This window comes from Pseudovibrio japonicus (genome assembly GCF_014651595.1).
Classification (GTDB): Bacteria; Pseudomonadota; Alphaproteobacteria; order Rhizobiales; family Stappiaceae; genus Pseudovibrio; species Pseudovibrio japonicus.
In genome coordinates this window covers 402402-517744 of the sequence record NZ_BMXE01000002.1, presented here as the reverse complement: position 1 = coordinate 517744, position 115343 = coordinate 402402, and the positions used below count along the sequence as shown (strand labels likewise).

Sequence of the window (115343 nt, the reverse complement as noted above, 5' to 3'; positions counted from 1 at the left end):
GTTGTCTCGCGAAGGCGTGAACATGGTCCTGTGGTGCGCAGGTGCAGTTGCCGGAGCTTGCTCGGTCATGCTCGTTTTGATGGGTCTGTGGCCAGCGCCGATCCTCCTCGCCCTCCCAATCCTGTTCCTCTGGCTCGCTTTCAGACATAATTTTGCAACTGCTGAAACCTACGAGGAAATCAGCGTGTCCCCTCTTGAGGTGCGGTTGAAGCATGTCACCTACAAAGGTGAAGTGCAGGAGTACATTCTCAATCCGTTTCACATGAAGCTCCATATCGAACGGGATGAAGATATCGGAGTGACCCGCATTCTGGTGCGGTCTGACCAACAGTTCCTGATCGTTGGCTCTTTCCTGAACCCTGATGACAGAACCAGCTTCGCAGCTGAATTTTCAAAAGCGATACATTCGGCCCGCAACCGCGGTTTTGATCATGCCTAGGCATTGCGCCTCGTATTTCTGAGTGCTCGCGTTTCGGGTGGTGTTGACGCTGCGGATCAACTAGATTCCCCAAATCAGAAATAAAATCTAAGAGCCGTGACCGAAGATGTTTAATGCAGAAAAGCTCGCAAATGGTACGTTTATCGAAGACAGTGCCGCTCTTGAGGATTACCGCGTCGTCCAGAAAACCCTGCAAGGGATCTCGGAGAACTGGAGAGAGCAGCCTTCTCTGGAAGAGCTAGCCGCCAGCGTTGGTCTCCAGCCGATCCAGCTTCAGCGTGTGTTCTCAAGATGGGCAGGCATCACGCCCAAGCAGTTCCTGCAAGCGATCACCATCGACCACGCCCGTGCTCTTTTGCAAGATTCCGCAAGCATTCTTGAAGCCTCGCTTGAGGTTGGCTTGTCCGGCCCTGCCCGTCTGCATGATCTTTTTGTGAGCCACGAGGCCATGACCCCCGGCGACTATAAGCGCCGTGGAGCGGGCGTTAAGATCAGTTGGGGCTTCCACCCCTGCCCGTTCGGCATCGCGCTTCTGATGGTCACTGAGCGCGGTCTAGCGGGCCTTGCCTTTGCCGACGCCGGAGAGGAAGCCAAAGCACTCGCCGATATGTGCGAGCGTTGGCCTGCTGCTCAGTTTGAAGAAAGCCAGCAGCTGACAGCGCCTTACGTTTCCCGCATCTTTGAGCCAAACAAATGGAGCGAAGAACAGCCGCTTCGCGTCGTATTTATCGGAACCGATTTCGAGATCCGCGTCTGGCAGACCCTCTTGAAGATCCCGATGGGCAAAGCCACCACCTATTCCGAAATTGCGAACAACCTCGGCAACTCCAAGGCGTCCCGCGCTGTTGGAACAGCAGTCGGAAAGAATCCGCTGTCCTTCGTTGTCCCATGCCACCGTGTTCTTGGCGCAAAAGGCAACATGTGCGGCTACCACTGGGGCATCACCCGCAAACGCGCCATTCTCGGCTGGGAAGCCGGTGTGTCGGGCGTACTGGATGGCATGGCAGCAGCCAGCTGATCGTTTCACATCCGATTCAATGTGCGGAAACAAAAAAGGCGAGCCAGGTGCTCGCCTTTCTCGTAATATTCATAGGATCTTACAGGTCAAACCCAAGGATCTTACCAACGGTGAAAACGTCCTTATCACCACGACCACAGAGGTTCATGACGATGATCTGGTCTTTATCCATCTTCGGCGCCATCTTGATCACCTGAGCCAGTGCATGGCTTGGCTCCAGCGCCGGAATGATACCCTCAACGCGGGTCAGCATCTGGAAGGCATCCAGAGCTTCTTCATCGGTCGCAGGCACGTAGTTCACGCGGCCTGTATCCTTCAGCCAGGAATGCTCAGGGCCGATACCAGGGTAATCCAGTCCGGCAGAAACGGAATGTCCTTCAAGGATCTGCCCGTCATCATCCTGCAGCAGGTAGGTGCGGTTGCCATGCAACACACCCGGCTTACCTGCATTCAGGGATGCACAGTGCTCTTCACCTTCAAGGCCTTTACCACCAGCTTCAACACCGTAAATCTCGACAGATGGATCATCTAGGAACGGGTGGAACAGACCAATCGCGTTAGAGCCACCGCCAACAGCTGCAACAAGAGCGTCCGGCAATCTGCCTTCCACTTCCATCAACTGCTTCTTGGTTTCCTCACCAATCACGGATTGGAAATCACGAACCATCTCCGGATACGGATGCGGGCCAGCAGCTGTGCCGATCAGGTAATACGTGTCATCCACGTTGGTCACCCAGTCACGCAGCGCTTCGTTCATCGCATCTTTAAGAGTACCAGCACCGGCAGTAACGGGAACAATTTCAGCACCCAGAAGCTTCATGCGGAACACGTTCGGCTTCTGACGCTCAACGTCGGTCGCACCCATGTAAACAACGCATGGCAAACCAAAGCGTGCGCACACCGTCGCCGTTGCAACCCCGTGCTGACCTGCTCCGGTCTCTGCGATAATACGGGTTTTGCCCATGCGCTTGGCAAGCAGGATCTGACCAATACAGTTGTTGATCTTGTGGGAACCGGTATGGTTCAGCTCATCGCGCTTAAAGTAGACCTTCGCGCCGCCCAGCTCTTCAGTCAGGCGTTCAGCAAAATACAGCGCAGATGGGCGACCGGTATAGTGGGTGTTCAGGTTCTTCAGCTCTGCCGCATAAGCCGGATCAGCTTTTGCGTCATTGTAAGCCTTCTCCAGATCCAGGATCAAAGGCATGAGCGTTTCAGCAACGAAACGACCGCCAAAATCTCCAAAGTGTCCGCGATCATCCGGACCTGAACGCAATGTGTTGACTTGCTGGTTCATTAACTCTTCCCAAATTCACTCGGCAACGCTGCGCGCTTCACGCACAAAAGCCTCAATCAACTCGATGTCCTTGACGCCCTTCTCGCGTTCTACGCCGGATGAAACATCGACATCACTCACGCCGGAGATAGCCAGGGCTTCCCGGACGTTTGCAGGGCTTAGGCCGCCAGAAAGCATGATAGGCTTTCCAAGTTTTAGGCCTTGTAACAGTTTCCAGTCAAAGCTGACACCATTTCCTCCCGGAATATCGGAATTTTTTGGTGGCTTTGCATCAAGCAGAAATCTGTCTACATGCGGAATATAAGGTTGAAGTGCCTCAATATCTTCACTTGAGGAAATCCCAAAGGCCTTCATCACGGGAACGCCGAAGGTCTCGCGAATGTATGCACAGCGCTCAGGGCTTTCACTGCCATGCAGCTGTAAGATGTCCGGCGCGATATTGTCGACGATTTCCTTCAGTCCCGCATCATCCATATTCACGGTCAGCGCAACAATCTTGATCTTGCCACGCACATGGTCAACCAGCTCCTTCGCTTGCGCGACGGAAACGTGCCGTGGACTCTTTGGAAAAAAGACAAATCCGATCATATCGGCTTGTTCTTTCGTAACCGCGTCCGCAGTTTCTTTCGTTGAGATGCCGCAGATCTTAATCATAGCGGAAAAGTCCATATTTGCACCGTGTTCAAGCAATACCAGATTGACCGTTAGACCAAAATAATCAGGGTTTGTCACCCTGTTCTGGAATTTGCAGAACCTGAATTGGACAGGATCAATGAGAAAATCTGGAGTTAACCGCGGTCATCTGATGACACTTGGTATATGTGGAGCGCTCGTTGCTTTTTCAACCAGCGCCCTCGCACAGGCACCTAATCCATACTATCCTATCCGGCCAGATGTGCCTATGCAGTTCAATGGAAGATGTGCTGGCGAGTATGCAGCATTGGGCCTGAGTTCCGGTGTTCTTAACATTCGTTTGGGGCCTGGAACCAACTACAGCGTAATCGGCAACCTTGTTCCAAACCAGGTAATTCATGTAATGGATTGCCAAGGCGAATGGTTGGGAGTCCAAAACCGGCGCAACGGTGAGCAAATTGGCTGGGTTCACGCAAGATACATGCGTCGCGTTTAATCAACGTGCCGCAATCCCCGGCGAGCTTCTCAACCCTACTTCCTCTGTTGAGAAGCACCGTTCCCGTTGCCAGCATTCACATCCCCTTTAAAATGTAAAACAGCAAGCGCTTCGGTCTTAATCTCGGAGCGCTTTCTCACGAATGTACTGCTCAAGATCAATGCGTCTCACTGAAAGCGTAACCCCGCCAGAGGCTTGGGGAATAAAAAAGCGCCGCTGATACGGCGCTTTTTCAATCTCATAGGTCGGATAGACCTAGGTGATGTTGTAGGCGGCAATTGCAGCCATGTTGAAAATCTCGCTGTCTTTCGCACCCATCGGAACAATCTGAACCGGTTTATCCAAACCAACCAGCAACGGCCCGATCAGAGTGGATCCACCAAGCTCTTCCAGCAGTTTTGTCGCAATGGAAGCAGAGTGGAACGCTGGCATAACCAGCACGTTTGCAGGTCCATTCAGACGTGAGAATGGATAGGCGGCCATCTTTTCCATATTGAGCGCGATATCCGCATTCATCTCGCCCTCATACTCAAAGTCCACACGACGACGATCGAGGATTTTCACTGCTTCCTGGAGGCGCTCCGTACGTTCCCCGCGCGGATGACCGAATGTGGAATACGCCAGCATGGCGATACGCGGTTCAGACCCAAGGCGGCGCGCAACATGTGCTGCTTCCTCTGCAATATCCGCCAGTTCCTCAGAAGTAGGCATCTCGTGAACAGCAGTATCTGCCACCAGAACGGTTTTGCCCGGTGTAACCACGATAGAAACGCCAATAACGCGGTGTCCCGGCTTGATATCGATGCAGCGGCGGATGGTGTCCAGTACCACCGAATAGTTTCGCGTCGTTCCCGTCACAACGCCATCCGCATCCCCCCGTGCAACCATGATAGCTGCCCAGTAGTTACGGTCGTTGTTGACAAGACGCTGACAGTCTCGCTGCAGATAACCACTGCGCTGCAAGCGGGAATACAGGTACTCGGCGTAATCCGTATTGCGGTTGGAAGACCGTGCACTTTCCAGACGAATGCCCGGACGGTTCACATCAACACCTGCAGACGTCGCATTGGCGCGGATTTCGTCTTCACGGCCAACAAGGATCGCTTCACCCAGTCCCTGTGCAACAAAGGTAGAGGCCGCACGAATAACAGCAGGCTCCTCGCCTTCTGCAAACACGATACGCTTCGGGTTTTGGCGCACTTTGGAGATGATCCGCTGCAGCGTTCCTGCAATCGGATCACGGCGTCCCTGAAGCTGTGCGCCATACGCATCCATGTCCACAATCGGACGACGCGCCACACCACTGTCCATCGCCGCCTGTGCAACAGCCTGAGGAATACGCGAAATCAGGCGAGGATCGAACGGCACAGGAATAATGTATTCGGGACCGAAACGAGGGCGGCTACCGCGATAAGCTGCTGCAACTTCATCGGGAACGTCTTCACGAGCCAGTTCCGCAAGCGCCTGAGCACAAGCAACTTTCATCTCGTCGTTGATGGTAGTTGCATGAACATCCAGCGCACCGCGGAAGATGTAAGGGAAGCCAAGAACGTTGTTCACTTGGTTCGGATAGTCCGAACGCCCGGTCGCAACAATCGCATCAGAACGAACTGCGTGTGCTTCTTCCGGTGTGATTTCAGGATCCGGGTTCGCCATCGCAAAGATGATCGGGTTCGGCGCCATGCTCTTCACCATCTTAGGCGTCAAAGCACCCTTCACGGATACACCAAAGAACACATCCGCCCCGTCCAGCGCGTCCTCAAGCGTACGCTTGTCCGTTTTCACAGCATGGGCGCTCTTCCACTGGTTCATACCAGCTTCACGACCCTGATAAATTACGCCTTTCGTGTCGCAGAGAATAACGTTCTCATGCGGAACACCCATCGCTTTGACAAGCTCGATACACGCGATACCAGCTGCACCGGCGCCATTACAGACCACCTTCACGTCTTTCATATCGCGTTCCGTCATATGGACCGCGTTGATCAGACCGGCAGCTGCAATGATTGCGGTGCCGTGCTGATCGTCGTGGAACACCGGAATGTCCATGATCTCACGAAGACGCTGCTCGATGATAAAGCAATCAGGGGCCTTGATGTCCTCAAGGTTGATGCCGCCAAACGACGGGCCAAGGTGTTTCACACTATTGATGAATTCTTCTACGTCTGAGGTATCCACCTCAAGATCAATCGAATCTACATCTGCAAAGCGTTTGAAAAGAACGGACTTGCCTTCCATCACCGGTTTGGAAGCCAGCGCACCCAGGTTCCCAAGCCCCAGAATGGCAGTACCGTTGGAGATAACCGCCACCATGTTGCCTTTGGTGGTGTAATCGTAGGCTTTGCTTTCATCCTCTGCGATTGCCAGCACAGGTACAGCAACGCCCGGAGAATAGGCCAAACTCAGGTCACGCTGGGTGGCCATTGGTTTGGTTGGCGAAATCTCAAGCTTGCCCGGCTTTCCTTCTTGGTGGAAGGCCAGCGCATCCTGATCAGTGAACCTGACCTGAGAGCTTGCTGTTTTATCTGTGGTCGGCATGTGAAAAAATCCTCACCCTTATGCGCAGTATTCTTTTCGTGTATCTTTGTTGGACCTTATCCCCGTAAATCCACGTTCTCAAGCGGTGAACTCGGCGGTCATTGGTGAAACACATAGAACCATTTGCTAGTGTCTGCGCCATGACTACAGCAGATATTCAAAAGCCTTCCCCAGCAAAAGGCCGCGTCACGCCCATGATGGCGCAATATATTGAGATTAAGACGGCTAATCCGGACAGCCTCCTGTTCTACAGAATGGGCGATTTCTACGAGCTGTTCTTCGAAGATGCGGAGATCGCATCCCAGTCTCTCGGAATTACGCTGACCAAGCGCGGCAAGCATAATGGCGATGATATTCCCATGTGCGGGGTTCCTGTGCATGCTGCTGATGATTATCTGCAAAAGCTGATTGGTCTTGGCCACCGTGTGTCTGTGTGTGAGCAGACAGAAAGTCCCGCAGAAGCCAAGAAGCGTGGCGCGAAATCCGTTGTCCGTCGCGACGTCGTGCGCCTCGTAACACCAGGAACGATCACCGAAGATCGCCTTCTGGATGCAAAACGAAACAACTTCCTCGCCTCCTTGGCACGAGTGAAAAGCGGCAGTGCGGTAGACGGCAATCTTTACGGCCTTGCGTGGATCGACATGTCCACTGGCATGTTCCGCGTTGCCGAAAGCGATGACGTCCGTCTCGCTGCTGATCTGGCGCGTATCGATCCCTCCGAGCTGGTCCTCGCAGATGCTCTGCTACAGGGAACCGAGTTGCGCGCGACAGTCGAAGGACTTGGCGCCGCCCTTTCTCCTGTACCACGCACATTCTTTGATGGCGCGACTGCTCAGGATCGCCTCTCCACCTACTTCTCCGTGGGCACGCTGGATGGTTTTGCCAACTACACCCGCGCTGAACTGATCGCAGCCAGTGGCATTCTGGCCTACATCGACAAAACCCAGCTGGGCGAGCGCCCTCCTTTGGACCCGCCGGTCAAAGAGGCTGCAGCAGGCCAGTTGCTGATTGATCCGGCAACCCGCGCCAACCTTGAGCTGACGCGTACCCTTTCCGGCGAACGCCGTGGCAGCCTGCTGTCTGCTATCGACAAAACCGTGACCGGCGCTGGCTCCCGCCTGCTGGCAAGCCGTCTGGCCGGACCTCTGACAGACCCGGAGCAAATCCGCCACCGTCAGGATACCATTGCGTTTTTCGCCTCTGACACCATGCAGCGCGAGGATATCCGCGGACTGCTCAAGTCCGCTCCGGATATGTCCCGTGCGCTGTCCCGTCTGGCAGTTGACCGCGGCGGCCCGCGTGACCTGCAGTCCATCGCCACTGCAATGAAGTCTGCGCAGGAAATCGCGGGTCTTCTCGCTTCTGGTGGCGCTTTCCCGCAGGAAGTTGCCGCGGCCGTTCAAAAGCTGGAGCAAGCCCCGCACGCACTCGGTCAAAAGCTCGCGCAGGCAATTGCTGAAGAACCGCCACTCCTCAAGCGCGACGGCGGCTTCGTCGCGCCGGGGTATCACGCTGACCTTGATGAGCTCAAAGCCCTGCGCGACCAGAGCCGCAAAGTCATCGCACAGATGCAGGCTGATCTGGCCGAAGAGCTTGGCATCCGCTCCCTGAAGATCAAGCACAACAACGTGCTCGGCTGGTTCATGGAAGCGCCGACCGCGCAGTGTGATCCCATGAAGGATGACCCTGCCCGCTTCATCCACCGCCAGACCATGGCTGGCGCCATGCGCTTCACCACCACCGAACTTGCGGATCTGGAAAGCAAGATTGCCAGCGCCGGCGAACGCGCACTGGCGATCGAGCTGGAAATCTTCAACGAGCTCACCAAAGCCGTTGTTGAAGCCGGCGGCCTGATCAAGTCCGCCGCCGAAGCGCTCGCCATACTGGACGTTTCCACCTCACTCGCTGTTTTGGCAGAAGCGGAAAACTACACCCGTCCAACCGTCGACGGCTCACTCGCCTTCACCATTGAAGGCGGCCGCCATCCGGTTGTTGAGCAGGCCCTGCGCAAAACCGGTGAACCATTTGTGGCAAACAACGCCGATCTTGGACCGCAGGATTCCTACAAAAACGGCCAGATCTGGCTGATCACCGGTCCAAACATGGCCGGTAAATCCACCTTCCTGCGCCAGAACGCTCTCATCGCGGTACTGGCGCAAATGGGTAGTTTCGTTCCCGCAACAAACGCGCACATTGGTGTCGTGGATCGCCTGTTCTCACGTGTGGGTGCTGCCGATGATCTCGCAAGAGGCCGCTCAACCTTCATGGTCGAGATGGTGGAAACCGCTGCTATCCTCAATCAGGCCACTGACCGCTCGCTGGTTATTCTTGATGAAATTGGACGCGGTACGGCAACGTTTGACGGCCTTTCTATCGCTTGGGCAGCCATCGAGCATCTGCATGAAACCAACCGTTCCCGTTCGCTCTTCGCGACCCACTACCATGAAATCACAGCGCTTTCCCAGCGCTTGGAGCGTCTCAACAACGCAACCGTTCGTGTAAAGGAATGGAAAGGCGATGTGGTCTTCCTACACGAGATCGTCGAAGGCGCAGCAGATCGTTCCTACGGTATTCAGGTGGCAAAGCTTGCTGGCCTGCCCAAGTCGGTTGTCAACCGCGCGCAAAAGATCCTGATACAGCTTGAAGAGCAGGACACCAACAAACCTTCTGAAACACTGCTGGATGACCTGCCCCTCTTCGCCTCGTTCTCCCAGCCTCTGGAAACCATTCCGGAGCCGGAAGAAAACGAAGAAGCCTCTGTCTCCAATGAGCTGGTTGAGTTGCTGGACACCTTTGATCCTGACGACATGACACCCCGTCAGGCACAGGAAGCGCTTTACGCCCTCAAGCAAAAGCACAAAGAACTCAGCTCAAACTGAGCAAAGTTCTAAATCCGCAAACAGCTATAGCACCGCTGGATATCTCCGGCGGTGTTTCCATATGAAACCCGAGATGCGGGATGAGCAAGGCAAGCAGGCAGTGCCTGCGCTACTTATTGAATTAGTTTCTTCGGCAGTGGCTACTCGCCTCGCCCGGGCTTTCTTTTGATGAACTACGTCGCCTCTTTTGCCTATAAGGTACGATAGCCGGTTTCCCGGAAAGACAGTGGCTTATCCAATCAGGTTTTCCTGAGCGAACAGTTCCTCCGACTTTGGCAAAGTTGGCTGATACAAAAGGTTTCCCCATTGCGACACCCACATTTGCAACCGCGTGATACCCTATATTCCTGGGCCCTTCCCCTCAAACCATGCGGCCACGTTTGAAGTTCGGTTCACCGGACCACCAGAAGGTGCGTTACGTCTTCCAACAGCCCCGCCCAACCCACGCCACACTGACGGTCGCTCCGCCAGCAGCCCGTCACGTGGGCATGTCTTTTACTGTACGAGAGGAAAACCTAAGGGGAATAAGTTTTTTGCGGTACGGACGCTTCGCTCCGCACACCCACCTTTCCACAAAGGTTATACATTCAGCACCCAAGACGCTGCATGGGTCCCGGCGCGGGGGCCGGGATGACAGTTGGGGCACAACGCACAGGCCCCTTGTCGTCATCCCGCACTTTATGCGGGATCCAGAGCGATAGGCTCTAACTTCAGAGCCAAACACCCCACACCAGTCGAGCGAAGCCCTTCAAACCTCACTACTTGCTGTGGAAGCGAAAGGCACTCATGCTGATTGAGCGGTAGGTAAAGCTCTCATGTAGCTTCTCACTGAAAGCGTTTTCGCCGGCGGCGCCATAGGCCACAAGGAAGGGAAGAAAGTGCTCATCCGTCGGCAAGGCTTTCTGGTAGTACCGATGATTGCCAGAAGAAAGCAGCGCGCAAGTCTCACCCTGTTGAGCCAAGCCGCTGATCCAATGATCAAATTCCAGCGCCCAGTCAGGAACCTCACCGGTTTTGCTCACCTCGTCAAAGTTATGGGTCAATGCACCACTGCCGATCACAAGGATGCCCTGCTCCGCCAGTGGAGCGAGTGCACGGCCCAGATTGTAGCTTTCCTCACTGCCGTAAGAACGCGGCAAGGAGACCTGAACAACAGGGATATCGGCCTCGGGAAAGGCAAGGGCCAAGGGCACCCAGGCGCCATGGTCTAGCCCCCAGCTGTCATCCTCGGACACCGTGAGCCCATAGCGGGTAATAGCTTCATGCACCCGCGATACCAGCCAGCCCGGAGCTTCAGCAGCATATTGAATCTCGCGGAGCTCCTGCGAAAAGCCGCCGTAATCATGAATTGTCTTCAGTGGTCCAGCAGCAGTGATGCTCAGCCGGTCGGTTTGCCAGTGAGGCGAAACGATCACGATTGCGTCCGGCTTACTCACTGAAATGGCAAGAGCTTTGAGAAACTGATGAGCCTCTAGCTCAGGCCGTATTATGAGGTCCGGTGCTCCGTGCGGTAAAAAGAGAGGCGATTGTTTCATGTGAAACGCTTTTTGTTTCGGTTTGTTGATGAAAGTGTTGTCTCGAACAGTTTATTGTATCGCTAACTCCTAACCAATCTCCGTAAGGATGATAGGACTGTTCACTAAAACTGACCCTATCTGCCATTGCCGACACCGCCGATTTCGTGAGGCACTGGAAGAAATTGGAAACTGCTGCTAGATATGGGGCCTCTTATCAATAGGCGCCTTCATGATACCAAAACTAAAGATTACTCGTCTTCCCCATAGTGAGGGATTGGAGCTTCCTGCCTACCAGAGTGCTGAGGCCGCTGGTTTGGATTTACGGGCGGCAAATCATGACCAAATTGAATTGAAGCCCGGCCAGAGGGCCATGGTGCCAACGGGCCTTTCCATTGCGCTGCCATCCGGCCATGAGGGACAGGTACGTCCCCGCTCCGGTCTGGCTGCAAAACATGGCCTGACGGTGCTTAACACACCGGGAACCGTGGATGCTGACTATCGCGGTGAAGTGATGGTCATCCTCATTAACTTGGGTGATGAGCCTTTTGTGATAGAGCGCGGAATGCGCATCGCTCAGATGGTCGTTGCACCCGTAACGCAGGTGCAGATCGAAGAAGTCAAAGAGCTTGAAACCACAGAGCGTGGCACAGGCGGGCATGGCTCCACAGGCCTATAGGAATAAAAAGGAAGAGTGATGAAGCCGGAATTGGTGATTTTCGATTGTGACGGTGTTCTTGTCGACACCGAAACCATAGCGAATGAAGTCTTGTCTGAGTTCCTGCAGGACATCGGTCTGGATCTCTCACCTTTGGACTGTCACCACCGCTTCAACGGCACCGTCATGGACGACATCAAGGAAGAAGCTGAACGCATGAGTGGCAAAAAGCTGCCCGATGATTGGGTCGCACAGATCCAGCAGGCGGACTTGGTCGCTTTTGAAGCAGGCATTGAGCCAATTTCGGGTGTTCTCGATGTCGTTGCACACCTGAAAGCCGAAGGCATTCCATTCTGTGTCGGCTCCTCTGGCCGCTACGAGAAAATGCAGATGACGCTCGGCACGTCCGGCCTCTGGGATACGTTTAAAGATGTCCTTTATTCCTCGCAGGATTGCGAAAAGGGCAAGCCTGCGCCGGATGTCTTCCTCTATGCAGCCGAAGGCATGGGTTTTAAACCCGAGCAATGCGTTGTAATTGAAGACAGTATCGCTGGCATCAAAGCCGCAAGGGCTGCAGGAATGCGCGTGTTCAATTACGCCGGTGATTCCAATGCCGATGTCGCGCAAGCCCAGGCTCTGGGCGCCACTACGTTTGGCCACATGTCAGAGTTGCCAGCATTACTAGGTCTGGTGGCGTTGGATAAGGCATCCGCCTAGCTGCCTCTATTTTCAGCAGATGATATGCGGTGCAAAAGAGCATACTAAATACACGATCAGATAGAATTCAATTCCACATCGTGAATGGATTTTGGCATCTTGTTTCTAAGTGCTGCAATTTTCGGGGTTTTTGAAACCTCGAAAACGCCAGCGACACTTCCTACATTTCATTTAGGATTTTGATAGGCTCCTCCTCGGGATTCTTACGTCGAGGCAGGCCTTAGGCTCACTAAAGAATTGTATAAAGGGGATTTCAATGAGCACTTCCAAGCCGGGTCGTGGAAAAATTTACTCTTCAATCACGGAGACAATCGGAAACACACCAATCGTACGCCTGGACCGTTTGGCAAAGGCTCACGGTGTCAAGGCGAACCTGCTTGCCAAGCTTGAGTTCTTTAACCCGATCTCCAGCGTGAAAGACCGCATCGGCGTCGCAATGGTGGAAGCGATGGAAGCGGCTGGCAAAATTACACCGGGCAAAACCACCCTGATCGAGCCAACTTCAGGGAACACCGGCATCGCGCTCGCATTTGTAGCAGCAGCCAAGGGCTACCGCCTCATTCTCGTAATGCCAGAGACCATGTCCATTGAGCGCCGCAAGATGCTGAAGCTTCTGGGCGCAGAAATTGAGCTGACAGAAGGTCCAAAGGGCATGAAAGGCGCGATTGCACGGGCGGAAGAGCTTGCTCAGGACATCCCCGATGCCATCATCCCACAGCAGTTCGAAAACCCTGCCAACCCAGAGATTCACCGCAAAACCACCGCAGAAGAAATCTGGAATGATACCGATGGCAAGGTTGATGTGTTCGTCTCCGGTATTGGTACAGGCGGCACTATCACCGGCACCTCTCAGGTCCTGAAACAGCGTAACCCAGCGGTTCACGTGGTTGCTGTTGAGCCTACTGACAGCCCGATCCTGTCCGGCGGCCAGCCTGGCCCCCACAAAATTCAGGGCATCGGCGCAGGCTTCGTACCGGGCATTCTCGACACCTCCGTTTTTGATGAAGTGGCCACCGTTTCCAACGAAGATTCCTTCGCACTGTCTCGCGAAGTTGCAAAAACCGAAGGCGTGGCAGTCGGCATTTCTTCCGGAGCTGCTCTGAAGGCGGCAATCGAAGTTGGTAAGCGCGATGAGATGGAAGGCAAAAACATCGTCATCATCATCCCAAGCTTCGCAGAACGCTACCTCTCAACAGCCCTCTTCGAAGGCCTGGACGCGTAAGGTCAGCCAAAACTAAAACGAAGAAAGGGAGGTATGAGCCTCCCTTTTTTATTGCATTAGATCATTTCGAGTCTGAATCGAATGAGGTTTACTGCGGCGGTGTACCGTTTCTCTCTAAAATTTCGCCAGCTAAATAAAGTGATCCACCGAAGAGAACGCGTGGAGGCTCTTTCTCGTTCAGCGAGCGTCGGCCAACTTCTGCAATAGCTCTGTCCAGATTTCCATGCGCGGAAGAAGATAGACCTGCGCGATGTGCGATTTTCGCAAGTTCGTCAGGCGAGCGGCCAGCGTTCGTCGTGGTCAAAGGCACGCACATTACATGCTTTGCCAGACCTTCGAATTGTTGGAAGAAGCCCTCAGGATCTTTTGTGTTCATCATGCCCATCACAAGGAAGGTCGGACGTGAGGCTTTGTCGGTCAGATCCGCAAGGAACGATGCGATCACCTTAGCCGCGCCAGGGTTATGGCCCCCATCCACCCAGATCTCGCTGTTCGAGGGTAACTCATCACAAAGTTTCCCCTCATAAAGAGGCTGCATGCGTGCAGGCCAGTTGATAGATCGCAGCGCCTTATCACAGGCAGCGCGTGCTGCTTCACTCTCCAGCAGCCCCGCAACCCGCAACGCAGCCAGTGCCAGACCGGAGTTGGAAAGCTGATGGAACCCGGCAAGTTTTGGCGGTGCAAGATCCAGCAGGCCATGCTCATCCTGATAAACCAGCCGCCCGCCCTCTTCCCAGGCAGAAAACTCCTGCCCTTGGAACCAGATGGGAGCACGCTGGCGAGCAGCCTTCCTCTCAATCACAGCATGCACAGCATCAGCCTGCGGCCCAACCACAACAGGGCAGCCGAGTTTGATGATCCCTGCCTTCTCAAGTGCGATGCCTTCAAGGCTATTGCCAAGGAAGTTTTCGTGATCTTTGGAGATTGGTGAGATGACGCTCACCAACGGCTTTTCAATCACGTTGGTGGCATCAAGAACCCCGCCAAGCCCGACTTCCAGAACAAGGTAATCCGCAGGGTTGTCAGCAAACAAACACAGCGCCACAGCCGTCGTCGCTTCAAAGAAGGTCAGCTCGTGGCCATCATTGGCAGTCTCAACCCGCTTGATCGCCTCAAGCAGCGGCTCTTGCTCAACAAACCGTCCCGTTCCACCCAGCCGGATTCGCTCGTTAAAGTGCACCAGATGCGGAGACGAATACACATGAACTGTCTTCCCCTGCGCCTGCAGAAGAGCCCTGATCGTTGCTCCAGTGGACCCTTTTCCATTGGTGCCTGCGATATGGAAAGTCGGCGGAAGGCGCTTCTCCGGGTTCCCCAGCGCCTTCAAAACCCGATGCATACGCTCCAGCGAGAGATCTATCTCACTCGGATGAAGTTCCATCAGACGTTCAAGGGCAGCATTGATTTTGCTCATGGGTGTCCGCTTTCAAATCAGGTCAGCGCGTATACGCACTAAGTGCTCTCGGGTTTCCGCTAGGATGCCGTCACAAACAGCTATCAGAGCAAAAGGCGCGATGACTATTGAGATTGCCCTGCTCCGGTATCTGCATAAAGAAAAAGCCCGGCACTCGATGCCGGACTTTATGTTAGATGTCGCAAGTCCATCAGCCGTCAAGGCTTAGGACGTGGCCGCAATTTCGGTGCCACCTTCTGGTTCTGCTGGCTTTTCTTCAAGCACTGGCAGCTGAGCTTCACGCTTCATCAGCAGGTTACACAGGTTGGAAATGGTTTCTTTCAGGTCGTGACGGTGCACAACCATGTCCACCATGCCGTGATCACGCAGATATTCAGAACGCTGGAAGCCTTCAGGAAGCTTCTCGCGGATTGTCTGCTCGATCACACGCTGACCAGCAAAGCCGATCAGAGCGTTTGGCTCGGCAATATGAACATCACCCAGCATCGCGTAGGAAGCTGTCACACCACCGGTGGTTGGGTTGGTCAGCACCACAATGTAAGGCAGGCCCGCTTCGCGAAGCATCTGCACGGTCACAGTTGTGCGCGGCAGCTGCATCAGCGAGAGGATGCCTTCCTGCATGCGTGCGCCACCGGAAGCGGCGAACATGACGAATGGTGTTTTATGCTCAACAGCATATTCCATGCCGCGAATGATCGCTTCACCCGCTGCCATGCCAAGAGACCCACCCATAAAGGCAAAGTCCTGCACAGCAGTGGTCATGTCGTAGCCATTCACCTTACCGTTGGCGACCAGAACAGAGTCAGTCATCTCGGTTTTGGCTTTAGCGTCCTTCAAACGATCAACATACCTGCGCTGATCGCGGAACTTAAGCGGGTCGGCAACAACTTCCGGAGTTTCGATCTTGGTGTATTCACCCTTATCGAAGAAGTACTCCAGGCGCTTCTTGCTGGAGAGGCGCATATGAAAGTTGGAGTTCGGCACCACCCACTGGTTCGCTTCCAGATCGCGATGGAAGACCATCTCGCCTGTTTCAGGGCACTTGATCCAAAGGTTTTCCGGTACTTCGCGCTTTTCAAGAAAGCTGCGGATTTTCGGCCGTACGACGTTGTTAATCCAGTTCACGGGCAGCCGCCTGTCTTTAATTTCGTTTTCGATTTTTAAAGGCCATTAAACTGGCCATACGTAAAGCAATGCTTATTTCCGAGCTTTTTCTACACCCATACGTAGTGAGCGCACAACTTCGGTAACAGCAGCTTGTGTTTGATTTGTGGCTTTACCAGTCTCATCAAGGCTTTTGCGTATAGCCTCAACAAGCACGGAGCCAACCACAACACCGTCAGCATTCTTGCCAATTTCTTCTGCCTGCTCAGCAGTTTTAATGCCAAAGCCAACAGCAACAGGAAGTTCAGTGTGTGATTTAATTCGGGAAACAGCCTGAGCAACATTAGCCGCATCCGCTGCAGCCGCTCCGGTCACACCAGTCACGGAAACATAATAAACGAAGCCGGAGGTATTTTCCAGAACGGTCGGCAGACGCTTATTGTCGGTTGTTGGCGTTGTCAGGCGGATAAAGTTTACACCGCCCTCGATTGCCGGAATGCAGAGCTCGTTATCTTCCTCTGCAGGCACATCGACAACGATAAGTCCGTCAACGCCAGCCTCACGCGCTTCTTTCACAAACGCTTCACTGCCGCGCACATAGATCGGGTTGTAGTACCCCATCAGAACGATCGGAGTGTCATTGTCCTTTTTGCGGAAGTCACGCACCATCTGGAGCGTTTTGTCCATGGTGTGGCCATGCGCCAGCGAACGCTGCGTTGACAGCTGGATTGGAACGCCCTCAGCCATCGGATCGGAAAACGGCATGCCAAGCTCGATAACATCACTACCAGCTTCTGGAAGTGCATCCAAAATAGCTTGTGAGGTGGCAAGGTCCGGGTCACCTGCAGTAATAAAGGTTACCAGTGCAGGACGACCTTCAGCCTTGAGCTTTGCAAAGCGTCGATCAATACGAGTTTCAATCATTCATCCGACCATCTGATGTATTGGGGCGAGCCCCACCAATCAATCAGCAAGGATGTAGGGGTGCAACTAGCCCTCTGTCAATAAACACAGCGCAAATTGAATGCGTTTCGGGCGATTTTTATGAGAAATAGACACCAGCCCCAGAGAATATCCAGCGATATTGTCTCACAAGGTCTCTGATTGACCATTACGGCAACCAAGCCCTTGCCTTTTCAGATCTTTCGCATGGGCTGGTAAGCCCCGCAAAGCGAGCCCTAACAAAAAAAGCCGCAGGTGAACTGCGGCTTTCTTAATCTTGCAAAAACTAGTATCCGCGACGGCATTCAAGGAAGCCCAGAATGCGGCGAACATCATGCAGAATTGGCTCCGCAATCGCTGAAGCGCGCTCAGCACCATCACGCAGAACAGCGTCAACACTTGTCGGATCGTCCATGATCCGGCGCATTTCGTTGTTCATCGGTGCCAGCTTCTCAACTGCCAGTTCAGAAAGAGCAGGCTTGAATGCTGAGAACTGCTGACCGCCAAACTCACCCAGAACGTCCGCTTTGGAACGACCGGAAAGCGCAGCATAGATGCCAACTAGGTTTTCAGCTTCCGCACGACCTTCCAGACCATCAACTTCACTTGGCAGAGCTTCAGGGTCGGTCTTCGCTTTCTTGATCTTCTTCGCAATGGTGTCCTGATCGTCAGTCAGGTTGATGCGAGAAAGATCAGAAGGGTCAGACTTGGACATCTTCTTGTTGCCGTCACGCAGGCTCATGATACGGGTCGCTGGACCTGTGATCATCGGCTCGGTGACAGGGAAGTAGATCTCATCCGGTGCGTCATGAGTTGGCTCAGGGTTAGGAACACCCAGACCCAGCTCTTTAATGCGCTCGGCGTAGTCGTTGTTGAACTTCTGCGCAATGTCGCGTGTCAACTCAAGGTGCTGCTTCTGGTCATCGCCAACCGGAACGTGGGTTGCGCGATAAGCCAGAATATCCGCTGCCATCAGATTGGGATAAGCAAACAGACCGACAGATGCGTTTTCCGCGTGCTTACCAGCCTTGTCCTTGAACTGAGTCATCCGCTTCAGCCAGCCCATACGAGCGATACAGTTGAAAATCCATGCCAGCTCAGCATGTTCTCTCACCTGACTCTGGTTGAAGATGATCGACTTCTTCGGATCAATACCGGCTGCAAGATACGCTGCTGTTACTTCGCGCGTCTGCTGCATCAGTTCGGAAGGTTCCTGCCAGACCGTAATCGCGTGCATGTCAACGATGGAGAAGAGCGCTGGCATCTGATCCTGAAGCGGAACAAAGCGGGCAATTGCACCAAGGTAGTTACCAAGGTGGAGGTTTCCGGTCGGTTGAACACCGGAGAAAACGCGAGGCTGAAACGCCGTCATAATAGAATATCCCTAGGCTTGGGCCTGTTGGAAGGGCCAGTGGGTTGCGTGGGCATAGTTCGGATGGGTGACAAACAAACTAGGACAGCCCGCGCAGATTAAGCTCGGTGGTTATGGCGGCGCTTTTCCCTGTGTGCAAGTGCTTTGCAAGGACAGACTGCGTTTATCGCCGTAATTTCTGCAATTGTGAGCGAAAATCTACAGTACCAGTCAGTTGCACCAGAATTCCAAAGGAAACCAGCCCGACGGCGACCAGAATAACAAGCTCACTGGCGCGCACGACGAACAGATTGGACGCGGAAAGCGGTGCCAGAACCACAGTTCCTCCATACACCACAACGCCCATCAGAACGCTCGCCAGACCCAATAGCGGAATCCTCTTCAACAATGCTGCATCGACAACAAAATGCCCGCGGCGCCAGAGCACGAAAGCGAGCAAACTGGTGTTGACCCACCCCGCGGCGGTCGTCCCAATCGCAATGCCCACGTGTTTGAGGCTCGGGAACAACAGGATTGAAAGAGCAACGTTCACCACCATAGCAACAGCGGCAAAGTACATTGGGGTTTTTGTATCTTCCCGCGCAAAAAAGCCCGGTGACAGAACCTTATTCAGCACAAACGCTGGCAACCCAACAGCAAACGCCATCAAAGCCGTGGCAGTCTGCGCAACAGCAGCATCAGAAAACTGACCGCGCTGGAACAGCACGGAGATCACCGTGTCCGGGATAATCACGAGAGCAACTGCCGCTGGAAGCGTCAGCGCAAGTGCGAACTCCATCGACCGGTTCTGCGTATGATGAACCAGCTCTTCTTGGCCGGAACGCAGCTGCCGCGTCAGGCTCGGCAACAACACCACACCAATCGCAATACCCACCACACCAAGTGGCAGCTGGTAGATCCGATCTGCATAGTAAAGGTATGAATTTGCACTGCTTTCCAGAGAAGCAATGATAGTGCCGACGGTGATGTTGATCTGTGTGATACCCCCGGCAATCACGCCCGGCACGCCTAAAACGAGCAGTCGTTTAACGCCCGGCGTCCAGCGTGGCCGTTTAATCGGAATGCGAAAACCAAGCCGCTTCATGGCAACGGCAACAACCGCGAGCTGAACAATGCCTGCAACAGCAACACCAGTCACCAGCAGTACGCCGGTGGTCTGGTTCGGCTCCATGCCATAAAACCCGATGCCCGCAAGGACCCCAATCATCACCACATTAAGCATCACGGGTGCCATCGCGGCAGCCAGAAACTTTTGAAATGTATTAAGAATTCCGCTCACAAAGGCAAGCAGCGACATGAATAGCAGATACGGAAACGCTATCCGGGACATCAGAACTGTGAGGTCAAACTTGGCTGGATCAGAGTAGTATCCCGGCGCGAGCACATGCACGAGATACGGCATGAACACTTCGGCTAGTGCGAGGATAACAACCAGCGTCCAGAACAAGGCTGCCGCAATCTCACCAGCAAACTTCCGCGCTCCCTGCTGTCCCTCTTCCTCAACTGAACGGGCAAAAAGCGGCACAAAAGCTGAGTTGAACGCACCTTCTGCAAACAGTCTGCGGAACAGGTTGGGCAAGCGGAAAGCCACAACAAAAGCATCAGCAACTGGGCCGGTGCCAACAAAGGCAGCCAGCATTACATCTCGCCCGAACCCACAAAGGCGGCTCAGCATCGTTGCACCACCAACTGTGGCGAAGCTCTTGAAAAGGCTCATTTAAAATTACTTACCCGTATGTTTTTGCAGCTTACGGCGGGAGCTCGTAGATGCTTTTTGTGGCTTTTTACCGTCAAATGCATTTCTAAGTCTATCGCGAATGGATTCCTGACGCCCCACATTGTGCACTTTCTGGCCCGTCAGATCCGTCACGTAAAACACGTCAACCGCCTTCTCTCCAAAGGTGCCAACATGCGCACTGGCGATGTTCAGATTCAATGCGGAGATTTCGGTGGTCAAATCTGAAAGCAAGCCGGGTCGGTCCAGTCCAGTTACCTCAAGCACCGTATAGCTCTCGGACCATGAATTACTAACCAAAACAGTGGTTTGCAGAGAGAACGCCTTGTTACGTGCATTCGGCTTCTTCGCCCGACCCTTTACCTCCGGAATTGGTGCAGTCCCTCGGAGTGCTTCTTTAATGATGCAGCAAATCCGTTCCCCGCGACGGTATTCATCTCTGTCTTCCGGCAGCTCCCGACTGATATAGATCCTATCCAGCGCAAGCCCGTCTTTTGTGGTGTCGATATGCGCATCCACAATGTTGGCACCAGCCGCAAAACAAGCCCGCGTGATTGTTGAGAGCAATCGTGGATGGTCCGGCGCTAGGACTGTGATTTCCGTAATGCCTTCAAAAGCATAGGTTTCAACATAGGTGGCCAGATGCTCTTCTTCTGCATCTGTCATGCGAATGAGGTTGGCGTGTCTGATCTTGTCTTTCAGATCAACCCGCAGCCAGTAAGCCGGATAATGCCGATCCAGATAGGCTTTCACCTCTTCAGCGTTCCACCCTTCCAACTGCTCCGCCAGCTCATGCTTGGCATGATCAACCCGCTGCTGCTGGCTCATGCGGCCATGACCACCACTCAAAATGGTCTCGCTCTCATAGTAGAGCGTGCGCAGTAACTGCCCCTTCCAGCCGTTGAAAACACCGGGGCCAACCGCGCGAATATCCGCAACTGTCAAAATCAACAGGAGCTGCAAACGTTCCAGACTTTGCACCTTTCGGCAGAAATCCTTGATGGTTTTAGGGTCACTCAAGTCGCGGGACTGCGCGACCGTGCTCATCTCCAAGTGCTGTTCAATCAGCCAGGCAACTGTATCAGTCTCAGCCTGAGATAGGCCAAGACGTGGACAAACCTTACGCGCAATCTTTGCACCCGCAATCGAATGATCCTCCGGCCGCCCCTTCGCTATGTCATGTAAAAGCGTTGCAACGTAAAGGACCCTGCGACTGTGAACCGATTTGATGAGGTCTGTCGCCAGCGGGTGACTATCCCCGCCCATTCCGCGCTCAATCTCGGAAAGCACGCCAACGGAACGGATGAGATGTTCGTCAACGGTGTAGTGATGATACATGTTGAACTGCATCATCGCGACAACCTTCTGAAACTCTGGAAGAAACTGACCAAGGATCGTCGACTCGTTCATCGCCCGCAGTACAGTTTCCGGATCATTCCGGCTGGTCAGGATTTTCAGGAACAGCCGGTTCGCTTGCTCGTTCTTGCGGAACTCAGCGTTGATCAGACGGCGGGATCGACGAATTAATTTCAGCAATTCCGGATGCATATCCAGATCGGTCTTGTCGATCAGATAGAAAACGCGGATGAGATTAACCGGATCTCTCTCGAAGATATCAGGCTTGGCCGCAATAATACGCCCGTTCTCGACAAGGAAGTCCTTGGTTCCCTTGATAGATCGGCGCTTGTGCTTGCTGCCGGGAACAAAACTGCCCAGAAACCGAGAGATCCGTGGAGCCGACTTTACGTGTTGTTCTTCAAGGGCCGCAGAGAAAATGCGCGTCAGATCACCTGCATCCTTAGCAACAAGGAAGTAGTGCTTCATGAACCGCTCAACAGCACGCAAGCCGGGGTGGTCCAGATATCCAAGCCGATCGGCAATTTCCCGTTGAACATCAAAGCTCAACCGCTCTTCTGGCCGGTTCGTCAGAAAATGCAAATGGCACCGCACAGCCCAGAGAAAATCCTGGGATTTTCGGAATTGATTCAAGACTTTTCGGGAGAACACCCCTTTCGCGACCAGCCCTAAATCATTGGGAACACGATAAAAATACTTAGCGATCCAGAACAGCGTGTTCAGATCGCGCATCCCGCCTTTGCCTTCTTTGATGTTCGGCTCAACAAGATAGCGCGAAGCCCCATGCCGTTCATGCCTCTCATCCCGCTCTGCCAACTTGGCAGCAATAAACTCAGGTCCGGTTCCTACAACCACTTCCTTATCGTAACGGGCTGTAAGCTCCTGAAACAACTCAAGATCACCACAAACATAACGTGCTTCGAGCACCGCTGTGCGCACCGTCATATCCTCGCGGCACTGCTTGATGGTTTCATCAAGATTGCGCGTTGAGTGCCCGACCTTGAGTCCCATGTCCCAGAGCATGTAGAGGATGAATTCTACGACCTGATCGCCCCAGGGCGTTTGCCTGTAGGGCCAAAGAAACAGGAGGTCCACGTCTGAGTGCGGCGCCATGGTGCCACGACCATAACCACCAACGGCAATGACGCTGATTCTCTCGGATTTCGTAGGATTTTCAGCAGGATAGACATAGGTGGTCGCAAAATCGTAGATCACCTGAATGAGGATATCCTGCAAGTAAGAAAGCCGCTTTGCACAACGCAGGCCCTTGCCATCATCCAGCAGTAGCTTTTCTATCTTTTCCTGAGCGGTCTTGTGAGTCGCCTTCAGCTTTGACAGGACGTCATTGCGCAGCTTGAAGCTGCTGCCGTCCCCATCATACTTCGCAACCAGCTCCTTGAGTTCGTTGCGCAGCAATTGAGGATCAAGAAGTTGATCCACTTTAAGTTCTTTAGGCGTCATATCAGAAGTCCACTTCGAGAGTCAGCAGACTGACTTTACAGAGCTTTGTCTGCTTAGACTAGATATTGTCGCGAGAGCTAACCACTCTTAATTGGTGAATCAGGTGCTCAAGGGATTCTTCTGAAAGCCCATTGATTTTGGTGGCAAGCATATTGGTCAGCTCTGTCGCCCGAGGCGTCAAACCGCCTGTATCGATGGTGATCTTCGGGTTGGAGAGTTCCGCAAGCCGTTGAAGTTCTTCAGCTTCATCCCAAATGACGTTGAAATAGGTGATGATGCGCTGAACCATGTACCATGTCGGAGTACCACGCTTGCCGTGCTCAAGCGCGCTTAGGTAAGCGGAGGAAACTGAAAGGGCTTCCGCCATTTCCTTCAGGGTGATCTTCTGCTTTTCCCGCAGCTCTCTAACCTTGGCTCCAAAAGGCGTCATCTTGCTGAAATTCCTGCCCTATTTCTTACGTTTGCGAATACGAACGTAAAGTGCACCGCTGCCCCCATGCGAAACATGAGCTTGATCGAAGCCTACCACACAGCTGCGCATATCCGGAAGAGAAAGCCATTGCGGTACCATTCTACGCAGAACGCCGCGATCGTCACCGTAAGGACTATGGGAGCTATCCATACCCTTGCCGGTGATCACAAGCACCAGAGAATAGCCCATGGCTTGCGACTGATAGATGAAGGAGGTTAAGCGTTGATGGGCTTCATACTGGGTGAGACCATGAAGGTCGATCCGCGCATCAAAATAGCCCTTGCCGCCACGTACAACCTTCTTGCGTTCCTTCTTGTTCAGCGGCGAAAGCGGCGGAATACTTGGGATCACAGGCTTGGGCGGAATGTAGTCCGGCGCTGTCTTCCCATTGAGACCACGAGACTTTTTCGCCTGTGGCTTCGCTGGAGTTACCAGTTGCGGCTTAAGCTCAGGTTGGGGCTTCCCAGCTCCTTGAGTGGGCTGGAGCAGCTGATTTGGCTCGGAAAGCTGCGTTGTGTCTTCCAGCATGTCGGAAAGACGCTCTTGATGCAGGGGCGTTAAAGTGGCTTTCACTCTGTCCCACAAGCGCTTGTCTGCGTCCGTCAGCTGTTTTGTTTTGGCTCGCTTAGCGCGATCACCATTCGTCATCTATCCGATCCGTCCACGATCAATTATTATTTTGGAACAAGGAGATAGAATTCCGCACGGTGACGGATATTCCCGGCAACGGCACCTGCCTCTGCACCACTTCCAACATAGATATCACCCCGCGCAGGGCCTTTGATTGCAGATCCGGTATCTTGCGCAACCATCAGCTTGGCGAAGCGGTCTCCTGATTTGTCGTAGGTCCTTAACTCACTGGAGACAAAAATTAAACTGCCATATGTGTGCAGATCATCATCTATCGCCAGTGATCGCAGGTCTGTCAGTGCTGTTCCTGCACCTCCAATTGCGGCAACCTCGGTTTCTTCCGCAGATTGTAACTCAAAGAAGATGTAGGATTTATTGTGTCGAAACACGGCTTTCTGCTGGGATGGATTCTTAGCTAACCAGGTACGAAGTGCATCCATACCCATGTTATCTTTAGATATTTCGCCCCGCTCAATAAGCACCCGGCCAATTGCGGTGTACGGGTGGCCAGACTTGCCGGCAAAGGCAAGGCGTCTCAGCTCGCCATTGGGCAGGCGAATGCGGGCGGACCCCTGAACAGCTGTAAAAAATGCATCTATCGGGTCTTTTAGCCAAAGCACCTCAAGGCCCATGCCATCCAGCGCGCCGTCCATCACTTCGCCGCGAGTCGGTAGCACCTTCAGGTCCGTGGGATACCCATGGAGGGGAACAGTATAGTCTCCAGTGCGAACCAACGAGCCTTCCAGCTCCGGCATGTAATAGCCGGTCACAAACCCGTCGTCCTCCACGCGATGAAACGTAAAGTTCTGTTCTAAAAAGGCTTTCGCTTCATTTGCGTTGTTTACGTTGATTTTGAGCGCTTTTGAGCAAATCGTGCGTAAATCTGCGTCGCTAATGCCAAACGCCTTTGTCGGCTGGCTCCGCTCCCCACTGCCCTCGCAGTGAGCCACAAATGCGGAAAGGGCCGCAGAATGATCATCTGCAGCCCATCCATCGATTCCGTCGGGATCAAGTGGTCCGGAGAGCGTCGCGCTTCGCATGGTCCTGTGGTCGTTTGTTATGGTGCTTCCAGTTGCAGCGGCAGAACTTATCCCCGCCGCGACGCTGAGTGCCATAATGAAACTCATGGCGCCGCGAGAGAGTGAAAACATCATGCAGATTCAGTTGCAATCAGCTTCCAGTTTGGATCGTTCACACCGGTTTCCCGGGCGAAGGTCCAGATGTCCGTCAGATCGCTGACTGCGGTTGGGTCACCATCCACGATACGGTTTTCGGAATCCCGCGTCGCGGTGATCATCTGGCCTTTGAAGCGAACAGTTACTTCAGCCAGATTGTCTTTTTGGTTGAAGACCGCTTCCACAATGTCGGCTTTGTCGATGCCAACAAAAGTGGACTCAACGCGCTCGTTACGGCTTTCACGGTCATCAATCGCAGCGGAGAAACCGCTGAAGACTTCCGGAGAAAGAAGGTCTTTGAGTGTGCGGCGATCACCTTGTGCAAACGACATCAAAATGATCTCGTAGGCACCGCGAGCACCTCCGACAAACTCTTTAGGGTTGAAAGACGGCTCAGCTTTCCAGATTTCACGCAGACCGTGGTTCAGCTCAGTGCCTTTCTTGGCAACCTTGTCGATCTCGGCCTCAATCTGTTCGCGAGCTTCACGCTCAGCGACCTCAGGATCATGATGAACATGCTCGTTGCCCGGCAGAGGAATGATGTTGTCCTCGGTATCAACAGGCTGAGTTTTTTGAGAGTCTTGTTTTTGCTTGGCAGAATACGGGTCAAAAGGTTGACGTTCGTTACCGGTGCGATTGCCCAAAACGGAGCGTAACCGCAGGAAAATAACCACTGCCGCAATAAGGAAGATTATGTTGTAGACGTCGAATATTTCGTTCATTCCGAGTACCGACCGGTCCTTTACTCGTTGGCTGCAAAGAGCCGATGATCAAATGCATTAGATATCTAGATAATGTGCTCTAGCGCATTTTTACAGGCTCTGTCACTAATTTAAGGTTTCTAGCGCCAACATCCAGTTATTTCGTGTTCATCCCAACGCCTTTTTAAGGTCTTATCATCCAAGTATAAGCTTGCATCAGTCATTGCATTTCTGCGAAGACCACCCACTATATGTGTGATCGTCTCAAAATGTGATCATTAATAATCAAAATATACCTTAACCAACGCGGACGCTATGCCACTCGGATTTATCATTCTTGCCTGTTTCATTCTCCTGCCAACAATTGAGATCTACCTCTTTATTGAGGTTGGTAGTGTAATCGGGGCAATTCCTACCATCCTGTTGACTGTGGCGACCGCAGTTGCCGGTTCCTACATGCTGCGCCAGCAGGGCCTATCTTTGCTCATGCGCATGCGGGCCGAAATGGATGCAGGCCGAGTGCCAAGCCATGAGATGATGCATGGTGCCATGATCGTCTTTGCGGGTCTTATGCTGCTCATTCCGGGCTTCTTTACCGACGCCATCGGCCTTCTGCTCTTCATCCCTCCGCTGCGTGAGGTAATCGGCAACTACTTGGCACGCCATGTAAAAGTGCAGAACCTTAACGTCAATCCTGGTTACCGACGCCGTGATGGTACGGTGGACCTGAATGAGGACGAGTGGAGTTCCTCCCGTCATCATGATGACGATCAGGATCACCCAAACCGGTCGCGCTCCGGCGACCCGGATCAGATCAGCCCTTGGTCTTCTACTGACGATAACGAGCGTCGTTAACCCGCTTCACTTACTGGAGAGCCGCCTCAAGAGTTTGCGGGCTCTCCAACAAAGTGGCGACCAGCGCAATCAGGTAGGTGTTGTCCAGCTTCTCCTTGGCATTCCATGTGGTTGAGAAACACCACTCGTTTCCCTCTTGATCCTCCAGCGCGTAGGTCATGTTGAGCACACCGGTCTCGCTTCCCCCTTTGTAAGCAAGCGCAGTCCAGTTATCCGGATCCGCCACACCCGGATTTACGAAAATTCCCTTGATATCCTTCAGCTCTGTCATAACGTCGCACAGCTCTCGTGTGGAAACGTACCACTCAATTCCATCGGTCACAGGCCCGGAAACCAAGTCAATAGCCGGCAGGCGGGCGGGCAAATCCATAAGAATATGCGCACGTTCTTCAGGTCCGGCTTTGAGATAAGCCTCCGCAGCGTGTTTGTCAGCTTTCAGGTGGAACAACTGCCTCGTGGTCAGTGCCGGTGAGCTTGCACCCGGCAACATCACGTTCTCCTGCCCGATCACATCCATTAGCAGATCCGTCGCGGTGTTGTCTGAAACTGAGATCATATTGCGCGCAACATCCAGCAGGGCAAACATCTTGCCGACAGGTTCTTCCTGCATAGTGCCGCTGGGAAATGAGATATGGCGTTGTTCCAGAGTAACTTTTTCGTCCCAGTCAAAGTTACCGGCATCAATCTGCTGCGCCAGCTCATCAAGTACAAAAAGCTTGAATGCTGAACCGACCGCCATCCGCACATTGCTATCATGCTCTGCGTGGACTTCGCCGTTTTCCATCAGCACATAACTTTGCTTTTTGGTCTGCTCCCGGATGCGCTCCAGCAGGTCTCCATGGTCCACATCTTTGATATGACCGTAGCGGAACAACAGTCCGGTCAGTTGCCCTGCCTCGTTCAGCTTAACAAGTGCTGGGATGGAGTAGGTTTCTGTCTCGATAAGAAACCTGTGATTGTCGGCAGTCGGCTGTACACTAAGCGCAGGGCCGTATACTTCACGTTGTTCGGAGAGGATTTCTTCCAGATAGTCCTGTGAGACCTTTTTAAAAACTTCAGGCGCAAAGTCATCGGCGTTAAGGCCCGGCCCATTCCAGAGTTCCTGGAGTAACTCCGGGGTGTTGTGCGTCTCTTGCGCCGACACCGAAGTAGGCATGATGATCAAACCTGCTATGGCGCATAACACCTGACAATACCTAAGCACTTGCAACTCCAGAATATCTGGTTCTACTAAATATATTCTAGGCGGATATAACTAATATACTCTTAGATTATATGGTTGCACTCAACAGTTCAGAATCTGGTAAAACCTGCGCTAAATCAGGACCCGTTGCAAACGCTGATTGAGACGATAATACACCCTACACCGAGCAGACTTCAGGTGTAACCTCCGAAAAACCTGTCAAAGATTAAGCGCCCCACGCCGCCAGCCTTTATCCAGAAATCTTAGTGGCCTAATGTCTTGGGAAAAAATCGTTGTGCTAACGAATTCTTCGCCGCGTCACTGCAAAGAAGCAGCAGGTGCGCGAGTGGCGTGCGGCATTGATGAGAGATCTGAAACGTTTCAGCGAAGCCCCCAATAATTGGCGGTGTTGCCCCCTCCTAAAAGTCGCGGTTCACTGGAGACCCTCAGGTTTGAGATGGCTCTGAAGAGGTTCGGATCGCGGCGATCATAAAGAGTCTCTTAGTGAGCAGGTGGTTGGTACTTCATTTTATAAAGGGGTTTGTAAAATGGCTAAGTTTCGTGCAGCGCGCTTGATGAGCAGACAACCCAGGATCTTTTCTATTTTGGCACTGTCCGGACTTTTTGTGTCGGCTTTGGCTGAAGCCGCGCCGATTGAAATCCTGGCATGGAATGTGACGGGCCGGGATATCAACAACAACCCAACCAACGAGAATCTGGCGGAAACCATCTTCAACAACGAAGATGCAGACGTGCTACTGCTCTCAGAAACCTCAAGGGGCAGCGACGAGATCGCAGACATGCTAGAGGATGATTACGATCTGATTGTCGCCAGCGACGGTCAGGAAATCTGGCTGAGGGATGATCCCCGCTTCAGTGTTGGCAATGCCTATGGGGAATGGACCGTTCCCTTTGACAACCGTACTCAAAATGGCGTCTGGGCAATCGTGAACGATAGCCAATCCAGTGAGCCCCTGCACCTGTACAATGTCCACCTGCCGATCCCGGATACCTTCGGAGGCCGGGTCGATAATGATCCTACTGTGAGCAATGAAGATCAGCAGGAAGGCATCTGCAACATCATCCAGCAAATGGAAAGCGACACCAGTGCTGGTCCGGTTGTCATTGGTGGAGATTTCAATGACATCAACATTCCAGCAGGCGAGCGCATCATTGAGTTTCTTGACGGGACGGGCACTTTAAATGCCGGTTTTTGCTCCCAAACCAACATCGATATGACCGAGCATGCCGAGGTAGATGTAACCCACATATTAGGCACAGGTAATCCACAGGATTACTCTAACGTCGTTGAGGTGAGTGCATCCTCTGTGGGCTTCGGACAACATGGCTATGTGTCTGTCACCGTGGATTTGGATGACGCTCAGTAACCAATAATCGAACTCTGCCAGTTTCCCGCTGGTATTCGTGCTCCGTAAAACTTACAATTGTAAATATTAGTTTGTACATTTGTGGGGTGGGATGACATGGCGGCGCAGCAAACAGCCAATCGCGTGGATTGGGTCGATTACGCGAAAGGGTTCTGCATCTTTCTCGTAGTGATGATGCATTCAACCCTCGGGGTTGGCAAAGCTACCGGCGAAATGGGGTTCATGGGCGAGATCGTGGCCTTTGCTAAGCCCTTCCGTATGCCGGACTTTTTCATGATCTCCGGCTTGTTCCTTGCTCTGACAATCGACCGGGACTGGCGTTTGTATCTGGACCGCAAGGTCGTCCACTTCTTCTATTTCTACATCCTCTGGCTCACCATCCAGTTCGGCATGAAGGCCCCTTCGTTCGCGGCGGAAGTCGCCTGGGAGAGCGTAATGATGAACTACGCCTTCGCCTTCGTGCAACCTTTCGGGACACTCTGGTTCATCTACGCCCTGCCAGTCTTCTTCGTCATCACCAAGCTGCTGCACTCCATGAAGGTGCCATGGCAGCTGACCTTGCTGGTCGCGGCAGGTCTTCAGATCAGCCAAATACACACCGGCTCCGTTCTGATTGACGAAACCGCCTCCCGCTTCGTGTTCTTTTTCGCTGGCTATATCTTCGCCCAGAAGATCTTCGCGATCGCCGATTGGGTCCGTGAGAATGTCCTGACAGGACTAGCCTTTATCGTCCTCTGGGCGCTCGTCAACGGCTTTGCCGTGAGCTACGGCTATTCGGAGCTGCCATTTGCCTCTCTGGCATTGGGTGGCCTGGGCGCTCTGGCGGTCATCACAGTCTCTGCCCTGCTCTCCAAGGTTAAGCTGTTGGACTTGCTGCGCTACATGGGCAAGAACTCCATCGTGATCTACCTGTCCTTCTTCTTCCCCATGGCAGTCTCCCGCACGCTTCTGTTGAAGCTGGGCCTCATTGAGGATGCTGGTGCTATTTCGTTAATCGTCACCTGCACCGCCACCATAGCACCAATGATCTTGTTCTGGCTGATCAACAAACTGGGCTACCTCGAGTTTCTGTTCAAGCGACCCGCTTGGGCCTACATCGCCCAGATGCCCGGCACAAAACGTCCTGTCCCGTCACCAACCTGATGTAAGTACGATCAGCCTGACCTGACTTAGCCCCGAAACCGCAGTTTTCGGGGCTTCTTTGCGACATATACACCTACAACGGTCAATTTTAGCGGTTGGGTTCAGACGGTCTTTCAGGTCTTTGCTTAGGGTTTCAATAGGATTGACTGCCGTGTGACAAAATCAGGGTTTGTGTATCAATGAAACTCGGGGCTCTCAGAGTTCTGTCATTTCTTCTCATTGTCAGCTTTATCAGCTGGCTGGAGTTGCGCCCCTTGCCTGCCTCTGCCCAAAACGAGGAGGAGGCACGGCGTGTCCTGCGTGAAACCATAGAAAAGTTCAGCGAAATCGATCAGATGACCTTTACTGTTTATGCCAGTGAAGAGCGCATCTTCAAGGACGGGGTGCCGCTGAATTTTGTCTTTGAATACACCGTCAACATTCTGGGTGCAGGAGACATCAGGATCGATCTCCCACGCCCGGATGGGATCAGTGAAATCTTCTTCGATGACGGCATCATCACCTATTTCGACAAGACGCGAAATATCTACACGCAAGGAGACTTCACCGGCACTTCTACTGAGCTTATCGAGGTGCTGCGCGATGAGTTTCAACTCACCCTGCCCGGGATTGATCTGGTAAATCCGGAGCTGGACAAGATGTTGGATGAGCTGACAACGCAGGCCTTGTATGTGGGGCGTGAGGTGCTGCCAGAAGGCGTTGCCCATCACCTCGCTTTCTTTAACGATCTGGTCGATTGGCAGCTCTGGGTCTACGAAGACAGCGGCCTGCCCGGCTACCTCATAATCACATACAAAAACATAGAAGGTGCCCCCCAAACACACTTGTCTTACAGGGGATGGAACCTTGATCCTCAGCTCAAGCAGGAAGACTTCAACTTCAGTCCTCCAGCCGGTGCCGAGCATTTCAGCCTGCCTGCCCTGACGACAGCAGAAAGCGGAGGGAGCTCACAATGAGTTACTCCAGCACAACTACACGAACTAAAGGCAACATAGCCAGGTGCATGGCGCTTCTGACCTTTCTCACTGGCGTTAGCATCGCCTCCTCCTTTGCGCAGGAAACACCTCCTCCTCCAGAAAAGGCGACACCAGCTGAGGTCGCGGAGTGTGAAGAGGAATGGATGAAGCGCAGTGGCACTGTGGATCTGGGCGGCTCCCAATACCGTGATAGAATCCGCGACCTGTGCAACACCTCGGTCTACGATGCACCAGAGACGGTCTCTGGAGAAGAGCCTGCCACCAATGACTACTTCGTCAGCGGCAGGAACAATAGTGGCTTCGTGTACGAGCTGAGCGATGAGTGCCAGCAGGTACGCCTTGAAAACGAGCTGATCTACATTTGCCCGGAAGGAAGTTTCAAACCGACCATCCGCAACAATCAATCTGGCTTCATGCCCTACAAGGCACCAGAAACACCGTAAAACTGGCCTGGGAGACAGCAAGCTGAACAAGCGTGCTTGTGTGTTTCCTGAAGCGTTTCAGGTGATTTCCCGATGAGAATAGGCATGCAGAAAAGTGTAGCGCAGAGCGCACCGAACTATCTGAACGTGCAATGCAATAAAACATCATTGAAAAAGGGCTAATCCCTCTTTCTTTGTGGGCCCAAGGCGGGCATGATCCAGCCCATGTCGACACAATCCATTGCCCCAGCTCTCACAGAGAACGATCACCTCATCCTGATCGATGGCTCTACCTTCATTTTCCGCGCGTATCACGCGCTGCCGCCGCTCACTCGCAAGCCCGACGGACTGCCCGTTGGCGCGGTTTCCGGCTTCTGCAACATGCTCTGGAAGATGATGCAGGAAGGCCCCACCAAAGAAAAAGGTGACGAGCCGACCCACTTCGCCGTGATCTTCGATAAGTCCGGCAAAACATTCCGCAACGACTTCTACCCGGAATATAAGGCCCACCGCCCGCCGCCACCGGAAGACCTGCGCCCTCAGTTCGGCCTGATCCGTCAGGCAACCCGCGCATTCGGGGTGCCTGCCATTGAGCAACAAGGCTATGAGGCCGATGATCTGATCGCCACCTACGCCCGTCAGGCGGAAGAAGCCGGCGCCCGCGTCACAATCGTCTCCGGCGATAAAGACCTGATGCAGTTGGTCACCGATAAGATCGGCATGGTCGATACCATGAAGAACAAGATCATCGGCAAGCCAGAGGTCTTTGAGAAGTTTGGTGTCGGCCCGGAAAAGGTGGTCGAAGTGCAGTCGTTGGCCGGCGATAGCGTTGATAACGTGCCGGGCGTCCCAGGTATTGGCCTGAAAACTGCCGCCCTGCTCATCAACGAATTCGGTGATCTGGACACCTTGCTGGAGCAGGCCGAAACCATCAAGCAGAAGAAGCGCCGCGAGAACCTCATCGAGTTCGCCGAGCAGGCCCGCATTTCCAAGCGCCTCGTGCAGCTGGAAGAGGCTGTGCCGGTTGAAACCCCGGTCGAAGACTTCTCCGTTTGTGATGTGGACGGCGCACAGGCTGTTGGCTTCCTCAAGGCAATGGGCTTCACCAGCCTCACCAAAAAGGTGGCTGATGTCACCGGTTCCGTGCTGGAAAACATCGAGCCAGCGGATGTTGTGATCGAAGGTTGGGAAAGCACGGTAAAACCAGCAGAACAAGCTGAGGATGGCGCGGGAGAACTTGAGGGTAAAGCATGGACTGCTGGCCCTCTGGCAGAGAAAGTTGCAGCTGAAATATCAGCTCTTCCTGTAGATAATTCCGCCTACGAAACAGTTTCCACCACCGAGCGCCTCAAAGAGTGGATAGCTGAAGCCTACGAAGTGGGCTATGTAGCTGTGGATACCGAGACAGATGACCTCAACGCCATGGAAGCTGGCCTTGTGGGCGTCTCCCTCTCCTGTACACCGGGCAAGGCCTGCTATATCCCGCTGGCGCATGTGGACGGCGAAGGTGATCTGCTCGGCGGCGGTGCGCTTCTGGAAGGCCAGATCCCGCTAAAAGAAGCCATCGCCCTGCTCAAGCCAATGCTGGAAGACCCGGCTGTCCTCAAAATCGCGCAGAACATGAAGTACGACTGGCTCGTGCTCAAGCGCTACGGCGTGGAAATGGCGCCGTTTGACGACACCATGCTGCTTTCCTACGCGCTTGATGCTGGCAAAGGCGGCAACGGCATGGACGAACTGTCCCAGCGCTGGCTCAATCACACGCCAATCCCGTTTAAGGAAGTGTGCGGCTCCGGCAAATCCCAGATTTCCTTCGACAAGGTGCCGCTGGACAAAGCCACCGCCTATGCAGCGGAAGATGCAGACGTCACCCTGCGCCTCTGGAAAATCCTCAAACCACGCCTCGCGGCTGAGGAAATGACCGTGGTTTACGAGCGTCTGGAGCGCCCGATGGTGGCAACACTGGCCAAAATGGAGCGCCGTGGCATCTCCATCGACCGTCAGATGCTTTCCCTGCTCTCCGGCGAGTTCGCCCAGGGCGCTGCCGCGCTGGAAGCTGAAATCCACGATAAAGCAGGCGAAATCTTCAACGTTGGCTCACCAAAGCAACTGGGTGAAATCCTGTTTGGCAAAATGGGCCTGCCCGGCGGTAAAAAAACCAAAACCGGCGCTTGGTCTACCTCAGCCTCTGTTCTGGATGACCTCGCCGCGCAGGGCCATGAGCTGCCAAGCAAGATCGTAGAGTGGCGCCAGCTCAGCAAGCTGAAATCCACCTACACTGACGCCCTGCCAAGCTTCATCAATCAGGAAACTGGCCGCGTCCACACCTCGTTCTCGCTGGCCTCCACCTCTACGGGCCGTTTGTCCTCGTCCGAGCCAAACATCCAGAACATTCCGATCAGAACCTCTGAGGGCCGCAAGATCCGTCAGGCTTTCGTGGCTGAAAAGGGCAAAATGCTCATTTCTGCCGACTACAGCCAGATCGAACTGCGCGTGCTTGCTCACATGGCCGATATCCCGCAGCTCAAGCAGGCCTTTGCCGATGGGCTCGACATTCACGCTATGACGGCAAGCGAGATGTTTGGTGTACCGATTGAAGGCATGGATCCAATGGTCCGCCGCCGTGCAAAAGCAATCAACTTCGGCATCATCTACGGGATCTCCGCCTTCGGCCTTGCCAACCAGCTGGGTATCGCTCGCGGTGAAGCAGGTGACTACATCAAAACCTATTTTGAGCGCTTCCCCGGCATCAAAGAGTACATGGAAGAGACCAAAAAGTTCGTCCATGCAAATGGTTACGTCGAAACCATCTTTGGCCGCCGCGCCCACTACCCGGATGTAAACACCAAGAACCCGAACATGCGCCAGTTCTACGAACGCGCAGCCATCAACGCCCCAATTCAGGGCTCAGCGGCCGATATCATCCGCCGCGCCATGGTGCGTATGGACGAGGTTCTGGAAAAAGCAAATCTGGACGCCCAAATGCTCCTGCAGGTGCACGACGAGCTGATCTTCGAACTGCCTGAGGATCAGGTAGACGAGACCAAAAAACTCGTCATCACCACCATGGAAAAAGCCACCGAGCCGGCCCTCCAGCTCTCCATCCCCCTCAAGGTGGAAGCCGAAGCCGCCCCCAACTGGGAAGAGGCGCACTAGCGCCTCTTTTTCCTCCGAGGGGATCGCTGTATGTCCGAGCCCCCACCCACGGGCCAAGGCACTGTAGGTACAGCCCCAAACACGAGCAAAGCGCTCAAGGCACAGCAGCCTCACCCAAAGGTGTCATCCCGGCCCGCGAGCCGGGATCTATGGGGCAGTTGCCACACCCTCTGCCGCGCTCCTACTGCCACAGACATTCGCCGCCTATCAGCATCACCAGCAAAGCCCTCACTCATAGCACTGGATCCCGGATCTCCGCTCCGCTCGTCCGGGATGACGTCAGGTGGTCCGGGTGCGCGCGGCCAACCCTAGCCCGTCATCCCGCACTTGATGCGGGATCCAGACTGCATCAAGCCGCCGATCGACCTTTCCTGGGTGCCATTTCGAGAAGTGAGCTTCTTAGCGAGCGAGAGCCTCACCCTCCGATGTCATCCCGGCCGCCGAGCCGGGACCCATGGGGCATCAACCCCATATACAGGCAACCTTGCTGGATTCAATTCTTCGTTTCAAAATTGAGAAAAAGCTATGCATTAAGCCACTTAAAGTAGGCTAGGCGACAGCATTTAGGAAGATCGAAGTTACTTATCGACATGCCATCATTGATTAAGTGGCTGTATTTTTCAACCTTCTGCCCTCGTGCCCATATTAATAGTTTGCTTACGTGGGTACTAAGTTCAGCAAGTGAACGAAGAGCGCTGAAACCGCAGATTCGGTAATCGCTTGGAACCTTTAAAGAACGAATGTGAGATAGTTCTCTCTGCAACCTTTCAAGTAGAAATGAGATATCATTTTGAATTTCTTCTGGGGCACCTTGGATTGTTAACCTCAACATCTCAATAGCATTTTGAGGCGGTGTATACTCTACATGATGGATAAGCTGGGCCAAGGTCGCTGAAATCTCTATTTCGCCTGATAATATGATGTCAGAGAGGTCGTGTTCTTCTGCAAACTTTAAATTTTGATGGTGGCACCAAGCTTCTCCGTACTTTTGCGATAAGGCCTTAATCAAACTTGCTATCTCGGATAGCGCGAAAACAGAAACAGCACGATTTGCTCTCGCTTTGATCGCTTCCTGTTCTTTCCGCTCGTTTCGATTTCTACCATCAATGACTAATGCAATTATTGCCGCCGCTGCAGCGGCAATAGCTGCAGCAACTGTTCCAATCGCGGTTACGATTTCCACCCACGGGTAGTCCCTTAGCTCAACATGAAAGTCGCTCAAGTCGAAGAAAGTTACGCTATTTAAGAGTAGGCCGTTGAGCTGTAGCAAGCTCATTAAGAAAATGAACAGAAACCAGAAAATCAAGCCTGTTGCGATAATAAGGACTGCCTTCGATATTAAACGCATCGGTAAAGCCTAAGAGAGAAATAACTATCCAATTAATTAGTTGGGATTGTCATTTGTAGCAATGCAATAAATCACTCGTGGCGGTTAATCATAGCTGTAAATCGTCGCGCCCTCGCCATACCCGCGCCGCGTGAGCCTTGCCCATTGACACCGCATGCAGCGCCACAAATAGTCTTCAAAACGAAATTGACGAAGTCACCATAGCCGTCTCGGATTTGGAAAATCTGGCTTATATGCGGCAATTAGTGCTGGATGAGCGAATGTAGGAATGCCAAGGACGTGATGCTTTGCTCACTCTGCAAGAAGCCTTACGCGACTGACTGGAAGCACTAAGAAAGCCCTGCGGAATTCTGGAGCGTGTCGCCCATCCGCAGCCAATAAACTTCAAAATCACGCTTCTTGAATAAGTCACTGTGATCGGTGCCTGAAGTGCTCTGCACCACACCCCGCAGGATCACCGCTCATGGGCACACTGCTGACCACCACGCTCCGCAGGCCAGCGCACACCACAAAATGTGTCTAAACCACTGACCAACTACAGCTTCATCTTATTTGAGGTCGGTCTCGAATATGCAAGCCACTAGGCCCCCTTCATCTCTCACATACAATTCATGCGCTAACCCGTATTCGAGGAAGTCTTTGCGATATGTGAAGCCAGCGCGTTGGGAGCAGCGGATTGCAGAAGTATTTTCTGGCCTGTGGCCGACACAAAATGAGCGATCCTTAGAGCGGACAAGCGGCTTCACATGTTCAACCGCTGCGTTCAACATGGCGGAACCCAATCGCTGGCCCAGAAGAGCAGGGTCTCCAATGTAGTAATCAATGCTAACGCCATCTGACATGCCAATGGTATCGATACCGTACTCGGGAAAGCTCCGGTTCAGATACCATTGCAGATAGCCAAACGGCGCGCCATCAAACTCGGCAATCAGACATTTGGTCCTATGATCATCAGCAACGCGGCAAGCATAACGCTTCACCACCTGTTCAAGCGTGCTTGGTTCACGCTCATAAAAGGGACGCAGATGAGTTTGGTTGAGCCATTCATGCAATAAAGGCATGTCTTGGATCGAAAGTGGTCTCATCTGGACAGCCATGCATTTCACTCCCCCATTGCATGTCGATTGCTGCACCCTAACGTAGCCAAGTCTGCGTTGACAAAGCCACCACCCCAAAAAAAACAAACCCCGCCGTGAAAGACGGGGTTTGATAATATCCGGCGGGCTTGCAGGCCAATAAGGCCGGCAGGATTACCTTGTTGGTCTACCAGCCGCAGGATTTGCCAGCGTTCTGCTCATCCAGATAAGCCATGAGTGGCGCGAAGTATTCAAGAATAGCTGTCGCGTCGGCCTCACGGCTTCCGGTGAAGGCTTCCAGACTGTCTTGCCACGGCAAAGCAGCTCCGGTTTCCAACATGGCGTTGAATTTCTTGCCAACTTCCTTGTCACCATAGATGGAACACGCCGCCAGCGGGCCTTCCCAACCTGCAATGCGGCAGGCCTCACGGTAGAACTGGAACTGGAAGATATGCGCCAGGAAATAGCGGGTGTACGGCACGTTGTTTGGAATGTGGTACTTGGCACCTGGGTCAAACGCATCCGCAGCACGGTCAACCGGTGCTGCAACACCTTGATACTTCTCGCGCAGCTCCCACCAGCCTTCGTTATAGGTCTCTGGCGTCAGCTCGCCGTTAAACACCTTCCAGCGCCACTGGTCCACCAGCAGGCCAAACGGCAGGAACGCGATCTTGTCCAGCGCCTGTGCAAGCAGAATGTTGGTGTTCACTTCTTCAGAAGCATCCAGCGGCAGAAGGCCGATCTGCTTCAGATACTTAGGCGTAATGGACAGGCTCACCATATCGCCAATCGCTTCGTGGAACCCGTCGTTCGGGTCATCCTGATACATAGGCGACTGCTGATTATAAGCGCGCTGGTAGAAGTTGTGCCCCAGCTCGTGATGAACGGTGTTGAAGTCTTCGCCCGTCACCTCGGTACACATCTTGATGCGCAGATCATCCTTGCCATCCACATTCCACGCAGAAGCATGACACTGCACGTCACGGTCACGCGGCTCGGTGATCAGCGAGCGCTCGTAGAAGCTCTCTGGCAGCGGGTCAAAGCCGAGCGAGGTAAAGAACCCTTCCGCCGTCTTTACCATCTTGAGCGGTGTGTAGTTCTGCTCTTCCAGCAGCTTGGTCAGGTCGTAGCCCTGCTCGTCGCCCTCTGCTGCAACAAGCGGATAGATGTTACCCCAGGACTGCGCCCACATGTTACCCAGCAAATGTGCAGGGATCGGCCCATCCGCAGGAACCTTATCGGCTCCGTAATGATCCGCCAGCTTACCGCGAACATAGCAATGCAAGCCATCGTAAAGCGGCTTCACCTCACCCCAGAGCCGGTCAACATCCTGACGGAAGTCATCCGGGTCCATATCGTATTTGGAACGCCACATGGAGCCAGTGTCTTTAAAGCCAAGCTCGCGCGAGCCTTGGTTGGCGATGTCCACCATCTCCGCGTACATATCCTTCATCGGCGGAGAAACGGTGCGCCAGCCTTCCCAAACCTCAAGCAGCTTTTCGTAATCGCGGCTGGTTGCCATGATGCGGCTGAGTTTGGAGAGCGAGAGTGGCTTGCCGTCAATCTCAATCTTGCCTGTGCCGTAGATGGTTTCCATCTCGGTGTTGAGCTCGGCAAGCTTCTTGATCTTCTCTGGCTCGTTCTCAGGTGCGGGGATCGTCAAACCCAGCTTCAGAAGCTTCATCTTGCGCGCCAGATCTGCTGGGAGCTCAAGCCCGTCAAACTGCTTTGTTTGGTTGGCGAGGGAAACAGAGAGCTTCGTGGTCCGCTCAGACATCAACGAGTTAAGCCAGTTGGTGTCATAAGTGATGAAATTGGCATTCACCCATGCGATGCGCCCGGCTTCCTCCCAGATCTCCTGAAGGGTCTCTTCCGAGCTCTCAATAAACGCCCTCGCATCCTCAACCGTGACTTTCTTTTCCGCTTCAGCCAGCGCTGAACTCAACGGAATCAAAGTAAGCGAAAGTGCGGGCAACACAGATAACAACCGCTTCACGAAAACCTCCCCAACAATAGCGTATTAAACGAAATATCAGATGCATCTCTTATGCATAATCTGTCATTTATGCCGTAACGTTAAGGGTTTTATCTTGTAAGTCTAGTGCGGTTTTCCGCTATTTATCTCCTATTTTGGCGGTAAAGCAGCAAAAATATTGCACTCGTATTTGAGGTGAATTTTAAACGCTGAATCCATTTCAGTTGGCATGCCCGAACTCCTGAAACTCGCTAATTCTTGGGCCAAAACCCGCAGGACTCGCGCAGGAACAGCTCCTTAGTGAGTCGCAGGCATGCCCCAGCACCTCTGGCTTCCCTCCCCAACTCAAAAACGAGCGCGCTGCAAATGCGCTCACAGGCTTCCCAAAAGCACTCCTGAAACAGCGAGAAGAGCCATGTCTGACCCAAACCGGCGTTCTCTTAAAAGCGCCACCTGCATCCTTAAGGCAATTGTTAGATTGTAAAGGACCATCATTGCGTGTTGGAAATTTCATCGTGCTACCTCCGTCACATCAATATGAGGAGAAGTGCGATGTTGAGGAAACTTGGCGCAGAATTTGTGGGCACTTTCGCGTTGGTCTCTGCAGTGTGCGGTGGGGCAATGGTGTCCTACGCACCGGTTGAGTGGTATGGCGGGTCTGGCCTGCTGGGGGTGGCCCTCGCTGTTGGCCTGTCTGTTGTCTGTATGGCTTATGCTTTTGCCAATGTCTCGGGTGCTCATTTCAATCCAGCGGTAACCGTCGGCCTGTGGGCTGCAAAGCGGTTTCCGACGTTGGATGTGATTCCATATATCATTACGCAGGTCATTGGTGGTGCAGCAGCAGCTGGTGTCTTCTGGGTCATCCTCGCACATGGTCCGGGTGACCCTCCTGGTTTTGCATCCAACGGCTTCGGCGAACACTCCAATGGTGGCTTCTCTGAACTTGCAGTTGCCATCACAGAAATCACCGTCACCGCTATGTTCCTGATCGTGATCATCGGCGCTACGTCCAAGAAGGCCCACGCAGCCCTCGCGCCCCTCGCTATTGGTTTGATGCTGGCCTGCATGCACATCATCGCGATCCCGATTTCGGGCGCATCCTTGAACCCCGCCCGTTCCACTGCAACAGCGGTCTTCAACGGAGGCTGGGCGCTTGAGCAGTTGTGGATGTTCTGGTTTGCCCCAATTGTCGGGGCTCTGGTTGGGGCTGGTATCTGTTGGGTTATTGGCACATGTGGCACTGAAGAGACCGACTAACCACCGAAAGACCTGAAAATATTTCGCCTCCGTCACGACCTCGAACCCGTGGCGGAGGCTTCTTTTTGAAGAACGCTTACAACCACGCACAGGGAAAATTCAAAATTAAAACTTGACTATTATACTCATATTTATAAAACACCGCTAGAAACAATGTTTGCATCCCGCAAACGCAAGCTAGCTAAAGCACGCCTCAGCCAGCCATTCCCACGCAATTCAAGACTGAGGCGATTATGTCCTACTCGCGCTATTCCCGTGCGGCATTGTATGCCAGCACCGCCCTTTCGCTCGCCCTAATGTCCGCAGCTGTTTCAGCGCAGGAAGCCTCGCTACCGGTTGAGATCGGAAGCCCGACAACCCTGCTGGACGAGATCATCGTGTCAGCTGGCAAAGACAAGGTGGCAATTGAAACGCCACAAGCCGTCACCGCTGTTTCTCAGGAGCAAATTGAAGCTAGCCAAACCAGCACTCTGGGTGAAATCCTGAATACGGTCCCCGGTGTGACGACAATCAACGCTGACAATGCCCTCGGGCAGTCTCTGAACATTCGCGGCATCGGCGGGGCTTTGGCGTCCGATGAAAACCGCATGATCATGCAGATTGACGGCGTCACCTCCTTTTTTGAAATGTACCGTGCCGGTTCTTTCTTCTTCGACACCGATCTTTTGAAGGAGGTGGAAGTCCTGCGCGGCCCTGCGTCCTCCACTCTGTTTGGCTCTGGTGCACTGGGCGGCGTTGTCAGCGCACGCACAAAGGAAGCCAGTGACTTACTGGAAGGGGATGCCAGGCTTGCCGTGCGAACCAAAGCTATGTGGGATTCCAACGGCAGCGGTGCCCGAAGCAGCGTAACAGTTGCGGCACGACCACTGCAGGATCTGGAAATGCTGTTGAACCTGAATTACGGGCGCGACGGTGATTATGATGGCGCACATGGCAAAGAACTAGAGAACTCACGGATGACCGACCTCTCCGGTCTGGCAAAGCTGAAATACAACTTCGGAGCTGACAAGGATCAGGCTTTGACGGCCAGCTACTTCAATGTCGAAAAATCAGGAGACGGCCTCTACGACCAAGTCACCTACAATCCTCTCTTCGGCACAGCAGATCAGATCACAAGCGAGCAACAGGCTGTTTTGGCCTACGAAAACGCGTTCTCTGGCAATGACCTGCTGGACCTTCAGGCCCAAATCTCATGGAGCCAAACCCAGCGGGACCTTAAGGATATTACGTTCCGCGCCGGTCCGTCAGCGCCTTTGGGTACAGAGGCGGAGTACGTCTACAACACATGGCAGGCGAAGCTGGAAAACACCTCGGAAGTGCAGTTCTCTGAGAATCTGGAGGCTTACTTCACTTACGGTGTCGATGGAAAATACCATGAGCGCCTCAACCCCCGCCTGAACCCGGACGGAACCGCTCAGCCCGGCTCCTCGTCCCACCCAGAAGGCGAAATCTATGCCCTTGGTGTCTATGGACAGGCTGAGATAGTGATCAATGACCGCCTCACCCTCATCCCCGGAATGCGCGTTGATTACTCCCGTCTCAAGCCAGGCAACGGCGTCACCCTACGCGAAGATCTGGACGAGACCGCCTATTCTCCCAAAATTGCAGCAATCTATGAGCTGACAGACTGGATGAATGTGTTCGGCTCAATTTCCCATACAGAACGCATGCCAGTTATTGATGAAGTGTTCTCCGGGGATGGCTTCACGGATCTCGGGATAGAAAAATCCAACAATTTTGAAGCCGGGCTTGGCTTTAAATTCGATGATGTCCTGCTGGCAAACGATAGCCTCCGCTTCAAGGTGACCGGCTTTTACAACAGCATCGACAACTATCTGTATTCAGAGCAGGATCACGCAACTGGCCAGACCATCACAACTGCGATTGATGATGCACAGATCAAAGGCATTGAGGTGGAGGCCGGCTATTCCTCACAAAGCTGGTACGGCAGTATGGGCGCAGCGCTCACTCGCGGCGACAACCTCTCAGACAATGAATATCTGGAAAGCGTCGCAGCAGATAATCTTTTCCTCTCAGCAGGATACAAGTTCACCGAGTATGACCTTGATGTTTCGTGGCGCGCAGATCTATTCGCCGAACAAGACCGCGTAAATGACCCAGCTAATGCCTCTCCGGGTTATGCGCTTCACAGCCTAAGTCTGGCATGGATGCCCGAAGATGGCTCTCTTGCAGGCGCCGAGGTGCGCGCAAGTGTGACCAACATCTTTGACCAGAAACACACTGAGCACCTGAGTGAGACAGAAGGCAAAGGCCGCTCCTTCAAGCTTAGCTTGGCGAAAACGTTCTAGGCATCATCGGGGGAGTGCTGCGCAAGCAGTGCTCTTTGCAACGCTGGTGAGGCCAGACCCTGATATGAGGGCGGGGTCGGATGCGGCGGGGATGAAGTTCTCCGCCGAATTCTTTTGAAGCGCTTCTTTCAGAGACTGGATCAGCCGTGCTCGGCCTCCAGCATTTCACTCCATGTTTTAGGAGTGTCCCCGTTCAGCGGGTTCTTTGCTGAGCGCTTATATTTGATGGTCTCAAAATGCATGCTCAGCGTATCGGCCAGTAGCAAGCGCCCAACCAGACCTTCACCAAAGCCAACAATTTCCTTAATAACTTCAAGCGCTTGCAGCGTCCCTAACAATCCGGTTAGTGCGCCCAAAACACCGGCCTCCGTACAGGTCGGGATAGAGCCGGCCTCAGGACGCTTGGGGAATAGGCAGCGATAGGTCGGGTTGATGTAGTTCCCCTCGTCATCGCGCTCAAAGGGTTTTAGTAGCGTAACGGACCCATCAAACTGCCCTACAGCGGCAGTTACCAGCGGTCGTCCGGCATAAAAACAGGCATCTGAAACAAGATAGCGCGTTGCAAAATTGTCCGAGCCATCAACTACGATGTGGTAATCGTTGATCAGTGCCATGGCGTTCTGCCCGTTAATACGGGTCGGGTGCGAAACAACGCGCACATTCGGGTTCAGGCGCGCAATGGCCTCAGCAGCACTGGCAACCTTAGGCTCGCCAAGCTTTTCGGTATCATGAATGATTTGGCGCTGCAGATTGGACAGCGACACAACATCATCATCAACAATTCCGATTGTACCCACACCAGCCGCTGCCAGATATTGCAGCACCGGAGCACCAAGCCCCCCTGCTCCGACAACCAGAACACGCGCGGCTTTGAGTTTTTGTTGGCCCGGACCGCCCACATCCCGCAGGACGATGTGACGGGCGTAGCGTTCCAGTTCAGAAGCTGTAAGGGAAAGCAAGACGAACTCCAGTCATTCAGCACCTCTCACATTTCCTTTCAGTCATGCGCAGCGCTCTCATTCATTGTTTTCAGCGTATATTAGCCCAAAAAACGGTTTTCCCGTATGGGGCAGTTTCCGGCGATCTGTTAAAGAACACCCTAGGCATTTTCTCAAACAAAATCGGCCCCCCATTTGACAAAATTTGACGAAGGAATGGGATAAGGCACACTATTTTTCCCCTTGCGCCGCTTTGCTGGCGGTTCTCCCATGCCCTCAATCGCGAAGCGAACCAGCGAAGGCTGTCAGGCTGAACCGAGCGTTGCAAATTCAGATCAGCCAAGTATAAGAACTGCTACGTATGCTTGGGGGATTGCTTGTGGCTTGGTCAGAAATATTAAGTTTTGTTTTCGTTGCGTCTCTTCTTGTTATGTCGCCTGGACCAAACGGTGTGCTCATCGCAAAGACCGTACCGACTTCGGGACGCGCTGCAGGGTTCGCCAATGTGGCTGGGTTTGTAGCCGCGTTTTACCTCCATGGAATGCTCGCGATCCTCGGCATCTCCATCATCCTCGTACAGTCAGCTACCGCCTTTACCATCGTAAAGTACCTGGGCGCCGCGTATCTGTGCTGGATTGGTGTGAAAGCACTCTATGCGACCTTTAATGGCTTTGAGGAGGCGCCGAAAATTGCTCCCGCAAACCAAAAACGCACGCTGGTGAGCGCGTTTACGGAAGGCGTTTTAACAAACGCACTGAACCCAAAGGTGTCGATGTTCTACCTTGCTGCATTCCCGCAATTTATCTCACTTGGCGAAGCATCAGCAGCATCTTCATTTTTGCTTGTGTCGCTGCATTCGGCGATCAATGCGGTTTGGTTCGGTGCGATGGTTCTCCTACTCGGAAAACTCACCAGCCTCGCTCGCACTGGCAGCTTCCAAAGATGGCTCAAGGGCATAACCGGAGTCGTTTTCATCGGCTTTGGCGTCAAATTGGCCAGCTACAAGCCAAGTCTTTAGCCGGCACCTCGCAGCAGATATGCTCTAGCCGAGCAATCGGCTCACCAGTCGGGCTGTGTAATCCACCATGGGAATGACCCGCGCATAATTGAGGCGGGTTGGCCCGATAATTCCAAGCACACCCACAACGCGCTGCTCACTATCGCGGTACGGAGACACGATCAGGGATGAACCGGAGAGCGAGAACAGCTTGTTCTCCGACCCGATGAAGATCCGCACCCCCTCGCCATCCTTGGCAAGATCCAGCAGACGGATTAGCTCGCTTTTGTTCTCCAGATCATCAAACAGCAGGCGAATGCGCTCCAGATCTTCCTGTGCGTCCACATTTTCCAGCAGATTGGAGCGTCCACGCACGATCAGCGTACCCGGATCACTCCGGTCCCCGCCCCACACGGCAATACCCGCATCCACCACTTTCGAGGTCAACGTATCCAGCTCCGCCTGAAACTCATTGCGCTGCCGCACAAGCTCGGTCTGTGCCTCGGTCAGAGTCCGGTTTCTGATCACCGAATTGAGATAGTTGGAGGCTTCCGTCAGCGCAGAAGGTGGCATCCCCGGAGGAAGATCAACAACGCGGTTCTCGACAGACCCGTCTTCGCTCACCAGCACCACCAGCGCTTTAAGTGGCTCGATCTGCACAAACTCAATATGGCGCAGCGTCGTGTCTGTTTTGTTGGAAAGAACGACCCCTGCCCCACGGCTTAAACCGGAAAGCATCTGACTGGCTTCCGTAAGCACCTGTTCTGGCGTCTTGTCACCGCCGTTGGCCTTCACCTGCACAGCAATCTGCTCACGCTCTTCCTTGGTCAGATCACCAACCTCAAGAAACCCGTCCACGAACAGCCGCAGACCCGACTGTGTCGGCAAACGGCCTGCGCTGGTATGCGGAGAATAAAGCAGTCCGTGATGTTCCAGATCCGCCATCACATTACGAATGGATGCAGGTGAAAGAGGCTGCGAAAGACCCCGTGAAAGATTTCGGGACCCCAGCGGTTCGCCGGTATCAAGGTAATTTTCGACGATCCTTCGGAAAATCTCGCGGGAACGTTCGTCAAGATCCTCAAGAGGGACAGAAGGAGGAACGCTCGTCACGGTATTGGAACTCCAGATCACGGGAAGGTTTGGGCCAAAGCCTCTGTTCAATCCCTAGCACAGGACAATTGAACAACCAAAACTCAATTTTCGCAGAAAATCAGCTCTCAAATCAAAACCAGCCTTTGCGCTAAAGGCAAACCGCAGCTAAAAGACCCGCAATACCATTTGTGACTATATAGCTATTAAGCAACCCGAGGGAGCTTACCTTGAACCGTCCATCCAAACGTACACCTGATGAAATGCGCCCAGTCAGCCTGGAGCGCGGCGTTGCTAAACATGCCGAAGGCTCCTGCCTGATCAAATTCGGTGATACCCACGTTCTGTGTACAGCAAGTTTGGAAGAGCGCGTTCCGCCGTGGCTTCGTGGCCAGAACCGTGGCTGGGTGACTGCAGAATACGGCATGTTGCCACGCGCCACCCACGACCGCATGCGCCGTGAATCCTCTGCGGGAAAGCAGTCTGGCCGTACTCAGGAAATCCAGCGCCTCATTGGCCGCTCTTTGCGCGCTGTTGTGGATCTGGGCGCACTCGGTGAGCGTCAGATTACCGTTGACTGTGACGTCATTCAGGCAGATGGTGGCACCCGTACAGCCTCCATCACAGGCGCATGGGTTGCCCTGCACGACTGCCTGAAATGGATGGAAGCGCGCGACATGGTCAAGACAGACAAGGTTCTCAAAGACCACATCGCAGCGATTTCCTGTGGCATCTATGAAGGCACACCGGTTGCTGATCTGGACTACGTGGAAGACTCTTCCGCAGACACAGATGCAAACTTCGTCATGACCGGCAAAGGCGGTATTGTGGAAATTCAAGGTACCGCTGAAGGTGAGCCATTTTCTGAAGAAGAACTCGGTCAGCTCATGGGCCTCGCAAAACAGTCCATCTCCAAACTGGTTGAGCTGCAAAAACTAACGGTGCTTTGATGCAGACAGAAACAACAGAAAACCGTCGCCTGGAACCTGGCAAGCTCGTGCTTGCCAGCCATAACAAAGGCAAGCTGCGTGAGATTCAGGAAATGCTCGCGCCGCATGGCTTTGAGGTTCTGTCCGCCGGTGATCTGAACCTGCCGGAACCGGTGGAAGATGGTGATACGTTTGAGGCCAATGCCGCGATTAAGGCGCTCGCCTCAGCCAAAGCCACGGGACTGCCAGCTCTTTCAGATGACAGTGGCGTGTGTGTCAATGGTTTGGGCGGCGATCCGGGCATCTATTCAGCACGTTGGGCTGGTCCAGGCAAAGACTTCGGTGTCGCTATGCAGGCGGTGCACGACAAGCTGGTTGAGGCTGGCACAGCTGACCGCAGCGCCTACTTCGTTGCAGTGCTGTGTCTGGCATGGCCGGATGGTCATGTTCAGTTCTACCGCGGCGAAATCCACGGCGAACTGGCGTGGCCACCTCGCGGTCCGGAAGGCTTCGGCTACGATCCGATGTTCGTTCCTGAAGGTTTCGATAAGACCTTCGGCGAGATGGATAAGCAAGAAAAACATATCACGAAGGACGGCAAAGCACTGTCTCACCGTGCTCGTGCCTTTGTTAAGTTTCAGGAAGAGTGCTTGCCGAAGTAACCCTTCGGCGAGTGCAAAGGAATAAGAATGACTATGTCACCGGTTGGCGGCTTTGGGATCTATGTGCATTGGCCGTTTTGTCTGGCTAAATGCCCTTATTGCGACTTCAACTCCCATGTGCGTCACCAACCGGTCTCGCAGGAGACCTACGCCAAAGCGCTGGCAACAGAGCTGGCACGCTATGCGCAGATGGTGCCGGACCGCACGGTGGATTCCATCTTCTTCGGTGGCGGTACCCCGTCCCTCATGGAGCCGAAAACCGTTGAGACTGTCCTCAATGAGATCGCCCGCCTTTGGCACGTGCCAGACACTGCTGAAATCTCCATGGAAGCCAATCCTACCAGCGTGGAAGCAACCCGCTTTGCAGGCTATAGATCTGCAGGCGTGAACCGCCTTTCCGTTGGCATTCAGGCGCTGGATGACAAGGAACTGAAGATCCTCGGACGTCAGCATTCTGTTTCGGAAGCGATTCAAGCAGTCGAAATTGCGCGCAAAACATTCCCACGCATCTCGTTTGATCTGATCTACGCGCGTCCCAACCAGACCTTGAAGGCATGGGAGCAGGAGCTCAACCGCGCCATCGATCTGGCAGCGGATCACCTCTCCATGTACCAGCTCACCATCGAAAGCGGCACCATGTTCCAGCGCCTTTATGCGGCTGGAAAGCTAGAGATGCTGGACCCGGACCTTGCTGCAGACATGTTTGACCTCACACAGCAGGTCACCGCAGCAAGCGGCCTGCCGGCCTATGAGGTCTCCAACCATGCTGCGCCTGACGCCCAGTGCCAGCACAACCTCATTTACTGGCGCTACGGTGATTATGTTGGCGTCGGCCCCGGCGCCCATGGTCGCTTGACGCTGGAAGACGGCTCAAGACTGGCAACCTCCACGGAAAAGCATCCGGAAACATGGCTAGGCCTGGTTGAAAGTCAGGGCCACGGCTCTATTTCTGAGGATGGTCTTGGTCGCGAAGAGCAAAGCGATGAGATGTTGCTGATGGGCATGCGGTTGCATGAAGGCATCGAGGTTCCCCGTTATGAACAGCTCTCTGGTCGCCAGTTTAATCCGCAAAGACTGCTCCACCTGCAGGAAAACGGAATGGTGGAATGGGTCGGGAACAGCCGCGTGCGTGCAACACAAGCAGGCTTTCCTCTGCTGGATGCCGTAATAGCCGAGCTGGCCTCCGATTAGCATTGTCAAATAAATTTCATTAGTAATTTCAACTTAATGAAATAATCGCGGTCAATTTACTCTCAATGTTTCGAGCAATATTTTACACATTGTGCAACGCAGCATAATTGGTTACAATACAAGCTCCTTAACGGTGGTGAAGAACCTATTGATCTGCAATACAAGTTAAGGTTGGTATGTAATTCTCCATCAGTCTATGTTGCTGAAAAGGTGTGGAGCTGCCTATACTTTTGCAGTGCAGCACTTCGGGCTATACTGTATCCGTGCTGCGCAAAACAAAAATACATGAATGAGAGTTGGCTGAAGCAAGCGTCCAGGGAGGTAACATTCTGTGCTGTATTACCATTTGTATGAAATGAACCATGCAGCGATGTCCCCTGTCCGTGCTGCGGTGGATATGACCCGACTGTACTTCAAAAATCCGCTGAACCCGCTGACCCACACACAGATTGGCCGCACCGTTGCAGCCTCCTGCGAAATGTGGGAACGGGTGACCCGTCGCTACGGCAAGCCAGAGTTTGAGCTTTACACCACCATCGTGGACGGCGAAGAGGTTGATATTACCGAAGAAGTCGTTTGGTCCAGCCCCTTCTGCGACCTGCTGCACTTCGACCGCGATCTGCCTGAAGAGAGAAAAGCCGATCCCAAGATCCTAATTGTTGCGCCCATGTCCGGCCACTACGCCACCTTGCTGCGCGGCACCGTTGAAGCCCTACTGCCACATCTGGATGTCTATATAACCGACTGGGAAGACGCGCGTCAGGTCCCTGTTTCTGACGGTCGCTTTGATCTGGATGACTACATCGATTACATCACCGAGATGCTGCATCACCTCGGACCCGACACGCACGTACTGGCAGTGTGCCAGCCATCCGTTCCTGTTTATGCAGCTGTTGCCCTGATGGAAGAAAGCGGAGACCAATGCGCTCCGGCAACCATGACGCTGATGGGCGGTCCTATTGACACCCGCGAAGCGCCAACCGCCGTGAATGATTTGGCCGTCGAAAAAGGCATCGGCTGGTTTAAGCGCAACGTCATCATGGACGTTCCTTTCCCGCACAAAGGCTTCACCCGTCAGGTTTATCCGGGCTTCCTGCAGCTTTCCGGTTTCATGGGCATGAATCTGGACCGCCACATGGTTGCGCACCGGGACTTCTTCCAGCATTTGATTGAAGGCGATGGCGACAGCGCCGAAAAACATCGTGATTTCTACGATGAATACCTCGCCGTCATGGATCTGACCTCTGAGTTCTATCTCCAGACCGTTGAGACCGTATTCATCGAACATTCGCTGCCAAAAGGCGAAATGATGCACCGTGGGAAGATGGTCGACCCCAAGATGATCACGGGCACTGCCCTGTTCACCGTTGAGGGCGAGAACGACGATATCTCCGGCGTAGGCCAAACGAAGGCGGCGCAAAAACTGGCAGAAAACATCCCGGCAGACCGCAGATCGCACTATATCCAGCCGGGCGTTGGCCACTACGGCGTATTCAACGGGTCAAAGTACCGGTCCGAAATCGCACCGCGCATTGTCCAGTTCATCAAGGACAACCCAACCCATTTGGGCGCACAGCAAGGCACCAAACGCGCAGCAACCAAGAGCGCGCGCACAGGAGCTGCTGGGAAAGTGCCAAGTGATCCACTACGTGAAATCCTGCTTGCTGAGCCTGAAGGTGTTGCTGATGACCTTCAGCTGATCAGCGGTGTCGGTCCCAAACTGGAACGCGCTCTGAACGGCGCAGGCATCTTCCACTACTGGCAAATCGCCAACCTGACAGAAGATCAAGCCGCAGTTCTGGATGATCGTCTGGATATCCGCGGTCGCATGGTTCGTGATAACTGGGTTGAGCAAGCACGACGCCTCAACGGGGCAGTGCATTCTAGTTAGATCTAAGTGAATCCAGTCATTCACCTAATAAAATTTTATTCTAACTCTTGAAACAAAAATAAAATCATCCCATCTCAAGTCTGTTGATTTGAGAAAGGGGTGATTTTAATGAATGTAAATGCAATAAAACCTTCCTGGAATCCTCTAAGTATTGCACTTATGGTTCTGGGCTTCGTAATTTTCTGGCCTCTAGGCCTTGCTATGCTTGCCTACATCTTGTGGGGCGACAATCTTAACGGCTGGAAGCGTGAAGCTAAGTGCCAGTGGGACCGTAGCAATTTCAAAAATGCGATGGACAATATGCAAACTGCGACCCGCAGCGGTAATGCTGCTTTTGACGACTACCGCGAAAGAGAGCTGAAGCGCTTGGAAGAAGAGCGCAAAAAGCTTGATAGCATGCGTCAGGAATTCGATGACTACATGAATGACCTGCGCCGGGCGAAAGATCAGGAAGAATTCGACCGCTTCATGAGAAATCGTCATAACCGTCCCGGCGATACTTCCGCAGGTGAGGCAATCTAATGGCTCTCACTGATTCATAACAAGCATCTGGTGTTCTGTCTTTTTTGGCAGGGCACCCTTTTGCGTGTTTGGGCCTACGCAGAAGACTTCACATCCACACACACCCGCAATTCGCACTGGCTGGCTTTCAAATCGCCCCTTTCTCTGCAATAACGAAAGCAGCCAGTGCAATTTTTGAGGTGATATGGGGATCTTTGCGACAAAGGCTTTGCCGGAGTTTATCGAGGTGGATTTAGGCCGTGGGCCCTTACAAATCCGCCTGAAACGAAACTCCAGAGCCAAGCGTTATATCCTAAGAATTCCTCCTGGAGACCCAACGCCAGTTCTGACCATCCCGGCCCGTGGCAATCTGAAAACAGCACAGGAGTTCGCCAATCGTCAGATTGGATGGCTCAAGGAAAGATTGGGCTCACGCCCGGACACCATCAGGTTTGAAGAAGAAGCCCGCATACCCGTCAGAGGCGTGCTGCACACCTTGCGCTCATCAGGCAAACTACGCGGCGTGGCCCAGCTGGATCATGAAGAAGAAACCGAAGAGCCCTTATTGCTACTACCTGGCGAAACCCAGAGCTTCCATCGCAAAACCAAAGACTTCCTGCGTAAGTTGGCAAAAGAAGACCTCGAAGGCCATGTAAAGCACTTTGCCAAACAGCTCGGCCGTACTCACCACAGCATCACCTTGCGAGACACAAAAAGCCGTTGGGGTTCCTGTTCCCACGACGGCAAGCTCTCTTTTTCATGGCGCCTCGTGATGGCACCACCGGATATTCTGGAATACGTTGCCGCCCATGAAGTTGCTCATCTGGTCAAGCTCGACCACTCACCTGAGTTCTGGCGCATCTGCGAGCAACTCGCCCCGCACACCAAATACGCCCAACGCTGGCTAAAAGAGCACGGCTCTCAACTTCATCTTTACGGACAAGAATAAAGTAAACTGCTAACCACCACCGAACAGCCTTCCCAGCAGATCCAGCGGACTGCTGCCGCTGTTTTGCGGCGGCGGAGCCGTTGTTGCCTGAACAGCAGGACGCGGTGGCTCGAGCTGCTGCGGGACAGCCATGTAGGTTGGCTGACGCGGCACAGGCGCAGTGCCCGGCTTCACCAACGGCGAGGTTTCGGCAAGATTAATCGGCACTCCCGGCAATCTGGCAATCGGAATGCTCTGGTGCTCTTTCTCCATGGTCCAGGCCCAGATCTCCGCGGGCAAGGTGCCACCACTAACCTTCTTCATCGGCTTGTTGTTATCATTCCCAAGCCAGACAGCCGTGGTCAGAGAGTTTGTATAGCCAATGAACCACGCGTCCTTATAGCCCTGCGTCGTACCCGTTTTCCCGCCAGCCGGACGCCCCGCCAACAGCGCACGCTTACCAGTGCCACTATAAATGGTCTGCGCCATCATAGTATTGATTTCGCTTAACTTATCACCGCGAATAACTCGCCCAGTACCGTCACCAGAACGGCGGTACAGGACCTCACCTTCCTCATTGCGAATTTGCCGAACCACGTGCGGGATCACACCATACCCACCATTGGAGAACGGCACATACGCAGCAGCAATTTCCAGCGGCGTAACCTCAGAGGTTCCGAGCGCAATGGAAGGATTGGATTTCAGCGCGGACGTAATGCCCAGACGGCGTGCCGTCCGCGCCACATTTGCAGGCCCAACCTCATGCGCAAGCTTGGCTGCAACTGTATTGATGGAGAACGCCAGCGCCTGCGTTAGCGTCACATCCCCGTAATAGCGATTGGTGTAGTTCTTCGGCGTCCAGCCTTTGTAGGTGACACGTGTATCGCTTCGAACACTGTCAGGCTTCAAACCTCGCTCCAGTGCAGCCAGATAAACAAACGGCTTGAAGGCTGAACCTGGTTGTCTGCGCGCATACACAGCACGGTTGAACTGGCTTCTGCGATAATCAACACCGCCCACAAGCGCCCGAATGGCTCCACTGCGATTAAGCGTAACCACTGCACCCTGCGTGACGTTAAACTCCCGGCGTGATTCTGCAATCCGCGATGTCAGCGCCGTAGCCGCCGCTTGCTGCATATCCCAATCTATGGTGGTGTCGACGATAATATCTTCCCGGATAGATCCAACAAAGCCCGGCAGCAGTTCCATCACATAATCAGCAACATAGTTGCCACTGCTGCTGTTATGGCCTGCGACCACATGGGCCGGACTGATAAGCGCATTCTTGGCATCATCAGCAGAAATAAAACCGGCCTGATGCATGGCCGCAATCACCACCTGCGCCCGCTCTTCCGCAAGCGTCGCATTGCGTGTAGGCGCATATTTACTCGGCGCTTTCAGCAAACCTGCAATGGTTGCAGCTTCCGCAAGACTGATGAGGCGCGCTGACTTCCCAAAATAGACACGTGACGCAGCATCAACACCATAAGCACCCGCACCGAGATACACCCGGTTCAGGTACATCTCCATGATTTCGTCCTTGCTGTAGTTCCACTCCAGCCACAACGCCATCACCACTTCTTTCATCTTGCGCTGCATGGTGCGTTCTGGCTTCAAGAACAGGTTCTTCGCCAGCTGTTGTGTAAGCGTGGAACCACCCTGTACGGTGCGGCCACTGGTGTAGTTTGTCAGCGCAGCACGGGCAAGGCCGATTGGATCGATTCCGAAATGATATCTGAACCGCCTGTCCTCAATGGCCATCACAGCTTCAGGAAGATAGTGCGGCAACTGCTCGAGCCGCACAGCCTCACCACCCGTATCACCACGATTGGCAATCAGCGTTCCGTTGGCAGAGACAATACGCACATTAGGCGGCCGCTGCGGGACAGCCCATTCTGAGGCTGGCGGCAAATGAGCGGCATAGTAGGCAAGAATGCCACCTACGATGACAATGCCCCAGATACCAAGAACAACGCTCCAGTACATGGAAAAGCGCAGTGACTTCCATAAGAAATGGCGAAACTTGCCGGAGCTTTGTGGTTTGCCGGAGGAGATCGCAGCATCCAGTGCCGCCAACGTTTGCTTTTTCGCCCTGCGGGTTGGTTTCTTTGCTGGGCGCTGTACTGGCCTATTCGGAGTGCTCCGAGCAGACTGCGGCCGCTTAGGCGACGGCTTTTTGGGTTGTGCGGTTGAGCGTTGCGTAGAAGAACGCTGTGCTGAAGAACGTTGCCCTGACTGAGACTGCGTGTTGGATGCCGCTGCTTTGCTCGGGCGACGAATATAGTCTTCGTTATCATCAGGTCGCAGCGCAACACCTTGCAAGCGGGGACGTTTGGATTGGGGTGGGCGTTTAGGGCTATTTCCCCCGGGAGGCTGAGGCGGTCTACCGGAAGGGCGTTGTCCGGGGCGCACTGGCCGCCGATTACTGCCGTTTCCTTTTTGGCCTGTCGCCATATCCCTACACTACCCCGGTGCTACTTTCTCAAGCTGCCGAACAATATTGCCAACTAAGATTGCGCACGCCTGAACAAAATCAGGCCACAGAGCCGCCTGGGAGGAGGGCCGCAACCTGGATACAAAACACGAACGATTTTAGAGAAACATGCTTAATCGAGCGTTAAGCCAATCCGGTGCGGGCGTGCGCGTGAGTGTGGAGGCCGTTTGATCCTGTTGGAAACCCGTCAGTTTGCGTGCACCAAAAAGGGCATAAACCCGCCCTTTAAATTCCACGTTAACAGAGTGCTCAATGATTAGCTGGAATACCGGCTGGCATCCTCACCATAGTGGCTCACATAGCTGGGGTTCAGCTTGGATACTGGCATGATAATCAAAACGTCAGTGGTTCCAAACTGATGGTCGATGACCGCGCCATTGCCAAAAAATGCGCCCAAACGCAAATAGCCTTTAAGCAGCGGTGGCAGAGACCGCAAAGCTGCTCGATAGTCAACCTTATCCTTAGGAAGGCGGTTCATGTCCACATACTGATCAGCGAGAGCTGAAACCTGCCATTCTTCCGGAGCTGAGGCAAAGTGGTGTAGGAAGGAAAGTTGTTCTGCGAGCTCATCAGGGTCAGTCCCTTCGATCGAGGCGCAGCCGAACATCACATCAACATTATGCATCAGAACATAAGACCAGATCCCGTGCCAAAGCAGCTCGATGGTCTTTTTGGTACGGTATGGCTCCAGAACACAGGAGCGCCCCAGTTCCATGAAGTTCAGATCACTATGGCGATCCAGAAGACTTTGAATATCAAACTCGCCGCTCGTATAGAAACCGCCATGCTGATCAGCAATTTCCTGACGCAGTACGCGATACGTACCTACAATCTGAGGCTTGAGTTTGGAGAACGGCTTATTGCGAACCTGACTGTTGTGGTCAAGAACCAACAAATGGTCACAAAGTTCATCGTACCGGTCACGATCAAGACGGGTGAGCTGCGTTTGCGCATCGGCAACAGCAGACATCTCTTCGTAAAACACTTCGTAGCGCAAACGCTGAGCCAGCCTGAGTTCTTTGACACTGTTGGCCAAGCGAACCTCAAGGGGGCCGATCTTGCCAAGACTCTGCCCTGCCTCCGATGTTTTTCCAAGCATTGCTTGCGGAATCCATCGTGGGACAGATCGCTCTGCCAATTTATTCGGTGTCATTTTTCTTACGATTTTCATCGGAGAAAGAAGTCCAGACCCAGCCATATTGTTATTATCTCATTTTGCTTAGGTGTTTCAGATACATTGCAAGAATGAGCACGCTTTTCTAAATGTGCACCAATCGAGTCACTCATGTCAATTTTGGATAGTCACCCTAGAAAATATAGGTCTGCTTTAGGACAGTTGAATGACATAACGCCAAATTGATAGGTTTAATGGTGCTCACATCTGCGAAAATAATGCTGTCATCTAGCTTAACCTGAATATAACAACGGCTCTTTGGTATTGCACAGGGCAATTGTACCTAATTTCCCTTAACATAGCGCTTTAGGACAGTCTCGAGATCCCGTTTTTTCAAGGGTTTGCTTAAGAAGCCGTCGGCACCGGCCTTGAGTGCTTCTTCTTTTGCATCGGGCATAACATCCGCTGAAACAACATAAATTGGTACACGGGAGGTGTTTTCTTCTCCTGCGCCTCTAATTTTCGAGATGGCTTCAAGGCCATCCAGACCCGGCATATGTAAATCCATGAGAACCACATCAAATGCGCCACTTGAACTAAGCGAAACCGCCTGATGCCCATCCTCCGCCAGCTCTGATTTATGGCCAAGTTTATTCAGCAGCGCCCTCACCAGCATCCAGTTAATTGGGTTGTCTTCCGCCACAAGAATATTCAGCTCTGAGCCCTGCGCTCGCCGTTCAGTGGGTACACTCTGATCCGTTGCTTCTGTATCCAATTTCCCGGCTCCTTCAGTCTGTGCTGAAGCAGGCGAGATCACACGAAGTAGAGAGGCACGGCGGACCGGACGGGTCAGATATCCCGAAAACTCACCCGCTTTGATATCGGCGATCCGAGCGCGTTCCTGAGGTTTGATAAAGACAAAGATCTCGGGAACATCCTCAGAGTTCTGTCCATACAAACTGCGAATGCGTTCAACATATTCTTCGCCAACAAGTAGACGGTCAAATCGTGTTTCTTGAAGAGTTTTCTCCAGCTGCTCTGCTGCCAGTACGTTCGTATCTACAAATCCACTGCTGACAAGTGTCTTTTCGATAAGGCTTGCTTCAATATGATTGCTGGTCAGGATCGCAATGCGATCGGGCTTTTCTTCACAATGAGCCGATGAAACCCGATCAACAGACATCTCAAGGAGGAAGGTTGAGCCGCGGCCCAATTGGCTCTGGACCGTGAGCGCGCAACCCATAAGTTCAGCCAGCCGTTTTGAGATCGCCAGCCCCAAACCAGCTCCGTCAAACTTGCGGTCGCGGCCATATTCGCCCTGTTCAAACTCACGGAAAATGCGCGCTGTGGTGACCCCATCCATTCCAGGACCAGTATCTTTAACTGCAAACTCCAGTCGTGGGCGCCCTGTGGCATCCTGTGAAACCTCAAGGATTAGGGAAACGCCACCTTGCTCAGTAAACTTGATCGCGTTGCCAACTAGGTTGTACAGGATCTGCTGTAGCCGTGCTGGATCACTTTGAATGGTCTGCGGTACGGCTGGATCAATAAAGGAGCCGATCTGAAGCCCTTTCGCGTGCGCTTTGGGCGATAGCAATTCCACAACGCGCTCCACCAGAGGAACCAGCTCGACCACGCCTGTCTCCAACACCAGCTTGCCAGCCTCGATCTTGGAATAGTCAAGCACTTCATCAATGAGCATGAGAAGAGTGGTGCCGGAGGTTTTGATCGCGCTGATGTAGTTTTGCTGTTCTGCGGTTGTTACGGTGTCATCCAGTAAATCCGCCATGCCCAACATGCCGTTCAGCGGGGTCCGGATTTCATGGCTGACCATAGCGAGGAATCGGGACTTCGCTTCACTGGCATTCGCAGCAAGATCACGATCTTCGCGCAACTTTTGCTCTGCATGCCGCCGGTCGGTCACGTCGGTAAGGATCCACTGGATGATGGGAGCACCACCGCTGCCATCGCGAATGCTCAGCCGCAGCAGGGAATACCAACGTGTCCCGTGTTTCGTACTCAGAGCAACATCTTCCGTTGCTCCAACAGCACTTTCCTCCAGATCCGGCGTAAAGTCTTCCGCATAAGGCAGATGAATGTCTCGCCCAACCTCGATGCCAAATCCGGTAGGAAAATTGCGCTTTCCCGCATCATTGACGGAAAGCACCATCCCATCACTGTCACAACGGATTACAATCGCACCCAGTGCATCCAGAATGGTGCGGTGCCGGTCATCCGCTTCACGCAACTGCCAGTCCGTGTCGCTTGCTAACTCGGAAGGGTCTTCAAGCTGCTCAACCTCACTACCGATCTGGGCGGCTTTCCAATTTTGCGCGATGATATCGCTCGCCGGAAAACGGCGAAACAGAACAGCCCCTGCCCCAAACGCAAGCATGACACCATAAAGGCTTTGTATCGACCGCCAATCCGTGAGCATCGAAGCCAGAAGTAAGCATGCGAGGCCAACAAAGATAGATAGAACCTTGAACACACCAGACGACTTCTCGGTGATTTCGCCTTGCTTGATCAGAGACACACGTGCCTGAGTAACCACATGGGTGCTCTCCTCAGTTTTCAGTCTCCGCTTCAGCACTATTTTTGCTCCGCCCGAATGCTTCCGAAAAATCAATAAGATTCTAATTGTAATATATAACAGGTTAGGCGGCAGCCATATAGGTAGAAGAGCGCTTGAAACTGAGCGCCTCCGCCAAATGGATGCGCTGAACACTCTCAGATCCGTCCATATCTGCGATCGTTCGGGACAGCTTCAGAACACGGTGGTAGCCGCGTGCTGAAAGGCCAAACTGTATGGAGGCCTGCTCAATAAGCTCCAGGCTTCCACGGTCGAGCGCTACAATCTGCTCAATAACCCGCGCACTGGCGTGGGCGTTGACCATAATATCAAGCCCCATGGCTGCATATCGCTCCTGCTGAATGGCCCGCGCTCGTGCCACACGTCGCGCTACACTCTCAGAGTTTTCAGAGTTGTGGGGGCTGATTAAGTCTTTGGCTGAAACCGCCGGCACATGAAGTTGCAAATCCATACGGTCAAGAAACGGCCCTGAAACCCGAGATTGATAGGAACTGGCGCATCGCTCCCCTCTCCGGCAGGTATGCCCTGGCTCACCAGCATAGCCGCAGCGGCACGGGTTCATCGCAGCGACCACCTGCACCTTGGAAGGATAGCTGACGCGGTAATTTGCCCTCACAATCGTGGCAACACCGTTCTCAATGGGTTGGCGCAAGCTATCCAGCACGGAGCTATCAAACTCAGGCAGTTCATCCAGAAACAACACCCCGTTATGCGCGAGAGAAACCTCTCCCGGCTTGGCTTTGACCCCGCCGCCAACAAGGGAGGCCATAGAGGCAGAATGGTGCGGCGCCCGGAATGGTCGCTGGTCGCTCAATGCTCCGTCCTCCAGTTCGCCGGAGATCGACGCGACCATCGACACTTCCAGCAGTTCGCGCGCGGAAAGGGGGGGCAACAACGAAGGCAACCGGCTGGCAAGCAAGGTCTTTCCTGAACCAGGTGGCCCAATCATCAGTAAATTATGAGATCCGGCAGCCGCAATTTCCAGCGCCCTTTTCGCTGTCTCCTGCCCGCGAATATCTGCAAGGTCCAAAGAACTTGCCGCCAAGGGCGAGCTACGTGGCTTTGGATCGGAAAGTGTGATGTCGCCCTTCAAAGCACGATAGAGCTGAACGAGAGAGCTAGCCGCAATGATCTTCAGGTTCTCATCTGCCCACGCCGCCTCAGAACCGCAGCTTGCCGGACAAATTAGCCCCTTCTGGTTTGCAACAGCCGCAATCGCTGCTGGCAATGCTCCGTTTACATGAGAGATGCTGCCGTCCAGTGAGAGTTCGCCCAAAACCAGAAAGCCCTCCACAGCTTCTGCTGGCAGGGCTCCCATCGCCACCAGAAGCCCAAGCGCAATCGGAAGGTCATAATGCGATCCTTCCTTGGGCAGATCAGCCGGGGCCAGATTAACCGTGACACGCTTGGCGGGCAGTGCCAGCCCGGAGGCGATGAGTGCAGAGCGGACCCGTTCCTTGCTCTCGGCAATTGCTTTGTCCGGCAAACCCACAAGAGTGAAATAAACGGAACCGGGGCTGATCTGGACCTGCACATCAACATTTGCAGCGTCGACACCCTGAAAGGAAACGGTAGAGATGCGAGCGAACACAAGACACTCCTGCAGCCACAATTAATCATCATTGCAGCAATTAAGCAGGAACGAACAGGAAACACACAAGCCTTGAATACTCAGAAATACGAAAGCTCCCGTAAGAAGCCCTCTCCGGTTTATCTAGGCTGGCGCCAAACAGGCGATGCGAAAAAGAAAAGGCCCTGCCGAACAACAGAGCCTTGAATTTCTTTTAGCTTTCCAGCTTCTTCTCAAGCACATCCCACACCATGGCGGCCACATCTGGCCCGCCCAGCTTTTGGATCGCTCGAATACCGGTTGGCGCAGTCACGTTGATTTCAGTGAGACTACCGTCAATCACATCAATGCCAACGAGAATGAGCCCCTGCTCTTTCAGCGCTGGCTTAAGGCGCGCGCAAATCTCTCTTTCACGCTCTGTCAGATCACTGTCTTTCGGCGAACCGCCACGCACCATGTTGGAGCGCAAGTCGCCCTCAGCAGGCACGCGGTTCACTGCACCGGCAAACTCACCGTCCACCAGCAAGATACGCTTGTCGCCGTGCTTCACATTCGGCAGGAACTTCTGAATAACCCAGGGCTCGCGGAATGTGACAGAGAAGAAGTCGTAAAGGGAACCATAGTTCAGATCATCCTTAGTCACGCGGAACACAGCGGCACCGCCGTGCCCAAACAGTGGCTTCATGACGATATCGCCATGAACATCCCTGAACGCGTCGATCTCTTCACGATCATGGGTGATCAGTGTTGGTGGCATCAGGTCCGCAAACTGGGTCACGAACAGTTTCTCAGGCGCATTGCGCACGGAGACAGGATTGTTCACCACAAGTGTCGTCTCGGCGAGCTTTTCGAGAATGTGGGTCGCAGCAATGTAGGCCAGATCGAACGGCGGGTCCTGACGCATCAGAACAACGTCCATGTCGGACATATCAACGCGCTGTGGCTCGCCAAAGCTGAAGTGATTGCCAGCTTCGTCGCGCACGGTAACCGGTTCGACGCGGCACATCACCTTTTCACCCCACAGCGCAAGACGCTCAGGAGTATAGTGGTAAAGCTCATAACCACGAGCCTGCGCTTCCAGCATCAGGGCAAAAGCACTGTCGCCTGCAATGTTGATGGTGGAGATATGGTCCATCTGAACGGCGACTTTAAGCGGCTGCTTGGCACCAGAAGAAGCTGCTTGGGGCATGAGGCACTCCTAAAATAACGCAGGGGTAAAAACCCATGTAAATGAAATGGATGTTAGCCGCAGATATGTGGGCCAGAAACCAATTTGTCTACATTTTTGCGATAAAATATTTGTTCCTACAAAATTTCAGCTTCAAAAAGATTAGGAAAATGCTGGGCTTCCCCACTTTTGGGCAGAATAACCGCATCAAACCTAAGAGTTTTTCCGACCAGATCATTATGGAGAGAAACCCATTCCCGCGCTGCATTTGCAATCCGTCGCTGAGAGCGTTGGGTGATTGCATAGAGCCCATCATCCACACCGCGCCGCGCTTTCACCTCCACAAACACGATGGTCTGGTCCTGCTCGGCGATGAGATCGATCTCACCCTGTTTGGTTTTGTAGCGCCGTTCAAGAATCTGCCAACCGGCCTTGCGCAGCAGTATCTCAGCCTTCAACTCCGCCTGAAGCCCTTTACGATAGGCCGCCTGCTTTTTGAGAAGATTGCTCTCAGTCGCTTTCCGGGTCTTCTGCGGGTCTTGCATTTTTCAGCTCCATCGCACGGGTGTAAATCGTCTTTCGATCCACCCCGGTTGCTTTGGAGACTTTCTTGGCTGCTGCACTCACGGGCATGTCCTTCAATGCCTCCAGCAACAATGCGTCTGTATCAACCTCAGTCAGTTCCTGTTCTTCAGGTGGTGAGACAAGAATAACAATTTCTCCCTTCGGGCGATCCCCCGAGAAGAAATCACTCAGTTCTGCAAGGGTGCCCCGCTGAAAAGTCTCAAACCGCTTGGTCAACTCACGTGCTACTGCGGCCTGTCGCTTACCGAGAATTTCAGTCATGTCCGCCAGTGAGGCGCCCACCCTGTGCGGGCTCTCATAAAACACCAGAGTGGCCGGAATGTCCTTCAGCTCTTCAAGGCGCTTCTTTCTGCCGTGGGTCTTATTGGGCAGGAAACCAGCAAACAAAATGGTATCTGATGGTAAACCAGCGCCGACCAGACCACTCAACATGGCCGAGGCTCCTGGAATTGGCACCACCTTGTGGCCCTGCTCCACCACATCGCCCACCAACCGAAAGCCGGGATCAGAAATGAGCGGCGTCCCTGCATCGGAGACCAGAGCAACGGACCGTCCAGCCCCCAGCGCCTCCAAAATCTTGGGGAGCTGCCGTTGGGCGTTGTGCTCGTGGTAAGTCATCATCTGGGTGCGAATACCATACCGCTGCAACAAAACCCCTGTCACGCGGGTATCTTCACAGGCGATCAGATCGCAGGCTGCGAGGGTTTCCAGCGCTCTGATGGTGATGTCCTGCAAATTTCCGATTGGGGTCGAAACGATGTGCAACCCCGGCTCAATCCGTTTAGCCGTCAGCGAGTGCTCGCCTATGTAGTATTTGCGCTCAGATGCAGCTTCGGAATGATCCATGATGGCCTCGTGACAGCTCCAAAACGGAGCAAGTTTTGCACAGTAGAGAGTGCACATCTAACGAAGAAACCGCAAAATGACTAATTACCACGGGGAGTTTTTGACAGAATCCTTAAAAAAATCGATGCCCGCCTCGGGTTAAGGCTGTATTAACGGCGGCGGTTCTGTAGAAATAAAAGAAACTAAATGTAAATTGCCGGATTTCAGCCCTTGCAATGCGAGGGGTTGATGAAACGGCCTTCGGAATAGACGGGGCATCCATGAGCATAGGATCAGCCACACTTCGTGGAATGAGTTTCCGCAAACTTTTGACAGGGGCTACACTCGGCCTCTCGGTTTTGCTGGCTGGCTGTGTTAATTCGCCTAACTACTCATCAGTAAGGTCGCCTTTACAGCCAAATTTGAACCCTGACACCCAGCAGGGGCAGGTTGCCGGCCGGACCATTGGCAACGGCTCTGTACGTGTTGGTCTGTTGCTGCCCTATTCTGGCGAGGGTCAGTCCGCAGTTTCAGTTGCGAACCTTTTTGAAAATTCTGCCAGGCTCGCTCTGGAAGACTTTCAGGGTGCTGACATTCAGCTTCTGGTGAAGGACACCGGCGGCACAGCGGAAGGTGCAAGCTTGGCTGCCCAGCAGGCAGTCAATGAAGGCGCAGAGCTTTTGATTGGCCCGGTCTTCGCCCCAGCCGTAAAGGGAGCATCTGCTGTTGCTCGGCGCGCTGGCGTTCCAATTGTTGCGTTCTCCTCTGATACCAATGTGGCCAAGCCCGGCACCTACCTACTCAGCTATCTGCCAGTCTCTGATGTCAACCGCATCGTTTCTTACGCCGCTGAGCAGGAGCGCCGTTCCTACTCAGCTTTGCTGCCAAACAATGCCTACGGCACGATTGCTGAAGCTGCATTCCGTCAGGCCGTTGGGCAAAAAAATGGCCGGATCATTTCGATTGAGCGATACATTCCCGGCAATGCGGAAGACATCCGCGCTCGCGTCACCAGCTTGAGCCGCTCTATTTCTCAGGTCGACACCCTGTTTGTGCCGGAAGGCGGCGGTGTGCCTCCGTTTGTGATGCAGGTGATGACGGAAATGGGCGCAAGCCTCGGCGAAGTGAAAATGATCGGCAGCGGTCAGTGGAACACGCCGGATATCCTGCAGTCCCCTGTGATGGTCGGCAGCTGGTTCCCGGGACCGGACGACCAGAGCTTTGAGCGCCTCGCCGCTCGTTACCGCGAAACCTACGGCTCTCAGCCACCGCGTAATGCTTCACTGGCGTATGATGCAACCATTCTCGCCGCCGGGCTGGTACGTTCTGCCGGGCCGGACCGTTTTTCTGAACGTGTGATGACCAACCGCGATGGTTTCCTCGGCATTGACGGCATCTTCCGCTTCCGCCGCGATGGTCAGAATGACCGCGGGCTTGCTGTCTACGCCGTCACCGGAAAAGGTACCGCAGAACCAATCGCTCCAGCGCCAACCACCTTCTCCGGTCGGTTCTAAGATCTGGAACATCTGATGTTGCAAGCCTCGCTCAAAAGAGCGGGGCTTTTTTATTGCTCACGTCAACGATGGAATCTGGCCTCATCCCAACGATTTACCCAATGGGACGAAAGGCCTTTAGGAAACTAATGAAATTTGAAGGGAAAACGGCTAGTAATACCTCAGGAAATGAGTTGCTGGGCCTGATTAGAATGAAGCCCGCGCAAAAGGTGGTTTTAATATGCTTTCAGACAAGCGCATCCTTCTCATCATCACAGGCGGAATTGCCTCCTACAAATCGCTGGATCTGATCCGCCGCCTTCAGGAACGTGGTGCCAAAGTCCGTGCCGTGCTCACCAAGGGTGGCTCCCAGTTCATCACGCCTCTTGCTGTCGGTGCAATCACTGGCGATACGGTCTTCACCGAGTTGTTTGACAGAGAGGCCGAGCACGATGTTGGCCATATACGCCTCTCCCGCGAAGCTGACTTGGTTGTCGTTGCGCCGGCTACCGCAAACATCATGGCAAAGATGGCGCATGGGCTGGCGGATGATCTGGCCTCCTGCGTGCTGCTGGCAAACGACAAGCCTGTCCTCGTTGCCCCTGCCATGAACTCTAAAATGTGGAGTCATCCGGCCACCCAGCGCAATGTGGCGCAACTGAAAGCAGACGGTCTCAACTTTGTCGGTCCAAATGCAGGTGAAATGGCGGAAAAGGGTGAAGCTGGCTTTGGCCGCATGTCTGAGCCGCTCGAAATTGTGGCCGCGATCGAAGATCTCTTTGCCCCAAAGGCACAGCCCTTGAAGGGTAAACGCATTGTCATTACTGCGGGCCCAACCCATGAGCCCATAGATCCAGTGCGCTACATCGCCAATCGATCCTCCGGCAAACAGGGCTATGCCATCGCCGAGGCAGCAGCTGAAGCGGGTGCGCACGTTACCCTCGTTTCGGGCCCAACGACCCTCGAAAATCCAAAGGGTGTGCAGACGATCCGCGTTGAATCTGCAAATGCCATGCTGGCAGCCGTCCAATGTGCGCTCCCGGCGGACATCGCAATCATGGCCGCCGCCGTTGCAGATTGGCGTGTGGCGCAGGATAGCGACCAGAAAATCAAAAAGGACGGCAGCGGCCAACCACCGGCGCTGCACCTTGTCGAAAACCCGGATATCCTGAGAACCATTGGCCATCTGCAGGAGAAACGACCGAAATTGGTCGTTGGTTTTGCTGCCGAAACGAATGACCTGATCAACAATGCACGCGGCAAGCTAGAGCGTAAAGGCGCTGACCTGATTGTGGCAAATGACGTTAGCCCCGAGAACAACGTGATGGGCGGTGACAACAACACCGTGCGTCTTGTAACCCATGACGGCGTTGAAGACTGGCCAAAAATGGGTAAGGACGAAGTTGCCCGCCAACTCGTTGAGAAGATCGCAGCGCTTTCATAAAGGCCTGCAGCGCAGATCCATTTTAAAAAAGGCCGGTATCTGTGTACCGGCCTTTCTTGTGTCTTAAGAAGAAACCTGTTCACTCGCGCGCTCTGCGCTCAAAAGCGGTTTCTCAAGGATCATATCCGAAGCTTTTTCGGCAATCATGATGGTTGGCGCATTGGTGTTGCCTGAGATCAGTGAAGGCATCACAGAGGCATCAATGACGCGCAAGCCTTCCATCCCATGTACCTTGAGATCTGACCCAACCACCGACATGGCATCCTTGCCCATCTTGCAGGTCCCGATTGGGTGGTAGATCGTCTCTGCCCGTTCCCGCACCGCTTGTTTGATGCTTTCTTCGTCATGGCCGATCTCATAAAGCATGTCCTCGCGATACTCAGAAAGTTCAGGCCCCTCCATAATCTCTCGGGTCATGCGGATGCCCTTGACCATCACATCCATATCGTCAGGGTCTGAAAGATAGTTCGGATCAATGCGCGGCGCGTCCATTGGGTTGGCTGAGTTGAGCCCCACTTCGCCGGTTGATTTTGGCCTCAGGACGCAGATATGGCAACCATATCCATACCCTCTATAAAGCTTCTGTCCGTGTTGATCGACAATGGAGATAACAAGATGAAGCTGGATATCCGGGCGATCTAGATCCGGGCTGGTCTTTAGAAAAGCGCCGCCCTCTCCCGCTGGAGATGCGATCCTGCCAGACCCGTCTTTACGCCACTTCATGACCTCTTTGAGCAGCTGGATACCAGGCTTTAGCCCCAACCCCAGCATATCTGGTTTGTTGGAGCGGTAGCTTAGTGTGTAATCCAGATGGTCCTGTAGGTTCTTTCCAACGCCTGGCAGGTCATGCAGTACCGGAATATTGTGTTTCGCCAGTTCATCCGCAGGTCCAACTCCAGAGAGCATCAGCAGCTGAGGAGACTGGAAAGCGCCTGCAGACAGAATTACTTCGCGTTTGGCGTTCACGGTCTCAAGCTTGCGCTTGCGTTTATACTCCACACCAACCGCTTTTTTACCCTCAAACAGCACTCGTGTGGTATGCGCGTGGGTCAAAATGGTTAGGTTAGGCCGGTCCATGATCGGATGCAGGTAGGCTGCCGCAGCTGAACAGCGCTCGCCTTTCTTATCTTCCTGATGGAACTGGGTGACCTGATAAAGCCCGACCCCTTCCTGATCATCGCCGTTAAAATCATTGTTGCGCTTGATTTGACGCCCTTCAGCCGCTGCAATAAAGGCGTGGGTGATTGGAGCTGGTGAGCGTTGCTCCGAAACCTGCAAAGGACCGGATGCCCCGTGCAGTTCGCTTTCGCCGCGCTGATTGCTCTCTGACTTCTTGAAGTAGGGCAGCACCTCGTCAAACGACCAACCGTCTGCGCCTTTTTCGACCCAGCCGTCATAGTCCTCTTTCTGGCCGCGAACATAGAGCTGTGCGTTGATAGCACTGGAACCGCCCAGAGCCTTGCCGCGTGGGTGGTACGTTGTGCGGTTGTTTAGTTCGGTCTGTGGAACAGAATTAAACGCCCAGTTGTTGATGGGGAAGGGTTTTCCGGAGACCATAACTGAAATGCCCAACGGAGCGCGCACAAGTATCGACTTGCCTTCGCCCCCTGCTTCAAGCAGGCAAACGGAAATAGACGGGTCTTCCGAAAGTCGTGCCGCAAGCACAGAACCTGCTGAGCCACCCCCAACAATTACATAATCAAAGTCCATAATATCCCCTCCCAGGTTGGCAGATGTTACTCGGAACTTCCCTAAACGGAAATAGAAATGTGGGAGAGGTCCGCCAAAGGGCGAACTTCGGGATTGCTTAGCTCTGGTAAGCTGTGGTTGGATTGCCGAAGAACCCTGCGGGATGTATCCTTAAGATGTAAGTATCTACACTTATATCCGACTATTGTATCAACAAGAGAGCCAAGGTCGCTGCGGGGACATCATGTATGGCGAGAGTGAGCAAGCGGGCACAATTGACTGGCTGATGTCAGGAGACCCTTCCATTGCCTATCAGACGGCGCGGGACCTTTTGGAGGAAGACCGCCCTGACTTACAGCAGGAGATCCCCAAGTCGGGTTGGGGTAAGGCTTTGCTTAACGCCAGAAACGCCAATGGAGGCTGGGGAGATAGCTACTACACCCCCAAGTGGGCTTGCACACACTACGTGCTGCTGGACCTCGTCAACATGTCATTCCCCAGTGATCAAGCGGGTATTCAGCAGCTCGTGCAGAAGATAGCCAGACAGAACATTGCCCATGATGGTGGTCTGGGAGTTCTACCTGACGAGAAAAAGAGCGATACCTGCATAACAGCCGTATTTTTGAACGTTGCCTGCTATTTCGGACTTCCGGAGGATCATTTAAAAACCTTCATTGATTTCCTGATCGCACATCAAATTTCAGACGGAGGCTTCAATTGTCAGGTCAATCGATCAGGATGCAGGTCCTCATCCCTTCATTCAACGATCTCGGTTCTTGAGGCCTTGCAGCGATTGGAAGAAAATGCCTATCAGTATCGGAGGTCTGAGTTACAGGTGATCGCAGAAGCTGCTCGCGCCTTCATAAGGCGGCACAGGTTCTTTCGGTCCGAAAGAACAGGCCAAGTCATCCACCCCAGCTTCCTCAAGCTGCCCTACCCGACAAGATGGTACTACAACATCCTGCGTGGTCTGGATCATTTCCGCGCAGCAAATCAAGACCATGACGCTTCCATGGATGGCGCGTTGAAAGAGCTAAGCAGCCTTCAAAGAGCCGATGGGCGCTGGCCCCGTATGGCAAAGATTCCGGGTCAGGCCATTCTTGATTTTGAAACTGGCCATGGAGCAAGCCGCTGGAACACCCTGTTGATTTTGCGCGTGCTTAAGCACTTTTCGAATGCAGAGAAAGAGGTTACCCCCGCCGCAAGTTTCTCTGATTCGGATCCGTCAGATCATGCAGACGGTTCGCCGCAGCCTGCGCAAACCGCAAAATAACTGCCTTGCGGGTGGCCGCGGACAGCTTGTGCTCTGGCGCTTCACGAATGATTTCGGCCATGTAGTCATCTGCCAGAATAAATCCAGTCTCTTCCGGAAAAATGTCTTGCGGCACATCCGGGCTGGTTGCGAAGAACAGGCGGTCGCAATAATCGCGGTACTCATGCCACTTGTTGTCTGCTTTGAAGTCTTCAATAGAGGACTTGATCTCGATGATCCAAATCTCTGATTTTTTGCCAAGAACCACAAGATCAGCCCGCCGCCCCGAGGCCAGCGTCACTTCCGGCAGGCTCGTAAGACCCAGCACACGCAGATACCGCTGCACCCCCCGCTGTATCTTCAGCGCACGCTCAGACTGACGGCCATCAACAAGTGGATCATCAAGTTGAACGCGATTTGACCCTTTCACAAAATCCATGAAATCGTTCCCACTTTGTTCCTTGTGATCTTAACAAGCTACCAGACAAATTCAATCAGAGATTGGATCAGACTCTCATGGAGTTGCAGGCACATCCAACTCCAGCTGCGCCGCAAGCTGCATCATTCGCTCGTCAATCGGAAAATGCCTCGCGCATTCTATGAGTGCTTCACGCGCTTTCCTACGGTTCGAAGAGCTGAGATACAGTTCGCTCGCCCGAACAAGAAAGCTCTTACGCCAGCGCTTCGGCGTCGTCCGCATCACTGCATCGTTCTGCAAGATATGATGCCAGTCTTGAAGCAACTGAGCCCCCTCCAACGGCCTTCCCTGCAAAGCCAGATGCTCGGCCTTCAATAGCGCATATCCTGGATTGTCACTGACCAACCTCGGCTCATTGGTGAACTGTATGGTTTCGCCACCTGCCAGCGTCACGCCAAGCTGAACAAAGGCCTCGCAATCCTCAACGCTTGGCGCTGCCAAAAGGTGTCGATCAGCAAGCAGCTTTGACGCATCGCGCTGAAAGGTCTTGATCAGCTGGCGGACAATATTGAGGGAGTAAAGCTGATCATGCAGCGCATGGGGTCCTGCAACCCCATAGCACTTTCTATTATCGCAAGATGGCAGCGTGCGCACAGCGAGGTAGCCACTCGTATCGACCCAATCGAACAGCCCGAAGAAGAGATGAACGGGATGCCGCAAGCTTCCTGACAAAAGCGCTAGCAGCTCTGCCTGATCAGGAGCAGCAACCTCAAGATAAGCCGCACTCTGCGTGCCAGCCGTACCCAGCCCCAACTCTGGAGAAAACGCGAAAATCTCGCCGTCCTGACGCCGAAGACCGGTGATCAGGGCGCCATAAGCCCCCATGGAGGCCCCGTAATAGATAATCCGCTCTGGCTTCTCCCGCGCAACCGCCTCATCAATGGCCCGGTCAATGGTGCCTTCCCCATTCAGGTACCATTGTGAGCGGGTATCATTCACAAAGACACAGGCGTGCTGCGTTTTTGCAAATAGCCGCTCAAGCCCAAATTTGCCCGAGGGTATCCGCACCTGAGAGAAAACCACCACAAGCACGCCGCTGTGGCCACCGGATTGGAATTTCACCTCCAATCCGCGTGCGCTTACCTGCTGAAATGTCGCATAATCCGACATTGCGTAGAGCGCTTAAGGCTTCTTGCGCTTGAGATAACCAGCGTTGCCACCTTCAGGCGTAGAAGCCTCCTGCGATGGTTTGCTTGGTGACCGGCGTGGCGGTGCTTGCTTACCCGGCTTTGCAGCAGATTTGCCTTTTGGCTTTTGCGCAAACTTTCCGCCACCGGGGCCTTTGCGCTGTCCGCCAAACTTCTGCTTCTTGCCTGCCACTTGCGCATTGCTGCGCGCACTCTTGGGCTCACGATCAGACGGGAAGAAGGTGTACCCATCCATCTCCGCGATCTTCTTGCCAATCAGCTTTTGTACCGCTCGCAGCATACCGCGGTCTTCCGGCAAACAGAACGTAATCGCCGTTCCGCTTTTACCCGCGCGTGCTGTACGGCCAATGCGGTGCACGTAGTTCTCGGTCGCATTCGGCATATCGAAGTTGACCACGTGAGAGATGTCCGAAACATCAATTCCGCGGGCTGCCACATCCGTCGCCACAAGGGTTTTCAGTTGCCCCCGCTTAAACTTGTCCAGCGTCTTTTGGCGCTCTGCCTGAGACATGTCGCCGTGAATGGCTTCCGCCGGCACGTCCTCTGCGTTCAACCGCGCAGCAAGTCGCGCACTTCCCTTCTTTGTGAGCGTAAACACCAGCGCCCGTTCGCACTCATCGCTGGCCAGCAGCTCTTTGAGCAACGGGTACTTGGCGTCACTTTCAAGATGGGCAATCTTTTGAGTAACAGTCTCAACCGTCGTTGCCGGTGGTGCAGTGCTCACCTCAACAGGGTCGATCAAAAAGCGATCAGCAAGCTCACGAATTTCGGCAGGCATCGTTGCGGAGAAAAGCAAAGTCTGACGCTTTTTCGGCAGCAAATAAGCGATCTCTTCCAGCTCCGCGATAAAGCCCATGTCCAGCATCTGATCTGCTTCATCCAGAACGAAGATTTCCAGTTCATCAAAGCTGACACCGTTCTTGCGGTGCAGGTCAAGCAAACGCCCCGGCGTTGCTACCAGTACATCCAGACCACGCTGCAAAGCGCGGAACTGCGGAGGAAACGGAACGCCTCCAACAACACAGCTGGTGTACATCTTGGTACGGCCTGAATAGGCCTTGATGTTCTTGGTAATCTGATCCGCCAGCTCGCGGGTGGGCGTCAGAATAAGGCTACGCACGCTCTTTGGGGCAGCGCGAAACCGGCTCTCAAGCAAGCGCTGAAGCAGCGGCACTGCGAAAGCTGCGGTTTTACCCGTTCCTGTCTGGGCAAGGCCAAGCAGGTCCTTCCCTTCCAGAATAGACGGAATGGCATTTTCCTGAATGGGTGTTGGCTCGCTGTAGCCTTTAGCTTTCAGCGCGATCTGAAATGGTTTTGCAACACCAAGTTTGTCGAAGTCGGTCAAACAGTGATCTCTCAAATGAGCAGAGTATCCGAAACCGGTTCTGCTGATTTCATTGCGGGTACATAGCGTATCCCCAAAAAGAGGAGGCCGGTTTTCGGATAGGGCTACGCATAAACCAAAACCAGTTTGAGTGATCCAGTCCAGAGGCAAGCAGCCTTGGATTTTTCTGCCGGAAAAGTCTCTGCGGCTCGGTTTGATCGGGCTATTAACATAGACCCGCCACATTATGCTAGAATTATTGTAGGACAGCAAAATATTCCGGTTGTACCGGCAAGAAAAGGGCGACAATTCGGGTTAGCGTAGTGCAGCTACTTGCATGTTTCATGTACTTCTTTATGTATGGATATCAAGAATAAAGAAGCCGCTTCTACGGCCCTCATCCTATAAATGGCCTGCTGCTAATAACATTGAAGACTAGGGTTCGAGCTTTGATTGATGTAAATTTTGAAGACTTAGAAGAAAACGCTGAGGAAGCTGCCCGGCTTCTTGCTAACATGGCGCACCCCAAGCGCCTGATGGTGCTATGTCGACTGGTCCAGAGCGAATGTACTGTAGGTGAACTTGCCGAAGCCGTGAATCTAAGCCAGTCGGCACTGTCACAACACCTTGCTAAGATGCGCGCCAGCAATCTGGTTTCTACCCGCCGCAGCGCTCAGACAATCTACTACACTCTCGCAAGTGTTGAAGTCGAATCCGTTCTGCAAACGCTCTACGGTCTTTACTGCGCGCCTCAGGAAAATGAAGCATAACAGGGCCCGTTAAGGCCCCGCTATCACCACCGAGCTGCCATCCCACCTGATTTTTTCTGTTGCATTCGGTAGTCTCAGGAATGCCTGAAGGTCTAACGGAATTTCATCCTCAGACTTCAGGCCCGAAAACTCGCCAAACAGCCGCACAGTTTCTTCGTCTAGCACACCACCAACATACAAGTCTGAAATTGCTCCGCTTGCATCGGAGAGCTTGAAGCGGGTTTCCCAAAGCCAGAACACCTGCCTGTGGTCCTGATCACTCTCGTAAATCATCGTCAGGACAGGCAGAAAACCTTCGTTTGTGTGAGGGACCGGAGGCAGATCGGCCGCCGGGGTTTCGCCTTGCAGATAGCCCGTCGCAGTCGGCAGAGACCATTCGGGGGCTCTCTGCCAGCCAAGCGCGGTGAGTTCCTGCTCCAGTTGCTCTGGTGTGCCAGACCACTGCAGCGCAATCGGTTCTTCCAGATCACCGGTAATGGCGATGCGCTTTGCAGGTAGCAATCGCCAGTCCTGAAGACGCCAGCTGGACTTCTGCAGAACAACGTTCTCGCTGCGCGGCTGGTAGGTCTCCGCAGCACGCGAATAGTTGTTGCTGATATGCCAGAAAGACGCCAGCGCCATGACGCAGATTGCGATGAGCGCCAACGCGGTGCGGCCGACTTTCTCGTTATGGATATGTCCGAAGACAAACGAGAAGAAGAACACAGTTCCTGAGCCGAACAGCAAGCCCGCCAGCACATCTGAAAGCCAGTGTGCGCCGAGATAAACCCGTGAGAACCCAATCAAGATTGCGGCGGTTGCGGCAACGGAATAGATGATCGTCTTGCTCAGGCGTGATCTTTCATGAGCCACGAGAACCGCAACGACCCCGATCAGAACCGTGTTGATGGTTGCGTGACCTGAAGGGAACGAGAGCGTACCTGAGTCAACAACAAGCTCCATTGGCCGTTGCCGGCCAATCAAAGCCTTGGTGATCAGCACAAAGACGGAGGAGCTAACAATCGCGATGACGAAGCCTGTCCCGCGCCGCCAGGCTTTACGCCCAAAAAGATAGAGACCGACCGCAACGATAACTGTGCCGCTGACGGGACCATCCCCCATCATGGTGATCATGACCATGATCTTGTCGATAATCGGCGTCCGGGCAATCTGAAAGAAGTTGCTGATCGCAAGGTCAGCACGCGCCATCGGCATGCCGAGCGCCACTGCCCCGCTAAACCAGATAAAGCCGGGGATGGTGATAAGCAAAAAGAACGCTGATACCAGCATCCCCACACTGCGTGGGTTCTCCGGGTCATATGTCCGCGCAATCCATTGGCTCAATCGGCCAGGTCGCCGCGCAAACCAGTTGACGGTTGCCTGATGCGATCCACCAACGATTGGCAGAATAAACATGATCACCCAACGGATCAGTGCGATCGCAATCAAAAGAACCAGCAGCAAGCCGCCAATAATAATTGCCAAACGCGTATTAATTTCACCAATAGCAAACAAAGCAGAACCCGCCATAACGCCGGGGATCAAATGAAGGGCGGCCCAGGCAAACGCCGATGTCACGTTGAAGAAGGTAAAGCGGCCAAAACTCATGTCCGCCATACCGGCAATACCCGGTACCACAGACTTCACACCCGGTACAAATCTGCCAATAAAGATGCTCTTCCCACCGTGTTGGGCAAAATAATCTTCACCCCGTTTCAGCCAGTCGGGATACTTGCTTAGCGGCCAGATGGTCCGCACCTTGTCCTTGAAAAAGTAACCAAACCAATAGGAAAATGCGTCGCCTGTGACAGCGCCTGCAGTCGTCCATAAGAAGATACTCAGAAAGGGTAGCTCACCAAGGCCAATGAGCGTTCCCGCCCCCACAAGAACAACCGTGCTGGGAAACACCAGTCCGATCAGAAAAAGTGCTTCGCCCATTGCGACGATAAAGCAGATCAGACCAGCAAAAGCTGGATTTGCTGCAATGAAATCAACAATTTGGTTGAGGAATGTGGTGACGAAGTCAACGTTCACTGAAAAGTCTCTAGCTCTTTCTGAAGGCACTTAAGATCGTTGGGGTGATCACCTGAAAGGTATACATCGTGTTAAGGTGACCAAAATATGGTCTGCATTTATTTACATTTTATATGCACGCATCTGGCGCTTTAAAAGCGAAATGACAAGTCCAAAACCTCTTAAAAAGCATAATAGTCCCACTATTAAGAACCACAGATCCAATCTGGTGGCGAAAAACATCGTTTAGCTCTTTAAGCAACAATACGATATGGCTATTCTTGCCTCACAGTCGAATGAGAAAAAATAACGTTTTAGCGCCATGCCCCAGATTCGAAGGTCACATGCATGTTTCAATCCGCAAATATTCCTCAGACAGTCAGCAAAGAATTGCTCCAGAAAAGACTGCCCGAACTCCGTGAGGAATTGTTGGAAGTTCAGCACAAGCTGAGAGAGAACAAGGCCTTTGCAACGATCATTTTGCTTGCAGGCGTAGATGGTGCAGGCAAGGGAGCAGCGATCTCCCGGTTGTATGAATGGATGGATGCCCGTTATCTGTTCTGCAATGCTTACCACGAAGAACGCAGTGAATCTGAACGCGCCCGTCCAGCATCCTGGCGCTATTGGCGTGACCTCCCTGCGCGCGGAGAAACCTCCATCGTCTTCGGCTCATGGTATCAGTCTCCGCTGCGAGATTCAGTGATGGGCAGGATTGATGATGCAGAACTGGAGCGCCAGCTTTCAGCCATCAACCGCTTTGAAAAGATGCTGGCGAATGAGCACGTTCTCCTCCTCAAATTCTGGTTTACCCTTCCCAAGCAGGAGCAGGAAGAACGCCTGCATTCCATTGAAGAAAAGGGTAAGAAAGGTCGCCACTTTCTTGAGGAATGGTCAGGCGCAGAGCACTATCGCGCCGCACAGAACGCAGGTGAGAAGGCCTCCCTGCAAACCAGCACGGGCTATGCGCCTTGGTTTGTCATCCCCTCTCAGGACCCGGATGTTCGCGATCTCGCTCTGGCGGAGACTATTGCGCAATCCATGAGAAAAAAGCTGGAAAGCGGAAGCAGTGAACCGATCTCCGCACCTGCTGTTGTAACAACCCTATCTCAAGCCAATGCCGTCGACGCGATTGATCTGACTGCAACAATCTCCAAGGAAGACTACAAGCAAGAGCTTGAAGAGCTTCAGGACAAGATGGCGTACCTGACAGACCGCAAACGCTTTAGAAAGTTCGGTTTCATCTCCGTGTTTCAGGGCAACGATGCAGCTGGCAAAGGTGGTTCAATCCGCCGTCTAACCCGCTCCATGGATCCGCGAAATTACAAAGTCCACCCAATCGCGGCCCCTTCTGTCGAGGAAAAGCTACATCCATATCTCTGGCGTTTCTGGCGCCGTTTGCCGAAAAAGGGCCACAGTGCGATCTTCGACCGCTCATGGTACGAGCGTGTTCTTGTCGAACGCATCGAAGGCTTTTGCTCCGAAGGTGACTGGATGCGTGCCTACAATGAAATCAACGCCTTCGAAAAAGAGCTGACGGACGCTGGCTTCATCCTCTGCAAATTCTGGCTCGCGATCTCTGAAGAAGAGCAACTGCGCCGCTTCAAAGCACGAGAAGAAACCGCCTACAAGAACTATAAGATCACCGAGGAAGATTGGCGCAACCGCCTGAAATGGAACGAATACTCAGTCGCTGCAGGAGATATGGTGGACCGCACCTCCACCCGCTACGCCCCATGGACGCTGATCTCTTCTGAAGACAAACGCTACGCCCGTATTCAGGTTCTTCGAACCACCGTGAACGCCCTAGAAAAAGCAATGAAGAAGAAGGAGCAATAGCGCCCTCTTCATAGAAAAGCACTGCAAAATACCCTGTCACAGAACACCACGTGACAGGGCGTTTTGCTGAGGTTGAGTTACAAAGCCATCAGAGCGGCAAAGTAGGAGTATCCGCGCCTTACACCACATTCCGCTCAATCAGCGGCTTGTTTGCAGCCAGACGCTCGACGCCCAGTTCGGAAAGGTCCAGCGTTTCATAGCCTCCAGTGACGATATATTCCGCCAGACCCCGCCCAACCGCAGGGCTTTGCTGCAAACCATGGCCTGAGAACCCAAGTGCGATATAAAAGTCCTCAATACCGGGAACTGGGCCCATGAACGCGTTATGGTCGAACAGGTTCACGTCATAATGCCCTGCCCATGCCGCACCGGACTTGATAGCTTCAAACGCAGGAATGCGCGTTGCCAGCGTTGGCCAGAGATGCTCCTCGAAGAAGGAATGATCCACCTCATAGTCAAAGCAATCCGGGTCCTGCGCTTCATCAGGCGAGCTGCCACAGATAAAACCGGTCCCTTCAGGACGCACATAAGTACCATTCGGATCAATCAGCAACGGCAGACCCGGAACCTCCTCACGGCATTCAAAGGTGAAGATCATCCGCTTTTTGGAATGCACGGGCGCTTCAAAGCCAGCTTCCATGCAAATTTGGGTCCCCCCTGAGGCGCCAGCTGCATTCACCACCACGCCAGCTTCCACCTGCTCCCCATTGGAGAGTGTCAAAATCCAGCTTCCACCAATGATTTTTTCCAGATGAACCACCTGATACGGCTCGTAAGGCACATTCAAAGAGCGTGCTTTGCGCCGAAAAGCCTGCATCAGACCATAACCGTCAAACCAGCCTTCACCCGAAAGACCGTGGCAGCCGGCAGAAAGATCTGAGACATTCAGCCATGGAAACTTGGCCTTGAGTGCATCCGTTTCCAGAAACCCAATATCTGCACCCATCTTCTGCTGCAGAGCATGATTCTCCTCCAAAATGCTGCGCTTGTCTGGTGTTGCAAGGAACAGATAGCCGCCCTCAACCAGATCAATGCGCGGCTTGTCGCCGTCCACGGCCAGCAGGTTGCCGATATTGCGTAGGAAATCGATCCCATAGAGCGAGATATCGATGTTTACCGCAGAGGAGAATTGTTGGCGAATAGAGGCAGCAGAGAGTGCTGAGGCACAATGTTGATAGGACGGGTCTTTTTCGAAGACCACAATGTGACCTTTAAAATCGTCGCGCTGAGCAAGATGGTACGCCACGGACGAGCCGATGACAGCCCCCCCAATAATAGCAACATCAACTGAAGCCACCGCCATAGTCACACCTGAATACTGAGAAATGAAAGAGGAAAGAACCGACGCCCGAAATATTTGGCGGGCATTGCGGGCGCCGGTCTAAGAGGAAGGCGAAGCGCCTCCCAAAGAATATCAAGTGTCGTCTGGAAAAGGCCTCCCAGCGTTTTTTGCAAGACGACGCTTCTGATCAGGGCTTAAAAGAAAGCCTGAAGGCCAGTCTGTGCACGACCTAGAATAAGGGCGTGAACGTCATGCGTACCTTCATAAGTGTTGACGGTCTCAAGATTCTGAGCATGGCGCATCACCATGAACTCCTCGGAGATGCCGTTACCACCGTGCATGTCACGAGCCTGACGGGCGATGTCCAGCGCTTTACCGCAATTGTTGCGTTTCACGATGGAAATCATCTCAGGCGCTACACGGCCGTCGTCAAACAGGCGACCAACACGCAGGGAAGCCTGAAGGCCAAGGGTAATCTCGGTCTGCATGTCTGCCAGCTTCTTCTGGAACAGCTGTGTCTGCGCCAACGGACGGTTGAACTGTTTGCGGTCCAGACCGTATTGACGGGCACGCATCCAGCAATCTTCCGCAGCACCAAGAGAGCCCCAGGAGATGCCATAGCGTGCACGGTTCAGGCAGCCGAACGGACCTTTCAGGCCAGAAACGTTAGGCAGCAGCGCATCTTCGCCCACTTCCACGTTGTCCATCACGATTTCACCGGTGATGGAGGCACGCAGAGACAGCTTGCCCTCGATCTTGGGTGCGGAAAGACCTTCCATACCTTTTTCAAGAACGAAACCACGGATCTTGTTGTCATGCGCTTCAGACTTCGCCCAAACCACAAACACGTCTGCAATCGGTGAGTTGGAGATCCACATTTTGGAACCGGTGATGCGGTATCCGCTCTCGGTCTTAACAGCGCGGGTGCGCATTCCAGCGGGATCAGAACCAGCATCAGGCTCGGTCAGACCAAAACAGCCCACATATTCACCAGAAGCAAGCTTCGGCAAATACTTCATGCGCTGCTCTTCAGAGCCATATGCATAGATCGGGTACATCACCAGCGAGGACTGAACACTCATCATGGAGCGGTAGCCGCTGTCGACGCGCTCAACTTCGCGCGCAACAAGACCATAAGCCACGTAAGACGCGCCTGAGCCACCATATTGCTCAGGAAGAGTCACACCAAGCAAACCCTGCTCGCCCATCTCGTTGAAGATGGAGCGGTCGGTTTTTTCTTCGCGGTAAGCTTCTACCACGCGGGGAAGAAGCTTTTCCTGAGCGTAGGCACGTGCGCTTTCCATGATGAGGACTTCGTCTTCATTCAACTGGTCGCGCAGCAGGAATGGGTCTTCCCAATTGAAGACACCACCGCCGGTTGGATCACTACTCATGCCTGAAATTCCTTATTCAACGTCAAACTTAACACCCTGCGCCAATGGAAGAGCGCCAGAGTAGTTGATGGTGTTGGTTGCGCGGCGCATATAAGCCTTCCAGGCATCAGAACCAGCTTCACGGCCACCACCGGTTTCTTTCTCACCGCCAAATGCGCCACCAATTTCAGCACCGGACGGGCCGATATTGACGTTTGCAATGCCGCAGTCAGAGCCAAGAACAGAAACAAAGGTTTCTGCTTCTCCCATGTCCTTGGTGAAGACGGAAGAAGACAGACCAGCACCAACGCCGTTCTGAATTTCAATTGCTTCATCAAAGTCGCTGTAGCGAATGACATAAAGGATCGGAGCAAAAGTTTCTTCCAGCACAGGACCGACCTGACCCGGCATTTCAACGACCGCTGGCTGAACGTAATAGGCATTCGGATATTCATCCGCCATCACACGCTCACCACCATGAACAGTGCCGCCGGCTGCCTTCGCAGCTTCCAGAGCTTTCTGCATGTTGTCGAAAGCCTCTTTGTCGATAAGCGGACCGATCAAAGTACCTTCTTCAGTTGGGATACCAATCTTCACAGAAGCGTAAGCCTTGATCAGACGTGGGATCAGCGCATCATAAACGCTGTCATGTGTGATCAGGCGACGCAAGGATGTACAACGCTGACCACAAGTGCCCATAGCCGCAAACGCAACACCGCGTAGGGTCAGATCCAGATCAGCAGACGGGGTCACGATCGCTGCGTTGTTGCCGCCCAGCTCAAGGATGGACTTACCAAAGCGCTGTGCAACGCGTGGACCAACCTGACGGCCCATACGGGTGGAACCGGTTGCAGAGATAACAGGCACGCGCTTGTCGTCGACCAGTGCTTCACCAACTTCACGGCCACCGTGAATAACTTCCAGCAGGCCCTTCGGCGCATCATCACCAAATTTTGCAGCTGCGCGCTCATAAAGCGCCTGAACAGCCATTGCTGTCAGAGGAGACTTTTCAGACGGCTTCCAAACAACGGAGTCACCACAAACAAAGGCCAGTGCAGCGTTCCATGACCAAACTGCAACTGGGAAGTTGAATGCGGAGATCACGCCAACAACACCAGATGGGTGCCAGGTTTCCATCATTCGGTGACCCGGACGCTCGGTCGCAATGGTTAGACCGTAGAGCTGACGGGACAGTCCAACTGCAAAGTCGCAGATGTCGATCATTTCCTGAACTTCACCCAGACCTTCAGAGGTGATCTTACCTGCTTCCAGGCTCACCAGCTTGCCAAGGTCGTCTTTGTAAGTGCGAAGCTCTTCACCCAGCAGACGAACCAGCTCACCACGGCGAGGCGCAGGCAGTTTGCGCCACTCTTTGAAAGCATCATGCGCACGACCAACGGCAGCGGAGGTTTCCTCAACGCTGTTTTCCTTGATCATCGCCAGTGTTTCACCGGAGTTAGGAGAAGTCGCAGCAAGCGTACCACCCTCCAAAGCAGCGCGGGCAACACCCATGCGCTCCATGAGTTCGATTGTTTCGTGTGCGAATTGCGCGGTATCCAGACCTACGGTCATTGAAGTCCCCAAATTGTGAGAAACGGCCAGTTCAAAATCTAACCAGAGTTTCTCCTGTCCGGGGGCTTCATAAAAGCTACGTCTTTTCCATTATTCATTCACATATGGAATGACTGAAAATTCTGCCCAGAGCTTGCGTCATACAGAAAACTGCGTAAAATCAGCGGGATAATGATAGGTGTCGCCTTGTCTAAAGGTCTGTTTGATAAAGGAGATGATGCCGAATAGAACGAAATTTACTCGCATTGGCCATATCTCCCCTTGCGATTTCAGAAGTTTCGAGTTGTTCACGGCATCATGAAAGCTCAGGATGAAGCGTGGATTTATCCCTCCCATTGACTGTTTGATCGCATTTGAAAGCGCCGCCCGACATGGCAGCTTCACGCGCGCAGCAGAAGAATTGTTCCTGACTCAGGGCGCGGTCAGCAAACAGGTGCGCCTGCTGGAAGGACGTTTGGGCGTGGAACTCTTCAAGCGAATTCGCCAGCGCATCGTTCTGACGGATGCCGGACGCATCTACCTGCACGACATCCGTGGCACGCTGGAAAAGATGACCAGCGCGACCCGTCAGGTGATGTCGTTCGCAGGCAGTGAGGATGTGCTCAACGTCGCGGTTCTGCCAACGTTCGGCACACGCTGGCTGGCCCGCCGTCTGCCCCGCTTCCATGAGCGCTACCCGGAAGCCAGCTTCAACCTCTCAGTCAGACTGCGCCCCTTTGATTTCTCGGTAGAGCCCTTCGATGGCGCGATCCACTACGGCGAACCTGTCTGGGCTGGTGCTATCGCTGAGCCGCTGTTTCAAGAGGAAGTCATTCCGGTCGCCTCCAGAGTTTTCCGCGATCGGCACAGTCTGCATAAGCCGGAAGATCTGGTGGATGTCATGCGTCTGCATCAGTCAACACGCCCAGATGCATGGCAAAAGTGGTTCTCGCTGGCAGGCGTAGAAACAGATGGAGCTTTCCAAGGCCCTCGCTTCGACCAGTTCACCATGATCTCGCAGGCCGCAGCCTCAGGCCTCGGCGTCGCGTTGGTACCAAAATTCTTTATCGAAGAAGAACTCGCAGCAGGCACACTGGTTCGCCTTTTCGACACCAGCCTCAAACTCTCCTCAGCCTACCACTTCGTCTATCCGGAAAACCGCACCCTGCGCCCCGTCGTAAACTCCTTTAAATCCTGGCTTCAGGAAGAAGCCCACGAACAACAGGTAGACCGCGAGACATTACTGCCGCAGTAGTGTGAAGTCCTCTAGGCTAAGAGATGAGGTATCTAGCGCCGGGCCCGCTTACCCCAGCTCATAACTCGCAAAGCTGTAAATCTTGTGTAGGGGTAGGTTGGGGTCCTGGCCTTTGTACATTCTGGCAGTTGCGAACACGGGTGATAGCTCGTAGCGCTCTGCCAATTCCACCGCGAATTCATTGGGTAAAGGCAGGTCTATGCTGACCATTTGCCCTCTTGCGCTACCCGCCAGAGCACGGAACAGCAGATCAGCGGTTTCCGGCGTTTCAGCCGCCAGTGGACCAATACGATATCCATCCCGCGCTGCTCGAATAACGCCATACCCTCGAATGATCCCGTCTTCCACCACACAAACTCCGCGACGGATTGGGTTCATTGGCTCAAGCCAGCGCTCCAGAAAGGCCGTGCGATCCGCTGGGAAGTAGTTGCGGTCATACTCGATAATACTCGGCAAGATGCCCTTCCCGATGATGGAAATGCGCGGATCGATCGGCATTGTTGCGGTGGACGGGCCGGAATAGCGCATATTCTGATGAACGAGCTTGAAGCCAGACTTCGTATAAGCGGGCTGTTCCGCCACTACGCCGTCAAGGCCGATGGTGCGCCCTTCGAGCCGTCGCAATGCTGCATTCCATATTACGCCACCAAATCCTTGACCACGAAAGTGCGGGTGGCAAATAAAAAAGCCAAGGAAACCGTAGGCCTCGCCGTACTTGACTGCAGACACCATCGAAATCAGCTGATTGTTCAGGTAGCAACCAAGATAACCTCCGGGATCTGCCGCATAGTAGGAAGGAGCGTCGTCCTCACCCGGGTTCCACCCCTCTTGGGCAGCCCAATCCAGCATGGTCAGAATGCCATCCTCGTCTTCTACGCGAATTTCAGTGTCTAACGGAGCCATTGCGAGCCTCTTTCATCAACTCGGCACAGTTGAACGGTAACAGACATTGAGAAGGTAGCGTAGCGCATTATGGTTAAAGAGGAAATGAAGGGATCCGATTTAAATCAATTAAGCGAAACCCGCTGCCTAATGGAACTTTTTGAGGAAAAGAAACGGTGCGTGATAAAATGCAGATCGAGCCCCGGATTATTCCGATAATCTGCCGCACATATCGCAGAAATGGGTAGGAGACAGCGCGATGAAAGTTCATGGTAAAGCATATCGTTCCATTTGGCCGTTGGAGGCCGGGAAAACGGTCGGGATCATCGACCAGACACACCTCCCCCATCGTTTTGTTGAGGTCGAGCTGCGCAATCTGGAAGGCGCGGCAGTTTCCATCAAAGACATGTGGGTACGTGGAGCCCCACTGATCGGCGCAACCGCTGCCTTTGGCGTGGCACTGGAGATGGCGCGGGACCCAAGCGATGCGGCTCTGAGTAATGCATGGGAAGTGCTTCACGCCACTCGCCCCACCGCGATTAACCTGCGCTGGGCGTTGAATGATATGCAAAGCCTGCTCTCAAAGCTGCCACTTGAGCAAAGAGCAGAGGCAGCTTGGAAACGAGCGATCGAGATTTCTGATGAAGACGTAAAGTGCAACGAATCCATCGGCAAACACGGCCTCCAGATCATTGAGGAGATTGCCACACGCAAGAACCCAGGCGAGACCATCAACATCCTGACCCATTGTAACGCAGGCTGGCTGGCAACGGTCGACTGGGGAACAGCCACCGCACCCATCTATCAGGCGCATAACAAAGGCCTCAACGTCCACGTCTGGGTGGATGAAACCCGCCCGCGCAATCAGGGGGCTGGCCTGACCGCTTGGGAGCTGGGCGAGCACGGCGTGCCGCATACCCTTCTTGTCGATAATGCTGGCGGCCATCTTATGCAGCACGGCATGGTGGATCTGTGCATCGTTGGGACGGACAGAACCACAGCTCACGGAGATGTCTGCAACAAGATCGGCACCTACCTCAAAGCGCTCGCTGCACATGACAACGGCGTTCCGTTTTACGTGGCGCTGCCCTCCTCCACCATCGACTGGACCGTCGCCGATGGCTTGAAGGAAATTCCGATTGAGGAGCGAAGCGGCGAGGAAGTTGCGTGGATCTCCGGCGAAACCACCGAAGGTCAAGTTGAAAAAGTCCGCATTTGCCCACCGGACACACCACTTTCCAACTTTGCCTTTGATGTGACCCCCTCAAAATATGTTAGTGCTCTGATTACCGAACGTGGAGCCTGCCCGGCGAGCAAAGAAGGGCTTGCTGCACTGTTCCCGGAGAAGGCAGCAACCGCTGCCTGACGGGACTACGACAAACGGATACCTTGCCGCTGAGCGGGCGCTCTTCAATGTTAGGGCAGCAATTCAGACTGATTTTATTGGGAGGGACAGATGTCCTACGAGAATATTCTGGTTGAGACACGGGGCAAGGTTGGCCTGATTACGCTAAACCGGCCAAAAGTACTAAATGCGCTGAACAGCGACCTGATCGCTGAGCTTGATGAAGCGCTGAATGTCTTTGATCGCGACCCTGAAGTTGGCGCAACAGTTATCACCGGCTCAGAAAAGGCCTTTGCAGCGGGCGCTGACATCAAAGTGATGGCCGAGTATGACTATCCGCAGACCTATCTGATGGACTTCATCACCAGCTGGGACCAAATCGCACAAAAGCGTAAGCCGATCATCGCAGCCGTCGCAGGCTTTGCGCTGGGCGGTGGGTGTGAGCTGGCAATGATGTGCGATTTCATTCTAGCAGCCGAATCCGCGCAATTTGGTCAACCAGAGATCAAGCTGGGCGTCATGCCGGGTGCAGGCGGTACACAGAGATTAACAAGGTTTGTTGGCAAGTCGAAAGCAATGGAAATGTGCTTGACAGGCCGCATGATGGATGCCGCTGAAGCAGAACGCTCTGGATTGGTCTCCCGCGTTGTGGCTAACGACGATCTGGTTGCAGAAGCAATCAAAGCTGCTGAAAAGATTGCAAGTTTCTCTACCCCAATCGTTATGATGACTAAGGAGAGTGTAAACCGTTCTTACGAAGTAACCCTTGCAGAAGGCATTCGTTTTGAGCGTCGCTTGTTCCATTCAATGTTTGCAACCAGTGATCAAAAAGAAGGTATGAAGGCCTTCATAGAAAAGAGAAAACCAGAATTCGAAGACGGATAAGCCGTTTTTGGGCGCGTCTATACCTTTTTTCATTGACGAGGCTAAGACTCCCAACTATAAGCGCTCCACAACCGGTGGCGGATCTTGTTCGTCACTGAATTCGTTTGACCGGGGCGGCTCTGGGCGGCCTCGTTCGCGATTTGAAAACAGTTCTTACTGACAGATCAGGACAGAGCCCATGGCCAACACTCCTTCGGCCAAGAAGGCGGCACGTAAAATTGCTCGCCAGACGGCCACTAATAAGGCTCGCCGTAGCCGCGTACGTACCTACGTGCGTAAAGTGGAAGAAGCAATTGTCGCGGGTGACCAGACAGCTGCTAACGAAGCATTCAAAGTTGCACAGCCTGAAATCATGCGTGCATCTAACAAAGGCGTTATCCATGCGAACACTGCGTCTCGCAAGGTATCCCGTCTGAATGCTCGCATTAAGGCACTCGGCGCCTAATCCAAGTTTCTTGGACTAAAAGAGCCCGGTCGTATGGCCGGGCTTTTTTATTAGCTGGATAACGTTACCCAGAGATAAAACTGGGGCATTTTCGCAGCGAATAGCCTGTGGAATAGTCTCGTAGCCTGTCAGAGAAAAACCTTAAATAACAGCAGGTTAGATCTAGGTTAATTTTGTCGCGGCTTAAACGAGCAGATTCTTGGTGAGTCAAGAGATTGCCGGATAATTTTTTTTTATTCGCGTCCTGAGCCCACCATGAACCAAGTGCATGTTAAGAAAGTTGTTGAGTTCACTGCTTTTTGCCGAACTTAACCGTTGACGACATATGGGCTTGACCCGGCGTCACAGAAAGGGCATTTGCGGTTTGCAAACTTTCCGCTATTGCGGGACCAAAATCGGCTGTGTATGGTCAAGAAGAAGTCGGGTTACTTCCCGATCCCAGCATACAAGTTAGAAGAATCAATCCAGGGTTGGCCAAGAATGGTCGGATGGCGTCAAGTCTAAGAGTTGCAATCTATAGTAGTTGCAGCTTGGACTACTAGAAATGTTGCGTCATTTTGATGCTGTTTCTGCTTTCTCTCTTTGATTTTTCTTGAAATTCGAATTTGAGTCTATTTATAGTGACCCTCGCGCTTGGGTGATTTAACGGAATGTGTCTAGGTTGGTAATGGAAGTATCAATGCATGAGTCCTATGCGGGTGATCGAAACGTAACGGAAGTGTTCGAGAACCTGAAAGCTGACAGTTCTGCAACTCTTGTAGATGTGAGAACAAATGCCGAGTGGACCTTTGTTGGCATACCTGATCTTTCCATGTTGGGTAAGGAAGTCGTCCTTGCTGAATGGCAGGGCTTCCCGTCCAATGGTCCTCACGAGGGCTTTGCAACTCAACTTTCTGACGCTTTGACGCAAAAAGGACTTGACCAAAACGCTGTAATCTTCTTTTTGTGCCGCTCTGGAGCACGAAGCAAGGCAGCAGCAATTGCGATGACAGCCCTTGGCTATAAGAACTGCTACAACGTGGCAGATGGCTTTGAAGGCGGTCATGATGCTGACGGTCATCGGGGATCGGTTTCTGGATGGAAGGCGCAAGGTCTTCCGTGGAGCCAAGGATAGCTCCCAGGAAATATTAGAATTCAACAACGGTGTGTGGGCGCCACACCGATGTGATGTTTTTGTCTAATGACAACGAAATCAACAAACGCCTGGTTCAACAAAGCTCAAAATGAGCACAATAGATTTGAAGGTTGGGTATCTGTGGCGGAATACCCAACGGCTGCAAGGAGGCGAGCATGCACGTTCAGGAAGCTCCAGGGCCGGAGCAATGGGATCGCGTTAAGAAACGTTTACGTGCGGAACTGGGTGAAGATGTATTCACCAGCTGGTTTGCACGCGTAGACATGGAAGGGCATACTAACGGCACCGTTCGTTTGTCTGTTCCAACGCGGTTTTTGAAGCAATGGATCCAATCCCACTATTCAGAGCGTCTGATGGGACTTTGGAAAAATGAATGTGATGACATTCATAAAATCGAACTCACCGTACGCGGTGCTGTTCGTCCTCGTCCGGCTGCGGCTAAACCAGCTGCACGTCCCGCAATGGGCGGCAAGTCGGCTGATATGCGCCCAATTCAGGTAAATGATCCGGTTGGTTTGCGCGCCGCATCCCCAATGCCCGCAATGATGGGTGGCCGGGGCGGGCGGTCTGACCTTTCCTCAAAAGACGTACTCGAAGGGGCTTCCCTCGATCCAAAATACGTTTTTGACAGTTTCGTTGAAGGTGAATCCAACGTTTTGGCGCTTGCTGCCGCAAAGCAGGTTGCCGGTGGTGGCAGCGTAACCTTCAATCCGCTCTATCTCCACGCATCTGTGGGTCTTGGTAAAACCCACCTGATGCAGGCGATTGCAAACCAGGCCCGTATGGCTGGTCGCCGCGTTCTCTACCTCACTGCAGAACACTTCATGTACCGCTTTGTTGCTGCGCTTCAGGCACAGTCTGCAATGTCCTTCAAGGAAACTCTGCGTTCTATCGATCTTCTTTTGATCGACGACATGCAGTTCCTGCACGGCAAGCAGGTACAGCAAGAGTTCTGTCACACACTAAATGCATTGATTGATGGTGCTCGTCAGGTTGTTGTCGCAGCTGACCGCGCTCCGGCTGAATTGGAAAGTCTGGATGATCGCGTTCGCTCCCGCCTGGCAGGTGGCCTGGTCGTAAATATCTCCGAACCGGACTTCCAGCTGCGCCGTGCAATCATCGAAGACCGTATGCGCGCCCAGCAGCGCTCATACCCGAACTTCACCGTGCCGGACGCTGTTCTGGATTACGTTGCACGCAACGTAACCTCTTCAGGCCGTGACCTTGAAGGTGCTCTGAACCGTCTCGTCGCACACAACCAGCTGACAAATTCTCCGGTCACTCTGGAAATGGCTGAAATCACTCTTCGTGATCTCATCCGCGCAGCTGAGCCTCGCCGCGTTAAGATCGAAGACATCCAGCGCGTCGTTTCCAAGCATTACAACGTCACAAAAGCGGATCTGCTTTCTGCGCGCCGTACCCGTACAATCGTGCGTCCGCGTCAGATCGCAATGTACCTCGCCAAGATGATGACCCCGCGGTCTCTACCAGAGATCGGCCGTCGCTTCGGCAACCGCGACCACACAACAGTGCTGCATGCAGTTCGTAAAATCGAAGAGCTCTCCAAAGCCGATAATGGTCTTGCGCAGGAGCTGGAGCTGCTGAAACGCATGCTGGACGCCTAAGCGCATTCTGTCTGATTGCTTTCAATCAGATGACGAGAATTCGCTTAGAACAAGAATTAGAGTGTGACGCGTGAACGGAAATGAACGCAACGTGCTCAAATTAGTGTCCGCACATAGGAGCATATAGGCTCCTTACAGGATTTTGGTGATTATTGGGGCGCTGCTTGCAGCGCCCCTCTTGCATTTTGAGAGCGAAAAGTGCAGTTTGTACGACCCCGCCGGAGGTCAAACTCCGTGTGATGGGGCGGTGCGGACGGAGGTACCTCTGCACCAGCACTGGGCATTTTGATTAGTAATTCGCGGAGTGCGCTGCACCGGCACGTCACTCCGCCCAGAAGAATGGACGTTTCGCATGAAAGTGACACTTGAGCGGACCGAGCTTTTGAAGTCTCTGACCCACGTACACCGTGTGGTCGAACGGCGGAACACCATTCCGATCCTCTCCAACGTCATGCTGCAGGCTGAAGGTGGTAACCTCAACCTCAAGGCAACTGACCTGGATCTTGAAGTCGTGGAAAGCATCGCAGCCATGGTGGAAACACCAGGCGCAACCACCGTTCCAGCCCATATGATCTATGAGATCGTGCGTAAGCTGCCTGATGGCTCACAGGTTGTTCTGGAAACCTCCGGCGATGACAGCACCATGGAGATCCGCGCCGGACGCTCCCGTTTCGCGCTGCAGATCCTGCCAGTCACCGACTTCCCGGACCTGACAGCAGGTGAGTTCACCCACAGCTTCACCATGACTGCTGGGGGCATCCGCAAACTGATCGACAGCACACAGTTCGCGATCTCCACGGAAGAAACCCGCTACTACCTCAACGGGATCTACATGCATTCTCTGGATGCGGGGAACGGCCTGCGTTTCCGCGCGGTTGCAACCGATGGACACCGCCTCGCTCAGGCTGAGCTCGAGGCGCCGGAAGGCTCCGACGGAATGCCGGGTATCATCGTCCCGCGTAAAACCGTTGGCGAAATACAGAAGTTGTTGGATGATCCGGAAGCTGAGATCAAGGTTGAGATCTCCGAGACCAAAATCCGCTTCACGATTGGCGATATAATTCTCACATCCAAGCTGATCGATGGCACTTTCCCGGATTATGAGCGTGTCATTCCAAAAGGAAATGACAAGGAGCTGCGCGTTGACCGCGATGCCTTCAAAGAGGCCGTAGACCGCGTCTCCACCATCGCATCCGACCGTGGTCGTGCAGTTAAGATGGCCCTGAGCGAAGGTAAGATCGTTCTGACCGTCACCAACCCGGATTCCGGCAGTGCGACAGAAGAAGTGGCCGTTGAATACGATAACGAAGAATTCGAGATCGGCTTTAACTCCAAGTATCTGCTGGATATCGCGGCACAGCTGGAAGCCGACACCGCGCTCTTTACGCTCGCAGATTCCGGTTCTCCGACTCTGGTCCGCGATGAAGGAAGCGACGAAGCGATCTACGTTTTGATGCCAATGCGCGTTTAAAAGTTCTGCCCTCGGCCACCAAAGCCGGGGGCATTTTTCTTGGTACATATTCCCGAAAAACCGCTACTGGTTTTTGGGTGAGAATATGATCAAAACTCAAACAACCTGAGAGAGCCTGAATGTCGGATCCAGTGCCTGTGGCGCTTACTCGCCTCGCGCTAACGGATTTTCGAAACTACAGCGCAGCCAGCGTTGAGTTGAACAGCCGAATGATCGCTTTCGTCGGTGACAACGGTGCAGGCAAAACCAATATTCTGGAAGCAATCTCCTTTCTCTCCGCTGGTCGCGGCCTTCGCCGTGCAACCCTTGGTGATGTGGCGCGTACCGATAGTTCGGGTGGTTGGGCCGTTAGTGCAATGCTGGAGGGCGAGTTTGGCGAAACCCGCATCGGCACCGGCCTGACCGCAGGAGAACCGGGCCGCCGCGTCCGTATCGATGGCGAAGAGGCGCGCTCCTCTGAGGCTCTGCTGGAATACCTCCGTGTTTTGTGGCTTGTTCCCTCTATGGATGGCCTGTTCACGGGCTCAGCTTCGGATCGTCGTAAATTTCTTGACCGTCTGGTTCTCTCCCTCAACCCGTCTCACGGCAGAATGGTTGCCAGCTTTGAAAAAGCCTTGCGCCAGAGAAATCGCTTGCTTTCTGAAGGCGGAACGCCAGAATTTCTTGATGCGATTGAAGCGCAGGTTGCCGAGTTAGGTACCGCTGTTGCTCTGGCCCGCAGTGAAACAGTGAGCCTGCTGGCGAAAACTCTGGAAGCCCAGAAAGCACTCGGCCTCCCCTTCCCGACCGCGGAAATTCACCTGCAAGGCGCGTTCGAAACTGCAACCATCGGCCTCAGCGCATCTGATCGGGAAGATTGTTACCGCGACCTGTTGGTGGAAGGCCGTTTCCGAGACCGTGCAGCAGGCCGCACTCTGGACGGTCCGCACCGCTCAGATCTCTATGTGGTTCACAGCGAAAAACAAATGCCAGCCGCCCAAGCCTCAACCGGAGAGCAAAAGGCCCTGCTGATCGGCTTGGTTCTGGCCCATGCGGATCTGACCTCCTCCATTTCCGGCATGACGCCCATTCTGCTACTGGATGAAGTGGCTGCCCATCTCGACCCGGGCCGCCGCGAAGCGCTCTTTACCCGCCTGGAGGTACTAGGCGGTCAGGTCTTTATGACAGGTACCGACAAAAACCTCTTCAAAGACTTGCCAAGTGCCGCGCAGATTTTTGATGTTGCAGAGGGTGCAATTAAGTCCAGTTAAGCTGTTTCGTTGAGCTCGTCTGAAGGCAACACACTTTTATCTCGCTTGTCAGCGCATAAGCTATGTGATTACTCTGGGTTTCTGCTCTCAGAAGGCGCATATGGCCTTTCCGGGCGAGGGCAATCAATCTGCTTCACACCACCTATTTTTAAAAGCAATGTGATTTCATGGACTTGCAAATTCTTCTCATTTTCGGGGTAACTCTATTTGTTGTTGCCATTACACCGGGCCCGGCTATTACAGCGTTGGTTTCCCGTACACTCGGGTTTGGGCTGCAAGGTACATTTGCATTTGTCTCTGGCATGTTGATTGGCAGCATGTGCCTGTTTCTTTTGGCAATCCTCGGTCTGGCGAAGCTGGCAAGTACCTATGTACTGGCCTTTTCTATCGTTAAATATGCAGGTGCAGCCTATCTGCTCTATCTGGCATGGAAACTCTGGCACGCCAGCAATTTACAGACACCGCAAGTGGATGCGCAAATCGCGGCAACATCGCAGAAAACCACGAGAAACAGCGCAAAAACGCTGCTCTCCGGTATGCTGATTACGCTGTCAAATCCAAAGGGGCTGCTGTTTTATGCTGCATTGATGCCAAGCGTGGTGCCTATGGAAACCGTTACGGCCATTGGCTTGGTGGAGCTTATGTTTGTTACGCTCAGCGTATTGTCACTGGTCTTTGCAATCTATATTGGAGTGAGCTTACGGGCACGAAGCCTCCTGACTTCAGAAAAAGCTGTTACTCGATTGAACAAGAGCGCGAGCTTTGCAATGTTTGGCGCCGCTGCTGCAATCGTCGCGCGATAATAAGGGCATTTAGATGGAATTGACTGTTCTTTTAATTTTTGCGGGAACCCTGTTTGCTGCCGCGATCACTCCTGGGCCGGGTGTTGCTGCTTTGCTGGCTCGTATCTTCGGCCACGGCATGCGCGGCACACCTATGTTTGTCATCGGTATGGTTTTCGGAGATCTGTTCTGGTTTACGCTGGCCATTTTGGGGTTGGCGGCCATCGCAACCAGCTATGCAATGGTGTTTGTAGCACTCAAGTGGGTTGGCGCGGCCTATCTGCTTTACGTGGCATGGGGCATGTGGAACTCCAAAGGCTTCAACCCGGCACAATCCGATGATGTTGCTGTAAAGCCATCTTCGCGCACGGCTGCGCTGCTTGCTGGTCTGTCCATGAACCTGTCCAACCCGAAAGTCGTGATCTTCTACATGGCACTGATGCCAAACATCGTGCCCATGGAAAAGATCAACATGCTTGCGTATTGGGAGCTGGTCGCGACAATGGCTGGTGTGCTGTTTGTTGTCTTCGGCATCTATGCCTATCTGGCCGCTTCAGCAAAGAAACTGATTTCATCGCAAAAAGCGTTTCAGCGTCTGAATAAGGGCTCCAGCATGGTCATGGTTGGCGTAGCTGCAACCATGGTCACCCGCTAGCACGGCGCTTTTGTTTGATGTTTGCGAAAACAAGCGGCATGGTATCCTGAAGATCCTCTTCTCCAGCAAAGAACCGCTGTAACTTATGGATGTAACCAGCCTCGCCCTGTTTGCTGGCACGCTTTTCACGCTTGCTGTCATTCCCGGTCCTGCTGTTTTTGCAATCATTGCCCGCGCCATGAGCTTTGGCAGCAGCGGGGCCTTGCTGTTCTGCTTTGGCCTGCTTAGTGGTGATCTGCTCTGGTTTTCCGTGGCTGCTTTGGGGCTTGCAGCGTTCGCCAGCAGTTTTTCCGGAGCGCTTCTGGCGTTGCAGTGGCTTGGTGCGGCTTATCTCACCTATATCGCCTATGGGATCTGGAAGAGCGCGGAGGTAACGCCCTCTGGTTTTAGGGGCAACCAAATACCACCACAATCTTCTGCCAAAACATCCCTGTTTGCTGGGCTCTTGTTCAACCTGTCGAACCCCAAAGCGATCATGTTCTACCTCGCGCTGATGCCCAATCTCGTTAGCGTCGAGGAAATGAGCCTGATAGGCTTTGTCGAACTTGCCACGGTGCTGTCAGCGGTGTTGTTGACCATAAACAGCGCCTACTCATTTCTGGCGGTGAAATTTCGGAGTTTGTTGACTTCGCAGAAGACAACGCATCTGGTAAATCGATTGGCATGTCTTGGACTTCTTTGCGTCGCCCTGTTAATGATCGTGCGCTAACCAGACTGCCAAAAAAACAGGACCGGTTTTGGGAAAACTCCAGACGCAAAAATGGAAACTGGAGGAACCAGCAGTAAGCGCAATTCCGGGGGATGGACGCAAAGGAAATTTTCCCCCTGTAAAAAACGCGTTTATGCAATATTTCCCTTGGTTTACGAGCGGTTAAACTCTCAGATTGCTTGAACCATTTGCCCAACCAATTATAACATGAACCCTAATGAAACCCGTTGTGTGAAGTGATTCGAATGAGCGAAACGTCGACCCCTGAAAATGGCGGACCTGAGCAGGAAAATGGCACAGGTGAGTACGGTGCAGATTCCATTAAAGTCCTGAAGGGTCTGGATGCTGTACGTAAGCGTCCTGGCATGTATATCGGTGACACTGATGATGGATCCGGCCTGCATCATATGGTCTATGAGGTTGTCGACAACTCCATTGATGAAGCGCTGGCCGGTCATGCCGATTATGTAACCGTGACGCTGAATGCCGATGGCTCTGTCACGGTGACCGATAATGGACGCGGAATCCCGGTAGATATTCACTCAGAAGAGGGAATTTCTGCCGCCGAAGTTATTATGACCCAGCTGCACGCTGGTGGTAAGTTTGACAGCAACTCCTACAAGGTATCCGGCGGCCTGCACGGTGTGGGCGTTTCTGTGGTAAACGCGCTGTCGACTACTCTGGACCTGCGCATCTTCCGCCATGATAAAGAGCACTTTATCCGCTTCCATCATGGCGAGTCCGCTGCGCCGCTGGAAGTTGTTGGTGATGCGCCGGGTAAATCTGGTACGGAAGTGACCTTTACCCCGTCTCCTGAGACATTCACCAAGATTGAGTTTGACTACGACACCCTTGAGCATCGCCTGCGCGAGCTGGCATTCCTCAACTCGGGTGCCCGTATCATCCTGACCGACGACCGTGGTGTCGAGCCTCGTGTTGAAGAGCTTTACTACGAAGGTGGTTTGGAAGCATTCGTCCGCTATCTGGACCGTGCCAAGCACCCGCTCATCGAAGAGCCGGTGACAATGATGGCCGAAAAAGACGGTATCACCGTCGAAGTGGCCATGTGGTGGAACTCCAGCTACCACGAAAACGTACTGTGCTTCACAAACAACATCCCGCAACGCGATGGTGGTACGCACCTTGCCGGTTTCCGTGCCGCGCTGACACGCCAACTGACTGGCTATGCGGATACCTCAGGCCTGCTGAAGCGTGAGAAGGTCAACCCAACCGGCGAAGACTGCCGCGAAGGTTTGTCCTGCGTGCTCTCTGTGAAAGTGCCGGATCCAAAGTTCTCTTCCCAGACCAAAGACAAGCTGGTTTCTTCAGAAGTCCGTCCAGTAGTTGAAAACCTAGTTGGTGAAGCGCTCTCCACGTGGTTGGAAGAGAACCCTGCTCCTGCAAAGACCATCGTATCCAAAGTGGTTGAAGCGGCAAGCGCCCGTGAAGCTGCGCGTAAAGCACGTGAGCTCACCCGCCGCAAAGGCGCGCTGGATATCGCCTCCCTGCCTGGTAAGCTTGCCGATTGTCAGGAGCGCGACGCTTCTAAAGCCGAACTCTTCATAGTGGAGGGTGATTCCGCGGGTGGCTCTGCCAAACAGGGCCGTGACAGATCAAATCAGGCCGTGCTGCCGTTGAAGGGTAAGATCCTGAACGTAGAACGCGCACGTTTTGATAAGATGATCTCCTCGCAGGAAATCGGCACGCTGATTACTGCGCTGGGAACAGGCATCGGCAACGAAGAGTTCAACGTCGAAAAGCTGCGCTACCACAAAATCATCATCATGACCGATGCTGACGTCGATGGTGCGCACATTCGTACGCTGTTGTTGACCTTCCTGTTCCGCCAAATGCCGGATCTGATTGAGAATGGCTATGTCTATATCGCACAGCCTCCGCTGTACAAGGTAACGCGCGGCAAGTCCGAGCAGTACCTTAAAGATGAGGCCGCTTTTGAAGAGTATCTGATCGGCAGCGGTCTGGATGAAACGTCACTCCAACTCGCAAACGGCGAAGTGCGTATGGGCGAAGACCTGCGCGCCGTTGTTGAAGAAGCGCGTGAGGTCTCTGACATTCTCAATAGCCTGCATTCCCGCTACGACAAAGCAGCTGTAGAACAGGCCGCAATTGCTGGTGCATTGAACGCAGACAACCTGCATAATCACGAAAAAGCGCAGGAAGCTGCCGCTTACATTGCCCGTCGTCTGGATATTTTGGCCGATGAGTTTGAGCGCGGGTGGCAAGGCGAGGCAACGGAAGAAGGTGATCTCATCTTCAGCCGGATTGTGCGCGGTGTGAAGGAAGTCACCACAATTGATGCGGCCCTGCTGGGTTCTGCGGATGCCCGCCGTCTCGACAGCTATTTCAAGCATCTCGACGAGATCTATCACAAGGCTGCATCTCTAGTGCGCAAAGACAAATCTGTCGAAATTCGTGGCCCGCAAGCACTTCTGGAAGCCGTCTACGCACAAGGCCGCCGTGGCATTTCCATGCAGCGCTATAAGGGGCTGGGCGAGATGAACCCGGAGCAGCTTTGGGAAACCACTCTGGACCCGAATGTACGCTCTCTGCTGCAGGTGAAGATCAAGGAAGCGGATGCTGCTGACGATATCTTCACTAAGCTGATGGGGGATGAAGTTGAGCCACGCCGCGACTTCATTCAGACCAATGCACTGGCTGTTGCAAACCTCGACGTTTAAGCAACGTACGCTAGTTACAGGCAACAAAAAAATCAAAAGCCGGTTTGCTTCTGCACTCCGGCTTTTTTCATGCTCTGCATAGATTGATTTCTGAGTGTCTATACGTCGAGGTTTTCGAAGCTGTGCTTGGATACCCAGCGATCAAACAGAAAACTTACATGGGTACGTGCTGCCTCTGCAGCTTCGTCGGGTGCGCCATTGCAGTGGGTTTCTATAATCTTGATGTGCTTTTCGTAAATCTCAACACCATTGAGCGGGGGTTTCATGTGAGATAGCGTTACACGGTGCATATGAAGCGCGCATCTTTCCAGAATAGGCTCTAGTCCTCGCAAGTTCGCTTGTCTGAATAATGTGGCGTGAAAAAGCCGGTCATAAGCGCTACATAAGAATACTTCGTTGCTATCTGCCGCCTGACACATGGCATCCAGAATGTCAAAAAGCCGGTTACGTGTTTCCTCGGAAATGTTGGAGGCGATCATGCGTCCTGCTTGTTCTTCCAGCTGCATACGGATCTTGACGATCTCAATTGCTTCCGGTCGGCTAATACCCGCAACGCGGGTACCCTTATACTCATGTCTCACCACCAGGCCGGATTGTTGTAGTTTCAGCAGTGCCTCACGCACAGTTCCCTGAGCGCAATGGCAGGCATCAGCCACGGTCTGCTCGGCAATTGCTTCGCCAGGCATGAGCGCACCGACGATGATCTGTTCTTCCAGATAATGATAGACAGCATCACTCTTACGATTACTCGCAGATGACCAAGGAGAAATCCCAAAACGAGAGATGAGGGAACGGTCCGAGATCGTGTGCAGCATGACAAAAGCGCTTTTTTTTGGATGAGAACGAATCTAAGCGTTCATGAAAGCAGATCGCTCCGGATATCTCATCAAAGGAATACGTAAGCACGTATAGCGTGTAAACTGTGTGATGTGCAATTGGAAAATATTTTGCCTTCGGGGAAGGGCGAAATATTGCGCTATTTGTAAAATTCCTAATTCTTTCAAGCGTAAATATGGATATAGCGAGATGTTAATTTCAACTTATTGATGCTTACATCTTATTCCGCTCAGTGGAACTAACTGGTTTGATTGCCAGAAAAAAATATGTTGCCAGCTAACTTTTCCACAGTTGAAGGAGCACAGTGAGGCGACATATGCTCCTTCGTGACCTTGTCCAACAATCAGGATTCTGGTTTGAGCATAACAGTTCCTGAGGCGTAAGCATAAATCTTACCGTCCTCATCGACGATTTCGCCAGCTGCAATTCCGGTTTGGCGCGTCATGCTGATTACGCGAGCTTCCGCGTAGACAACTTGACCTCCCCTAATAGGACGTATGAACTTGACGTTGAGTTCCGATGTTCCGCGGAAATTGAATAGATCCTTGAGCTTGGTTTGCGCAGCGAGCGAGATCACAGAGTCCAGCGCCGTTGCCGCATACCCACCGTGAACACCGCCATCTGGATTGAGGTGGTCCTTGGTTGGTTCGCATCTAAAGCGAGCAAGACCGTCCTCGATGCAAATAAGGTCCACGTTCATGGTCTTGGCCATAGCTGGCCGAGTGCCCGATTTCTGCATAGCTTTCAGGATATCAAGGCCTGACATCGTTTTTACGTCCATTTCTTCAATCCGTCCTATTGAAAATCTTTGAGATAAAGCCGTAGTCCCGCAAATATCTCTCAAGTTTTGGCTGGGATTACGCGCTGAAACTAGAATTCAAATCAGTTTGCTGGCTTGGCTAAAGCCTGCTCAGTAGTATCTTGAGATCGTCCCTCTCCTGATCACTCAGCTCAGCCAGAAATTTGGCATTGGCGTCTTCCGTCAAACTGTCGAGAACATCCGCAATTTTTCGCCCTCGCTTTGTGAGGAAAATCCTTTGCGCGCGCCGGTCTTCCAGGCTCGTCCTGCGCTCCAGACATCCAGCAGGACACAACCGATCCAGTACGCCAGTGAGCGTCGCATTATCAAGTTCAGCAGCCTTGCCCAACCGGGAAGTTGTGCAGCCATCCTGAACAGCAAGCGCTTGCAAAACAATGGATTGCACCGGGGTCAGCCCCAGAGCATCCAATTGCTTCTTATAAAACCGTGCACCACGTCTGGAGCTTCTGGAAAGCAGATAAAAAATGCAATCCTTCAACTGCATGAAAGACACTCCAAATATTTCGCGTACAAATAGTTTGCACACAAAATAAAGGAGGGCAATTGATACTTTGGAGGGGGAGAAGGAAGCTACAGCAAGGTGTAGCTTCCAAACAGAGAGGCCCTACGCGACTTCGCGGGTCTCGGTCAAAATGACATTAAAGCCTTCAAACTGCGGGCCGCCCAGATAGAAGTTCTTACGGGTTCCTGCACCTTTGTGAGCGGAGGCAAAGGCCTCGGATTTGGTCCAGTCCTGAAATCTCTCGTAGGATTCCCAAAGGGTGTGAGAGGCATAGAGAGTGTGGTCTTCCGCGCTCTCGCCTTTGAGCATCCGGAACTCAATGTAGCCGGGAACAGAGCTCAGATGCCGCTCGCGATTCTTCCAGACGGTTTCAAATTCTTCTTCTTTGCCGCGAACTACGCGGAAACGGTTCATTGCGATATACACGCTGGAACTCCTTAGCCAATTGGTACTAAAGCCTCTCCTGTCAAAAGCTCGGCAGAGTTACGGGTCCTCAGAACGACCCTCAACCACATGCCATGACAGGAAGGATAGGATATGACGAGGCTGGCTGGCTTTTCAAAGCGCTTGGCTGGCAAGATGTCTCAACAACGAGTCTATTGAGGCCGTTGTTCAGCGTATCTAGAAAATATGAGTTTGATAGTCAAGAATTATTTCGTGTAGGTGCCTCCTCCGCGCTCATATCAAATTTTGCGGTTGACCGAATCTTTAAACATGAGTATTGGACTCATGTTATTTTAATAGATAGCGCTTTACTTGACGGGTCAATCTGGGAAGCCATCAGCCACTCATACCCGAAGGAACAAAAAAACCTTCTCTCATATGGGTGCAACAATGGGTCTCCTAACCAAAGTCTTCAATTCATTTTCCATACTACTGCCTTATGCTGGCGCCGCACTGCTGAGCGTCTTCCTCGGAATGCTCATTGGTCAGGCACAAGCTGAAACTATGCAGCAAGACCAACGCATTATCTCCATTGGCTCTTCGCTGACTGAAATTGTCTACGCCTTGAATGCACAGGACAAGCTCGTCGCGGTTGATACAACCAGCCTCTATCCGGAGGAAGCAACACAGCTTCCCAATGTGGGTTACATGAGAGCCCTCAGCGCAGAAGGTGTCCTGGCATCCAATCCCGACCACATCCTGATGATGGAAGGCGCTGGACCGACCACTGCGGTGGATGTGCTTAAGGCAGCCTCCATCAAACTGACGGAAGTTAGCGAGGCATATTCCCCGCAGGGCATTCTCAGAAAGATCGAGGTCGTCGGCAACGCGCTCCATCTGCCCGCACAAACACAAGCGCTGAAAGCTAAAGTCAAAGCTGATCTAGACGAGGCTATTGCCTATGCGCAGGAACAGTCCAATCCCCTCAAAGTTGTCTTTGTCATCTCGGAGGGAGGCGGAAAACCCCTTGTCGCTGGTCGTGAAACAGGGGCTCATGCCGTTATCGAACTGGCTGGCGCAACCAATGTGTTTGCTAACCTGCGCGGCTATAAACCAATCTCCAAAGAAGCACTGATCGCCGCTGCACCAGAAGTGGTGATGATGATGTCTCGCTCGGGCTCAAGCCGCCAATCTGATATATTGAAGCAACCCGGTTTCAGCCTCACACCCGCTGGTCTCAACGGAAACCTCATCGTTATGGCCGGTGCTTATCTACTCGGTTTTGGCCCGCGCACAGCACAAGCCATTCGCGACCTGAGCGACCATTTCGCGGAAATCGCCACAAAAACCCCGCCAAAGTCCTGAGGTGACTATGAGTGAAATGACACTGTCAGAGGCATTTAAAGCACCCCTCCCCAGCACACGAACAACCAGAGAAGCCTGCCAGCAGTACGCCATGTGCGCGCTGACGGTACTGCTCCTGGCTGTGTGTGTGCTATCGCTTGCTGTTGGTCCAACGGAGGTCTCCCTCGAACATATCTGGGGCGCTGTCGAATATTGGGTTTTAGGTGAAGAAGCGGCGCTCACGCTTCGAGATAAAGTCGTGCTAATGGATATCCGCCTGCCAAGAACACTGCTGGGATGTCTGGTCGGCGCCTCCCTCGCCACCTGCGGAGCCATGATGCAGGGGCTGTTCCGAAACCCGCTCGCAGATCCGGGGCTGGTCGGTGTCTCCTCGGGGGCCGCTCTGGCAGCTGTCTGCGTGATCACCCTGTCATCTGCCCTGCCCGCTTGGATTTTGGACGGATACTCCGTCTACCTTTTGCCATGGGGGGCTTTCATCGGCGGCGCTGCAACAACGGCTCTCCTCTATAAGGTCGCAACCCGCAGTGGCCAGACCTCCATCGCAACCATGTTGCTGGCAGGCATTGCGCTTGGCGCACTTGCAGGCGCTGTAACCGGGTTTCTCGTATTTGGCAGCACAGATGAAGAACTCCGAGACCTGACGTTCTGGGGTATGGGCGGTCTAGGAAGTTCCACCTGGCCACGCGTGTGGTCCACACTCCCGTTCACCCTGGCGGTCCTTGTTGCTCTGCCATTTATAGCAAAGGGCCTGAATGCACTCTTACTTGGTGAAGCGGAAGCTTTTCATCTGGGCTTCAACACACAGCACCTCAAGCGCCTGATCATTATTCTGGTTGCAGGCGGAACCGGAGCCTCCGTTGCTGCAGCTGGTGCAATCGGTTTTGTTGGGATCGTCGTACCCCATGTCCTGAGGCTGATCATCGGCCCGGATCACCGCTTCCTTCTCCCGTCCTGCGCGCTGCTGGGAGCATCTCTTCTCGTGGCAGCTGATGTTGTCGCCAGAACCGTTGTGGCACCTGCAGAGCTCCCCATTGGCATCATCACCGCAGTCATCGGTGCGCCGGTGTTCCTGTCCATCCTGCTTGCGCGCAACAATCAGGTCCAGGTGTGAGGAAATCAGATGCTTGAGGCAATCAATCTCTCAGTCCGCGTCGGTACTAAGACGCTTCTCCAAAATGTCTTCTTCCGCAGTTGTCCGGGAGAGGTGACGGTGATCATCGGCCCCAACGGAGCTGGCAAGTCCACGCTCCTCAAATGCCTGACAGGTGACCAGCAACCGTCAGCGGGTGTAGTGATGTTGGACGGTACCCCGTTGCCGTCCCTCCCACCTATTGAACTTGCAACCCGCAGAGCAGTCCTTCCCCAAAGCTCCCAGCTGTCTTTTCCGTTCTCGGTCGAGGAAGTCGTCATGCTGGGCCTGATCTCCGGCAGCCACGGCCTCAACGCGTATGAACTGCGCCCCCGTGTGCTTGAAGCGCTGGAACGTGTGGGCCTCGGCTCTTACATACACAGAGACTATCAGGAGCTCTCAGGCGGCGAAAAACAGCGCGTCCATCTGGCCAGAGTGCTCTGTCAGGTGTGGGAACCACGGCAGAAGGGCCGTGCCAACTACCTCTTTCTGGATGAGCCAACTGCAAGTCTGGACCTGAAGCATCAAATTGATGTGCTTGAGATGGGTCGACACTACGCAAATGCTGGTGGTGGAGTGGTCGCAGTGCTGCACGACATCGATCTGGCCTGTGTTTATGCCGATAAGATCTTTGTCTTAGACCACGGCAATCTGCTCGCTCACGGTACACCGCAGGATATCATCACAACAGAGCTGCTCTGCTCGGTGTATCACCTTGATGAACGTACGCTCAAAAACAAATGGGGCCATCTAGCAAAAGACCAGAACCTTGGTAGGTTCTGGTCAGACCGTCGCACGTCTCAAGATAGTTGAAACAAGCTGGAATTTAGAGGCAGACAAGCGATCACTTCGGTGCGTGTCGACCCAGCAAGAGGCCAGCGATGCTGTCGTTGGCCCGATAGCTCTCGACAATCAGATACGGAAAGCTAAAGAGCCCACCACCTACGACGCTTAGAACACCAAAGATCACGCCCTTTAGATTAACACCCTCACGCCAGCACACCCAAGTGGCGAGCAGTAAGAGGTGGAAGATAAAGTCAGTGTTGAACTGGGCGCGCCATGCGTGACCAAGAAGGTCCTGAACTGCAACAGCTGGCCAGTTCGGGCCAAGCACCATAACGGCATGTACGGTCAGATAAATGATCCAAATCCAAGCAGCCAGAAGAAGAAGACGAAAGACCTTCATATGCGCAATCCCATAACCTAGAACCTGATAAGATAAAGTACTTAGGGGTTCATTTAGAAGGTCTGATCTTACGCGTCCACCCGACTCTCTGATATATCATTATGCTGATTTGCGGAAACCGCTGCGCCGACCACAAGTCTGCTGGTGAACCTCCGAATTGCTGGGCTGCGACGAGCTTGAAACCCGTTGCACGACTTTTTCGCTCGCCAAAGAAGTCAACAAAGTCAGAGCCAGCTTCCTGCTCCTCTCATCTCGGGTAATCCCGACGATGTTCAAAGATCGTCCCGTTGCTTGAGGCGCGTTTTCTCGGCCTTCTCTTCTTCCTCTTCAAGCAGCTTCAGCGGGTGGAGTGCGAAATCTTCTTCCACAGGCACCTTACGTTTGATCGCCCTTGAGCGGGCTGCCCGCCTGTTTTTTATGCCAACGAACAGGAAGGCAATAGACAACAGACACAGGTTCAAAGCCACGCTGAGTGCGATTGTGGCCATAGCTTCCTCCCAAAATAAGCTAGTCACCTTTCTCATCTTGGGGGCAAACGCCAATTGCTAAAATCGTCAATGTATGCGGGTAGTATTTTAGGGATTGCGTAGGGAGCCTGATTCTCCGGTGAACAGGCGTTGCCGCACCTGTGATCTCCGACACAGAAGTCATCAATGTGCAAATTCCGAGACAAATGGATAGATGGCAATTAAGGCAGCTCCAGCGCGGATAAAAAACCAAGGATCTTACTAAACCGAAAGTTCGGGTAAGCTACGGAAATACCGAAAGAAAACACAGCCGCAAAATCTCACGAGCGGTATGTGAGTATTGTAACATATTGATACAAAACGTTTTTGCTAAATTTGTCTGTAAAATTCCCTCCCTTTTTCCTTCGAAATATGGCCTCAATTTCCAGAACAATCGTCCTCATCGAACGTGAAAATGATCATGTGAACTGCAAAAGAAGCGCTGTTGAGAGCTGAGCGATCACAGCCTGCAGTTCGATTAAATGAGCGTTCGTTATAACGGGAGGGGCCCACGGGGCCGTCTGGACTTTAGCAACTCTGGTTACGCCAACTGTCCGGATACCTCCAATGACACTGAGGGAATACAATGGACTATCGTGGCACCTATAACGAATTCCGTGACGCACTTCGGGCTTTTGAATCCGGTTGGGACCGCGCGAAATACAATGAGGGCGGAATTCAGGATGAGCAGCTCAATGAACTGGCAGGCGGCTCGGTGCAAGACTTCTATCCAAACCGCGATAGTTGGGGAGATCTGGATGACGACCAATGGAATGCAATGTCCTACCGTTCCATGAACGCATTTGGGTTTGTCGGATACCAGTTCGGTGAAGCCCTGCTGATCGATCTTGGCTACTACGATCATGATGTCTTTTACGGTAACGGCGCCGTTTCCAACAGTTGGGATGGTAGTTGGACCGGAAAGAACAATGTACAATCACTCGACGATTTTATGACCCCTGAGGCTCAGGAAGTCGCCATCCAGGAAGCATTCGGCTACCACCTCCAGATTATCGAAATCGGATTGTCCAATAGCGGCCGGATGTTGGATGACTTCATCGGGCGCGAGTTCACCTACCAACAGGATGACCAGCAAGTCAGCGTTACCCTCACGCTGACGGGCATCCTGGCGGCAGCCCACATGAGCGGTGCTTACAGTGCTCTTGCTGTCCTTCTTGGCGGCGATCAGGCTAAGGATGAGTCCCGCTCCCTAATCCTCCAGTCAATGAAGCAGTTTGGTGCATATGAGAGCCCGTCCCTTCACGAAATAATCAACTTCTTCCAGGACAATCTGACAGGCAGGAAGGACGAGAGCGACGCGCTGCCTCACACAGGTGTTCCAAAAGAAGAAGCCGACGTGGTCATCACATGGTCCTACGGCGAACAGAAGATCGTCCATGGCTTTGACACCAGGAACGGCGTGATCTTTGTTGACTGGATCAGCTCCGACCAGCTTGAGATCACCGAGACAGCCGATGGTGTCCTCTTCTCAATTCCTTCTAATGGAGGTCAGACCTTGTTGTTGTCCGGTGTGACCTTTGCGGATCTGACAATGGCCAACTTCTCCATTCAGGACGCCTCGGCAGCTGGATTGATCCGCGGCCATATCGAGAGCAGTGCCCGCTCTGCGGCGCTGGCAGCCACCGAAAAGGCAGATGACTTTCATGATGGCCACCATGGCCATGCCGGTGATGTTTATAAACTCGGCGTGGAGAGCGAAACTCAGGTCATCACAGAGTTCGATTCCTCCTCAGACATGATCCACATTCTGGAAGGCGTTTCAGGAGATCATTTCCAGATCCGTGAAGAAGACCATGATATGCCGCGCAAAAACGTCTGTATCGTCATCACGGATGAGTTCGGCAAAACCCTGTCCACCACCACCTTTCAGGACGTGAGACTCTCCGACCTGTCGCTGGCCAACTTCTCCGTTTCCGAGCAGTCAACCTTTAACGAGGTTGCCGCAGCGATTGGTGAGACAGCAGAAGTGCTCACGCTGGGTCGGGGCGGTGGGTGTGAGCTTGTCTATAATAATGATGGCTCGAACCCACCAGAGGTCACAGGAACAACAGAGCAAGGTGGCTCCAGATTCCGTGCGGATGTAAATGCAGACGATATTGTTGGCTTTAATCCGGAAACGGATGAGCTGGACTTCAGCGGTGCCTCAGAGCGCAGTCTGATCGTCACCAAAGCACCGTCAGGTGAGATCGTCATCGACAGCCCATGGAAATCTGATGCACAGATTATTCAGGGCATCACTTTTCACGATGTCCATATCGCAGATTTTGGTGTCGTTGAAGATGAACACCTTCGGCAGGATCTTGGAGGCATTGTCTCCTGGGAACATGGCATGGGGCCGCGTGAAGATGATACCGTCTATATTCGCTCCCATGAATACGGCCTGCGTGAAGTCATCTCCGACTTTGACCCTGCAACCATGAAAATCAGCTTTCTGTACTATGGCATGCGTGAACGCTTGAGCGTTGATGAGACCAATGATGGCTTGCTGGTATCCACCCAGCCGACAGGTCAAAGTTTCCTGTTTGAGGCTATATCGCTGGACGATCTGGTTCCGGGCCACATGGAATTCCATGCCAGTCAGGTAATGGACGACAACCTCGAAGCTCCCTTTGACCTCAGTCAGGATCAGGTGACCATTGTCAGCCGTGATAACCTGTTGACCGCCAGAGCGCCCGCTGATGAGGCGATGGACGGCCACCAGACTAGAGTAGAGGAACCCGCTCAGATAGCAGCTGTTACTCGAAGTCAGGTGCCTGACGATGGCGTGGTCGCGTTTACATGGGCGTGGGGTGAAAACCGCATTATCACCGACTTCAGTCCCTCTGCGCACAAGATCAATATTGGCTGGATCAGCGCAGACCAGATCAGCTTCACCGAAACTGAAGAGGGTTTGTTGATAGCCCTGCCCTCAAACGGCGGACAGAACCTCCTGCTGGAAGGTATCTATCTGGATGATCTCAGCGCCGAAAACTTCGAGGTTAAAGATCCGTCTGCCATGCAGGAAGTCCGGGATCTGTTCGAAGCTGCGGATGACTCGCCCTTGGCCGCTGCATCAGCTGACCAACGTGCCGCTGCGGACCCTGATCCGGCAGATATGGCCCCACGCGAGTTCATGTTGGATTGGCATTGGGGGAAGCAGGATGTAGTGCGGAATTTCAACCCTGAAGAAAGTACCGTCAACATCCGCTGGCTTAACGACAGTCAGTTCGAGGTCGAACAGACTGAAGATGGTGTCCTGTTCACGCTGCCAGGTAATGGCGGACGGTCCCTTCTGTTGGCTGGCATCACTGCAGCAGACCTGACAGTTAAAAACATCCGTGCCAATGATAAAAATGCTCAGGCCAAGATTGACGGCTTCCTTGCAAACCCTGAAAGAACGGCAGATGCGAGAACTCCGACTGAGACGAATAGGCTAGAGGTCGCTGCAGTTTCACCGGCTCCGCGAGCAGCTTCCGGTACCGCAGAAGCAGTGAAACATGCAGCCGCTGATACCAGTCATAGAGCAATCGGTGGTGAGACTGTGCACATCAATTGGGATTGGGCGGCAGAAGAAGTCATCATGAACTTCGACCCAGCAACTGACACCATTGATCTTGGCATTCTAAACCCGTCTCAAGTGCAGATCAAAGAAAGCAGGAACGGTGTAGTGATCGAAGTTTTGGATAACGGCGGCCACACCTACACCTTGAACGGAATCACTCTAAAAGATCTGAGTCCGGTAAACTTCGAGGCGAGGGACATCAGCGATCTGGGGCTTGGAAAAGACATGCGTGCGCACCAGCACCGCTCTTCCAATCGGGAACATCACATGACTTGATCGAACAATGCGGTAATCCAGATGAGCCCTTCCGATGCATGTCGGGAGGGCTTTTTGTTAGGTGCCGAAGGATAATTGGATCGGCTCAAATGTACGCAAAAACCATTAGCCCAAACAAAAATAGGAGCCGAAGCCCCTATTTCCGATGCTTCAAAAGAGAGTGTCGCTGCGCTTACCAGCCAGCCTCAACATCACCCATTTCCACATAGATGCTCTTGACCTGAGAGTACTGGTCTAGTGCCCACTGACCGTTCTCACGGCCAATACCGGAGTTCTTGAAGCCACCAAATGGCATCTCGACCGGCGTCAGGTTGTAGTTGTTGATCCAGCAAGTGCCAGCTTCCAACTGGTCAATCACGCGGTAGGCACGCTGGATGTCTTTGGTGAACACAGCAGCAGCCAGACCAAACTCGGTGTTGTTGGCGCGACGGATAACATCAGCTTCGTCATCAAAGTCCAGCACACACATCACCGGGCCAAAGATCTCTTCGCAAGCGATGCGCATATCGTCTTTAACTTCGGTGAAGATAGTCGGCTCAACAAACAGGCCACGGCCCAGACCATCCACATTCGGGCGACCACCACCAGCGTAAAGTACTGCACCTTCGCTCTGCCCAATCGCGATGTAATCCATCACTTTTTCAAGCTGAGCCTTGGAAACAAGCGGGCCAAGCTGCGTGTCTTCGTTCAGCGGATCACCAATAAGGATCTTCTCAGTACGCGCTTTCAGACGCTTCAGGAACTCATCTTTGATGGACGAATGCACGAATACGCGTGTGCCGTTGGAGCAAATCTGACCAGTGGAGTAGAAGTTCGCGTTCATCGCCGCAGCAACTGCATTGTCGATGTCACTGTCTTCAAAAATCACGATCGGAGACTTGCCGCCCAGCTCAAGGCTCATGTGCTTCAGCTGGGAAGCTGCTTTTTCAGCAACCTTCATACCGGTTGGCACAGAACCCGTCAGGGAAACCTTGGCAATTTCAGAATGCGACACCAGAGAAGCCGCAGCTTCACGGTTTGCCTGCACCACGTTGAACACACCATCTGGCAGACCCGCTTCACGGAAGATCTCGGCCAGCTTAAGCGCGGAGAGGCAAGTCACTTCAGATGGTTTGAATATCATCGCATTACCAGCTGCCAGAGCCGGAGCAGCCTTCCATGCTGCAATCTGGATCGGATAGTTCCATGCGCCAATGCCAAGGCAAATGCCCAGTGGCTCGCGCTTGGTCATGGCATAAGAGCCACCCAGATCAATGTGTTCGCCGTTGGACGTTGCAGCAACGCTTGCAAAGTATTCCAGCGCTTCAGCACCGGAAGCAGCGTCTGCCACGAGCGTTTCCTGCAGCGGCTTCCCTGTATCAAGCGTTTCCAGCTCGGAAAGCTCACGGTTACGCTCACGCATCAGATCAGCAGCCTTGCGCAGAACACGGGAGCGCTCAGCAGGGGCCATGGAGCGCCAGATCGCAAAGCCGGTGCGTGCAGACGCAACCGCCTTGCTGATGATCGCCGGTGTAGCGGAGTGAACCCGCGCAATCACCTCCTGCGTAGCAGGATAAAGGCTCAGGATTTCCTCACCCGTCGTATCATCAACGTAAGTGCCGCCGATGAAGTGAGACCCACTAGGCTGCGCACGCAGGGATGCATTTGTCAGAGTATCTGTTTTCGTCATTTCTTAATCCAACACTTACCGTTGTTCGTTCTGCCAGTTCGGGTGTACCCACGCCTGCTTATCACTGGCAGGAAGCATACCTTTTCCAAGAATGTGGTCAGCAGCCTTCTCACCAACCATGATGGAAGGCGCATTGAGGTTGCCGTTTGTAATCTGCGGGAAGATGGAGCTGTCCGCAACGCGCAAACCTTCAACGCCAATGACACGACATTCGCTGTCGACCACGGCGCTTTCATCGCTTGCATCACCCATCTTACAGGTGCCGCATGGATGGAACGCGCTCTCAACGTGTTCTTTGATGAAGCCGTTCAGTTGTTCGTCGGTCTCAACCTCACTGCCCGGCTGAATTTCCTTACCGCGATAAGGATCAAACGCTTTCTGGGCAAAGAGTTCACGGGTCAGGCGGATGCACTGACGGAAATCTTCCCAGTCTTCCTCATGGCTCATGTAGTTGAACAGCACGTTTGGTTGTTCCATCGGGTCGGCAGACTTCAACGTCACGGCACCGCGAGACTTGGAGCGCATCGGGCCAACGTGAACCTGATAACCATGCCCTTCTGCGGCGGCCTGTCCGTCATAACGAACCGCAAACGGCAGGAAATGGAACTGGATATCCGGATACTGTACGCCCGCTTTAGAGCGGATAAAGCCGCAAGTTTCAAAGTGGTTTGTAGAACCCAGACCGGATTTCGCCAACTGCCACTGTGCGCCAATCACCCCTTTGGAGATCAGGTTCCAGTGTTTGTAAAGCGTAATCGGCTGCGTACAGGCCTGCTGGATGTAAAGCTCCAGATGGTCCTGCAGGTTCGCACCAACGCCCTTGCGGTCTGCAATTACATCAATACCCAGCGCAGACAGCGCTGCCGCATCACCAATGCCGGAGTGCATCAGCAGCTTCGGTGAGTTGATGGAGGATGCAGAAATGACCACTTCGCGGGTACATTTCAACTCAGTCAGCTTTCCGCCGCGCATGTACTCAACGCCAACAGCACGCTTGCCTTCCATGAGGATGCGGTTCACGTGCGCACCAGAGATGATCTCCAGATTTTCACGGCCCTTGATTGGCCACAGATAGGCATTGGCGGCGGACCAACGGCGACCATTGTGCACCGTCATCTCCATTTCGCCGAAGCCTTCCTGACGGTAGCCGTTGTAATCCTCGGTGCGGGCGTAACCAGCTTCTTCACCAGCCTGTACAAAGGCTTCGTAAAGCGGGCTCCAGCGTGTACCGCGCGAAACATGCAGCGGGCCGGACTTGCCGCGCCAGCCGTCATCACCTGCCGTCGCATTCTCAAGGCGCTGGAAGTAAGGCAGAACGTCGTGATAGCCCCAGCCTTTTGCGCCCATTTTTTCCCAGGTGTCAAAGTCGCAGGCATTGCCGCGCACATACACCATGCCATTAATAGAGGACGAGCCACCAATCACCTTGCCACGTGGCAAAGCGAGCTTACGCCCGTCCAGATGTGGCTCGGGAGCGCTCTCATAACCCCAGTCATACCGAGACATGTTCATGGGGTAGGACAAGGCGGCTGGCATCTGAATGAACGGACCGATATCCGTGCCACCAAACTCCAGCAGGACCACCTTGTTTTTAGGGTTTTCTGAAAGGCGGTTCGCCAGTGCGCATCCAGCTGAACCAGCGCCTACAATAATGAAATCTGCGGTCATGTATTCTCTTGGCTTTCTGCCACTTCTCAGTTTTTATTGTGGGGTATCTGTCGTTTCAAAGCTGTCGAAACATTTCTTTACGTAGTCCTGAACCAGCATGGTGGCTGGTGATCCGTCAGGTCGGTTGGTTGTTAGCACGCATTGCAGCCAAAGCCCGTCAATCATGGCGGCTGTGCCTGCTGCTGCTGTGCTCGCCGTCTCGCGGTCTGTCACGCGCCTATATTCAGAAGTTAGATTCGAAATTAGGCGTCGATGGTAGATTTGCAGCAATCGGCGCGTTTCCGGTTCCGTACGCGCCAAAACATAAAATGCAAACCATGCCGAAATAACCGAAGGCTGAAACTGCTCGTCACTAAAACTGGTATGGATGATCGCGTCGATCCGCTCCACCGGAGTCTTCGCCCGCAACAGACGCTTCCGGGATTGTTTGCTCAGGTCTTTCAGCAAAAAGCTGATGGTCGCGTTGAACACACCCGCTTTCGAGCCAAAATAGTGATGCGGTAACCCTGTTGAAATACCGGCGTTCTTGGCGATATCCGCCATTGTGGTCGCAGCATACCCCTTCTCATGGATCGCTTTAATCGTTCCCATGATGATTGAGGTCTTGCGTTCCTCTACCATTCCAACTTTAGGCATCTGCGCTAGACGAGCTCCAAGATTATTTTTATTGAACGTTCAATCAATAAAAAGAGTTCATATAACATTTTGAGTGTTTTGAAAAGTATTGCACTCAGATTTCTCGTAATTATTATCATGAGCAAAGCTTGCCTTTAGTCCTTCTGGCCTTTATTAGCGTAGGACATCGAAGGAATTTGAAAATTCAATTATCGCCTGGAAGCTGGTTGGCGCGCAAATTCTCAGCGTTTCTATGGTTATATTGAAAATATACATAAATCAGGGAGATTTACATGAGCGTTACTAAAAGCCTCATAAAGAAACTTTCTACTTCTGCTTCAGTACTCTTACTCATTACTGGATCAGCTCTCGCCGCAGAAGCGGATGCCTGTAAAACCGTACGCTTCTCCGACGTGGGCTGGACTGACATCACAGCAACCACTGCAGCTGCAACATCAGTTCTGGATGCACTCGGCTACGAGACAGAAGTAAAAGTACTTTCTGTACCAGTCACTTATGCATCTCTTGCAAATAATGATCTTGATGTATTCCTCGGCAATTGGATGCCAACAATGGAAGCTGATATCGCGAAGTATCGCGAAGCCGGCACCGTTGATACTGTGCAAACCAATCTGACTGGCGCTAAGTATACTTTGGCTGTTCCTAAGTATACCTATGAAAAAGGCCTTAAGGACTTTGCCGACATCGCAAATTTCTCTGAGGAGCTTGACGGCGAGATCTATGGTATTGAAGCAGGTAACGACGGCAACCGTCTGATCCTCGACATGATCGAGCAGGATGCATTCGGCCTCGACGACTTCGATATTGTTGAATCATCCGAAGCTGGCATGCTGTCCCAGGTTGCGCGTAAAACACGCAGGAACGAAGACATCGTCTTCCTCGGTTGGGCTCCACATCCAATGAATTCCAACTTTGAGCTGGAGTACCTCTCCGGTGGTGATGACTTCTTCGGTCCAAACTTTGGTGGTGCTGATGTTCGCACGAACACCCGCGCTGGTTACGCTAACGAATGTGCCAACATGGGTCAGTTCCTTCAGAATCTCACCTTCTCTCTGGAGATGGAAAACGAGATCATGAATGCGATCCTGAACGAAGGTGAAGAGCCAACCGACGCTGCAACAGCTTGGATCAAGAAAAACCCTGAATCTCTTGATAAATGGCTGAATGGCGTAACCACTTTTGACGGAAAAGACGGCTTGTCCGCAGCAAAGACTGCATTCGGCCTCTAAGCGTCATTATCAAACGATATCCTGAGGGGCGGATGCGATTCACTCGCAGTCTGCCTCTCAGTGCGTAGTTCCGGAGCTTTCCGACAGCCGGAATGTCTGATGTTGCAGCTGGGGTTGCTGATTGTCGGTACGAAATATCCTGCGAACCGGCCTGATCGAGTTCAGGGCGTGAGCACGCCAATATACAATAACAAAATCTGAGGTTTCCCGTGGAGTGGCTAACAGAGCACAAACTACCCATCGGCAATTGGGCCAGGTGGGGAGTTGACTGGCTCACCGACAATGCAAGAGGTTTTTTCGATGCAATTTCCGTTGCAATCGAATGGCTTATCGACAGTGTACTTTGGCTTTTGCAAGCCCCTCACCCACTCGGTGTCGTTGTTATTGTCACAGTGCTGGCTTATGTAGTCAGACGTTCCATCCCTTTTACTATCTTTGTTGCACTGAGTCTTCTGCTCATCATCAACCAAGGCTATTGGGATGAAACCACAGAAACTCTGGCGTTGATCCTCAGCTCTACATTCGTTTGTATGCTGATCGGCGTTCCTGTTGGCGTTTACTCTGCGCATCACCCCAAGTTCTTCTCTTGGGTACGCCCTGTGCTGGATTTGATGCAGACCATTCCAACATTTGTGTATCTGATCCCTGCCCTGATCTTGTTTGGTCTGGGTGTCGTACCGGGTCTGATTTCAACGGTCGTATTTGCACTGCCAGCCTCAATCCGCCTGACCCAGATCGGTGTTGCTTCCACTCCGAAGCATCTGCTGGAAGCTGGTGAGGCGTTTGGTGCTACCTATTGGCAAAAGCTCTTTAAGATTGAACTGCCATATGCCATGCCAAACATCATGGCTGGCCTGACCCAAACCATCATGTTGTCACTGTCCATGGTTGTTATCGCCGCACTTGTTGGTGCAGATGGCCTCGGCGTACCAACTCTGCGCGCGCTGAACACAGTGAACATTGCACGAGGGTTTGAAGTCGGTGTTGCAATCGTTCTGGTCGCTATTGTGCTGGACCGCTTCTTCAAGACATCCGAAGATAAAGGCGGCAAATAATGACCAAACCTGTTGTTTCCTTCAAAAACCTTTCCATTGTTTTTGGTGATAAACCGAATGCAGCGCTGCCCCTGATTGATGCCGGCAAAACCCGCGCAGAAATTCAGGAGCAAACTGGCCAGCTGGTTGGCGTCGCGAACGCAACCTTTGACATCCAGCAGGGCGAGCTTCTCGTTCTTATGGGTCTGTCTGGTTCTGGTAAATCCACCCTGCTCCGCGCCATCAACGGCCTCAACAAGATCAGCCGCGGCGAAATTCTCGTTGCTGATAATGACGAACAGGTCAATCCAACCACTTGCTCCTCGTCCCGCCTGCGCAAACTACGCCGCGAGCGCGTTGCGATGGTATTCCAGCAGTTCGGTCTGCTGCCATGGCGCACAGTTCGTGACAATGTAGGCTTTGGTCTTGAGCTCTCCGGCGTTTCAAAGGCCAAGCGTCTGGAGCAAGTCGAAGAACAGTTGGAACTCGTCGGCCTGGGCGGCTGGGGTGATAAATACGTGCATGAGCTGTCTGGCGGTATGCAGCAGCGTGTCGGCCTGGCGCGCGCCTTTGCAACCGACGCACCAGTCCTGCTAATGGACGAGCCGTTTTCCGCGCTGGACCCCCTCATCCGCAGCCACTTGCAGGATGAGCTGCTGGACCTTCAGGAAAAGCTGCACAGAACCATCGTGTTCGTGAGCCATGACCTCGACGAAGCAGCCAAGATCGGCAACCGTATAGCCATCATGGAAGGCGGTCATGTGGTTCAGATTGGTACGCCGCAGGAGATCGTGAAGAACCCGGTGGATGAGTACGTCGAATCCTTCGTTGCTCACATGAACCCACTGAATGTTCTGCACGCAGAGGACATCATGTCAGATCTCAGCGCTGTCAGTCCTGATCTGATTGCCGGTATAGAGCAGATGCCAAGATGTACAGCAAAGCAGGTCATCCGCAGTGTGATCGAGATGAAACGCAGCAGCGCTGGCCCAATCGCCGTTTACCGCGGTGATCAGGCAGTCGGAATCATTCGCGAGCAAGAAATCATGGACTGCTTCGTCTAGCATCAACAAGAATTAACGATTCTATCAACAGGCGCACTGGGAAAAAGTGCGCCTGTTTTCGTTTGTAATTATGTTGGTTGTGGGCAAAGCTCTTACCTTCCACCCTTTGGTGGTCGTGGTACCCGTGGTCCTCTGGCTGTTTGCTTTTGCGGATATCTTCCGCCTTCATTTCTGAGGGGGAGTAGACGATTTACTCGTAATCTGTTTTTCATAGTATTTCGCCACACGTACAAATCGTGAGTACGCGTGATTGTAGGCGATAACGAGCCCCCACCAGCCGTATAAAAAACTTCGTCTGATGAAGTAACTCTTTAAAAAGGCAATCGGGAATTCTGTTATGAGCCGGAGACTAGAGAGTTTCCGTCCTCGGTGAACCAAGTCCTGAACCTGCATATCAGAGTAGCGGTTAAGCTTTTCGACAGTGAACTGAATAGATCGCTGCGAGCGGTGGCCAACCTTGCCCTTCAACTTAACGATCTTTGCGCCTTCATAGGGCCTTACAGTGTCATGGACCGGGGAGTCAGAGAAACGCCCTTTGTCTTTGTCATAAAGGCGATACTGCCAGTACCCATACGCCCATTTCGCCGGGTGTTTTTCATGCGGGAACACGTCCACAATATGGACTTTGTAGATGTCTTCAGGCGGCGTAGGAGCAAAGAGCCTGGTCATCTCCTCTGCGAGCGCAGGGGTAACTTCTTCATCTGCATCAATGTTGAGAAGCCAGGTATTCCGGCACAGGTCTTCTGCAAAACGCTTTTGTTTTCCGTAACCATCCCATTCATTAAAGTATACTTTTGCCCCAGCTTCTTCTGCAATGGGAACAGTGCGATCGCTCGATCCTGAGTCGACAACAATGACCTCATCCACCCATTCTTTTACGCTGTTGATGGCCGATAGAACCCTGTCTTCCTCATTTTTTGTGATAATGAATGCAGATACCGGTATCTTTTTCACGGGGATGCTCTTTAGGATAAACTCTGACTACTTGGCGAGGTTCTACAACCCAGCCTTCTAACTTATTACAAACGAGTTTGATACAGTGCTTAGGTTTCTATAAAGAGAACTTTTTGTATTACTTCACCGCTTAGAGGTTTTTCAGAGGTTCCCTCTGAAAGTGTGAGGTAAGAACTTGGTCTGTATCCGATCAGATCAACGACTTGGCTTGCATACTCTCATCCCCGTTGATGCCCCTTGGCGCCTAAGACAAGGAAGAACCACCTAGCTTTCGTGTAGCCCACGCCTTGGCCTGTTGATCAACCCTTATTTGCTTTAATACTCCACGCAAATCATGTCGCTTTCTCCGGAGTGGATGAACCTTTGAAAGCAAGGTGTAGAACCATAAATGGCGCTGTACCTCAGCTTTCCTGGCGGCCACCTGCTTCCAGCGAAAAGCAAAAGGTGAGCGCTTTACATAACGAAGGTAGTCCTCTGGCTGCTCTGTTCGGTCCCAGACTTTTATCAGATGACCCGCATAGTGGACGATTTTGGGGGCCTGAATGGCACACTCCAAAGCCTCTTCGCCGTGGGTTTGCACGAGCATTTGCCATTCTGCAGCGGATGTCGGTGTTTCGGATAGCAGCCATTCCAAGACACAATAGTCTATCGCGATTGGTTTGATCTTTGAAAAGGCCAGATTCATCAGTTCTAAGTCGAACATCTTGAGCTGGTCACCATATTGGTTTGCCAGTGCCCCCATCTTGTCACAGAGATCGTCTGCTAAAATAGCGGGTGTGTTGAAGATGATGAGGCCGGACATGAAAATACTTTTATTTTGGTATCCATCCAACCGTTGATGTAGGCGAAAGGCTTGCCCCATTGTCTCCGCCGGAACCGCCGCAATGTGATAACCCTCCAGATCTTCGTTGAATAAAGCAGTCAGGTCACATTTGAACAGGACGTCCACATCGGAGTAGATAACCTTGTCAAACTGGGGAAACATTTTAGGAATGAAGAGCCGCGCATAGACAATTGCGGGCCAATTCTTGGAGGTGGGCGCATCCCGAATGACGTCCTGATCCAGATGATGGAATGTGAGCTGATGAGCTGTCCCCTCCACAATTTGTGCAAGTTTATCCCGTGTATCTTTGGGCAAACCATCATGTAGAACATAGATGTCATAGCGAGTTATTGTCTTCGCAGCCTGCACCAGAGATGCAATGGCAATCGAGCCAGGCAAAGCAAAGCCGTCGTCAAAGGCAAAAACGATAGGTATGCTAGTTTCTTGTTGCATACGTTAGACTTTCCAAAGCGCGGACCTTCTTCTCTTCAGATAGCTTAGAGAGTTCGGTTTGCATTGCGCTGTATGCCTCCTCCGACATGTTGGCAGCCTGCATCAAGGCACCTTTCAGCCCTCCGACGGGATAAAGAAC

General features: G+C 53.2%; 94 protein-coding genes and 1 pseudogene (2 of these 95 cut by a window edge). 47 read left to right on the top strand and 48 right to left on the bottom strand.

Annotation, left to right across the window (positions count from 1 at the left end; genetic code table 11):
- On the top strand, nucleotides 1-439 hold the 3' portion of the coding sequence (locus IE076_RS07085; protein WP_189436062.1) for a DUF2244 domain-containing protein. The gene continues 71 nt to the left of window position 1, outside the view; 439 of the gene's 510 nt are visible here — the last part of the coding sequence; its start codon lies off the left edge, out of view; its stop codon occupies nucleotides 437-439.
- A 106-nt stretch (nucleotides 440-545) separates the two neighbouring features.
- Complete coding sequence (locus IE076_RS07080; RefSeq protein WP_189436061.1) at nucleotides 546-1457, top strand: methylated-DNA--[protein]-cysteine S-methyltransferase; 912 nt, start codon at nucleotides 546-548, stop codon at nucleotides 1455-1457.
- Nucleotides 1458-1536: 79 nt separating this feature from the next.
- Here IE076_RS07080 and trpB read toward each other — a convergent pair whose 3' ends face one another.
- Together trpB and IE076_RS07070 are read right to left on the bottom strand one after the other, a co-directional pair.
- Nucleotides 1537-2751, bottom strand: coding sequence for a tryptophan synthase subunit beta (gene trpB / locus IE076_RS07075; protein WP_189436060.1), 1215 nt, complete (start codon nucleotides 2749-2751; stop codon nucleotides 1537-1539).
- 15 nt (nucleotides 2752-2766) lie between these two features.
- Nucleotides 2767-3483: a phosphoribosylanthranilate isomerase gene (locus IE076_RS07070; protein ID WP_189436059.1), complete on the bottom strand. Its 717-nt coding sequence runs from the start codon at nucleotides 3481-3483 to the stop codon at nucleotides 2767-2769.
- Between the two features lie 73 nt (nucleotides 3484-3556).
- On the opposite strand from IE076_RS07070, the gene IE076_RS07065 reads away from it, so the two are divergent.
- A complete protein-coding gene (locus IE076_RS07065) occupies nucleotides 3557-3880 on the top strand; it encodes an SH3 domain-containing protein (RefSeq protein ID WP_209008919.1) in 324 nt (107 codons plus the stop codon).
- Nucleotides 3881-4135: 255 nt separating this feature from the next.
- Here the strand turns inward: IE076_RS07065 and IE076_RS07060 are convergent, their stop codons facing one another.
- Nucleotides 4136-6418 (bottom strand): NADP-dependent malic enzyme, encoded by a 2283-nt coding sequence (locus IE076_RS07060; RefSeq protein WP_189436058.1) that lies wholly within the window; start codon nucleotides 6416-6418, stop codon nucleotides 4136-4138.
- 140 nt (nucleotides 6419-6558) lie between these two features.
- On the opposite strand from IE076_RS07060, the gene mutS reads away from it, so the two are divergent.
- Complete coding sequence (gene mutS / locus IE076_RS07055; protein WP_189436057.1) at nucleotides 6559-9297, top strand: DNA mismatch repair protein MutS; 2739 nt, start codon at nucleotides 6559-6561, stop codon at nucleotides 9295-9297.
- A gap of 758 nt (nucleotides 9298-10055) precedes the next feature.
- On the opposite strand, the gene IE076_RS07050 is transcribed toward mutS, so the two are convergent.
- A complete protein-coding gene (locus tag IE076_RS07050) occupies nucleotides 10056-10832 on the bottom strand; it encodes a DODA-type extradiol aromatic ring-opening family dioxygenase (protein ID WP_189436056.1) in 777 nt (258 codons plus the stop codon).
- 211 nt (nucleotides 10833-11043) lie between these two features.
- Here IE076_RS07050 and dut point away from each other — a divergent pair, with 211 nt between their 5' ends.
- The 3 genes from dut (at nucleotide 11044) to cysK (ending at nucleotide 13408) form a co-directional block, all read left to right on the top strand.
- Complete coding sequence (dut, locus tag IE076_RS07045) at nucleotides 11044-11490, top strand: dUTP diphosphatase (protein ID WP_189436055.1); 447 nt, start codon at nucleotides 11044-11046, stop codon at nucleotides 11488-11490.
- A gap of 18 nt (nucleotides 11491-11508) precedes the next feature.
- Entirely contained in the window at nucleotides 11509-12186 is a 678-nt protein-coding gene (locus IE076_RS07040) for an HAD family hydrolase (RefSeq protein WP_189436054.1), read from the top strand.
- 256 nt (nucleotides 12187-12442) lie between these two features.
- Nucleotides 12443-13408, top strand: coding sequence for a cysteine synthase A (cysK, locus tag IE076_RS07035; protein WP_189436053.1), 966 nt, complete (start codon nucleotides 12443-12445; stop codon nucleotides 13406-13408).
- Between the two features lie 88 nt (nucleotides 13409-13496).
- On the opposite strand, the gene IE076_RS07030 is transcribed toward cysK, so the two are convergent.
- The 10 genes from IE076_RS07030 to IE076_RS06985 all read right to left on the bottom strand — a co-directional run bounded on the left by IE076_RS07030 (nucleotide 13497) and on the right by IE076_RS06985 (nucleotide 25791).
- The gene (locus IE076_RS07030; RefSeq protein ID WP_189436052.1) at nucleotides 13497-14822 is read right to left on the bottom strand and encodes a bifunctional folylpolyglutamate synthase/dihydrofolate synthase; all 1326 of its coding nucleotides are present in this window, start codon (nucleotides 14820-14822) and stop codon (nucleotides 13497-13499) included.
- A 204-nt stretch (nucleotides 14823-15026) separates the two neighbouring features.
- A complete protein-coding gene (gene accD, locus IE076_RS07025; protein WP_189436051.1) occupies nucleotides 15027-15947 on the bottom strand; it encodes an acetyl-CoA carboxylase, carboxyltransferase subunit beta in 921 nt (306 codons plus the stop codon).
- A gap of 72 nt (nucleotides 15948-16019) precedes the next feature.
- Nucleotides 16020-16850: a tryptophan synthase subunit alpha gene (gene trpA, locus IE076_RS07020; RefSeq protein WP_189436050.1), complete on the bottom strand. Its 831-nt coding sequence runs from the start codon at nucleotides 16848-16850 to the stop codon at nucleotides 16020-16022.
- 304 nt (nucleotides 16851-17154) lie between these two features.
- Nucleotides 17155-18240, bottom strand: a complete 1086-nt coding sequence (gene trpS, locus IE076_RS07015; RefSeq protein ID WP_189436049.1) for a tryptophan--tRNA ligase — start codon at nucleotides 18238-18240, stop codon at nucleotides 17155-17157.
- Nucleotides 18241-18403: 163 nt separating this feature from the next.
- A complete protein-coding gene (gene murJ / locus IE076_RS07010; protein WP_189436048.1) occupies nucleotides 18404-19957 on the bottom strand; it encodes a murein biosynthesis integral membrane protein MurJ in 1554 nt (517 codons plus the stop codon).
- A gap of 6 nt (nucleotides 19958-19963) precedes the next feature.
- Nucleotides 19964-22792, bottom strand: a complete 2829-nt coding sequence (locus IE076_RS07005) for a [protein-PII] uridylyltransferase (protein WP_189436047.1) — start codon at nucleotides 22790-22792, stop codon at nucleotides 19964-19966.
- A 58-nt stretch (nucleotides 22793-22850) separates the two neighbouring features.
- The gene (locus IE076_RS07000) at nucleotides 22851-23222 is read right to left on the bottom strand and encodes a helix-turn-helix domain-containing protein (RefSeq protein ID WP_189436046.1); all 372 of its coding nucleotides are present in this window, start codon (nucleotides 23220-23222) and stop codon (nucleotides 22851-22853) included.
- A gap of 18 nt (nucleotides 23223-23240) precedes the next feature.
- Nucleotides 23241-23912: a Smr/MutS family protein gene (locus IE076_RS06995; RefSeq protein ID WP_189436045.1), complete on the bottom strand. Its 672-nt coding sequence runs from the start codon at nucleotides 23910-23912 to the stop codon at nucleotides 23241-23243.
- 26 nt (nucleotides 23913-23938) lie between these two features.
- On the bottom strand, nucleotides 23939-25009 hold the full coding sequence (mltA, locus tag IE076_RS06990; protein WP_209008918.1) for a murein transglycosylase A: 1071 nt from the start codon (nucleotides 25007-25009) through the stop codon (nucleotides 23939-23941).
- A 35-nt stretch (nucleotides 25010-25044) separates the two neighbouring features.
- Complete coding sequence (locus tag IE076_RS06985; RefSeq protein ID WP_189436044.1) at nucleotides 25045-25791, bottom strand: Tim44/TimA family putative adaptor protein; 747 nt, start codon at nucleotides 25789-25791, stop codon at nucleotides 25045-25047.
- Nucleotides 25792-26085: 294 nt separating this feature from the next.
- On the opposite strand from IE076_RS06985, the gene IE076_RS06980 reads away from it, so the two are divergent.
- Nucleotides 26086-26625: an FxsA family protein gene (locus tag IE076_RS06980; RefSeq protein ID WP_189436043.1), complete on the top strand. Its 540-nt coding sequence runs from the start codon at nucleotides 26086-26088 to the stop codon at nucleotides 26623-26625.
- Between the two features lie 10 nt (nucleotides 26626-26635).
- Here IE076_RS06980 and IE076_RS06975 read toward each other — a convergent pair whose 3' ends face one another.
- Complete coding sequence (locus tag IE076_RS06975) at nucleotides 26636-27781, bottom strand: serine hydrolase (RefSeq protein WP_189436042.1); 1146 nt, start codon at nucleotides 27779-27781, stop codon at nucleotides 26636-26638.
- A gap of 575 nt (nucleotides 27782-28356) precedes the next feature.
- Here IE076_RS06975 and IE076_RS06970 point away from each other — a divergent pair.
- The 5 genes from IE076_RS06970 (at nucleotide 28357) to polA (ending at nucleotide 34894) form a co-directional block, all read left to right on the top strand.
- A complete protein-coding gene (locus IE076_RS06970; RefSeq protein WP_189436041.1) occupies nucleotides 28357-29196 on the top strand; it encodes an endonuclease/exonuclease/phosphatase family protein in 840 nt (279 codons plus the stop codon).
- 96 nt (nucleotides 29197-29292) lie between these two features.
- Nucleotides 29293-30339 (top strand): acyltransferase family protein, encoded by a 1047-nt coding sequence (locus IE076_RS06965; RefSeq protein WP_189436040.1) that lies wholly within the window; start codon nucleotides 29293-29295, stop codon nucleotides 30337-30339.
- A gap of 179 nt (nucleotides 30340-30518) precedes the next feature.
- The gene (locus tag IE076_RS06960; RefSeq protein ID WP_189436039.1) at nucleotides 30519-31295 is read left to right on the top strand and encodes a DUF2092 domain-containing protein; all 777 of its coding nucleotides are present in this window, start codon (nucleotides 30519-30521) and stop codon (nucleotides 31293-31295) included.
- Entirely contained in the window at nucleotides 31292-31759 is a 468-nt protein-coding gene (locus IE076_RS06955) for a hypothetical protein (protein ID WP_189436038.1), read from the top strand. The genes IE076_RS06960 and IE076_RS06955 overlap by 4 nt, the downstream gene beginning before the upstream one ends.
- 192 nt (nucleotides 31760-31951) lie before the next feature.
- The gene (polA, locus tag IE076_RS06950) at nucleotides 31952-34894 is read left to right on the top strand and encodes a DNA polymerase I (RefSeq protein ID WP_189436037.1); all 2943 of its coding nucleotides are present in this window, start codon (nucleotides 31952-31954) and stop codon (nucleotides 34892-34894) included.
- A 523-nt stretch (nucleotides 34895-35417) separates the two neighbouring features.
- Here polA and IE076_RS06945 read toward each other — a convergent pair.
- Entirely contained in the window at nucleotides 35418-36242 is an 825-nt protein-coding gene (locus tag IE076_RS06945; protein WP_189436036.1) for a BRO1 domain-containing protein, read from the bottom strand.
- 137 nt (nucleotides 36243-36379) lie between these two features.
- Here IE076_RS06945 and IE076_RS22815 point away from each other — a divergent pair.
- Nucleotides 36380-36649: pseudogene (locus IE076_RS22815) on the top strand (hypothetical protein).
- A gap of 141 nt (nucleotides 36650-36790) precedes the next feature.
- Here IE076_RS22815 and IE076_RS06940 read toward each other — a convergent pair.
- Together IE076_RS06940 and IE076_RS06935 are read right to left on the bottom strand one after the other, a co-directional pair.
- On the bottom strand, nucleotides 36791-37339 hold the full coding sequence (locus tag IE076_RS06940) for a GNAT family N-acetyltransferase (protein ID WP_189436035.1): 549 nt from the start codon (nucleotides 37337-37339) through the stop codon (nucleotides 36791-36793).
- Between the two features lie 166 nt (nucleotides 37340-37505).
- Entirely contained in the window at nucleotides 37506-39314 is a 1809-nt protein-coding gene (locus IE076_RS06935) for a M2 family metallopeptidase (protein WP_189436034.1), read from the bottom strand.
- Nucleotides 39315-39830: 516 nt separating this feature from the next.
- Here IE076_RS06935 and IE076_RS06930 point away from each other — a divergent pair.
- Both IE076_RS06930 and IE076_RS06925 read left to right on the top strand, forming a co-directional pair.
- On the top strand, nucleotides 39831-40550 hold the full coding sequence (locus tag IE076_RS06930) for an aquaporin (RefSeq protein WP_371871470.1): 720 nt from the start codon (nucleotides 39831-39833) through the stop codon (nucleotides 40548-40550).
- Nucleotides 40551-40783: 233 nt separating this feature from the next.
- The gene (locus IE076_RS06925; RefSeq protein WP_189436032.1) at nucleotides 40784-42859 is read left to right on the top strand and encodes a TonB-dependent receptor domain-containing protein; all 2076 of its coding nucleotides are present in this window, start codon (nucleotides 40784-40786) and stop codon (nucleotides 42857-42859) included.
- A gap of 140 nt (nucleotides 42860-42999) precedes the next feature.
- Here IE076_RS06925 and IE076_RS06920 read toward each other — a convergent pair whose 3' ends face one another.
- The gene (locus IE076_RS06920; protein ID WP_189436031.1) at nucleotides 43000-43818 is read right to left on the bottom strand and encodes a HesA/MoeB/ThiF family protein; all 819 of its coding nucleotides are present in this window, start codon (nucleotides 43816-43818) and stop codon (nucleotides 43000-43002) included.
- A gap of 358 nt (nucleotides 43819-44176) precedes the next feature.
- Here IE076_RS06920 and IE076_RS06915 point away from each other — a divergent pair, with 358 nt between their 5' ends.
- On the top strand, nucleotides 44177-44815 hold the full coding sequence (locus tag IE076_RS06915; protein ID WP_189436030.1) for a LysE family translocator: 639 nt from the start codon (nucleotides 44177-44179) through the stop codon (nucleotides 44813-44815).
- Nucleotides 44816-44839: 24 nt separating this feature from the next.
- On the opposite strand, the gene hrcA is transcribed toward IE076_RS06915, so the two are convergent.
- A complete protein-coding gene (hrcA, locus tag IE076_RS06910; RefSeq protein ID WP_189436029.1) occupies nucleotides 44840-45907 on the bottom strand; it encodes a heat-inducible transcriptional repressor HrcA in 1068 nt (355 codons plus the stop codon).
- A 209-nt stretch (nucleotides 45908-46116) separates the two neighbouring features.
- On the opposite strand from hrcA, the gene rph reads away from it, so the two are divergent.
- From rph to IE076_RS06880, 6 genes are all read left to right on the top strand, one after another.
- Nucleotides 46117-46836, top strand: a complete 720-nt coding sequence (rph, locus tag IE076_RS06905; RefSeq protein WP_189436028.1) for a ribonuclease PH — start codon at nucleotides 46117-46119, stop codon at nucleotides 46834-46836.
- Nucleotides 46836-47477: an RdgB/HAM1 family non-canonical purine NTP pyrophosphatase gene (gene rdgB / locus IE076_RS06900; protein ID WP_189436027.1), complete on the top strand. Its 642-nt coding sequence runs from the start codon at nucleotides 46836-46838 to the stop codon at nucleotides 47475-47477. The genes rph and rdgB overlap by 1 nt, the downstream gene beginning before the upstream one ends.
- Nucleotides 47478-47504: 27 nt before the next feature.
- Complete coding sequence (gene hemW, locus IE076_RS06895) at nucleotides 47505-48668, top strand: radical SAM family heme chaperone HemW (protein ID WP_189436026.1); 1164 nt, start codon at nucleotides 47505-47507, stop codon at nucleotides 48666-48668.
- A gap of 331 nt (nucleotides 48669-48999) precedes the next feature.
- On the top strand, nucleotides 49000-50559 hold the full coding sequence (gene phaZ, locus IE076_RS06890) for a polyhydroxyalkanoate depolymerase (RefSeq protein ID WP_280514292.1): 1560 nt from the start codon (nucleotides 49000-49002) through the stop codon (nucleotides 50557-50559).
- A 108-nt stretch (nucleotides 50560-50667) separates the two neighbouring features.
- Nucleotides 50668-51081 (top strand): DUF2852 domain-containing protein, encoded by a 414-nt coding sequence (locus IE076_RS06885; RefSeq protein WP_189436025.1) that lies wholly within the window; start codon nucleotides 50668-50670, stop codon nucleotides 51079-51081.
- Nucleotides 51082-51265: 184 nt separating this feature from the next.
- A complete protein-coding gene (locus tag IE076_RS06880) occupies nucleotides 51266-52009 on the top strand; it encodes a M48 family metallopeptidase (RefSeq protein WP_189436024.1) in 744 nt (247 codons plus the stop codon).
- 9 nt (nucleotides 52010-52018) lie between these two features.
- Here the strand turns inward: IE076_RS06880 and IE076_RS06875 are convergent, their stop codons facing one another.
- The 7 genes from IE076_RS06875 to rsmI form a co-directional block, all read right to left on the bottom strand.
- Complete coding sequence (locus tag IE076_RS06875; protein ID WP_189436023.1) at nucleotides 52019-54064, bottom strand: transglycosylase domain-containing protein; 2046 nt, start codon at nucleotides 54062-54064, stop codon at nucleotides 52019-52021.
- Nucleotides 54065-54738: 674 nt separating this feature from the next.
- Complete coding sequence (gene olsB / locus IE076_RS06870; RefSeq protein WP_244649624.1) at nucleotides 54739-55581, bottom strand: l-ornithine N(alpha)-acyltransferase; 843 nt, start codon at nucleotides 55579-55581, stop codon at nucleotides 54739-54741.
- 358 nt (nucleotides 55582-55939) lie between these two features.
- The gene (locus tag IE076_RS06865; RefSeq protein WP_209008915.1) at nucleotides 55940-58189 is read right to left on the bottom strand and encodes a response regulator; all 2250 of its coding nucleotides are present in this window, start codon (nucleotides 58187-58189) and stop codon (nucleotides 55940-55942) included.
- Nucleotides 58190-58253: 64 nt separating this feature from the next.
- Nucleotides 58254-59780 carry a YifB family Mg chelatase-like AAA ATPase gene (locus tag IE076_RS06860; RefSeq protein WP_189436022.1) on the bottom strand — a complete coding sequence of 509 codons (1527 nt, stop codon included), beginning with the start codon at nucleotides 59778-59780 and terminating at the stop codon, nucleotides 58254-58256.
- A 193-nt stretch (nucleotides 59781-59973) separates the two neighbouring features.
- Entirely contained in the window at nucleotides 59974-60948 is a 975-nt protein-coding gene (gene gshB / locus IE076_RS06855) for a glutathione synthase (protein ID WP_189436021.1), read from the bottom strand.
- A gap of 116 nt (nucleotides 60949-61064) precedes the next feature.
- A complete protein-coding gene (locus IE076_RS06850) occupies nucleotides 61065-61472 on the bottom strand; it encodes a YraN family protein (RefSeq protein ID WP_189436020.1) in 408 nt (135 codons plus the stop codon).
- Nucleotides 61438-62358, bottom strand: a complete 921-nt coding sequence (gene rsmI / locus IE076_RS06845) for a 16S rRNA (cytidine(1402)-2'-O)-methyltransferase (RefSeq protein ID WP_189436019.1) — start codon at nucleotides 62356-62358, stop codon at nucleotides 61438-61440. Before rsmI ends, IE076_RS06850 begins: the two co-directional genes overlap by 35 nt.
- A gap of 260 nt (nucleotides 62359-62618) precedes the next feature.
- On the opposite strand from rsmI, the gene IE076_RS06840 reads away from it, so the two are divergent.
- A complete protein-coding gene (locus tag IE076_RS06840; RefSeq protein WP_189436018.1) occupies nucleotides 62619-63851 on the top strand; it encodes a penicillin-binding protein activator in 1233 nt (410 codons plus the stop codon).
- Nucleotides 63852-64071: 220 nt separating this feature from the next.
- Complete coding sequence (coaBC, locus tag IE076_RS06835; protein WP_189436017.1) at nucleotides 64072-65274, top strand: bifunctional phosphopantothenoylcysteine decarboxylase/phosphopantothenate--cysteine ligase CoaBC; 1203 nt, start codon at nucleotides 64072-64074, stop codon at nucleotides 65272-65274.
- Nucleotides 65275-65337: 63 nt separating this feature from the next.
- Here the strand turns inward: coaBC and IE076_RS06830 are convergent, their stop codons facing one another.
- Nucleotides 65338-66984, bottom strand: coding sequence for a GMC family oxidoreductase (locus IE076_RS06830; RefSeq protein WP_189436016.1), 1647 nt, complete (start codon nucleotides 66982-66984; stop codon nucleotides 65338-65340).
- Nucleotides 66985-67207: 223 nt separating this feature from the next.
- On the opposite strand from IE076_RS06830, the gene IE076_RS06825 reads away from it, so the two are divergent.
- Nucleotides 67208-68236 carry a prenyltransferase/squalene oxidase repeat-containing protein gene (locus IE076_RS06825; protein ID WP_189436015.1) on the top strand — a complete coding sequence of 343 codons (1029 nt, stop codon included), beginning with the start codon at nucleotides 67208-67210 and terminating at the stop codon, nucleotides 68234-68236.
- On the opposite strand, the gene IE076_RS06820 is transcribed toward IE076_RS06825, so the two are convergent.
- The 3 genes from IE076_RS06820 to IE076_RS06810 form a co-directional block, all read right to left on the bottom strand.
- On the bottom strand, nucleotides 68154-68654 hold the full coding sequence (locus IE076_RS06820) for an MmcB family DNA repair protein (protein ID WP_189436014.1): 501 nt from the start codon (nucleotides 68652-68654) through the stop codon (nucleotides 68154-68156). The two genes, IE076_RS06825 and IE076_RS06820, sit on opposite strands and share 83 nt — an antisense overlap.
- 75 nt (nucleotides 68655-68729) lie before the next feature.
- Nucleotides 68730-69803 carry an alpha/beta hydrolase gene (locus IE076_RS06815; protein ID WP_209008914.1) on the bottom strand — a complete coding sequence of 358 codons (1074 nt, stop codon included), beginning with the start codon at nucleotides 69801-69803 and terminating at the stop codon, nucleotides 68730-68732.
- 12 nt (nucleotides 69804-69815) lie between these two features.
- Nucleotides 69816-71186 (bottom strand): DEAD/DEAH box helicase, encoded by a 1371-nt coding sequence (locus tag IE076_RS06810; protein ID WP_189436013.1) that lies wholly within the window; start codon nucleotides 71184-71186, stop codon nucleotides 69816-69818.
- Nucleotides 71187-71614: 428 nt separating this feature from the next.
- Here IE076_RS06810 and IE076_RS06805 point away from each other — a divergent pair, with 428 nt between their 5' ends.
- A complete protein-coding gene (locus tag IE076_RS06805; RefSeq protein ID WP_189436012.1) occupies nucleotides 71615-71935 on the top strand; it encodes an ArsR/SmtB family transcription factor in 321 nt (106 codons plus the stop codon).
- Between the two features lie 9 nt (nucleotides 71936-71944).
- Here the strand turns inward: IE076_RS06805 and IE076_RS22970 are convergent, their stop codons facing one another.
- A complete protein-coding gene (locus IE076_RS22970) occupies nucleotides 71945-73948 on the bottom strand; it encodes a bifunctional DedA family/phosphatase PAP2 family protein (protein ID WP_189436011.1) in 2004 nt (667 codons plus the stop codon).
- A 327-nt stretch (nucleotides 73949-74275) separates the two neighbouring features.
- On the opposite strand from IE076_RS22970, the gene pap reads away from it, so the two are divergent.
- Nucleotides 74276-75763, top strand: a complete 1488-nt coding sequence (gene pap, locus IE076_RS06795; RefSeq protein ID WP_189436010.1) for a polyphosphate:AMP phosphotransferase — start codon at nucleotides 74276-74278, stop codon at nucleotides 75761-75763.
- Between the two features lie 118 nt (nucleotides 75764-75881).
- On the opposite strand, the gene IE076_RS06790 is transcribed toward pap, so the two are convergent.
- From IE076_RS06790 to amaB, 3 genes are all read right to left on the bottom strand, one after another.
- Nucleotides 75882-77066, bottom strand: a complete 1185-nt coding sequence (locus IE076_RS06790) for an NAD(P)/FAD-dependent oxidoreductase (RefSeq protein WP_189436009.1) — start codon at nucleotides 77064-77066, stop codon at nucleotides 75882-75884.
- A 173-nt stretch (nucleotides 77067-77239) separates the two neighbouring features.
- Nucleotides 77240-78439 (bottom strand): acyl-CoA dehydrogenase, encoded by a 1200-nt coding sequence (locus tag IE076_RS06785; RefSeq protein WP_189436008.1) that lies wholly within the window; start codon nucleotides 78437-78439, stop codon nucleotides 77240-77242.
- A 12-nt stretch (nucleotides 78440-78451) separates the two neighbouring features.
- The gene (gene amaB, locus IE076_RS06780) at nucleotides 78452-79990 is read right to left on the bottom strand and encodes an L-piperidine-6-carboxylate dehydrogenase (protein WP_189436007.1); all 1539 of its coding nucleotides are present in this window, start codon (nucleotides 79988-79990) and stop codon (nucleotides 78452-78454) included.
- A 310-nt stretch (nucleotides 79991-80300) separates the two neighbouring features.
- Between amaB and IE076_RS06775 the strand changes: the two genes are divergently transcribed.
- Nucleotides 80301-81224, top strand: coding sequence for a LysR substrate-binding domain-containing protein (locus IE076_RS06775; protein ID WP_189436006.1), 924 nt, complete (start codon nucleotides 80301-80303; stop codon nucleotides 81222-81224).
- Nucleotides 81225-81272: 48 nt separating this feature from the next.
- Here the strand turns inward: IE076_RS06775 and IE076_RS06770 are convergent, their stop codons facing one another.
- Nucleotides 81273-82127 (bottom strand): GNAT family N-acetyltransferase, encoded by an 855-nt coding sequence (locus IE076_RS06770; protein ID WP_189436005.1) that lies wholly within the window; start codon nucleotides 82125-82127, stop codon nucleotides 81273-81275.
- Nucleotides 82128-82365: 238 nt separating this feature from the next.
- Between IE076_RS06770 and mtnA the strand changes: the two genes are divergently transcribed.
- The 11 genes from mtnA (at nucleotide 82366) to gyrB (ending at nucleotide 95107) form a co-directional block, all read left to right on the top strand.
- On the top strand, nucleotides 82366-83472 hold the full coding sequence (gene mtnA / locus IE076_RS06765; RefSeq protein ID WP_189436004.1) for an S-methyl-5-thioribose-1-phosphate isomerase: 1107 nt from the start codon (nucleotides 82366-82368) through the stop codon (nucleotides 83470-83472).
- A gap of 90 nt (nucleotides 83473-83562) precedes the next feature.
- Complete coding sequence (locus tag IE076_RS06760) at nucleotides 83563-84336, top strand: enoyl-CoA hydratase (protein ID WP_189436003.1); 774 nt, start codon at nucleotides 83563-83565, stop codon at nucleotides 84334-84336.
- A 178-nt stretch (nucleotides 84337-84514) separates the two neighbouring features.
- A complete protein-coding gene (gene rpsT, locus IE076_RS06755; RefSeq protein ID WP_189436002.1) occupies nucleotides 84515-84781 on the top strand; it encodes a 30S ribosomal protein S20 in 267 nt (88 codons plus the stop codon).
- A 679-nt stretch (nucleotides 84782-85460) separates the two neighbouring features.
- The gene (locus IE076_RS06750; protein ID WP_189436001.1) at nucleotides 85461-85895 is read left to right on the top strand and encodes a rhodanese-like domain-containing protein; all 435 of its coding nucleotides are present in this window, start codon (nucleotides 85461-85463) and stop codon (nucleotides 85893-85895) included.
- Between the two features lie 176 nt (nucleotides 85896-86071).
- A complete protein-coding gene (gene dnaA, locus IE076_RS06745; protein ID WP_189436000.1) occupies nucleotides 86072-87541 on the top strand; it encodes a chromosomal replication initiator protein DnaA in 1470 nt (489 codons plus the stop codon).
- Nucleotides 87542-87893: 352 nt separating this feature from the next.
- On the top strand, nucleotides 87894-89012 hold the full coding sequence (gene dnaN, locus IE076_RS06740) for a DNA polymerase III subunit beta (protein WP_189435999.1): 1119 nt from the start codon (nucleotides 87894-87896) through the stop codon (nucleotides 89010-89012).
- 119 nt (nucleotides 89013-89131) lie between these two features.
- Entirely contained in the window at nucleotides 89132-90262 is a 1131-nt protein-coding gene (recF, locus tag IE076_RS06735) for a DNA replication/repair protein RecF (protein WP_189435998.1), read from the top strand.
- Nucleotides 90263-90429: 167 nt separating this feature from the next.
- A complete protein-coding gene (locus IE076_RS06730) occupies nucleotides 90430-91065 on the top strand; it encodes a LysE family translocator (protein WP_189435997.1) in 636 nt (211 codons plus the stop codon).
- Between the two features lie 13 nt (nucleotides 91066-91078).
- Nucleotides 91079-91699 carry a LysE family translocator gene (locus IE076_RS06725; protein WP_189435996.1) on the top strand — a complete coding sequence of 207 codons (621 nt, stop codon included), beginning with the start codon at nucleotides 91079-91081 and terminating at the stop codon, nucleotides 91697-91699.
- 85 nt (nucleotides 91700-91784) lie between these two features.
- Nucleotides 91785-92408 carry a LysE family translocator gene (locus IE076_RS06720; RefSeq protein ID WP_189435995.1) on the top strand — a complete coding sequence of 208 codons (624 nt, stop codon included), beginning with the start codon at nucleotides 91785-91787 and terminating at the stop codon, nucleotides 92406-92408.
- Nucleotides 92409-92653: 245 nt separating this feature from the next.
- The gene (gene gyrB / locus IE076_RS06715; protein ID WP_189435994.1) at nucleotides 92654-95107 is read left to right on the top strand and encodes a DNA topoisomerase (ATP-hydrolyzing) subunit B; all 2454 of its coding nucleotides are present in this window, start codon (nucleotides 92654-92656) and stop codon (nucleotides 95105-95107) included.
- A gap of 98 nt (nucleotides 95108-95205) precedes the next feature.
- On the opposite strand, the gene IE076_RS06710 is transcribed toward gyrB, so the two are convergent.
- The 4 genes from IE076_RS06710 to hmuQ all read right to left on the bottom strand — a co-directional run bounded on the left by IE076_RS06710 (nucleotide 95206) and on the right by hmuQ (nucleotide 97692).
- Nucleotides 95206-95922 carry a GntR family transcriptional regulator gene (locus tag IE076_RS06710; RefSeq protein ID WP_189435993.1) on the bottom strand — a complete coding sequence of 239 codons (717 nt, stop codon included), beginning with the start codon at nucleotides 95920-95922 and terminating at the stop codon, nucleotides 95206-95208.
- A 365-nt stretch (nucleotides 95923-96287) separates the two neighbouring features.
- Nucleotides 96288-96725: a PaaI family thioesterase gene (locus IE076_RS06705; protein ID WP_189435992.1), complete on the bottom strand. Its 438-nt coding sequence runs from the start codon at nucleotides 96723-96725 to the stop codon at nucleotides 96288-96290.
- A gap of 118 nt (nucleotides 96726-96843) precedes the next feature.
- Nucleotides 96844-97248, bottom strand: a complete 405-nt coding sequence (locus tag IE076_RS06700) for a MarR family winged helix-turn-helix transcriptional regulator (RefSeq protein WP_189435991.1) — start codon at nucleotides 97246-97248, stop codon at nucleotides 96844-96846.
- A gap of 120 nt (nucleotides 97249-97368) precedes the next feature.
- Nucleotides 97369-97692: a heme-degrading protein HmuQ gene (gene hmuQ, locus IE076_RS06695; protein ID WP_189435990.1), complete on the bottom strand. Its 324-nt coding sequence runs from the start codon at nucleotides 97690-97692 to the stop codon at nucleotides 97369-97371.
- Between the two features lie 408 nt (nucleotides 97693-98100).
- Here hmuQ and IE076_RS06690 point away from each other — a divergent pair, with 408 nt between their 5' ends.
- The 3 genes from IE076_RS06690 to IE076_RS06680 are packed head-to-tail and all read left to right on the top strand — an operon-like array spanning nucleotide 98101 to nucleotide 100957.
- The gene (locus IE076_RS06690) at nucleotides 98101-99015 is read left to right on the top strand and encodes a heme/hemin ABC transporter substrate-binding protein (RefSeq protein ID WP_189435989.1); all 915 of its coding nucleotides are present in this window, start codon (nucleotides 98101-98103) and stop codon (nucleotides 99013-99015) included.
- Nucleotides 99016-99022: 7 nt separating this feature from the next.
- Nucleotides 99023-100126 carry a FecCD family ABC transporter permease gene (locus tag IE076_RS06685; protein WP_189435988.1) on the top strand — a complete coding sequence of 368 codons (1104 nt, stop codon included), beginning with the start codon at nucleotides 99023-99025 and terminating at the stop codon, nucleotides 100124-100126.
- A 9-nt stretch (nucleotides 100127-100135) separates the two neighbouring features.
- Nucleotides 100136-100957, top strand: a complete 822-nt coding sequence (locus IE076_RS06680; protein ID WP_189435987.1) for a heme ABC transporter ATP-binding protein — start codon at nucleotides 100136-100138, stop codon at nucleotides 100955-100957.
- 31 nt (nucleotides 100958-100988) lie between these two features.
- On the opposite strand, the gene IE076_RS06675 is transcribed toward IE076_RS06680, so the two are convergent.
- Together IE076_RS06675 and IE076_RS06670 are read right to left on the bottom strand one after the other, a co-directional pair.
- A complete protein-coding gene (locus IE076_RS06675) occupies nucleotides 100989-101330 on the bottom strand; it encodes a hypothetical protein (protein WP_189435986.1) in 342 nt (113 codons plus the stop codon).
- Nucleotides 101331-101602: 272 nt separating this feature from the next.
- Complete coding sequence (locus tag IE076_RS06670; RefSeq protein WP_189435985.1) at nucleotides 101603-101818, bottom strand: hypothetical protein; 216 nt, start codon at nucleotides 101816-101818, stop codon at nucleotides 101603-101605.
- Between the two features lie 604 nt (nucleotides 101819-102422).
- Between IE076_RS06670 and IE076_RS06665 the strand changes: the two genes are divergently transcribed.
- On the top strand, nucleotides 102423-105674 hold the full coding sequence (locus IE076_RS06665; protein WP_189435984.1) for a 1,4-beta-glucanase: 3252 nt from the start codon (nucleotides 102423-102425) through the stop codon (nucleotides 105672-105674).
- A 172-nt stretch (nucleotides 105675-105846) separates the two neighbouring features.
- On the opposite strand, the gene betB is transcribed toward IE076_RS06665, so the two are convergent.
- Genes betB through betI form a run of 3 tightly spaced genes read right to left on the bottom strand, consistent with a single transcriptional unit; the run spans nucleotide 105847 to nucleotide 109647 of the window.
- Nucleotides 105847-107310 (bottom strand): betaine-aldehyde dehydrogenase, encoded by a 1464-nt coding sequence (betB, locus tag IE076_RS06660; protein ID WP_189436354.1) that lies wholly within the window; start codon nucleotides 107308-107310, stop codon nucleotides 105847-105849.
- Nucleotides 107311-107358: 48 nt separating this feature from the next.
- Nucleotides 107359-109011, bottom strand: a complete 1653-nt coding sequence (gene betA / locus IE076_RS06655; RefSeq protein WP_209008913.1) for a choline dehydrogenase — start codon at nucleotides 109009-109011, stop codon at nucleotides 107359-107361.
- 33 nt (nucleotides 109012-109044) lie between these two features.
- Nucleotides 109045-109647 (bottom strand): transcriptional regulator BetI, encoded by a 603-nt coding sequence (gene betI / locus IE076_RS06650; protein ID WP_209008912.1) that lies wholly within the window; start codon nucleotides 109645-109647, stop codon nucleotides 109045-109047.
- Nucleotides 109648-109919: 272 nt separating this feature from the next.
- On the opposite strand from betI, the gene IE076_RS06645 reads away from it, so the two are divergent.
- The 3 genes from IE076_RS06645 (at nucleotide 109920) to choV (ending at nucleotide 112974) form a co-directional block, all read left to right on the top strand.
- Nucleotides 109920-110876, top strand: coding sequence for a choline ABC transporter substrate-binding protein (locus tag IE076_RS06645; RefSeq protein WP_189435983.1), 957 nt, complete (start codon nucleotides 109920-109922; stop codon nucleotides 110874-110876).
- A gap of 209 nt (nucleotides 110877-111085) precedes the next feature.
- Nucleotides 111086-111931, top strand: coding sequence for a choline ABC transporter permease subunit (choW, locus tag IE076_RS06640; protein ID WP_189435982.1), 846 nt, complete (start codon nucleotides 111086-111088; stop codon nucleotides 111929-111931).
- Complete coding sequence (gene choV / locus IE076_RS06635; protein ID WP_189435981.1) at nucleotides 111931-112974, top strand: choline ABC transporter ATP-binding protein; 1044 nt, start codon at nucleotides 111931-111933, stop codon at nucleotides 112972-112974. Before choW ends, choV begins: the two co-directional genes overlap by 1 nt.
- Nucleotides 112975-113139: 165 nt before the next feature.
- Here the strand turns inward: choV and IE076_RS06630 are convergent, their stop codons facing one another.
- The 3 genes from IE076_RS06630 to IE076_RS06620 form a co-directional block, all read right to left on the bottom strand.
- Nucleotides 113140-113928 (bottom strand): glycosyltransferase family 2 protein, encoded by a 789-nt coding sequence (locus tag IE076_RS06630; protein WP_244649621.1) that lies wholly within the window; start codon nucleotides 113926-113928, stop codon nucleotides 113140-113142.
- 244 nt (nucleotides 113929-114172) lie between these two features.
- A complete protein-coding gene (locus tag IE076_RS06625; protein WP_189435980.1) occupies nucleotides 114173-115204 on the bottom strand; it encodes a glycosyltransferase family 8 protein in 1032 nt (343 codons plus the stop codon).
- Nucleotides 115188-115343, bottom strand: partial view of a hypothetical protein gene (locus tag IE076_RS06620; RefSeq protein ID WP_189435979.1) — the 3' end only. It continues 1035 nt past the right edge of the window; the window shows 156 of its 1191 coding nt (coding positions 1036-1191); its start codon lies beyond the right edge, outside the window — the gene reads right to left on this strand; the stop codon is at nucleotides 115188-115190. The genes IE076_RS06625 and IE076_RS06620 overlap by 17 nt, the downstream gene beginning before the upstream one ends.

Excerpts from the sequence above, each read along its gene's own strand:
- IE076_RS06700 (WP_189435991.1), bottom strand. The coding sequence starts at position 97,248 with ATGCAGTTGAAGGATTGCATTTTTTATCTGCTTTCCAGAAGCTCCAGA.
- gyrB (WP_189435994.1), top strand. The coding sequence starts at position 92,654 with ATGAGCGAAACGTCGACCCCTGAAAATGGCGGACCTGAGCAGGAAAAT.
- IE076_RS06730 (WP_189435997.1), top strand. The coding sequence starts at position 90,430 with ATGGACTTGCAAATTCTTCTCATTTTCGGGGTAACTCTATTTGTTGTT.
- IE076_RS06980 (WP_189436043.1), top strand. The coding sequence starts at position 26,086 with ATGCCACTCGGATTTATCATTCTTGCCTGTTTCATTCTCCTGCCAACA.
- murJ (WP_189436048.1), bottom strand. The coding sequence starts at position 19,957 with ATGAGCCTTTTCAAGAGCTTCGCCACAGTTGGTGGTGCAACGATGCTG.
- IE076_RS06690 (WP_189435989.1), top strand. The coding sequence starts at position 98,101 with ATGGGTCTCCTAACCAAAGTCTTCAATTCATTTTCCATACTACTGCCT.
- IE076_RS06815 (WP_209008914.1), bottom strand. The coding sequence starts at position 69,803 with ATGTCGGATTATGCGACATTTCAGCAGGTAAGCGCACGCGGATTGGAG.
- IE076_RS06955 (WP_189436038.1), top strand. The coding sequence starts at position 31,292 with ATGAGTTACTCCAGCACAACTACACGAACTAAAGGCAACATAGCCAGG.
- IE076_RS06975 (WP_189436042.1), bottom strand. The coding sequence starts at position 27,781 with ATGCCTACTTCGGTGTCGGCGCAAGAGACGCACAACACCCCGGAGTTA.
- IE076_RS06840 (WP_189436018.1), top strand. The coding sequence starts at position 62,619 with ATGAGCATAGGATCAGCCACACTTCGTGGAATGAGTTTCCGCAAACTT.
- IE076_RS07060 (WP_189436058.1), bottom strand. The coding sequence starts at position 6,418 with ATGCCGACCACAGATAAAACAGCAAGCTCTCAGGTCAGGTTCACTGAT.
- mltA (WP_209008918.1), bottom strand. The coding sequence starts at position 25,009 with ATGGCACTCAGCGTCGCGGCGGGGATAAGTTCTGCCGCTGCAACTGGA.
- IE076_RS06760 (WP_189436003.1), top strand. The coding sequence starts at position 83,563 with ATGTCCTACGAGAATATTCTGGTTGAGACACGGGGCAAGGTTGGCCTG.
- rsmI (WP_189436019.1), bottom strand. The coding sequence starts at position 62,358 with ATGGATCATTCCGAAGCTGCATCTGAGCGCAAATACTACATAGGCGAG.
- IE076_RS06750 (WP_189436001.1), top strand. The coding sequence starts at position 85,461 with ATGCATGAGTCCTATGCGGGTGATCGAAACGTAACGGAAGTGTTCGAG.
- IE076_RS06770 (WP_189436005.1), bottom strand. The coding sequence starts at position 82,127 with ATGGCTCCGTTAGACACTGAAATTCGCGTAGAAGACGAGGATGGCATT.
- IE076_RS06960 (WP_189436039.1), top strand. The coding sequence starts at position 30,519 with ATGAAACTCGGGGCTCTCAGAGTTCTGTCATTTCTTCTCATTGTCAGC.
- trpS (WP_189436049.1), bottom strand. The coding sequence starts at position 18,240 with ATGACGGCGTTTCAGCCTCGCGTTTTCTCCGGTGTTCAACCGACCGGA.
- betI (WP_209008912.1), bottom strand. The coding sequence starts at position 109,647 with ATGCCTAAAGTTGGAATGGTAGAGGAACGCAAGACCTCAATCATCATG.
- IE076_RS06775 (WP_189436006.1), top strand. The coding sequence starts at position 80,301 with ATGAAGCGTGGATTTATCCCTCCCATTGACTGTTTGATCGCATTTGAA.
- polA (WP_189436037.1), top strand. The coding sequence starts at position 31,952 with ATGATCCAGCCCATGTCGACACAATCCATTGCCCCAGCTCTCACAGAG.
- coaBC (WP_189436017.1), top strand. The coding sequence starts at position 64,072 with ATGCTTTCAGACAAGCGCATCCTTCTCATCATCACAGGCGGAATTGCC.
- IE076_RS06880 (WP_189436024.1), top strand. The coding sequence starts at position 51,266 with ATGGGGATCTTTGCGACAAAGGCTTTGCCGGAGTTTATCGAGGTGGAT.
- rdgB (WP_189436027.1), top strand. The coding sequence starts at position 46,836 with ATGCAGACAGAAACAACAGAAAACCGTCGCCTGGAACCTGGCAAGCTC.
- hemW (WP_189436026.1), top strand. The coding sequence starts at position 47,505 with ATGACTATGTCACCGGTTGGCGGCTTTGGGATCTATGTGCATTGGCCG.
- recF (WP_189435998.1), top strand. The coding sequence starts at position 89,132 with ATGTCGGATCCAGTGCCTGTGGCGCTTACTCGCCTCGCGCTAACGGAT.
- IE076_RS07040 (WP_189436054.1), top strand. The coding sequence starts at position 11,509 with ATGAAGCCGGAATTGGTGATTTTCGATTGTGACGGTGTTCTTGTCGAC.
- IE076_RS06970 (WP_189436041.1), top strand. The coding sequence starts at position 28,357 with ATGGCTAAGTTTCGTGCAGCGCGCTTGATGAGCAGACAACCCAGGATC.
- gshB (WP_189436021.1), bottom strand. The coding sequence starts at position 60,948 with ATGCCCCAAGCAGCTTCTTCTGGTGCCAAGCAGCCGCTTAAAGTCGCC.
- IE076_RS06720 (WP_189435995.1), top strand. The coding sequence starts at position 91,785 with ATGGATGTAACCAGCCTCGCCCTGTTTGCTGGCACGCTTTTCACGCTT.
- dut (WP_189436055.1), top strand. The coding sequence starts at position 11,044 with ATGATACCAAAACTAAAGATTACTCGTCTTCCCCATAGTGAGGGATTG.
- IE076_RS06965 (WP_189436040.1), top strand. The coding sequence starts at position 29,293 with ATGGCGGCGCAGCAAACAGCCAATCGCGTGGATTGGGTCGATTACGCG.
- IE076_RS06940 (WP_189436035.1), bottom strand. The coding sequence starts at position 37,339 with ATGGCTGTCCAGATGAGACCACTTTCGATCCAAGACATGCCTTTATTG.
- IE076_RS07030 (WP_189436052.1), bottom strand. The coding sequence starts at position 14,822 with ATGAGCAAAATCAATGCTGCCCTTGAACGTCTGATGGAACTTCATCCG.
- IE076_RS06985 (WP_189436044.1), bottom strand. The coding sequence starts at position 25,791 with ATGAACGAAATATTCGACGTCTACAACATAATCTTCCTTATTGCGGCA.
- mtnA (WP_189436004.1), top strand. The coding sequence starts at position 82,366 with ATGAAAGTTCATGGTAAAGCATATCGTTCCATTTGGCCGTTGGAGGCC.
- IE076_RS07000 (WP_189436046.1), bottom strand. The coding sequence starts at position 23,222 with ATGACGCCTTTTGGAGCCAAGGTTAGAGAGCTGCGGGAAAAGCAGAAG.
- pap (WP_189436010.1), top strand. The coding sequence starts at position 74,276 with ATGTTTCAATCCGCAAATATTCCTCAGACAGTCAGCAAAGAATTGCTC.
- rpsT (WP_189436002.1), top strand. The coding sequence starts at position 84,515 with ATGGCCAACACTCCTTCGGCCAAGAAGGCGGCACGTAAAATTGCTCGC.
- betA (WP_209008913.1), bottom strand. The coding sequence starts at position 109,011 with ATGACCGCAGATTTCATTATTGTAGGCGCTGGTTCAGCTGGATGCGCA.
- trpA (WP_189436050.1), bottom strand. The coding sequence starts at position 16,850 with ATGATTGAAACTCGTATTGATCGACGCTTTGCAAAGCTCAAGGCTGAA.
- IE076_RS06825 (WP_189436015.1), top strand. The coding sequence starts at position 67,208 with ATGTATGGCGAGAGTGAGCAAGCGGGCACAATTGACTGGCTGATGTCA.
- IE076_RS07005 (WP_189436047.1), bottom strand. The coding sequence starts at position 22,792 with ATGACGCCTAAAGAACTTAAAGTGGATCAACTTCTTGATCCTCAATTG.
- choV (WP_189435981.1), top strand. The coding sequence starts at position 111,931 with ATGACCAAACCTGTTGTTTCCTTCAAAAACCTTTCCATTGTTTTTGGT.
- IE076_RS06820 (WP_189436014.1), bottom strand. The coding sequence starts at position 68,654 with ATGGATTTTGTGAAAGGGTCAAATCGCGTTCAACTTGATGATCCACTT.
- IE076_RS06710 (WP_189435993.1), bottom strand. The coding sequence starts at position 95,922 with ATGCTGCACACGATCTCGGACCGTTCCCTCATCTCTCGTTTTGGGATT.
- IE076_RS06645 (WP_189435983.1), top strand. The coding sequence starts at position 109,920 with ATGAGCGTTACTAAAAGCCTCATAAAGAAACTTTCTACTTCTGCTTCA.
- IE076_RS06925 (WP_189436032.1), top strand. The coding sequence starts at position 40,784 with ATGTCCTACTCGCGCTATTCCCGTGCGGCATTGTATGCCAGCACCGCC.
- dnaN (WP_189435999.1), top strand. The coding sequence starts at position 87,894 with ATGAAAGTGACACTTGAGCGGACCGAGCTTTTGAAGTCTCTGACCCAC.
- IE076_RS07050 (WP_189436056.1), bottom strand. The coding sequence starts at position 10,832 with ATGAAACAATCGCCTCTCTTTTTACCGCACGGAGCACCGGACCTCATA.
- IE076_RS06995 (WP_189436045.1), bottom strand. The coding sequence starts at position 23,912 with ATGACGAATGGTGATCGCGCTAAGCGAGCCAAAACAAAACAGCTGACG.
- IE076_RS06685 (WP_189435988.1), top strand. The coding sequence starts at position 99,023 with ATGAGTGAAATGACACTGTCAGAGGCATTTAAAGCACCCCTCCCCAGC.
- IE076_RS06850 (WP_189436020.1), bottom strand. The coding sequence starts at position 61,472 with ATGCAAGACCCGCAGAAGACCCGGAAAGCGACTGAGAGCAATCTTCTC.
- IE076_RS06830 (WP_189436016.1), bottom strand. The coding sequence starts at position 66,984 with ATGGACTTTGATTATGTAATTGTTGGGGGTGGCTCAGCAGGTTCTGTG.
- IE076_RS06945 (WP_189436036.1), bottom strand. The coding sequence starts at position 36,242 with ATGCGTTTAATATCGAAGGCAGTCCTTATTATCGCAACAGGCTTGATT.
- IE076_RS06705 (WP_189435992.1), bottom strand. The coding sequence starts at position 96,725 with ATGGACGTAAAAACGATGTCAGGCCTTGATATCCTGAAAGCTATGCAG.
- IE076_RS06680 (WP_189435987.1), top strand. The coding sequence starts at position 100,136 with ATGCTTGAGGCAATCAATCTCTCAGTCCGCGTCGGTACTAAGACGCTT.
- IE076_RS07065 (WP_209008919.1), top strand. The coding sequence starts at position 3,557 with ATGACACTTGGTATATGTGGAGCGCTCGTTGCTTTTTCAACCAGCGCC.
- IE076_RS06725 (WP_189435996.1), top strand. The coding sequence starts at position 91,079 with ATGGAATTGACTGTTCTTTTAATTTTTGCGGGAACCCTGTTTGCTGCC.
- IE076_RS06675 (WP_189435986.1), bottom strand. The coding sequence starts at position 101,330 with ATGAAGGTCTTTCGTCTTCTTCTTCTGGCTGCTTGGATTTGGATCATT.
- IE076_RS06625 (WP_189435980.1), bottom strand. The coding sequence starts at position 115,204 with ATGCAACAAGAAACTAGCATACCTATCGTTTTTGCCTTTGACGACGGC.
- IE076_RS06785 (WP_189436008.1), bottom strand. The coding sequence starts at position 78,439 with ATGAGTAGTGATCCAACCGGCGGTGGTGTCTTCAATTGGGAAGACCCA.
- trpB (WP_189436060.1), bottom strand. The coding sequence starts at position 2,751 with ATGAACCAGCAAGTCAACACATTGCGTTCAGGTCCGGATGATCGCGGA.
- IE076_RS06930 (WP_371871470.1), top strand. The coding sequence starts at position 39,831 with ATGAGGAGAAGTGCGATGTTGAGGAAACTTGGCGCAGAATTTGTGGGC.
- cysK (WP_189436053.1), top strand. The coding sequence starts at position 12,443 with ATGAGCACTTCCAAGCCGGGTCGTGGAAAAATTTACTCTTCAATCACG.
- olsB (WP_244649624.1), bottom strand. The coding sequence starts at position 55,581 with ATGCTTGGAAAAACATCGGAGGCAGGGCAGAGTCTTGGCAAGATCGGC.
- IE076_RS06665 (WP_189435984.1), top strand. The coding sequence starts at position 102,423 with ATGGACTATCGTGGCACCTATAACGAATTCCGTGACGCACTTCGGGCT.
- mutS (WP_189436057.1), top strand. The coding sequence starts at position 6,559 with ATGACTACAGCAGATATTCAAAAGCCTTCCCCAGCAAAAGGCCGCGTC.
- dnaA (WP_189436000.1), top strand. The coding sequence starts at position 86,072 with ATGCACGTTCAGGAAGCTCCAGGGCCGGAGCAATGGGATCGCGTTAAG.
- amaB (WP_189436007.1), bottom strand. The coding sequence starts at position 79,990 with ATGACCGTAGGTCTGGATACCGCGCAATTCGCACACGAAACAATCGAA.
- IE076_RS06670 (WP_189435985.1), bottom strand. The coding sequence starts at position 101,818 with ATGGCCACAATCGCACTCAGCGTGGCTTTGAACCTGTGTCTGTTGTCT.
- IE076_RS07080 (WP_189436061.1), top strand. The coding sequence starts at position 546 with ATGTTTAATGCAGAAAAGCTCGCAAATGGTACGTTTATCGAAGACAGT.
- IE076_RS06790 (WP_189436009.1), bottom strand. The coding sequence starts at position 77,066 with ATGGCGGTGGCTTCAGTTGATGTTGCTATTATTGGGGGGGCTGTCATC.
- IE076_RS06885 (WP_189436025.1), top strand. The coding sequence starts at position 50,668 with ATGAATGTAAATGCAATAAAACCTTCCTGGAATCCTCTAAGTATTGCA.